We start from the raw sequence: 115,343 nt of genomic DNA, 5'->3' as shown, positions 1-115,343 counted from the left end.
TAAAGGTTAAGCACGTTTGCACTCCTTGTTTGAGTGAGCGTAATAGTCGACTGTTGTTGGCACCATGGATATACACGTAATCATCGACACGCCATGCCAGCATAGGGATGACCACAGGGCCTGACTCGTTGGTTATCGCAATATGAGCGATTAGGCTTTCATCTATGATGGCGTGCAGTTTGCTAACATCAGAGACGGCTTTATGTGCGCCTTTCTTAATTTCCGTTCTATTGGTGTTGGATAGCATTTTCTCTCCTTGTTTGCTCACGATTACGAGCGATTGATCCTCATTCTTTGATTGCAATGTAGCGTTTAACTGGTAGCTTAAAGAGAGCCACTTTTAACTAATGGATGGATCCAGTTTGTCTTTGATTGATATCGGTGACCTGCATTTAAAAGACAGTGATGGAACGCGTCAGCAAGCGTTGTTTTTTGCTATTCGCAAGAAAATTGTTCAAGGACTGTGGGTGAAGAATGGGAAGCTGCCTTCTACGCGGAAGCTTTCACAAGAGCTTAATCTAAGTAGGAATACCGTGATTTCTGCCTACGAACAGTTAGTGGCGGAAGGGTACTTGAACAGCCAAAAAGGTTCTGGTTTTTATGTTGCCGTAGAACTGCCAGAGCAGTACTTGCCTGAACCTAGTTCAGTTCAGAGAGACTCATCACCGAAAGCTCACTTTGATATCAACCGCGCATTTGCACCGGGTGTGCCGGATTTGGACGCATTTCCGATGGCGCAATGGCAAAAGTTACTCACTCGCCATATGTCTCGTACTTGCTTGTTGGGGAATCAAGATATTCAGGGTAGTTGGGCATTGCGCTGTGCTTTAGCTGACTACCTCGCATCAAGCCGTTCAGTGAATTGTTCTCCAGAGCGCATTATTATTACCTCTGGGGCGCAGCAAGCGTTGTCAATTGCGACGATGGTAGTGCTCAAACAAGGTGATAAGGTTCTGATGGAGCAACCAGGTTACGCGCAAATGCGGAAGTTGATTCAGTTCCAAAACTATCAATTTGAGCCTTTGTTCGTAAGAGAGAAATTAGGTTTTGATGTGGAAGCGGTGACCTCAAGCGATGCCGATGCGCTGTATATTACACCAAGTAATCAATATCCGATGGGCACCACACTCAATACCGAGCAAAGAGGAAAGATCATCAACTGGGCGGTCGAACAATCAAGTTGGATCATCGAAGACGATTATGACAGCGAATTCCAGTTTGCTCATCGTCCCTATACCAGCTTACAGGGGCTAGCGGCTCAAATGGGTCGAGATGATCGTGTGTTGTATGTGGGTTCCTTCAGTAAAGTGATGTTTAACGGATTGCGGCTTGGCTACCTTGTAGCTCCTGAACGTTTAGTAGAGCAATGTTTGGTGGTTAAAGATGCGTTAAGTGGTGATTCGCCGACGCATACACAAGAAGCATTGGCAGATTTTATTACTGAAGGTGGGTTATTACGTCATATTCGAAAAATGCGTCGACTGTACAAAACTAAGCATGAACAGATGCATTTATCCATTCAACAGCATTTTGGCGACCGTGTTTGCGTCGTTAGCCAAGCGGCGGGGCTTCATATTACGTTGAAATGGCAAGATGGTATGGATGAGCAGCGTTTTACGAAACTAGCAGAGCATGAAGGGATCATCTTGCGACCTTTGAGCTATTATGAACACCCAGATTTTCAAGCACGTCACTGGCATGGTGCCGTGCTTGGTTACGGCAATATCGCGTTAGAGAACATAGACGCTGGTATCCAACGTTTAGCTCACATATTTCGAAATGGGAAGCGATGACTATTCAGCTACACGTGTTTGTCGCTTATGTCGCCACTGTTTCCAAGGCAGTAAAAGTAGAGTAAAAATGCCAAGTGCATAAAACATTGACCAGCCTAAACATATAAAAACACCGGTACAAAGCAGTAGGGACAGTCCCGCAAGTGTTTTACCAAATCCTCGAAGCAATTTGAAAGCGGCTAACATCGCCAACATGTAAACCAGAACGAATACACTGTTTGCGAGTTTTAGGAAAAACTCCAGATCGAGCTGTGATAGGGTTCCTATCACACAAGATATCAATAATATGCCGCCAACTAATATGGTGGCTGAGAAAGGGACACCACGACGTGAAATCTTGGCTAGTGGACTAGAAGGACGATGTTCACGAGCTTGAGCCCAGACCATTCGCGCTAGGCTCTGTGTGTATAAGTTAACGCTCGCGAAACAAGCGGAGAAACCTATCAAGCTGATTATCCATTTGGCTCCATCGCCTAGTAGTTGGGCACTAAGCCAGGGGATGGATGCGTTATCAAATTGAGCGTTACCATACGCGCCAAATTTTAAAATAACGACAGAGCATGCCCAATAGGTAGCCCCTGCTACAAAACAACCGACCACAATGGCAATAGGGAAATCTCTTTGAGGGTTTTTGAACTCTTCCCCCATATGGGCAAAAGCCTCTATGCCAACAAAACACCAGAACATCACGCCTAACGCTGCGGTAATAGGCCAAATTGACTCTTGTGTGATGGCGGGCATCACAAGATCGGCGCTGTTAACGTCGCCTTTCCATAAAAATGCGCCAACAAGTGCGAAGACACTCAAAGCAATAAGAGTTTGTAAATGACCTGATGATTTTGTGCCCATCAAGTTGACGAACACAAGAAGTACTACCGTGAGAACTTGTGCAAACAGATTGTTGCTAATAGGCTCTGGCAATATTTGTTGTAGGAAGCCTGCGGCGAGTGCAATCGCGGCCGGAACCCCTACCGGAATGACACTAACAAATAGCCAAGCGACACTACTTTCCAGTTTGGCGTTAAAGGCTTTGCGTACAAAAAAGGCTGTTCCGCCCGCGTTGGGGTATCGTTTACCCAGTTGAGCAAAAGTCAGCGCAATAGGACAAATCGCGATGAACAATAAAATCCAAGCCCATAGTGAAAAATGGCCAGCTATACCTGCTGCGATAGCCGGGATCATAAACAGCCCCGTTCCCATTAATGTGGTGGATAACTGTGCGATACCTGATGTGAGTGAAATGTCTTTTTTGAGCTCTTCCATGCGAATTGATTCATCCAATGTTATGAGGGTTATTGCGAAAAAGCTTGTGGCTTCTGGTTATTTCGTTTTATGTGTTTAAGCGATGCTATTTATGTGCTGAGTACTTAAGGTGGGAATTTGATTTCAATGTGTTATCTATTTTCTGTTGAAATGGATAACAGCACTCATCTCATGCCCGCCAAATAGCATATCCAAAATGTTAATAACAAAATGATTTACTAAACCGTCAATATGACGGTTGTTTTAAATAATTCCAACAAAATGTTGGTTTCTTATGCAGTTAGAATCGGTATAGAATGAGAAAAATTAGGAAAGCTTGGTAACGGTATGGACAAGTTTGATCATAAGATTGTGGATCTGCTCAGGCACAACGCTCGGCTGTCGGTGACTGAAATTGCGGATAAAGTAAACCTTTCTCGTTCTGCGGTAACGGCCCGTATTCGTAAGCTAGAGCATGACAAAGTGATTCTAGGGTATCACGCTGAAATTGCGCCTTCGGGTGGGGATTCGATTTGCGCCTATTTTGCCTTAAAGTTCGATAAATCAACCTCTACGTATTATTGCGAATCATACGCGGACGAGTTGTACAAAATTGATGGCGTAAAATGGTGTCATGCGATCAGCGGTGAGACGGACATGATGGTTTTTGTCGAAGTGCCTACGATGGCTCGCTTGAACGAAATCAGAGATCAAATTCAACGATATCCAGAGCTTCGAAACCTGATGACTCATACCGTCTTAGCTGAATTCTTTAACACGACTGGGAACCTGTTTGTGAAGTGACCATGAATGGATGCCATGTTGAAAACCCTTCTGAGCGAATATGTTAAACAACATTAATTTGAATCTACTTAGATCCTTGCATGTACTTTTAGAGGAGTGTCATGTCAGCCGGACCGCAGACCGTTTGCACATTACGCAGTCTGCCGTCAGTCGACAGCTTGCACAATTGCGCGATCTGTGTGGTGACCCACTGCTTATTCGTCAAGGTAATCAACTGATACCAACGCCACGAGCAATAGCGTTAAAATCAAAGCTTGATGCATTACTGGCTGAGTTTGACCATTTACTCGATGACCAACCTTTTGAGCCGCGGCAGTGGCAAGGTGAGCTTGTTATTGCTTCTAGTGACTACGTGGCGCAATACGTATTGCCCGATATTGCCTCTCACTTGGGTGAACAAGCGCCACAGCTAGATATGGCGTACCGACTGTGGCAACCCAACTTTCTTGATAAACTTCATGAGACGGGCATCCATATCGCGTCTTCTATGTATCCAGAAAAACCACAGAGTGTGTCGAGCGTTAAAATTGGTGAGGATTCATCAGTTTGTTTGATGAAATCTTCTCATCCGTTAGCAAAGCAGGACCAGATCAGTGTTGAAGACTTGATTTCATATTCACACATCAAAGTGACTGGCGGCGGAGACAAAGATTCCTACACTGATTTAGCATTGAAAGAGCTAGGGCACACCCGCCACGTTACCTTTAAGGTTCCATTTTTCTCTTCTGCGATCAATCGCTTAGCTGCAAGTGAGCACCTGATGGTGGCTCCTGAACATATTGCCGTTAACCTCGCTAAACATTGGGACTTAACCCATAAAGCATTACCACTCGAAACACCTATTCATCAATATTGGTTAATGTGGCACCCCAAATACGACACGGATCCTGCGCATAAATGGGTGCGAGAAGAGATTCGCTCAGTAATGCAAATCTCTGAATATTCCATTCGCTAATACGTACACCGTTTAGCTATGACTTGAAATCATGATTAGTATGAATAACTTTGATTTCTAATTATACCTCTTCCGTTGATAGAGTGAGCTTCAAAGAGGGGAGATTCTTATGACACTAACAGTTTGGTTATCACTTTTTACCGTGTGTTTATTAGGGGCTATGTCACCAGGTCCCAGCTTAGCTATTGTCGCTAAGCACTCGTTGGCTGGTGGACGTATCAATGGATTAGCTACGGCTTGGGCTCATGCGTTTGGCATTGGTATATATGCGTTTATTACCTTGATTGGGCTCGCTGTTGTTTTGCAGCAAAGCCCGATGCTGTTCAAGACGATTAGCCTTGTGGGTGCGGCATATCTTGCGTATTTAGGGTTTAATGCTTTGCGTTCAAAAGGTGGTGTGGCTGCGAAGTTGGAGTCAGGTGAGGAAACAACGGTAATCCAGTCTGCGCGAGAAGGCTTTTTTATCTCGATTTTAAGTCCCAAAATTGCTTTGTTTTTTATCGCATTATTCAGTCAGTTTGTCGCGCTCGGTAATGATTTGAGTAATCAGATGATCATTGTTGCCACGCCGTTTGTTGTGGATGGGCTTTGGTACACCTTTATTACCCTAGTGCTATCGAGCTCTAAAGTCGTTGACAGAATTCGCTCTAAGGCAGTGTTGATTGATCGTTTGTCAGGGGTAGTACTCATGCTGCTGGCTCTTAGAGTGGTCGTAACGGTATAGACAAGCTCGCAAGACAGAAATACTAAAAGCAGCCCGTGTGGCTGCTTTTTTGTCTACTCTCAGTAACCCTTACTCAATTTACGTAATTCTGACGCTAAATGTTGCTAAAATTAATATTATCAATAGTGTTACTTTGGTTCATATTCTCATTTGCTGTGAAAGCTACTTTCCAACGCATTGTTATAATGAGAACGATAGCCACTTAACGTTAATACTAACAGTGTCGCATATTAAGTCGAGAGTGCTTTATTGGATAAAAACGGACTTTCCTCTTACTTACCCTATGAAAGGGGTAGAGACTTCATGACCGTTTAGAAGGTGAGAGCAATATGCAAAGAATAGTAGATTTAGCTCTAGTAGTAATTTTGACCAGTGTTTGCAGCGTTGCCTGGATATTCTTTTCAACAAAGAGCATTTGGGTGTTTTTTGAACTGTTTGTATTTACGATGCTTGGCTTTGGCCTTTTGTACGGGTTACTACAAAAGGCTGATCCTAAACACTTTGACTTTGTTTTAAATCACATCGATGAAATTAAGAAGGAAGGCAAAGATGCTTGCCTAAGCGGCGCTCCGAAAGAATCCAACCCATACTCTGGTGTCGATGGTGATTTATGGGAGGCTGGTTACACAGCCTCCTACAACAAAAAGATAAAGCAATAAACCGCTAGGTGCTTATTCAATATTGTGCTTTTCAAAAAAGCACCCTGCCATTTTAAGGACAGGGTGAAAGCAAGAAGTTTCTCAGGAGCGGTCGGGGGAGAGAAACTCATCTAAATCTTATTTACTTACCGGCGAACCTCTTCAAATTCACCTTCAATCGCATCTGCTTTACCTGTATTAAACTCATACTCTTCGTGCATTTCTCTCTGCATTTTCTTGACGCGCTTTTCAATACGTTTACCGGTAATTAATGCTGCGATGGTCAACGGAATCGCAATGATCAAGCTAAATACTAACGTAAAAAAGCCGGTAATCAGTGCTAGTGCAGTTACAATAATCCGATTCATAATCATGACCTCTCTGTAATTTATGTGCTCAGATTAATGCTGTGAACATGAACAAAACATGAATGCTGACGTTCACTTTGTCCGGAGAGTGTCAAATGAATGAAACGAAAAAACGCCTGAGGGTGATCAGGCGTATAAACGGGGAAAAATATTAGTAATGCGCATGGCGCTTATTATTTAGAACAAATATGAGATATTGTCCGCTACGCTATGTGGTTAACGTTGTGGAGCAAAGTTCACCTATCGAGGGAATGTTTGGTAACGAACACCCATCATTTGTTCCATACAGTGCACAACTTGGCAGCTGTAACCGAATTCGTTGTCGTACCAGATGTAAAGTACACAACGCTTGTCTTGTGCGATAGTCGCTTGACCATCTACGACGCCTGCATGGCGAGAGCCAACTAAGTCAGTTGATACAATTTCTGTTGAATCGGTGTAGTCAATCTGTGCCGAAAGCTCAGAGTTCAACGCCATTTCACGCAAGTAATCGTTCAGTGAATCACGGTCTACGTCTTCACCTAAGTTTAGATTAGCGACTGCCATAGAAACGTTTGGTGTCGGTACGCGAATCGCGTTGCCTGTTAGCTTGCCTGCAAGCTCTGGCAATGCTTTAGCAACTGCTTTTGCCGCACCTGTTGAAGTCAGAACCATGTTTAGTGAAGCACTACGTCCGCGACGATCACCAGAGTGGAAGTTGTCGATCAAATTTTGGTCGTTTGTGTATGAGTGCACGGTTTCAATATGGCCAGAAAGAACACCATATTTATCGTTCAGAGCCTTAAGGACTGGCGTGATTGCATTTGTTGTACAGCTTGCCGCGGAGATGATGGTGTCATCTTCTTGAATTACCGACTCATTTACACCGAATACAACGTTTTTGATGTCACCTTTACCTGGTGCTGTTAGCAGTACTTTCTCTGCGCCTTGACACGCTAAGTGCTGGCTCAGACCCTCAGAATCACGCCAAACACCTGTGTTATCAACAACTAGCGCGTTATTGATACCGAAAGCTGAATAGTCTACTTCGCTTGGGTTATTTGCGTAGATAATTTGGATGTAGTTGCCGTTAACGATCAGTGCTTTACGCTCTTCATCGATAACAATACTACCGTTGAACTGACCGTGAACTGAGTCACGACGCAACAAGCTAGCACGCTTCTCCAAATCGCCTTTTTTACCGCCACGAACCACAATCGCACGTAGTCTTAGTGGGTAACCTGGACCACTTTTCTCAATGAGAAGGCGAGTAAGTAGTCGACCAATGCGACCGAACCCGTAAAGAACCACATCACGCGCTTTCAATGAAGAATCTGCGTCGCGAGCACCATCAAGTGCAGTGATAAGGAAATCGTTTAGAGAGCTTGTATCGTCATGTTCATTCCAGTACATAGTTGCCAATTGGCCAACATCGACACGGCATGAAGAAATGCTCATTTCACAAAGCGCTTGAATAATAGGCATCGTGTGCTCAAGCGAAAGTGGGTTACCGGTATAACGTCTTGCAACGCGATGAGTTTTGAGAATGTCTATAGTAGTAGCATTAATAAGCGTTTTACCAAACAGAACCACTTCGATTCCTTTTTGACGATATAGCTTACCAATTAGAGGGGAAATAGATTCAGCAATCGTTTGGCTAGTTTGCCAGTCTTGGAGATATTTCTCTGGACTCATTGTTGTATTAAACCTTTCACGTTTGGGGGCTAACCATACTCTCTGCTGTTGCCTCTTCGGCAGCGTGCAAGAGTGTGGTGGGTTATGTAATCGGGTTGTAATAGTTATGTGTGCGGATTCTAAGGTCGGAGTCCTTATTCTGCTAGGAAAATTAAATCCAGTGTAAAACACTACTTAAGGGGACGTTAGTGGTGGATTAATGTGACTAAAGCAGTGGTTTTCACGTATTGACATTTAGAAAGTAACTTACTTTTTTTGCGATGATAACGTTTGCTTTCAAATTAGTTTTGTTGACAAAAATGGATATTTTGCATTTTTGTGTGATTTGACTCGATAAGGCAACTCAATAGGTAAACATACAATAGATGATTTCCTGAAAAGTGATGCGACTCTTAGTTGTGAGTGAAACTTTATTGTTTGCATCCAACTTTAAGATTAAAAAATATGACTTAAATCACAATTTCTACTGCATTAGCCGATGATAAAATACTCACAATAACCATATTCTGGGTAGGTGAATGTTGTTTGAAAGTAACAATGTCGTATATGCCTTTCAATGTAGGAAACTAGTCTAATATTAAATAAACGGATGAAATCAACCATTAGGCTGATGGATGTTGAGATTATCAATAAAAACACGCTTAGCACTCCTCGCACTATTACCCGCTGTGGTAATAGTGGTATTTGCAGTTCAGCAGTTTTCTGATAATGCGTTGCGCGTGAGCCGTCTCAATCAAACGGTTAGCAATATTCAAGGTTTCCAATTGATATCCAAGGCCTCCCACTTTATTTACTCCATAGAGAAAGTACGCCGACAGCCTGATCTTCAAGTCTCTGCAGCCATTAATATTGAAGAACAAGGTGAAGTTATTTCTTCTTTGCATCAAAAGTTTGTGAGTAACCCTAATACTGCTGAGTATGCTGATGAACTGAAAGAAGCCATGCTGGGGGTATTGTCAGGTAGATTGAGTGAGATGGACGACCTGGGTGATTGGGCATTTCAACAGCTCCAAAATATGTCGCGCTCTTTGTTGCAAAATCATCAATGGTATGGCAGTGACGATGGCATTCGCATGCAAAATTTTATTGCCTACCTTGCTCAGCTCTCTTTTTGGACACAGAAAGAAGCTTGGCTGACGAACCGTTTAGTCCAAGACCCTAAGAGTCGGCTAAGTCAAAGTATGTTTTATCAGGCGATAGACCGACAGCAGCAAAATTTGGATGCGTTTTTAAACTTAGGTGGGTCATACGAGCAAGTGGATAAATTGCTTGGCTTGTTTACTTCGCCGAGATATCAGAGAAACTTGGCGTCTCGCGGACAATTAATCTCAGGAGACATGTCACAAAGTGACTACGCCGCGTATTTAAAAGAACTCGATTTTCGTGTGCAGCGCTTACAAGTGCTCATTGATGGGTTCACCAAACAAACTGAGCAGTCGCTTCTCACGCAGGTTCATGAACAAAAGGCCAATATAGCGATGATCAGTTTTGGCGTTGCCTTAGTGGTTATCCTGCTTTGTTGGCTCGGATTTAGTACTTGGTTCCGAGTTAACAGCAAACTCGATGCGATCATTCATACTTTAAACGCGTTGATCAACTCCGAAGAGAAGCAAACAAAAGTCAAAGTTGATGGAAGTGATGAACTGACCATTTTTGCTCAGCAAGTGAATCGAGTGGTTGAAGAAATGCAGAGACAAACTGAAGAAATACTGCATGCAAAAGAGTCAGCAGTATCGGCTAATCGTGCAAAATCTGTGTTTCTTGCCAACATGTCACATGAAATACGCACGCCCCTTAACGGGATCATGGGCATGACAGAAATACTCTCTCAAAGTGAGTTGTCTTCGCATCAACAAGAAGTTGTTGATGACATTGACTCCTCATCTCAAACACTGCTTACTTTACTTAACGATATATTGGATCTCTCTAAAATCGAGTCTGGACGATTGGAGCTGTCACTAGTAGAAGCGGATATCCGAGAAGTCGTGTATCAGTCGATGATTTTATTCCAATCCAAAGCAACATCTAAACAGCTAAAGTTAGGTATTAATTTAGCTGAAAATATCCCCATTCGCGTGATGGTCGATGATCATCGTGTCAAACAGGTAGTTACGAATCTGGTATCGAATGCGGTTAAGTTTACCGAAAGTGGGCATGTATGCGTTGATGTTAGTTATGAGGAGTTACTTGAGAAAGAACGTGGAGTGCTGACGTTTAAAGTAGAAGATACCGGAATAGGCATTGATCAAGATAAGTTAACCACGATTTTTGAACCCTTTACTCAGGAAGATGAAGGAGTGTCGAGGCAATTTGGCGGTACAGGGTTGGGTTTGGCAATTTGTTGTCAGCTTGTGTCGATGATGGGGGGCAAGCTCGTAGCAACATCTACAAAAGGAGTGGGCACATGCTTTGAATTCTCGATTGAGGTTGAAGCAATTCCGGTGTTTGGCTGGCGTTCGGAGGTGATTAATAAAGGGCTTTTGATCTGCTCAAATTACGACTACGCCGACCAAGTATTAAAAGAGTGTCGCTTAGCGAAAATCAATCTCTTTGGTGTTAATAATGTGAATGAAGTGCAAGCGATAAATGATGACTTTGATGTCATATTTCTGTGCCACAGTAACGACGCTAATACCGATGAAATCTTGGATAATCTATCATTTAATTACGATCTTCGCCGTGTGATTATTTGCCAGCATCATTTATCCACTCCCTACGAAAATGCAGAAAAAGTACATGCCGTACTCACATTACCTTTCCTTGGCAATCGATTTAAGCATGTCATTGATGATTTAGCTAAGGTTGAAAAGACTATATCAAGTGACAATGTCACCAGTAATGTTGTCAGCTCTGAATATCGAGCGTCGCGCTCTCATCGGAGGATCTTAATTGCGGAGGATAATTTGATGAACCAGAAAATAGCGAGTTTTTTTCTGGATAAAGCAGGTTATGACTATTTGATAACAAGCAACGGTCAAGAAGCGTTAGAAGCCATCACAAAGGGAGAAGAATTCGATGCAATTTTAATGGACTGCATGATGCCCGTGATGGATGGACTGACCGCGACGAAAGAAATTCGTCGTTGGGAAAAGAAAGCAGGACGTGAAAAAACAATGATTATCGCACTCACTGCGAGTGTTTTGGAAGAAGACATCCACAACTGTTTTGCGGCAGGCATGGATGCTTATTTACCTAAGCCGTATAAATCGAACCAGTTATTTGAGCTCTTTAGTGAATTAAAACTCGCCTAGCTAACATTTCAACTTAGACAAGGCGTCAAAACGATAAAGCCCCACTTCAGGGGCTTAGTTCTGATTATTCATTGTTGTGCGTTGGCTTGAGCGCCTGCGAGTTTGCGTATGGTTTGGCGATAGGTTAGGTATGCGGAAACACCAGCTAACAGGTTGCCGATACAAGCGCCTAAGAGTAAACCTCGGATTCCATCCATTTGAGCGCCAACCCACAAGCACGGTAGGAAAAAGACAAACAAGCGCAGCGCTGAAATGGTGAGCGCGGTGTAAGATTTGCCTAATGCATTACAAAGAGAAACCATTAGCATACAAACCCCTAATGAACCCAAACTGATCGGCACTATCAGTAAATGCATTTCCAAGACTTGCTCCACTTGCACATCACTTGTCATCAATAATGCGAGTGGGTTTGCGACGGCAAATGTAATGGCAGCAATCAAAAGTTGGAAACCTAGAATGAATTTTACGGCAATACTGACGAGCCTTTGGATATCTTCATAGTTCTTTGCTCCAAGTAAGCGTCCAACCATTGGAGGCATAGACATTGTCAGCGCCAAGACCGAAACGATAGCAAAGAACTCATAGCGTGAACCAAGCGCCCAAGCGGCGACTGCTGCGGTTCCAAAGCTTGCCAATAATTTTGTTGCTAGCATGGAAGACAACGGTGGCAGCAGTTGGCTAATCATCGCAGGGCCCATAATGTTACCGATAGATGCAACACTTTTGGCTACGTTAAGATCTTGCCATTGTGTCGTTGCCCAGTGATTCTTTTTCACGCGAGGAGCGACGACTAAAATACCAAACCCAAAAGCGACGATGGTTGCTATTGCCGCTCCGTTAATACCCAAGTCAAACGTGAAAATAAATAGCGGGTCGAGCACAAGGTTCACGCCGCTGGTTATCATCATCATTGTGCCAGGTAACATTGTATTGCCATTAGCTCGGCAGATACTGTAATAAAAATACAAAACCGCACCAGTCCATGAGCTTAATAACCACCAAGGCCAGTAACTGTCGATTATCGGCATAACAGATTCTGGAGCGCTTAATAGAGCTAAAATGGGGTAGCGCAAAAGCCAAATTAGCCCGCCAAAAATAGCGACACCAATTGAGCCGATCATCAATACCAATCCGCCAAGTTGTTTGGCATACCGACTTTCATTCGCCCCAAGAGCTTTAGAAATGACCGCTGTCGTTGCGATCCCTAGACCGACTTGAATACCGATAATGACCATTTGCAAAGGCAGAGTGAAACCTTGAGCGGCTAACGGTAAAACGCCGAGCTGACCGATAAACGCACTATCCACAAGCTGAAAGCTCATTAAAGACAGAACGCCAAATAGCATTGGCCAGGTCATCGTAAATAATTGTTTTGCAAGCGTTGGTTGTGTACTTGTCGTAGTTGAAGACATAGAAAGCTGAATGCGTTAGGAATAAGAGTTAGATTGATTGTACACGGCGGTTAGTTTAGAGACAAAAATAAACCCCGAGGAAGATATTCTTGCTCGGGGTTCGAAAATCTAGCTTACGCGTTTATTTTTTGCCGCTAGTTTGCTTGTCTTCTTCAGTCAGCTCACGAATGCGACGGCTGATGTCACGACGTGCTTTAGAGATCTCAGCGCTTTTAATGATGTGGTCATCAACACGATCTTCATAGTCTGCTTTCATATTTTTGATGATTGCGACGATTTCATCGTGAGTCATTTCTGGTTTGATGTAGTCTAGAAGGTTTTCTAGAAGATCAACACGTTTACGGTTATCACGAACTTTCTTCTCGTTATCAAGAAGCTCACGTTTTAGTTTGTTTTTACGACGAGCTTGGTTAACGATTTCAAATACGCTACTCATAGTTCTCTTTCCTAATTTTATGAATATCTTCCTCGATTAAAGCACAACATCCAGTGGCATAACAGTCTTTAGATCAATAGCAATGCAGAGTTGAACATTTCTCAACCAATTGCTCTGTGTCCATATAATCGTGCTGCTTTATTCGAGTTTTGGCCAACATCGTAGAATCCATCGATTCATTGTCATAACGTGGCCTTCACTATATTATCAACACCATTGAATGCAAAATGATGAACTTGATATGGACTCTGGTAACACTGCGGAGCAAGTAAATAGTCAAGATAATGAGCAAGTCACTCGCTCTGTGGCTGAAAAGTTAAAAACGGCGTATATCAACGCTCGCGAGCAACTCGAAATCATCGAAGTTGAGCTTAATCGTTCAAAAATAATGATGGTCGACCAAGATGGCAATTTGACGAGAGTGCCGATTCTCTCGGAGCATTGATACCTGACCCTATTCGTAAGGGGTGTCAGGTCTTACGCTATGCTTTAGCCTGACACCAACACCTGAACCGCTAACGCTTCTTGCACTGCTGTGTGAATTTATGGCGTATGATTTCGAAGCGATTTAGGTACAAAGTCAAATGCAAAAATAATAAGGAAATGCATTATGAAAGTTGAGCTAACGGCAATTGAAGCACGAGTTATTGGTTGCTTGATCGAAAAAGAAGTCACTACCCCAGATCTTTACCCCCTCAGCCTGAACGCATTAACCAACGCGTGTAATCAAAAAAGCAACCGTGATCCCGTGATGTCACTCTCTGAGTCAGACGTACTCGATGCCGTTGATGCTCTTATTGAGCGCAGGCTCGTCAGTGACGAAAGTGCGTTCAACAGCCGCGTCAGCAAGTATCAACACCGTTTCTGTAATACGGAATTTGGTGATTTAAAGCTGACAGAGCAGGAGAAGGGCATTGTATGCTGTATGCTTTTGCGCGGTGCTCAAACACCTGGGGAAATTCGTACTCGTACTAATCGTCTCGCGACATTTCATGATGTAAAAGAAGTGGAAACGGTCCTTGAGCATTTAGCAAGCGAAGAGAAAGGACCATTAGTGGTCAAATTACCACGTGAGGCTGGTAAGCGGGAGTCGCGTTATATGCATTTGTTCTGTGGTGATGTTGATGCGTCCGAACTTGCAGCGCCTGTGTCTGCTGCAAGCTCGAGCTCCGATCGAGTAAGTCAGCTAGAGCTCGAAGTCGCTCAGCTGAAAGAAGAGCTGGATGAATTAAAAGCTAAGGTTGAGTCACTGCTTTCATGATGGAAAATACAACGCAGCGTTGGAGTGTCTATCTGATACGAAATAACCGCAACGCGTTGTATTGTGGTGTTACCAATGATGTTGAACGAAGATTCAATCAGCACCAAACCGGAAAAGGAGCGAAAGCTTTGAAGGGAAAAGGCCCTTTGGTATTGGAATGGTCATCGGATTTTGACTCAAAGACGCTTGCCATGCGAGCAGAGTACTATATTAAGCAACTAACTAAAGCGAAAAAAGAGCTGCTCGTTATGTCAAAAGCAAATATTGTCGTCGACGAACATCAACAAATGATGTTAGAGATAGTGGCACTCTGATAAGCCCTTGCTACGCAAAGATACACGGAAACCGCCTATGTCACATTGGCGGTTTCTTTTTGTTTTTGGAGTACCATGTAGGAATAAACTGACGCATAATGGGCTGGTGTTCTGTTTAAAGGTCCTGAATATGAAAAGCGCGAAATGTCTCTACGTTATCGAGACAAAGGAAGCGACTCAATGTACTTTATTTGCATCCACTCAGACCAAGAACCAATTTACTATTGAAACAGGCACTAAGAGGAAGGTAGATTACAAGAGTATAGGATGACTCGGCTAGGTAATGAATAGAGCTGAATTAGGCTCATAAAAAAGCTAAAAGAGCAGTAGATGAAAAAAGCGTTAGTATTCTCCCTGATTTCAATGGCCGCTTTTGCGCCGAATGTGCAGGCCACCCAAGTTCTTAATGGGTATTGGGCATATCAAGAGTTTTTAGACCAGTTTCCACAACAGAAGCAGCTAACTAGTGCGTTGGCTGAAGTGGTAAGAGAAACCCCTGTACCCGTAGCAAAAGACAAAAAGCGTCCACTGAAAATTTCTGTTGTTTATCCAGGGCAGCAGATCTCTGATTATTGGATTCGAAACATCGATGCGTTTGAAAAACGCCTAGATAAGCTTGATATCGACTATCAACTAAATCAAGTGTTTACTCGTCCTAATGCAGATATAAAGCAGCAAAGTTTGTCTTTAATGGAGGCGCTGAAAAGCAACTCCGATTACTTGATCTTTACTCTAGATACCACAAGACATCGTAAGTTTGTTGAGCATGTCTTAGATTCAAAGAAAACCAAGTTAATTTTACAAAATATCACCACACCTGTTAGGGATTGGGAACATCATCAGCCGTTTCTTTATGTTGGTTTCGACCACGCAGAAGGAAGTCGTGAATTGGCCGTTGAGTTTGGCAAGCGTTTCCCTAAACATAGCCACTATAGTGTTCTCTATTTCTCGGAGGGCTACATTAGTGACATCAGAGGCAACACTTTTATCAACCAAGTGAACCGCGATAACCAGTTTGAACTACAATCTGCTTACTACACCAAAGCAACAAAGCAATCTGGGTATGAAGCTGCAAAAGCCAGTTTGGAGAAGTATCCGGACGTTGATTTCATTTACGCGTGTTCTACCGATGTAGCATTAGGTGCTGTTGACGCTCTTAAAGAGTTAGGTCGTGACGATGTAATGATCAATGGTTGGGGCGGCGGTTCAGCAGAGTTAGAGGCGCTTTCTAAAGGGGAGTTAGACGTTACCGTTATGCGTATGAACGATGATACAGGTATTGCAATGGCTGAGGCCATTAAGTGGGATTTAGAAGGAAAGCCAGTTCCCACCGTTTACTCTGGTGATTTTGAAGTCGTTACCAAATCGGACTCTCCAGAAAGAATTGAAGCATTAAGAAAACGTGCATTTAGATACTCAGATAATTGATGACAACTACATCAAAAACAAGAAAGCGTCGCTCACTGTCGACGCTTATTACCAAAATAATTATTCTCGTACTTGCTCCGATCATTCTAGGCATCTTTGTTCAGAGTTATTACTTCTCGAAGCAGATTATTTGGCAGGAAGTCGACCGAACCAAGCAGCAGACCTCTGCCCTGATCCTGAACATTTTTGATAGCCATTTTGCAGCGATTCAGATTCATCACAACAGCAATTCGAAAAGTGATGTTGTATTGGATTTTTATACAGAACGTGATGAAGAGGCACTCAATTACTTTTTCATGAGTATTGACCAGAGTGATCCTTCCCATACACCGGAGTTTCGTTTCCTAACCGATCATCAAGGTATTATTTGGGACGATGGCAACGCGCATTTCTATGGCATCAACAACCTGATACTTAGCCGACTTGCCAGTCAGGTGACCTTTAGCAACAACTGGTATTATCTACCCTCACAGACCCCGATGGGAACTCGCCATCTGTTACTTCGTCGCGTACCCGTTTTACAACCTAAAACCGGTGAAGTGATGGGGTACTCTTACAATGTTGTTGTTTTAGATAATAACTTTGGGTTGATGGAAAGGTTAAAAAATGAAGGCAACGTCGACAATGTTGTGTTGGTCGCTAACAACACACCATTGGCAAGCTCATTAGTAGGAGATGAGGCTTATCAAATATTTGACGTACTCAAACGACGAGAGTCCCAGCACAAGCTTGACCAATTATTGATCATCAAAACCCCTATTGAGGTAAATGCCGCCGAGACTGACTTGTGCTTGCTTACTGTGCAAGACAATCAGAGCGTGGTGACATTGCAAATCCAACACCTGCTAGCAATGCTAGCCTCAGTTATCGGTATGGTCATGATTGCGCTAATGACTAAAGAATGGATCGAGAATCGAGTAGTTGAAGAGTTAGGATCCCTGATGGCATATACCCGCTCGGCTCGTGAAGAAAAAGGATTTGAGCGTTTTGAGGGGTCAGATATTGAGGAATTCGATCATATTGGTTCGACACTAGAAAACACTTTTGAAGAGCTTGAAGCACAAAAGCGCTCTTTCCGCGACCTGTTTAACTTTGCGTTATCACCTATTATGGTGTGGTCTGAATCGGGTGTACTTGTCCAAATCAATCCGGCAGCACGCAAAGAGTTAGTCATGGAAAACGATGTTGAAACCATGCACCCAGTGTTCAAAGGTTTCAAAGAAAAGTTGATGCCACACCTTCGCATGGCGGCTCAGGGAGCTACGTTGACAGGCGTTAATGTGCCAATTGGAGACAAAGTATATCGCTGGAACTTATCGCCGATTCGAGTTGATGGAGATATTAGCGGTATTATTGTTCAAGGTCAGGATATAACCACGCTTATTGAGGCGGAAAAACAGAGTAACTTGGCGCGCAAAGAAGCAGAAAAATCTGCTCAAGCCCGTGCCGACTTTCTGGCTAAAATGAGCCATGAGATCAGAACGCCAATCAATGGAATTTTAGGGGTTGCTCAATTGCTAAAAGACTCTGTGGAAACAGAAGAGCAGAATAACCAAATTGACGTACTTCGGCATAGTGGTGAGCACTTACTTGCTGTTTTGAATGATATTTTAGACTTTTCGAAGATTGAGCAGGGTAAGTTTAATATCCAAAAGCACCCGTTTTCTTTCACTGATACAATTCGAACGTTAGAAAACATTTATCGTCCTATTTGTGAAAGTAAAGGCGTCAACCTTGTCATTGAAAACAAAATAGATCCCAATGTTGAAATTTTTACTGACCAAGTTCGTCTGAACCAAATTTTATTCAACCTAGTCAGTAACTCAGTAAAGTTTACGCCCTCGGGTAGCGTGCGCTTGCATGCTGAACTTGAGCAGTTCTATGGCGCTGACAATAGCGTGCTGGTCGTGGAAATTACGGATACAGGTATCGGCATCGAGTCTGACAAACTCGACCAAATGTTCGAACCTTTTGTTCAAGAAGAAGCAACAACGACTCGAGAATACGGTGGCAGTGGCTTAGGGCTGACCATTGTGAAGAGCCTTGTCGACATGCTGGAAGGTGATGTTCAAGTCCGCAGTCAGAAAGGCTTAGGAACGACTTTTGTCATTACAATGCCAGTGAAAGATCGTGAGCGAGTACTCACCCCTCTTGATTCGAGTTTGCGAGTTAAGCCAGGTGAACTATTTGCAGAGAGTCTCAAAGTATTGTTGGTAGAGGATAACCATACTAACGCATTCATTCTAAAAGCGTTTTGTAACAAGTACAAAATGCAGGTTGATTGGGCGAAAGATGGGTTAGAAGCAATGGAATTCTTAAAAGATCATACTTACGATTTGATACTGATGGACAACCAACTCCCGCATCTTGGTGGAATTGAAACGACCAAAGAGATCCGACAAAAGCTAAAACTAGGCACGCCAATTTATGCGTGTACTGCTGACACCGCGAAAGAAACCAGTGACGCCTTTATGGAATCGGGTGCGAATTACGTGCTTCTCAAGCCGATTAAAGAAAATGCGCTCCATGAAGCATTTGTGGATTTTAAGCAGCGGTTCTTAGTCGAGCGAACATGAATAATTGGCTCACTACGGGATAACCCAATTATTCATTATCTGAAAAGCACAACACCATGACTGTGGGTTGTGCTTTTTTGTATCTGACCCTTTTACTCTTATACAAATCAGACTTTATTGGTCTCGACGTTTGTTGTGTACATCGCTGCATTTCAAATTCAAACATAGTGTTGTGTTACTTAGATTTCTGCCCCTTCACTGACACACCCAGCGTGATTTCAATCACAAAAAGATATTTACTTAGCGTGCTAACTATTTTATATTGCTTAGCACGCTAAGTAATTGAGTAGATCTTATGATTCAAGACATCAACAGTTTGCGAGACCTTTCTCTGGCTGAAAAATTATCTCGTGTTGCTCGTTTGTGGAAAATGGTTGCAGATCGCGAGTTAGAGCCTTTAAACCTGACGTATCCGCGTTGGACTGCGTTATGGAAGCTTTATCGAATGGGTGACAACATCAGTCAGAAGCATTTGGCTGAAGCGCTTGAGATCGAGTTAGCGTCGTTGATGCGAACATTAAAATTATTAGAAGAGCAATCTCTGATCACTCGCCATTGCTGTGAACACGATAAGCGAGCACGTATTGTTAGCCTCACAGAAGAGGGGAAAACCCTACTAAAGCAAATGGAGGCTCGGATTCTTCAAGTTCGAAGCAAGCTCCTAACGGACATCAACGACCAGGAACTTCAGCAGCTTTCATTGATTCTTGATCAGATTGCTCACAATGCGCTTGATTCACTTAGCGAATAAGTCAGAAAACCGAATAAAAAGAGAAGTAAACGCCTATGACTCCAGATCAAAAATTCGCACGTTGGATCAAATATTCTTGCGTCGCGTTTGTCCTTGTCTTTGCCTATTTTCTAGTTGCAGATCTCGCTATGCCGTTGACGCCTCAGGCAATGGCAACGCGTGTGGTAACTAAAGTGGCCCCCCGTGTGAGTGGGCAGATTACGCATCTTTATGTTGCCAACAACCAAGAAATAAGCCAAGGCGATCTACTATTTCAGATTGATCCCCAGCCTTATCAGCTCGCCGTAGAAAAGGCTCAGCTTAACCTCGAGCGTGTGATTCAAAACAACGAACAACTTGATGCTTCTATTGCTGCGGCAAAAGCAGACGTTGAAGCGAGCAAAATCGTGGCGGAACAAAAAGTTCGCGAAGCAAAACGTCTTAATACTCTGTTTCACCGTAATGGTACTTCGCAACAGCAGCGCGATGACGCACAGAGCAGTGCAACGGCAGCTAAAGCGAACTTACTGGCCGCACGTGCTCGTTTAAAAGAGTTGGAAGTAAACCGCGGTGATTTAGGCGCAACGAATGTGAATATCCGCGTGGCGCAAAACCAGCTAAAACAAGCGGAACTTAATCTGTCTTACACTCAAGTCTCGGCGGAACATGATGGCGTTGTCGCTAACTTGCAGCTGGAGACGGGGGCCTATGCGGCAGCTGGTACACCTCTTGTCGCTTTAGTCTCCGATGACGTGGATATCATTGCCGACTTTCGTGAAAAGAGTTTACGACACTTTAATCAGAACAGCCGTGCGTTAGTGGCTTTTGATAGCTTACCTGGTGATGTATTTGAAGCTCGTATTACGAGTGTGGATGCCGGGGTCAGCTCGGGTCAATTCGATGCGGACGGTCGCTTAGCAACACCAACTGACTCAAACCGTTGGGTGAGAGACGCGCAGCGCTTACGTTTACATTTAGCTATCGATGAACCTCAGCAGCGCGCATTTCCAGCAGGGGCACGAGCAACCGTGCAGTTGTTGCCAGAAAACTCATTATCTGGTTGGTTAGCGAGGTGCCAGATCCAATTCTTGAGTCTTCTTCATTATATTTATTAACGAGGAGGCGATATGAAGTTATGGGACCACCCCATGTCGGAAAACGACTTCCGTCAGTGTTTGCGCATTGCAACTGGTGCGACCATTGGTTTCACTTTATGTAAAGTATTTGGTTGGAACTATGGCGTATTCTTTACTGTAACCCCGATGCTGTTACTTGGAATGGTGCCAGTCATGAGTCTACATGCCGCACGACAACTGATTTTTTCAGCGGTTGTGTGTGGATTAGAAGTTGGTGTGCTTGGTGGGTTATTTGGTGGGCACCCAGGCATGATGACAATCATTGCATTCGGGTTGTTCCTGTATAAATTCGCCTGTATGTCAAAAGGGAGCTTATTCTTATTTGGAGCGAACAGCGTACTGAGCTTAAGCATCATGCTGCACTTTGCGAGTTATCCAACCACTGACTTAAATGACCTAATCTTTAGCAATCTGCAAGCGAATGTTATTTCAGTGATCGTTGCTTATGTGGTGACATTTTTGATTCCCGATGCGGAACCTCGTCAGCCACCAGCGAAACCGTCGCAGCCTAAACAGAGTCATCGCATGCGTCATGAAGCCCTTATGGGGGCGAGTATCGCTACAATGTCTTTCCTTGTATTCCAGCTATTTGACCTCAGTGACTCTATGTCTGCTCAGGCGACAACCTTACTTTTATTGTTTCCTATGCATTGGAACGGTGCTTTAGGGTATGCGCGAAAAAGAGCAATGGGGACCTTGATGGGGGTGACCTTTGGTATTGTCGGACAACTTGTATTATACGATTGGTCGGATACCTTATTGTTTATCGTCCCATTGCTTTGGATTGGGGCTATGATGTTCAGTTATATGCACGTGAAAGAGTCTAGCGGTTCGGGAGCCGGATTTGGCGGTTTAACCACATTAGGCATTTTGTTCGGCCAATATCTTACTCCGGATGGTGACTTAATGTTCAGTGCGCTGTATCGCGTGAGCAGTATTTTGTTTGCTATTGTTGCGACGCTGCTTGTGACCTATACGGTTCACAGAATACTCAACAGCTTTGAGGCGACGCGCTTTAGCGAGCAGTAAGTTCAGACGTTACTGGTTAGAAAGGATTGCTCCAGTAACTCTGTTTTTAGTTCGTGAGTCATCTCAATGGGACTGGCAAACTTAATTCCAACTACCCATCCCTTCACCAATTTCTTAATGTTGGCAATGACACATCGATTTTCTTCTCCGATATAGTGGCTTAACGGGCATTCGATGGTAACACTCTCACCCACGTTGAATTCGGGCTCAATCAAGGTTGATATACCAACACCTGCTAGAGAGAAATCGATAAGGCTACCGTAGTAGACATTCCCTGCATGAATAACGTTACAGTCCATTTGCAACTTGTAACGCTCATGTTCCCGAACTGGTTTGGTTGCAAATGTTCCTGGAATGCGGATAAACAAAAGGGGAGATGGTCGAACGGTCGTCGTCAGCACGCTGGACTTAAACGCAATGACATGGCCTAACTCCGTATCTGATACACCACGCACGATGACATCGGAGTTGGGGAGTTTTCTCATCACTTGCTCTTCAAGCAAACGCATTGGTATATCAAGAATCAAATAAGCATTTTCTTTCATCCCCAGATAGGTGGTGGAATACGTATATTGATCCTTAGGCCCAAATTCGAAATTAGTAGAAAGTTTCATTCCCGGTTTGAGAAACCTATGCAGTTCATCTTTAGTATGAGTGGCTGGCATCACATTGGCGTTTTAATTATTAGTTGAGCTGAGGCTATCAAAACGCCATTTTGTTATTCAAGATAGTAAGGCATAAGTTTTTGTAAAATCATCGCTATCTGTGAAGTGGTGGGCGATAAGTTTGGCTCATTCCACCTTTCATAAAGATTTGGCTTGCCACAATACTGCCGCATGTGACCAACATCAGCGCTAACCAAGTGAGAGAATCTGGTTGTTCACCAAAAATTGGAACGGCAAGAAGTGTCGCGACGACTGGAGTTAATGAACCAAAAGCTGCGCTGGCTTCGGCACCGATGATCCTAATTGCATAAATGAAAGTGAAAGAAGCGATTAAACCTGCGCCAACACCTTGTAGCATCGCGTGGCCAAATAACTCCTCCCATGGCCACTGGCTGAACGGTGTTACCACCAAATAACTGTCTACCCACCCGAAACCAACGGCGATGATGAGCAGAGCCAAAGACGCGATTGCAACGAATCCTGCACAGACGTGTGCATTAAGATTGGCGACACGAGCGCTGATGGTGAAAGCAGCCCACATGATGCTGCCAGTTAGAAACAGGATATGCCCTTGTAATTGAGACCAGTTGTACTCTGCGCCGCTATTAGAAAGAAGGAATACGAAAATCCCTAACAACACCGTAGAAAGCCCTATTAAGCGGTGAGCACTCAGCGACTGTTGATAACAAAGTACCGCGATAGCAGAAACAAACAATGGCAAAGTGCCAGGTACTAATGCACTGCCGTGCGCCACGGGAGCGAAATGCATAGCCGTTCCGACGACCAGAAGATAGGGAAGGCCGCTTCCAACCACAACACCAACCAGGTAGCGTTTAGGCACTACGCGCAGCGACTGTTTATGCTTAATCACAAATGGTAATAAAATTATACTTGGGATGAGAAAGCGAACTAACGCGATATCGGCTGGCTGCAAGGCAGAAATTGCGCCCCCTTTTAAAGAAATAAAGAAACCAGACCAAAGCAGTAAGGTCGTTAATATAGCTGCGTATCCCAAGATCATTATCGACATGTCCATTTGTAAATGATGTGTTAATTGTTGAATAAAACTCTTGCCAAAGGGAGGCAAAGTTTGACGTAATTAGGCTTGATGTTGGTGATAAATTGCGTATAAATGTTAATTATTAGTGATTAAAGGCACGGAAGAATAAATGGATAAAATTGACAGGCAACTTATCAACCTAATGCAGAAGGATGCCACTTTGACAACTGCAGAACTTGCTGACCAAGTAGGGCTATCGGCATCACCTTGTGCAAGGCGCATTAAGCGTTTGGAGCAGGAAGGTGTAATTAGTGGTTATCGAGCTATTGTGTCCAGAGACACCGTAGGCATCGCGATGACTGTATTTGTTGAAGTGAGTTTAAATAACCACCAAGCTTCTTCGATTGATGAGTTTGAACATGCCGTTGTTGAGATGGATGAAGTGATCTCATGCCATGTCGTATCAGGGGCCTATGATTACCTGTTAGAGGTGGTCAGTAAAGATCTCGCTGGTTATGAAACATTTACTAGAAAGTTACAGCGATTAGAAAATGTGAAAGATATTCATACCCACCTGGCGATTAGACAAGTGAAAGGAAATGGCAGTTTGCCGATTTATGCATAAGAAAGATGAAATTTTTCGATAGACTTAAGATTGCCCGCTATCATCGAAAGCGATATAGACAGTTTGGTAAAGACAGAGCCCGAACTCTGGGATGGGCAGATAAGTATAGTCAGATCAGCCGTTTTGAGGCGTTGTGCCGAGGGTTAACGTTAGACGGTTCAAGTATTTTAGATATTGGGTGCGGCTACGGAGACTTGTTAGCGTTTATCGAACTTACGGGGGGGCTTCCTCAAAGCTATATTGGCATTGATCAGCAAAAACAGTTTATCTCTGAAGCCAGAAAACGAGATTTTCGTACGCAAAGTAAGTTTATATGTGGCGACTTTTCAACGTTGGTATTGCCTCGTTGCGACTTTGTTTTTGCTTCCGGATCATTGAACTATCAATCCACCAACCCAAATCATACCATTGAAATGATTGATAAAATGTACCGAGCGACAGAGAAAGGTTGTGTGTTTAACTTGTTGGATGAATCCAAACTACCCAGCATGAAAATGTTAGCGTCGCACAATAAAGAAGGTGTCTTTCGCTATTGTCGGTTGCTGTGTCCGAATACACGATTGATTGAGGGGTACTCCGAGCACGACTTTACGATTGCCATGATCAAAAAAGCGGGGTCCGTTTCCTGACTCCGCCTTATAAATTCTTAAGCCTTATTGGTTTTTGTATTGTGAGATTTCACAGTTACCTGTGTATCTATCAACCTTGAATGAGAAAGCGGCTGAATGGTATTCCCTCCCATCACTCCATATTGTTTCTCCGAAGATTTTACAAAGATCCAAATCACTGATTGAACCGAACTCTTTTACGTGCCTAACTACTGACAAAAACTTGGCTTTGGTAGCATTAGGACATTCCCTGTTACTTAATCGATTGATAACCATGTTTGTAGCATCATCTCCAGCCAAATGTGACTTTTTATTAAATTTTATTAATGGCTAAACTAACCAAAAAATGTCCATAAGTAAAGCATTAATGTGACGTATGTCTCTATAAATTGATTGTCTTGGTCATGGTTTAGTCAAGTTTGTCAAAGGGAACAATCCCATTATTTACATTTGATATCATTCACGACTAAGGAAAGATAAAAAGCACGAATAACGTCCAATATTGGAGTAAAAAACCAACATCGTCTATTCAAAACTGGCTCTGTTTTTACTTCGAAACATCTTGAGCGTATTGAAGCGCTCGGGCTTCTTTATCATAGACTTGTGACAGAGTTTGATATTGTGAAGAGAGGCGCTTGTAATCTTCAGAAAGTTCCAAAGCGTTGGTGTTATACCATTCCGCAGTTATTTGATTGGCTGTTTTGTTTGACTCGCGGCACTTCTGGGCCAGTATCTCCCACCCATTTGCTGACCATTGGGACTGTGTTCTCAATTTAAGCAGCTGATTCGCTTTAGTTGTGAGCTCTTCTTTGTATTGAATCGATGCTTTTAATTGCGCTTTGAACACATTTTGGTTCGACTTGGCACGCCAAAGTAGCACGAGCTCATGCAGTGAAAAGGTTTCGGACAATAACTGACGCTGTTTATGTTCGGTTAAAAGTGTATTGAATACCTCAACATGCTGATTGTAATTGGACTCTAAGCGATTGAATTGGGTAAGATTGTCATTCCACGACGATGGGTTACATTGAATATTGGCGTGCCCCGTTATCGGGAACAGAAGAAATAGTAGTATCCAATTGAGTCTGTTGATCATTATTGCTCGCGTTAGTTGACCTGCTCTTTTGAGTATATACCCAAATTTCTACGACATGCGTGCTGCTGGTGGGATAAGAATAAAGAATGAAAAGGAAAAGGGCATGAAGAAAATTCTCGTCGCATTGATTGTCATGCTGTTGCTCGGCGGAGCGGGGGCTGGATACTATTTCTTCTTTATGCAGAAAGATGAACCTGAAGCACCAAAGGCTACACAAGTCGAGCAATCGTCACTGCAAAAAGAAACATCCAAACCGATTCTGGATTTAGAAGCCGTTCCCCCGGAAGTTACCGAGTACTACGTTATTGAGCGTCGTGTCAATGTTTACAACAAGCCTAACCCTAATGCTTTAGTTGTCGATACGCTCTATAAGGGAGAAAAAGTATCGGTGTTAGAAAAAGTAGATGGGTGGTACCGAATCTCCGGTTATCTTGTCTATGAAGAGGGTGGAGAAGAAAAAGCCGAATGGTTGAATGCTGAAGGGTTATCGGATGCAGAGCCAGTTATTAAAGAGCAAGAGCGCTTAGAGATATTGGATGAATACCTACAGAAGTCGGATGACTTAAAAGTTCACTTGGATATTTTCCGTAAGAAAACACAGCAATTGTTAGACGATGAAACCTGTGATCCGAGTGATTTTGAGGAGCTCGGAGGCTGGGTTCGTTCTGTGACGTTCAAAAAGCGCAACGTTTACTTCATCTATTGTGGCGGTTTGGAGCAAGAGAACAAGATCTACTTAGATGTTGATAAGGGCGATATTTTTTATCGATAACTCACCACCAATTACACTAGTTTTCTAAAGACGTTTTGATAAATGCAATAACGATGCAAACCTGAAATCAGAGATTTATAACTTTTTAGTTGTGAACCATAATCAATAGGAATACTATCAACGAGTCAAGTGACCTAACTTGGCTCTTTGTGTTTTTAGTGAGCTCCTATGCCTTGGATTTACCTTAGAAAGTTGATTTTGCTGCTATTTGCAATGGTATTGCTACCAGTGCATGTATCTGCTGCGCAAATCGACCACAAGGCTCACGTACCGCACTTTTCTAAGCTACAACCTTTTGTAGCCGTAAGTGTATCGCCAAACTCTTCCGTCGATTTTTCTGAAGTTTCAGAAGAAAGCTCTCAATCTCCAGTATCTGAAGGCCATGCAAGTCTCGATTCCGTTGCTTTGTTTAACTCTCAGCGCTGGACGTCTTACTTACGGGAAGGGCTTGATGACGAGCACGTAGATTTTGTCGGCGATCTCACTACTCCGTTTTACGCTGATGCGGGTTACGCATACAGCTTGATGGACATTAACTGGCGTCACAACCAGTCCACATTTTATCATTTCACAAGCGATCATCGCATTTCTGGTTGGAAAGAGACCAATGCCATGTACGTCGCACTCAATAGTCAGTTCTCTGCCTAAACACCATCTATTTGCACCATTGTGCACTCTTAACACGACGATTGTATTCGACAGGACGTGAGCGTTCTGAGCATTTCATACCCTGAATTTATTCTGGGAGCATCTGTCGTGTGTTAAGCCTTGTTATTAAAAGCTTCACTTCATCGCGAAGGGATGATGTTTACATGAAAAAAACACCAAAGCAGCAAAAGAACAGAAAGCTGATGAATCACTACTCAGCTTGGAAATATGTCGTATTAATCACGACGGTCATTATCTTAACTTTAAGTGCGATCCCAACTTGGTTTGGCGAACAGCCTTCTATTCAGTTGACGTTTGCGGATCAAAACAACAGTGAAATGTCGGTTGTTCATCTGAATCAACTGCTAAAAACCAACCATATTTCAGCCGACAAAATCATCGAAAAAGACGGCAAAACAACCATTGTATTCGATGGTGAAGATGCGCAAAGTAAAGCTCGTGCGTTGTTAAACAAAGAGCTAAATAAAGACGACAGCATCACTTTCTCATACGTATCGGTTGCGCCAGAATGGTTGAATGAGATGGGCTTTAGCCCAATTAAACTCGGTCTTGACCTTCGTGGTGGCGTTCAGTTTTTGTTGAATGTTGATGTGAATAAAGCGTTTGAAGAGCAACGTGATGCGTTGATTGATGAAATCAAAGCGAATTTACGTGATCAACGTGTCCGTGGTGTGCAAGTTCGAGCAGAAAGCGGCAACCGAATTACGGTAAACAGTGACAGCGAGCAAGCATTGTCGGAAGTGAACAAGTTCTTGCGTCAAAATTACCCTGGCTGGATTTCAAAAAGTTCATCTCGTGGCTTTGTGCTTGAACCGAGTGAACAAAATATCCAAGAATTTCAATCGTCGACTCTTCAACAAAACCTGAAGATCATGCGTGGTCGTATTGAAGAACTTGGTATCACAGAAGCACTAGTGCAACGCCAAGGTAAAGAGAGCATTCGAATTGAACTCCCTGGTGTACAAGATCCTGCTCAAGCGAAAAACGTTATTGGTGCAACAGCAAGCTTGGCGTTTTATGAAGTGAAAGATGCGAGCCAAGCACACAGCAGCCAAGATCTTGTTCTTCAAGATAATGACGGTCGTACTGTGATTTTGGCCAAACGACCAGTTCTAACGGGCGAGCACATCGTGAACGCTCGTGCTGGTGTCGACAAAATGGGCATGTCAGAGGTCAATATCTCTCTTGACCACGCTGGTGGTAAGAAAATGAGTGACTTCTCAGCGACTCACATCGGCAAGCCAATGGCGACCGTTTACCGTGAATACAAAACAAACGATCGCGGTGTAACTGAGCGTAGTGAGCGCGTTATCAGCGTCGCGACTATTCAATCTCAACTTGGTAGCCAGTTCCGTATTACTGGGGCAGGTAGCATGGACGATGCGCAGCAGTTGGCGCTATTACTTCGAGCGGGTTCACTAACTGCGCCGGTTACTATTGTGGAAGAGCGTACTATCGGTGCTTCTCTGGGGGCAGAAAACATTGAAAACGGTTTTGCAGCACTGGCTTTAGGTATGGGACTAACACTGACCTTTATGGCACTTTGGTACCGCCGCTTAGGTTGGGTAGCAAACGTGGCGCTTTGTGCCAACATGCTTTGTTTGCTTGGCTTAATCGCCTTGTTACCAGGAGCGGTTCTAACGCTTCCGGGTATTGCCGGTTTAGTGTTAACCGTCGGTATGGCAGTAGACACCAACGTTATTATCTTTGAACGTATTAAGGACAAAATGCGTGAAGGCCGCAGCTTCGCTCAAGCGATTGATCTTGGCTTTGACAGCGCATTCTCGACCATCCTTGATGCCAACATTACTACCATGATCACCGCCGTGATTTTGTACGCCATCGGTAATGGCCCAATCCAAGGCTTTGCCTTAACACTCGGATTAGGTTTGTTAACCAGTATGTTTACAGGCGTATTTGCCTCTCGAGCAATGATCAATTTAATTTGGGGCCGCGATGCCCGTCGTGATGTGAGGGTTTAATCATGGTCGAAATGCTAAAACAAAATATTCGTAAAATTCGCTACTTTACTACGCTAGTTTCCATCATTTTAACGGTGATCGCGATCGTCGCTCTAGGCTTTAAAGGGTTGAACCTAGGTTTGGACTTCACTGGCGGTATGGTGACAGAAGTAAAGGTAGATAAGCAGCTAACTAACCATGATCTGCTTGACGTTCTGCAACCAAAGCTTGGTGAATCTGCGTCAGTGACACGCTCTGGTGAAGATGGCCGTTGGGTGATTCGTTACTCTGCGCCGGAAGATGGACAAACGTTGCCAAGTGTAGAAGAGGTGTTGAAGCCAATCTCTCACCAAGTTGATGTTGTCAGCAACAGTATAGTTGGCGCTCAAGTTGGCCAAGACTTGTTTGAACAAGGTGGCTTAGCATTGTTGATTTGTGTCTTGAGTATTCTCGGTTACTTGTGTTTCCGTTTTGAGTGGCGTTTAGCGAGTGGTTCACTGTTTGCTTTGGCCCATGATGTGATCTTAGTGCTTGGCTTCTTTGCAATTACTCAAATGGAGTTCAACTTAACCGTTTTTGCTGCTGTGCTGGCGATTTTAGGTTACTCATTGAATGACTCGATCATCATTGCAGACCGAATCCGTGAGCTGTTGATTGCGAAACAGAGTTGGAAAACAGAAGACATCAATGATCAAGCTGTTATCGCGACGTTTTCACGCACTATGGTGACATCTGGTACGACATTGATCACTGTTGGTGCATTATGGATTATGGGAGGAGCGCCTTTGGCTGGTTTCTCAACCGCCATGTTTATTGGCGTTCTGTCGGGTACATGGTCTTCGATTTCGATTGGTACTGTGCTGCCTGAGTGGTTGAAACTGGAGCCGAAACATTATCTTCCAGTTGAGATCGACGCTGCGCCGTAGCATTATTTTTTAAGGTAAAAGTGCTTGCGCCACTCATCTTGAGTGGCGCTTTTTTGTGCTTATTTCACGCGCATCAAGCGATGTTTCACAAGTCCCAAATCGAACTCTAAGACTTGTGAGCGCTTCATTGCTTCGACTTTATTCAACATTGACTCTTGGTAGCCTTTCTTCTTCATCCACTGAAGAGGTACAGAGAAAGCATCTTCATTAACGACATAAGACTCGCCTTTATGCTCACCGCTATAGACGTTCACAACCCAAACTCGGGCTTGAAAGTCCAATACTTCACCCATGACTTTAGCGATTTTATTCAGAATATTTTTCATTGTTTCCAGTTTGCCTTAGCTTAGTAGCAACCAGACACCAACTCCCATCATTAAAGTGCCTGCGATACGGTTCATTAGGCGTACATTCTTAGACTGACCTAATACGTGTTTCAACCCTTTACCACCAGTAGCGTACAGAGACATGCAAATGAACTCAAACAGTAAAATAATGGAGACAAGTATGATCAGTTGCGGTGCAAGTGCTGCGTTTTGGTCTATAAAAGGCGGTAAAAGAGAAATCATAAATGCCCAGCCTTTTGGGTTTGCGATTGCGGTAACGAAGCCTTGCATGATAAGTGCGATATTGTCACTCTTTGGTGTTTCTAAGTTGTCGACATTAATCGCAAGTTTCCCTCGCGACCGCCACATTTCAACTCCAAGATAGAGTAAATAACCGCCACCAATGAACTTTAACGCGATAAACATCCAAGGATAATTGAGCATAATCGCAGCGATACCTAACACCGCAGAGACTGACACCAGCGCGACACCGAGAAGTTCTCCTACCATCATCCATAACGTGCGACGATAACCGATACTCATACCTAACGTTAGGGCGAGAGTCATGCACATACCAGGCGTGATTGAGACAAAAAAGAAAGTAGGGATGAACATACTGAGCAATGCAAGATTCATATCTGTTGATGATTTAGTGATTAAAGAGAAGCCACAAAGATAGTGCAAAGTGGAAAAGGATGCTACTACAAAGCGAACGATTACTTTCACTAGTAGCTAGTTGATGTTCTTCGAATATATAAAATTAAAATGAAATTATATTTTAATCTATGCGTCATAATAGTGCGTATTGCACCAGTATGAGACAAGCTCTTATATCATTTTTAGATTAAATATATTTAATTTATTATATTTTATCGGTATTAATCATCACTGTATTAAAATAGTCGAATTGATAACTAAATTATCATTAAATGCAGTAATTAAATGATATGTTTGATAATTATTTTTACCGATAATTGAATTATTATTCTAATCTCAAGTTTGTTGTAATCATATAGGCTTAAAATTCAGATCTTAAATCATGACATAATGTAACGTCTACCATTCTTTATGTAAGTTCATGATATTTAATAATTATGTTTCTATTTCTGTTGGTGTGGCTTTTGTGGAAGTGTGATTTAAAACAATGGCTTATGTAAAATTAACCATTTTATAACATTTCACGGGTAATGAGATCTAAATCAATCTTATGCAATTGGGTGAGTTTTTTATTTGAAATGTAATATTTCTAGGTTAACTTAAAATAAAGGCAGCACGGGATTGGTTGTCAAAAGAATAAATAAACACGTCAGTTGGTGAACTATTTCATCAGTGTATTAAGTTTGCTTTTTAAATGCCGTTAAGAATGGAGTCTTCAATGAAGAAAGTCGCTTTGATCACTGGATCAAAAGGCGGAATTGGTTCTGCTATTTCCTCTCAATTAGTCAATGACGGTTACCGTGTAATCGCTACTTATTTCACAGGTAACTACGAATGTGCGCTGGAGTGGTTCAACAGCAAAGGGTTTACCAAAGATCAGGTTCGCCTTTTTGAGTTGGATGTAACAAACACGACAGAGTGTGCAGAGAAATTGGCGCAATTGCTTGGGGAGGAGGGAACCATTGATGTTGTTGTCAACAACGCAGGAATCACACGTGATGGCGTGTTTAAAAAGATGACTGCGCAAGCTTGGAATGATGTCATCAATACCAACCTCAATAGTTTATTCAACGTTACGCAACCCCTCTTCGCTGCAATGTGCGAAAAAGGCGGTGGTCGTGTCATCAATATCTCTTCAGTCAATGGTCTTAAAGGGCAGTTTGGTCAAGCAAACTACTCGGCGGCGAAAGCTGGGATGATCGGTTTCTCTAAAGCCTTAGCATACGAAGGTGCTCGCTCGGGTGTGACAGTTAATGTTATCGCTCCGGGTTACACGGGTACGCCAATGGTTGAGCAAATGAAGCCAGAAGTGCTGGAATCCATTACGAACCAAATTCCAATGAAACGTCTTGCGACACCAGAGGAAATTGCAGCATCAGTGAGCTTCTTGGTCAGCGATGCGGGCGCCTACATCACCGGAGAGACTTTGTCGGTGAACGGCGGCTTATACATGCACTAAGGAGAGAAGATGATGGAAAAAGTATTTATCGTAGCGGCGAAGCGTACTCCAATTGGTGCTTTTGGTGGTAGCCTGAAAAATACTTCTGCTGGCGATCTGGCAGCAGTAGCGATTAAGGGCGCGTTGGAAGCGGCAAAGTTGCCTGGCGACAAGGTTGACGAAGTGATTGTTGGCAACGTTGTTGGTGCAGGTCAAGGAATGGGTGTTGGCCGCCAAGCGGCACTGTTTGCGGGGATTCCTGAATCTGTTCCTGCATATGGCGTAAACATGGTTTGCGGTAGTGGCATGAAAACGGTCATGGATGCCGTGTCCCATATCCGTAGTGGCGATGCTGAGATCGTTGTTGCAGCGGGTGTTGAAGTCATGTCTCAGATTCCGTTTGCTGCACCAAGCAGCATTCGTGATGGCAACAAAATGGGCAATCTGGAGCTAAAAGATCTGCTCATATCGGACGGTTTAACCGATGTTTACAACCAATATCACATGGGTGTGACGGCAGAAAACGTAGCAAAACAAATCGGCTTAACTCGCCAGCAGCAAGACGAATACGCGCTGTCTAGCCAACAGAAAGCGGTAGCCGCTATCGAAGCTGGCAAATTTCAAGACGAAATTGTGCCAGTGGAAGTAAAGCAACGCCGTGAAACCGTGATGTTTGATACGGATGAATACCCAAAAGCGAACGCGACAATGGAAGCCTTAAGCAAGCTACGTCCTGCTTTTGACCGCGAAGGCACTGTGACTGCGGGTAATGCATCAGGTATTAACGATGGCGCGAGTGCGATTATCGTTGCATCTGAAAGCGCAGTTAAAGCGCATGGATTAACGCCGCTTGCTGAGATCGTAAGCTATGCGCAATCGGGTCTTGATCCGAAGATCATGGGCCTAGGTCCTGTTGAGTCGGTCAATAAAGCACTCGAAAAAGCAGAACTCAGTGTACACGACATCGACGTTTACGAGTTAAACGAAGCATTTGCAGCGCAAGCACTTGGCGTGATTCATCAGTTGGCGGAAACAAACCAAGTTCCAGTTAACGCGATTCAAGATAAAGCGAACTTTAACGGTGGTGCTATCGCGCTAGGACACCCGCTTGGTGCTTCTGGCAACCGAATCTTAGTCACGCTGGTTCACGAGCTTCATAAGCAAAATGGTCAATATGGCGTTGCTTCACTTTGTGTGGGCGGCGGCATGGGCACGGCTGTGGTTGTAAAGACAGTTAAGTAATTATTTAAACGGACATTTTTAATTCTTTCTCTAGGAGACAAACCATGTACACAGATTTCTTCAAAACATTTAGCGATCAAACTGAAAAAAATCTAGAACCTTACTTGAAGTTCAACAAGCTAGTGACAAAAAACGTAGAAGTGTTGACCGAGCTTCAATTGAACGCCATTCGCACATACAGTGAAGTGGGTCTAAACCAGATGAAAGCAGCGACAGAAATCAAAGACGTAACGTCATTGACTGCTTTCAACAGCCAGCAACTAAGCGTACTTACTAAACTTTCTCAACAAATGATGGATGACAGCAACAAGCTTCAAGCGATTGCAAAAGAGTTCAAAGAAGACGTTGAGAAAATGACTTCGGAAAATCTAAAGACTGTTACTCCAGCGTAATTTGTCCGATTCTCGCCGCCCCTAGATTTGGGCGGCGTTGTTTTTTCCGAATATAGGAGTAAGACTATGTTTCAACACTTCTTTTCGGACTATCTTGTGAAGCTTCAGGAAACCAATCATCAGTGGTGGCATGATTTCGAAGTGAACAAGGCAGTCGTGAACTCTCCTTTAAACAAGGCCATGCAAGAAGTGAACTTTGAGGATACTGCCAAACTGTTCGAACAAGCTGCGAATCAGCCTGCTGCGATTTTAAAGCTGCAAGCACAGTGGTGGGAACAGCAGCTGCAAATTTGGCAGAATGTTGCATTGGCAGGGAACCAAGCACAAATCGTCGAAGCTGAAAAAGGGGATAAGCGTTTCTCAAACGAAGCGTGGCAAAATGAAGCCATGTATAGCTTCATCAAACAATCCTACCTTTTATTTAGTAAGACCTATCTGGACACCATCGAGTCTTTGGAAGGCTTAGATGAAAAGACGAAAGAACGTATTATTTTTTTCTCTCGCCAAGCCATTAACGCCCTTTCTCCTTCCAACTTCATCGCCACTAACCCAGAGCTTTTGAAGCTGACACTTGAGCAAAACGGTCAAAACTTACTGGCAGGCTTAGAGCAGTTGAAAGAAGACGTTGAGTCGAGCGCAGACATTTTAAAAATTCGTATGACGAATAACAATGCATTCCGTGTGGGCGATGACGTTGCGACGACACAGGGCAATGTGGTTTTTCAAAACGAATTGTTTGAGTTGATTCAATATCGACCTCTAACAGAGAAAGTGAATGCGACGCCGCTGCTCATCGTCCCACCTTTCATCAATAAATACTACATCCTTGATTTAACGGCAAAGAACTCAATGGTTCGATGGTTGTTAGAGCAGGGGCACAGTGTATTTATGATGTCTTGGCGCAATCCAGGCAAGGCACAAGCGCACATAGAGTTTGGTGACTACGTGACAGAAGGCGTAGTGAAAGCCGTCGCTGCAATTGAAGATATAACAGGACAAGAGCAAATCAATGCGGCTGGTTATTGCATTGGTGGTACTGTTTTAGCAAGCACGGTTGCGTACTACGCTGCAAAACGTATGAAGAAGCGCATTAAGTCTGCCACTTTCTTCACCACATTGCTCGACTTCTCTCAACCAGGTGAAGTCGGCGCGTATATCAATGACACCATTGTTAGTGCAATTGAAGCGCAAAATAACGCAAAAGGGTATATGGACGGCCGTTCCTTAAGCGTGACGTTTAGTTTACTGCGTGAAAACAGCTTGTACTGGAACTACTACGTCGACAATTACTTGAAGGGTAACAGTCCGGTTGATTTCGACTTGTTGTACTGGAATAGCGATAGCACCAACGTCAGCGCTGCATCTCACAATTTCTTGCTTCGCGAGCTCTATTTAGAGAACAAGCTGGTGCAAGATAAAGGCGTCAAAATTGGTGGAGTATGGATTGATCTAAATAAGATCAAAATTCCTAGCTATTTTGTGTCAACGAAAGAAGACCACATTGCGTTATGGCAGGGAACTTACCGTGGTGCGCTGAACACGGGTGGTAACAAAACGTTTGTCCTCGGTGAGTCTGGTCATATTGCGGGCATCGTGAACCCTCCAGCTAAAAATAAGTATGGTTATTGGTTGAACGATAATTTGGATGACTCTGCTGATGAGTGGTTGAATAACGCGGAACACAAAGAGGGATCGTGGTGGACACACTGGAACGAGTGGTTACTCCAATTCAACCCTAAAGAGCAAGTTGAGCCTTTCCCTATTGGCTCAGAAAACCATCCGGTTATTGATGAAGCGCCAGGACAATACGTCAAACAGGTTCTGCCAGTAAAAGAATCTTAAACAACTCCCTAGAGCAGTAAATCTTAGCGGCCTTTATGGTCGCTTTTTTTATGTATGATTGCTTGTTTATTTATTGTTGGCAGTACCATTGAGCAATAAATAAAAAGCGCCGAGCATTTGCTCGGCGCTCAGTGTCAACAAATAGGCTAGTTGACGAGTAGAGATGCGTTACGTTACACCTCTTTATCCTTACCAAATGACAGCAGCCAGAGAGAGATTGCTGCTACCGCCACAAAGCCGGAAAGAATAATCACTGGCATAGCACTGTAGCCAAGGATATGCCAAATTACAGATTCTAATGTACTCATGGTAAGTCTCCTTAGTGCCAGCCTTCAACGCCGCTCATGTCTGGTAGTTTGTGCGCAATACCTTTGTGACAGTCTACACATGTTTTCTCGCCTGAAGCTAGAGCGGTGGAGTGTTGTTCTGCCGCACGTGATCCTTGCTGAGAGTAATCCATGAAATCAAACTCATGACAGTTACGACATTCAAGAGAGTCATTCTTCTTCATACGTGCCCACTCTCGCTCTGCGAGGTGTCCACGACGCTCTTGGAACTTCTCTGGCGTATCGATCGTCTTCGTTACGAAGTGTGCAAATAGCTCTTTAGATGCCTGTACTTTACGAACGATCTTATCCGTCCATTCATGAGGAACGTGACAGTCTGAACAAATCGCACGAACACCAGAGCGGTTGGAGTAGTGAATTGTTTCTTGAATTTCAGCAACGATCGGCGCGTGACAGCCAGAACAGAATTCTTCTGTGTTGGTTGCTTCCATACCTGTGTTGAATGCGCCCCAAAATAGAAGGCCACCAGCGAAGCCTAGAAATAAAACCACACCAGCGGCAGCTTTACTCGGGCTCGACAGTCTCTTCCAAAACGCTTTAAGTATTTTCATAAGTAACCTCTTAGTACTCGCGTTTCAATTACTGAAGCGAATCGACTGCCTTAAACTCGTTTTCCACTAGTGGTTTTGCATCCGTTTGTGGAACGTGACATTGCAAACAGAAGTAACGACGTGGAGACATATCTGCCAGTACCGCATCTTCTCTGTTTACATAGTGCGTTACGCTAATTTTAGTCGCACCTGACTCTTTTGCATTTTTCCAGCTATGGCATGCAAGACACTTGTTAGCATTTAACGAAATTTCGTAGTGACGAATACTGTGTGGGATCAACGGTGGTTGATAAACATAGCTGTCTTCAACAATTTGATCTTTAGGGAAGTCTTTGAACTCGTCTGCTGGACGCGTATCTTCCAATTGAGACATTCCACGTAAAGATTCTAGACCACCAATACCACCAGGATTATCCAACTCAGCTTGCGCAATGCCTGTCACTAACGCACCTACAGATAAAACTGCGACAAGTAATTTTTTCATCATTTCATCTCCGCCTTTATGGCTTAAATTCTTTATTAGGCCGCCATAATGACGGCCGTAGCATTCAGTATCTGAAGGTTAAGCAATCTTAGTGATTTTGACTGGGCACTTCTTAAAGTCTGTCTGTTTAGACAGTGGATCAGTCGCATCTAGGATAAGCTTGTTAATCAAAATACGTGCATCAAAGAACGGTACGAATACCAAGCCTTTTGGCGGACGGTTACGACCGCGAGTTTCAACACGAACGCGTACTTCACCGCGTTTGTTTGCCATGAGTACTTCTTCACCACGACGAACATTGCGTGCTTTTGCGTCTTCTGGGTGCATGTAACACACTGCGTCTGGTACTGCTTTGTATAATTCAGGTACACGACGAGTCATGGTGCCTGTGTGCCAATGCTCAAGAACACGACCAGTACATAACCACATATCAAATTCATCGTTCGGTACTTCTGGTGGCGCTTCGTATGGCGCGGAAATGATCTTCGCTTTGCCATCAGCATTGCCGTAGAAGTCCCAACCAGAACCTTCTTTCGCGTATGGGTCTGAACCTTCTTTAAAGCGCCACTGTGTTTCCTTACCATCAACAACAGGCCAACGTAGACCACGTACTTGGTGGTAGCGGTCGTATGGAGCCAAATCATGACCGTGACCACGGCCAAATGTTGCGTATTCCTCAAACAGACCTTTTTGAACATAGAAACCGAAGTGGTGAGCATCGTCATTCAGTTCACGAGCTTCTTCGATAGGGAATTTGTCGACGTTACCATTGCGGTAAAGTACGTCGTACATTGTTTTACCACGGTATTGAGGCGCTTTCGCTAGAAGCTCTTCAGGCCACACTTCTTCCATTTTGAAGCGTTTCGAGAACTCCATTAGCTGCCACAGGTCGGATTTTGCTTGACCGACTGTGCCCACTTGTTGGTACCAAGCTTGGGTACGACGCTCTGCGTTACCGTAAGCACCTTCTTTTTCAATCCACATAGCGGTAGGAAGAATAAGGTCTGCTGCTTGTGCTGTTGCTGTCGGGTATGGGTCAGACACAACGATGAAGTTTTCTGGGTTGCGGTAACCTGGAAGACGCTCTGTGTTGATGTTTGGACCGGCTTGCATGTTGTTGTTACATTGAACCCAGTAACAGTTCAGAACGCCGTCATTCAGCATACGGTCTTGCAATACGGCGTGGAAGCCAGGTTTTGGTGGAATCGTACCTTCTGGCAGTTTCCAGATGTCTTCTGCAATCTTACGGTGTTTAGGGTTAGCAACCACCATGTCCGCTGGTAGGCGGTGAGCAAACGTACCAACCTCACGAGCGGTACCACATGCTGATGGTTGGCCCGTTAGTGAGAATGGGCTGTTCCCCGGAGTCGAGATCTTACCGGTTAGTAGGTGGATGTTGTAAACCAAGTTATTCATCCATACACCACGAGTATGCTGGTTCATACCCATCGTCCATAGAGACATCACTTTCGTGTTTGGATCCGCGTATTGCTTCGCAAGCTCGATAAGCTTCTCTTTCTCAACACCAGAGATTTCAGATGCTTTTTCTACTGTGTATGGCGCTACTGATTTCTTGTACTCTTCGAATGAGATAGAAGTGAGTTTGCCAGAGTTCGGGTTCTTCGCTGCTTTTTGTAGCGGATCATCGTCACGTAGACCGTAGCCGATGTCAGTGTCTGCTTGAGTGAAGTTCGTGTGTTTGTTCACGAAGTCCCAGTTTACTGCATCGTTTTCGATGATGTAGTTTGCGATGAAGTTAGCAATTGCAAGGTCAGACTGAGGATTGAAAATGTAGCCGTGGTCTGCCAACTCAAATGAACGATGGTAGTAAGTAGAAAGCACGTTCACTTTAACGTGAGGGTGGCTTAGGCGGCGGTCAGTAATGCGAGTCCATAGAACCGGGTGCATCTCTGCCATGTTTGAGCCCCAAAGAACGAAAGCGTCTGCGTTCTCAAAGTCATCGTAACAACCCATTGGCTCATCGATACCGAATGCGCGCATGAAACCTACAACGGCAGAAGCCATACAGTGACGAGCGTTTGGATCAATGTTGTTTGATCGGAAGCCTGCTTTCATTAACTTTGACGCAGCGTAGCCTTCCATTACTGTCCATTGGCCTGAGCCAAACATACCTACGCTTGTTGGGCCTTTTTTCTCGAGGGAAGCTTTCCATTTCTCAGCCATGATGTCGAAAGCGTCATCCCAAGAGATAGGTGTAAATTCACCATCTTTGTGGAATTTGCCATCTTTCATTCGTAGCATCGGTTGAGTTAGACGGTCTTGACCGTACATGATCTTAGAAAGGAAGTAACCTTTGATGCAGTTCAGACCTTTGTTTACTGGTGCTTCTGGGTCACCCTGTGTTGCTACCACTTTGCCGTTTTGAGTGCCAACAAGAACAGAACAGCCTGTACCACAGAAACGACAAGGTGCTTTGTCCCATGTGATTTTGGTTTGATCAGAGCTTGCAATCAGGTTGGCTGCAGATGCTGGTAGTGTCACACCTGCGACAGCAGCAGCTGATGCAGCCGCGTTTGCTTTCACAAACGCACGTCTTGTCATTTTCATACTTCACCCTCGATTTGGGAATGTTGTGTTCCAGTGTCTTCTTCATCCGTTTCTTCAAGCCCAGTTTCGATTTGGTGATAAACCAATACCGTGCTTAAGACGTTCGGTAAATTGTTAATGGCATCGATAGTGTCTGTGATGAAACCTTGGTTCTCAGTTTCAAGTACGACGATAATCTTGCCTTCAGGACTGTCACCATAGATTTCCGCATTTTCGTGTGCTTCTATCTTTTGTTTGATTTCGTCCAAATGTTCCGGCAGCACATGTACTACCAAACTTGAAATATGCACTTCATTTAGTGACATATAGCTCTCTCATTTATTTTTATTGCCTTTGGCCGACGACATTCGGCTTAGGCTGTTGTATTGCTCACATTGATGGATGAAGTCGGGCACACTGAAACACAGGCGCCGCAGCCGTTACACTCATCAAGGTCTAAATTGGGTTGTGCTACTTTCCCCAGTTCTAATTTGAACTGAATTGCCATCGGGTCGCACATATCCCCACAACTTCGGCATTCGACATTTTGTTTTGCTAAGCAGTTATCGTTGATACTTGCTTTTGCTTGCCAAGGTTGTTCTGTTTCTGGCAAGAAAAGGGGCTCAGGACAGGCGTTTGCACATTGATAGCAAAATGTGCATTCATCGATGGAAAAATCGACCGAGGGGAATCCGCCATCACTTTTGGTTATAATCTTTGTTTCACAGGCCTCAATGCATTTACCGCAGCGAGTGCAATCGTCCGTAAACTGTTGCGGTTTAGTTAACCAAGGCAAACGTACGGCGTTGTCGGGGTGCGCTTTTCTTGCAAAGAGTCTTCTTCTGGAAAGGTCTACCACTTAGTCACCTCGAAACTTGGAACCCAAACTAAGCATAGTCCACAATTTTCATTAATAAACTGTCATTTAAACTAACGAAATTGTAGTTTTTGACATATTTGTATAAATACCTCTTAGGGGGTAAATGGTATGCAATATTGTTTTGGATCAATAAATTCCGTCGCAGGTGATCACATATTGATAAAGTTGAAAGGTAATGGGTTCATTGCACGTACAAATAGGATTGTTAATGGGCGAGGAACTCAGATTGTTTAAAAATGTGAAAAAGTCGGTGACGCGCACGATTGCGTCCGCAATGCTTCTTATTTTGCTGCTCTCAGTTGCTACGACTGGTTTTGCGATTTTTACGTTAGCGTCCAGTTTGAACGATGCTGAAGCCGTCAATGTTGCTGGCTCGATGCGAATGCAAAGCTACCGTCTAGCGAATGATATTCAGGTTAAATCTGTTGACTATTCTTCACATATTGACGCATTTGAAAATTCGATATATTCACCTTCAATGAAAGCGCTTCAGCATTGGTCTGTGCCAGAAGACATCACTCACGATTACTACCGTCTTATTATCAGATGGCATGAACTCAAGGCGGTGCTTAGAGGAGACAACCCGGCAGAATATCAACTCCTAGTGGCCGGTTTTGTTGAACAAATCGATGAGTTTGTATTTAAGCTACAAAGCTTTTCGGAGCAAAAACTGATTAACTTAGCCTGGATCGGCGGGTTAGGGTTGGGTGGCATTCTTTGTGTCAGTATGTTTGTCGTTCATTTTGTGCGCCTCGAAGTTGTTCGGCCTCTGCGTGCTTTAGTTTTTGCTAGCGAGCAAATTAAAAATCGCTCATTTAATATATCGCTCAATGTATCCAGCGATAATGAAATGGGAATACTGACTCGAACCTTTAATCGGATGGCGACAGACCTTGGTAAGTTGTACCGAGGATTAGAACAAGCGGTTGATGAGAAAACACGTAAATTGCAGCATGCCAACCAGTCTTTAGAGGTGCTGTATGACTCGTCAAAAGAACTCACGGCGTCGCGTATTAATCAAGACAATTTCCAGGCGATTTTGCAGCATATCGTCAGTCTTGAGGGCATTAAAGCGGTCAAACTTGAAATCGAGCAGCTGGGAGAACCGAGCTGGATATTGATGGAAGGAGAAGAATGCTGCCAAGATTGTGATGAAGATTGCCACGGTAAAGCCCTGATGCTAGATGGTGAGCACTTGGGCTATTTATATTGGAAAGCAGGGTTACCTTGTCCGAACGAGGCTCTTATTGACAACTTCGTGCAGATTTTATCACGCGCCGTGTATTACAATCGGGCGCAGCGCCAAGCAGAACAAATTCTGCTGATGGAAGAGCGAGCCACTATTGCTCGGGAGTTGCATGATTCATTGGCTCAAGCACTCTCTTACTTAAAAATTCAGGTCGCTTTGTTGAAGAGAAGCGTAAAGAACTTGCCTGACGAAAAGGCGATCGCGCAGGCTAATCAAGTTATTGCCGAGCTAGATACGGGCTTATCTGCCGCTTATACGCAGTTACGCGAGTTACTGACGACGTTTCGTCTTACGATTAAAGAGGGCAGTTTTGGCCAAGCATTGCAAGACATGGTTGAAACGCTCAGTGAACAAACTGCTGCGGACATTACGCTAAAAAATAGACTTTCATCAACTGAACTGGATGCACATCAGCAGGTTCATTTACTACAGTTGATAAGAGAAGCGGCAATTAATGCTATCAAACATGCGCAAGCAGATAATATTCACATTCAATGTCTCGATAATGATGGAAAAGTCACAGTAACCGTTAGCGACGATGGAATAGGCTTTGAACATCAAGACGAAAAATTAAATCATTACGGTATGAGTATCATGCAAGAGCGGGCCGCTAGACTGCATGCCGATCTTCACATCGAAGCATCGATAAACAAAGGTTGTACCGTAAAATTAGAATTCCAACATAGTAAGGAAGTAAACTGTGACAGTGTGTAAAGTAATGCTGGTGGATGATCATCCACTCATGCGAAGAGGTATCCACCAGCTTTTAAGCTTTGAGCCTGAGTTTGAGGTTATTGCAGAAGCAAGTAATGGCGCGGATGCAGTAGCGAAAGCGCATGAGCTAGAACTGGATCTTGTACTTCTTGATCTTAATATGAAAGGCATGTCTGGCCTTGATACTTTGCAAGCACTGCGTGCAGATGGCTGTGAAGCCAGAATTGTCATTCTAACCGTTTCAGATAGCCCAGCAGATATCGAAGCAATAGTTCGAAGTGGTGCCGATGGCTATTTATTGAAAGACACTGAGCCCGATGAGTTGGTTGAGTTGCTAAAACAAGCGCACCAAGGGGACAAGGCATACAGCCAAGAAGTTTCTAAGTATTTGAGTGAACGTTCAGAGCAAGAGGACGTGTTTGATACACTGACCGATCGTGAATCGCAGATCTTAAGAGAGGTGGCAAGAGGTTTCCGCAACAAGCAAATTGCCGATCGTCTTTTTATCTCTGAGTCTACGGTTAAAGTACATATGAAGAGTTTACTTAAAAAGCTTCAAGTTCCTTCTCGTACTGCAGCAACCGTCCTTTATCTTGAGCGCTTTGGCGACATCAAATAACATTGTTGGATTTGAATCTGTAATAATAAATAAAATCAAACAGTTATATTGATTCTGACGAATAAAAAAACCGCCTGTTAGGCGGTTTTTTTACTTGTCTGGGCGAATAGAGTACAAGTCACTGTTGTGCTTACCACACTCCAAATAGTACTGATAAGCCACTTTTTTGCTTTCAGCAATGACTCTCATGCAGTGCATTTTCCCCTGTTCAAAATATCGAATCTCATATTCTACACTGGTATCAAGTTGCTCAGCGGCTGCCATACTTCGCCTCCATAAACCATCCAAAAAACATCCATGCAAATTATATGCCGTTATAGGGAGCGTCGTTCGGTACGTTTTTTAGCCGATAATTGCGCTCTAACTCACTTTTTTGCGGATAGCTGTGATCAAAAAGTTAATTTCAAACTCTATATATTATTAAGGTGGCAATCAATATTTGTCACACTGGTGTAAGTTTGCCGCAATACTAAGTGATACAGGTTGAGTATAGAACTTAATCAACAGAAAAGGGAATACGAATAAGTGACTAAATTAAAGGATGTATCTAATAAGGCGCTTCGTTATGGCCTTCTATTTTGTTTCGTATTTCTGCTTGCCGGTTGTGCGAAAAAGTTTTTATACAGCAATATCGATTGGTTCGTGCTCGATTACTTAGAGGACTATATCTCGTTGCAAGGGGAACAAGAAGTCCTAGTGGAAGAGCGCTTATTACTGTTGGCAGACTGGCACAAGAAAGAGGAGTTACCATTATATATCGAACATCTAAAAGACCTTGAGAGATTAAAAGCGAGCGATATCACCTTAAATTACTTACAACAAAATCGAGATAGAATGCGAGCGCATTACGATAGAGTGGTCAGCAAAGCAGCACCAGATCTTTTTGCGTTAAGTTTGCAATTAACGAAAGAGCAAGAACGCGAGTTTTTGAGTAATGTACAAGAACATTATCAAGAGCGAAACGCAAAATATGCCGATAAGACAGAAGACGAAGTGCGTGAAATTATTCTGGATAACACTGAAGAGTGGATGGAAGAATGGCTAGGGAATCTATCAGGAAATCAGCGTCAATTAGCTCAAAGATTTTCTCAGCAAGTTATTTTAAACAGCCCTTTATGGAGAGATTATCGAGCCACGGTATATCAAGAGCTCGAATACTTGTTCGACAACAAATCTAATGTTGTGACTTATCAAGATATATTTATGCGACTCTTGTTCGAGCCAGAGAGTTATTATAGTGAGCAGCTTTCTCTGAATATTGACTCTAACTTTGCATTGGTTGATCAACTGACATTAGATGTTTCTCGTTCGATGACCGATAAGCAATGGCGTCATTTTCGTGAAAAGGTTAAAGAGTGGCGAGTACTGGCTGAGGAACTTTTAGATTAAATTCATGCTTCAATGAGCGAAAGCAAAGCGCAAAAGCCTTTCTTATCAAAAAATGATTCAAAGCAAATTCTTATTGAGCTAAGAGCGTAACATAGCGTGAGGTTTGATGAGGCAACGTCAGCTTATCAATGCGTGATAAGGCCTCATCGTACAAAACAATGAGAATAAATATGAAACATTTAGTTGAAAGATTTCTTCGATACGTCACGTTTGATACCCAATCAAATCCACATGTGACGCTTTGCCCAAGTTCACCTGGCCAGCTTGTGTTTGCTGAGTTACTTAAAAAAGAGATGCTCGAACTTGGCTTAAGTGACGTGACTTTGGATAAAAATGGCTACTTGATGGCTAAACTGCCAGCCAATGTTGATTATGAGGTTCCTCCTATCGGCTTCATTGCCCATATGGATACCGCGCCGGATGCATCTGGCAAAAACGTAAAGCCGCAATTCATCGAAGATTACCAGGGTGGCGATATTGCATTAGGGTTGGGGGATGAAGTGTTATCTCCCGTGCAATACCCAGATTTACATCACCTACATGGCCACAATCTTATTACTACCGATGGCACTACATTACTTGGCGCGGATAACAAAGCCGGTATCGCAGAGATTCTTTCCGCGGTAGCTCTACTACTGGAAAACCCAGACATTCCACACGGCGACATTTGTATCGGCTTTACTCCGGATGAAGAAATCGGTCGTGGTGCAGATTTGTTTGATGTTAAGAAATTTGGCGCGAAATGGGCATACACTATAGATGGTGGCCCGCAAGGTGAATTGGAATACGAAAACTTTAATGCAGCAAACGCTGATGTAATTTTTCATGGTGTTAGCGTTTATCCAGGTACTGCAAAAGGCAAAATGGTCAATGCGATGAACTTGGCTGCGAAATTTCAAGTTCAAATGCCCCAAGATCAAACTCCGGAAACAACAGAAGGTTACGAAGGGTTCTTCCATTTAAAATCGGCAGAAATGGGCGTTGCACGAAGCGAGCTAGGTTACATTATTAGAGACTTTGACCGTCAAAGGCTTGAGGAGCGAAAAGCCTTTATGCAGAAACTCGTCGATGAAATGAACACGGGTTTACGCCATGGTTCTGTAGAGCTAAAAATAAAAGACAGCTATTACAATATGAGAGAAATGGTTGAGCCTTACCCTCATATCATTGAGTTGGCGAAGCAAGCGATGGAAGCGTGTGATGTGGAACCGATTATAAAACCTATTCGTGGTGGTACAGATGGCGCTCGTTTATCTTTTATGGGTTTGCCGTGCCCGAATATCTTCACCGGTGGTTTTAACTTCCACGGAATTCATGAGTTTATTTCTGTTGAAATGATGGAAAAATCAGTACTCGTTATTGTCAAAATTGCTGAGCTCACAGCGAAAAAACACAGTTAAAAGACTACGTCGAGACCTCTTGCAGATTTAATAACAAAATAGCCCAGATCTCTCTGGGCTATTTAAATATTAAGATGGGATACTAGCGCACGTCTTTGTCTTCAATTTCAATGTCTTCTAGCGGTAACCAGTCGACTTTCACACCCGCTTGATCGAACATATCTTGACTGACTTGGATTTTATCTCCCCAGCGAGATAAAAAGTCTTCAGACTGCTCAGGGCAGTGTACGTGTGAGATCCCTGTTTGAATGATCTTTGCCGCGCAGTTAGGGCAAGGAAAATGCGTTACCCAAATATCACATCCGTCTAAGTCACGTTTTGAGAACAAAATTGCGTTCTCTTCCGCGTGCAGTGTTTTAAGGTATTTCAACTCGCGCTCATCGGTGTCGACACTGTCAGAAACACCATGCGGATAGCCATTAAATCCAACAGATACAATGCGATTCTGTTTAGTAATAACGGCACCGACTTGTGTTGATGGGTCCTTACTCCAAGACGCCACTAGTTCTGCCATCTGGTAAAAGCGTTTCGCCCATTTAGAAATCATAGTCATCCTCTCTGTCGAAGGCGTTGAATTAATTGAATGATAACCCATTTATATTAAAAAAATAGTCAAAATCGGGGTCTTGAGTATGAAGGCGTCACTTTTTACCTTTTTAGCCACAAAACGTTCTTATCTTGAGCACTGAATCTCACTTTACGCCCGAATACAATACTCCCGTTAGTGTTTCCAAGCACACGCTAAAATTCGCGATCTCCTAAGGCGTATATTAAATAGTTATGATTGAGTTGTATGTATATTGCTCATTGAATACCACTGTTAACTAAATTACTTTATTTTCCTTTTGTTTCTCATGTTTACATTTAGAAACACCTTGGGCGCTTTTCAGTGAAGTTTTCAGTGGCAGCAAGGAGTAAGGTTGATAGGAATTCAACAATATCCTGTTCTATAAAGACGGTAAATACATGCAAAAGAAACCACTTGTCGCACTAATGGCGGCTACAGCAATCCTCGCTGGATGCGGGGAAGCTAATAATGCCCAAACGAAAGGTCAAGCGCCTCTCGTAGTGACTCAGGATGTCACGGTTATCGACTACCAACCGAGCAAGTCTTATATCGGTCGCATTGAAGCAGTAGAAGATACCAATATTACCGCGCAGATTTCTGGCTACTTAAAAGCTCGTCACTTTGAAGAGGGGCAAATGGTAGAAAAAGGGCAGCTCCTTTACTCTATCGAGCCATCTTCTTTTGAAGCCCAAGTCGCGAGTGCTAAAGCCGCACTTGCACAAGCTAAAGCGGCGCTAAAAAAAGCCGAATTAGATCATACTCGAGGTAAAAACTTGTTACCTCGCGGTAGTATCTCTCAATCTGAGTTTGATGCTTTAACTGCGGCACTTCTTGGTGCGAGAGCAGAGCTAGAAGCGGCAAATGCTCAACTTAAACTTGCTGAAGTTAACCTTTCCTATACTCAAATCCGAGCACCTTTTAGCGGACGTATTAGTGATACCAAAGTGAGTACGGGTGATCTGGTTTCTCCGTCATCTGGCGTGCTGACAACTCTGGTGAGTTTAGATCCAGTTCATACCTCATTTAGTGTGAGTGAGCGTGAGCGTTTAGCTATGGGTATGGATCAAGTAAAAGGTGATGGCTCGGCTGAATCAAACCGCGTTGAAGTTCAGCTTGAACTGGAAAATGGACAGTTTTTTGAGCATCTTGGTAAGCTTGATTTCTTAGGTAATCGTATTGACACCAAAACGGGTACGATTGCTATGCGCGCGCTAGTGCCAAACCCAGAGCAGAAGTTACTTCCGGGTCAACACATCAAAGTGAACTTGAGAGATAAGAACACGAAAGACGTTATTGTTATCCCACGACGTGCCGTACAGACTGACTTAGAAGGTGACTTTGTGATGGTGATGGCTGAGGGAAGTGTGGCAGAGCGTCGTAACGTCGAGCTTGGCCCTCAGGTTGAACAAGGCATTATCATTCGAGAAGGGCTCGATCAGGAAGATACGGTTATTACACAAGGCCTACAACGTGTGCGTAATGGTGTAGAAGTGCGCCTTCAAGCACCTGCTGAAGATAAGCAGTAGGGGGCACTATGTTAAGTCGTTTCTTTATTCAGAGACCTAAATTCGCGCTGGTTATTTCGATCATATTAACGCTAGCCGGCGCGATCTCACTGGCGATTTTGCCAGTGGCTGAGTATCCACAGATAAGCCCGCCATCAGTAAGCGTTTCGGCTTACTACACTGGCGCGAGTGCGGAAGTTGTCGAGCAGGCCATTGCGGACCCCATAGAGACCTCAGTCAACGGCGTTGAGGATATGATATACATGTCTTCAAAGAGCGCGAACGATGGCTCTTACAGCCTAAACGTCACGTTCGATGTCGGCACCGACCCAGATATGGCGCAAGTTAACGTGCAAAACCGCGTGTCACAGATTGAGTCAAAATTGCCTCAAGAAGTTCGCATGGTTGGTGTGACGGTGAAAAAGCGTTCACCTGACTTGCTGATGGTACTTAACTTCTATTCACCTGATGGCAAATACGATGATCAGTTCTTGATTAACTACATTAACTTGAATGTAAAAGATCAGTTGGCTCGTGCGAAAGGTATCAGTGAAGTTAACGTGATTGGTGGTGGCGAATATGCAATGCGTGTTTGGTTAGATCCTGAAAAAATGGCCAACCTTAAGCTAACCACGTCAGACGTATACGCCGCTTTGGCTGAACAGAACGTTCAAGTTGCGGCAGGGCGTGTAGGTGCAGCACCATACAACAATCCGCAAGAAGTTCAGTTTAACCTTGTGACCAAAGGTCGCTTGGAAAGCGTGAGTGAGTTTGAGAACGTAGTCCTTCGAGCTAATCCCAATGGATCTACGGTTTATCTGAAAGATGTTGCTCGCGTTGAACTAGGCAAAAAGTTCTACGATGGTAACGGTAAGTTCCGTGGCCAGGACGCGTCAATCGTTGCGTTGTCTCTTCAATCGGATGCGAATGCGTTAGAAAGTGGTCAGGCCGTCATGGAGCTCCTTGAGGGCTTGAGCAAAAACTTCCCAGAGGGAATGGAATACGAGACCAGCTACGATACAACCGTGTTCGTATCTGAATCGATCAAAGGGGTAGTAAAAACACTGATTGAAGCGATTCTATTGGTGATCGCTGTAACTTACTTGTTCTTGGGTAGTGCGCGTGCAACGTTGATTCCTGTTGTCGCGATCCCCGTTTCTCTGATTGGTACGTTTGCCATCATGCAGGCAACGGGCTTCACCATTAATACGGTTACTTTGTTTGGCTTGATCCTTGCGATTGGTATCGTGGTGGACGATGCGATTCTGGTTATCGAAAACGTCGATACTACCATGGCGAAAGACCCAACCATTTCACCGCGTAAAGCGACGTTGCTAGCGATGAAAGAAGTAACGGGACCAATCATCACGTCGACCTTGGTTCTACTTGCGGTATTCATACCCGTCGCCATGCTGCCAGGTATCACCGGTATCATGTATCGCCAGTTCGCTTTGACCATCTGTATTTCGGTTGTTATTTCATCCATCAATGCATTGACGCTGTCTCCAGCACTTTGTTCTCTGGTATTGAAGCAGGGTGGGGGCAATACCGCTAACTGGTTCCAGGCTTTCAACCGAGGCTTAGAGCGCATCACTACGCGTTATGGCCAGATCGCTGGTTTCTTGGTGAAGAAGTCTTTACTGCTCGTGACGTTCTTTATAGTTGCTATCGCAGCGGTCACTTTCTTTGCGAAAACCACCTCTACAGCGTTTGTTCCTCAAGAAGATAAAGGCATTTTGCTGGTTAACGTACAGCTACCAGATTCAGCCTCTTTATCACGTACTGAAGAAGTCACCAATGATTTAATGAAAATGATCGGTGAAGAACCTGGTGTGGATGGTGTGACGGTTGCGAACGGTTACTCGTTTATGACAGGCGCAGCAGCATCAAACGGTGCTTCTGTATTTATCAAATTGCATGACTGGGATACTCGTAACTCGCTGCAAGGAGAGCACTCTGCTAATGCTATCGCGGCACGTATTAACGGTCGAGCGGCGACAGAGCTACCTCAAGCGGTTGTTTTTGCGATGGGACCACCGGCGGTTCCTGGTATGGGCGCTGCGTCTGGTTTTGAGTTTGTGCTTGAAGACACGCTAGGGCGAAGTCGTACCGATTTGTCGATGGTCATGGGAGAAATGATCCAAGCGGCTAACCAAGCGCCTGAAATTGCCTACACGTTTAGCACGTTCCGCGCGAATGTTCCGCACTACTACGTTGATATCGATCGTGAGAAAGCGCAGCAATTAGGTATTTCGCTGTCGTCTATTTTCCAAACCTTGCAAGGCAACTTAGGTTCGCTTTATGTGAATGACTTCACCATGTTTGGTAAGAACTTCCGCGTAACCATGCAAGCTGATAGCCAGCACCGTAGCAGCATGGAAGATCTAGAGCGTTTCCATGTTCGTTCTTCGAACGGTGATATGGTTCCGTTAAGTACGCTAGTGAGCTACGAGCAAGTGTTTGAGCCTGATGTGGCATGGCGTTACAACATGTACCGCAGTGCTATCATTCAAGGCCAACCAGCTCCGGGTTACTCTAGTGGTGATGCGATTGCCGCAATGGAACGCGTTGCTGCTGAAGTTCTTCCGCAAGGGTACACGTATGAATGGACAGGTATGGCTTATCAGGAAGTGCTCGCGGGTAACCAAGCCATTTATGCGTTTGCGCTGGCTTTGATCTTCATTTACTTGTTTATGGTGGCTCAGTATGAAAGTTGGAGTATTCCACTGGCTATTATTTTGGTGGTCCCAGTAGCCACGTTAGGTTCCTTCCTTGCGTTAAATCTAACTGGCACGCCGCTTAACTTGTATGCCCAAATTGGTCTTGTCTTGCTCATAGCCTTGGCGGCGAAAAACGCAATTTTGATTGTGGAGTTCGCCAAGCAAGAGCGTGAAGAAAAAGATGCTGATATCGATAGTGCAGCGGTTAAAGGAGGCACGTTACGTTTCCGCGCTGTGAATATGACATCTTGGTCATTTATCCTGGGTATCTTCCCGCTTATCTTTGCCGCTGGCGCGGGGCACGTGAGTCAAAACTCACTCGGCGTGTCGCTGATTGGTGGTCTATTGTGTGTGCTTCTAGCAGGTACATTCTTGATCCCAGGCTTCTACGCTCTGGTGCAAAGACAGCGTGAGAAAGTTCATGGCGGCAACACCAAGCTGGTTCCTCTTGATGATGAATAATCACATCCGAAGTGCGCAGTAAGCACGAAGTGACAATTGAAAAAAAGCCCGAAGCAATGATTGCTTCGGGCTTTCTATTTTGAAAAGGGTTATTTTAGCGCAGTTTTGAATTGTGCAACGGCTTCATCCATATCATGAGCTTGAGCAGAGACAGAGTTCACTTCATGCAAGCATTCCTGAGCGGATTGCATGTTATTCTCAGATATTGCGTTTAGCTCGGTGATTGAACCGCTAACTTGGTTCATAACGATACCTTGTTCTTCAATTGCTGAAGCTATGCGCTCCGAATTACCTTGAATTGAATGCATGTCAGTGATGATCTGCTGTAGGCTAGAATCCAGTTTTTCAGAAGCATTAAGTGTTTGTTGCCCTTGATCGTTACATTGATCAATATCAGCAACAACTGTAGACATTTGAGTTTGAATATCTGCAACGACCCGCGTGATTTCCTCAGTGGATTGATGAGTTCGGCTAGCTAGGGCACGTACTTCATCGGCGACAACTGCAAACCCGCGGCCTTGTTCGCCTGCTCGCGCGGCTTCAATTGCTGCGTTGAGAGCTAGTAGGTTGGTTTGCTCTGCTATTTCTTGGATTATGTTCACGGCACCACCAATTTTATCTACATGCTGATTCAGCGAGCCAATCGACTGCTGGCTGTTTGATAAAATCGTGGTTAGTTGACCGATGTTGGTTACCGTCGCCTCAACAACTCCTCGACCTTGTTCGGCATTATTCGCTGCCTGATGTACGCCTTCTACCGCAACTGATGTGCTTTCAGAGATTTCACCTATTGTGGCAACCATTTGCTGAACTGCCGTCGCCATTGATGCTGTGTGGTCAGTTTGCGTGTGGAATTGCTCCATAACGCCTTCTAACTCACGATGCATATTATCGGTACTTGCAGTGAGTTGCGCCGATTTTTCTTGGGTACTACTAATTAGATGCTCAAGCTTATCCAATAGGTCATTGAGGTGATGACTGATATCAAATAGCTCGTCTTGACCTTTCAAATCAGATCGAAGTCCCATGTTGTTCGTTTCGCTGATACTTCGAATGGTGCCAAGTAAGCTATTCACTCGCGTGTTGATTGAACGTGAAATTTGCCAAATCAATGCGAAAATAACGACTAAGATCAGAGCTGTAATGACCTGCTTGATGGTCGACATTTGTTCATCACGTTGTGCGGCAGCAGAGCTAAGGGCTGTGGAAAAGGTTTCAAATTGCTCTTCTACGGCATGAGATAATGCGCGAGTTTCACCGAGTAGGCCTTTGTCATAAGCAACCCCAACAACTTGCTTTTGGGCCGCCAATTGCTTACCTGTTTTGATAAGCTCAGGAGCATATTGCCCCTCAAGCAAGTCACTATTGAATAGTCCTGCTTTTACCGCAGAGTCAAAACGGACTAATGCCAATAACTGCTGGTGGTCTGAACGTTGTTTTGCTTCTAATAGTGCTTGTTCGTAACCAGCGAGAAGCCCACTCTTTGAATCAAGCCCGTATCGTTGGTAAGCGCTGACCAGGTTCTGAAAGCCCCTTTGGTATGCGAGCAAGTCTTGCTTAAATTGTTGACTGGAAGGTAATTCATTACTCTTGAGTATGTTCGCAAGCTCTTTTTCTGTGTCTATAAACTTGTCAACATTGGCGTCAAACTTATTTAGATATTTGTCATTACTACGTAGTAGGAAATCTTTTTCATTTCTGCGTAAGTTGAGTAAGCGTATTTCTAGATCACCAACGAGTTTGATGGCGTGATTAAGATCATTGCTCTTATTTTCAAAATGGGATGACGTACCCAAAAGGGCCACGATGCCTAAAATGGCGATAACTCCGAGGAAGTAGAGTTTTTGCCTAATAGTCATATTGTTGTTTCCTGAATAAGTAACTAAAAAGAGAAATCCAATGAGATTTCCAAGGGCTAGCAAACGTTGTTCAACTAACATGTCGAGAAAACGACATGCACTAATACAGCACTTTTTTACGTTGCTGTTTTTTCGCTCCGTGCTTGTTTTTTGTATCAAGTCGTCGGCGTTGAGAAGCGCGGGTTGGTTTCGTTTTAATACGCTTCTTCTCCTGTAAAGCGGCAGCTTTTATCAATGCTTGAAGCCGATTTAGGGCGTCTTCCTTATTTTGTTCTTGTGTCCGAAATTGTTGCGCTTTGATGATGATCACGCCATCTTTACTTATACGACTATCAGAAAGTGCAAGTAATCGCTCTTTGTAAAAGTCAGGTAAGCTTGAATGCCGGATATCAAAGCGCAGGTGTATAGCGGACGCTACCTTGTTAACGTTCTGGCCACCATTTCCTTGAGCTCTAATTGGGGATAATTGAATTTCCCACTCTTGAATTGTGACGGAGTTCGAAATTTTGAGCATGATAAGTAAATGCCGGTAAGGACGATTGAAAGAGCTGATAAATTAACATTACAGATGCACAAATAGAAGAAAAGACATGAGCACGATTGATTTTAGACCCTATGAGGGATTCATATTTGATATGGATGGTACTCTAATCGATACCATGCCAGCCCACTTGGCAGCTTGGCAAGCAACTGCTGAGCGTTTTGATTTTCCGTTTTGCCAAGAATGGTTTCACAGTTTGGGAGGGATGCCGAGCTTTAAAATTGTTGAGGAACTAAATCGTGTGCATGAGCTTTCGTTAGATCCTAAAACTGTCGCGACATTTAAAATGGAAACATTCGCTGCTATGGAGCTTCATGGTGACGTTATTCCTTGCACGAACATCGTGTTAGAGGAATATTTAGGCCATAAGAAAATTGCAGTCGGGACTGGCAGCCAACGAGAAAGTGCCATGCGCTTATTAAGCCATGCAGGTTTATTAGACAAGTTGGATGTTGTAGTAACCGCGAGTGATGTAGAGAGCCATAAACCCTTTCCAGATACCTTTTTGGTGGCCGCGGAACAACTCGACTTGGAGGCGTCACAGTGTCTTGTGTTCGAGGATACTGAGTTGGGGAAGCGAGCGGCGCATGCAGCTGGTATGGATTGCGTGATGGTGCAAGATAATGAGTTGATCTTTTTCCCAAAACCATAGTGGCAATATCCCTTAATATGAGATCAAAATGGGGTGCAAATGCACCCCATTAATTTTTACCACATCATCGATCATGAATCATAGATGCTTATTCTGGTTGAACTAGCTCTTGGTATTCAAATGAAGGTACCACAACTTCTACGCGACGGTTTTTCTCACGACCTTCGCGAGTGCTGTTGTCAGCAACTGGGTTTTCTTCACCCATACCTTTAACTGTCAAACGATCTGAACCAATGCCAGCTGCGGTTAGGTAATCAGCAACAGATTGAGCACGACGCTCAGACAGTTTTTGGTTGTATGCCGCAGGGCCTGAGCTATCCGTGTAACCAGTAATCTCTACTTGAGCTTGAGGATATTCGTTCAAGAATGAAACAAAGTTGTCCAGACGTTCAGAAACGGACTCTGTTAACTTAGCACTATCGAATTCAAACGTACCTGTACCGTACTCTTCTTTGTGCACCTTGCTCATCATCACTGGTTCTGGATCTGGCTCGATCACTTCTTCCGTTACAACTGCTGCAACAACTGGAGCTGCTGCGAATTTGTAGTTAACACCGATACCAAAGAAGTTAGCATCCATGTCGTCCCACACGTCGTCAGACATGTCTTGGTAACGTTGGTATTCAGCGCGAACACTCCAGTTTCTATCGATCGAGTATTCAGCACCCAAAGAACCTGTTGGGACAAAGTCTGTTTCGTCATCAGACATCATGTAAGCACCACCGATCTTAGCAAATAGATTCCAAGAGTCGTTTAAGTGCCAGTTGAATTTAGGTGCAAGTGTTAAAGCCGTTAGATTGCCGTCAATCGTATTAATCGTATTAGCCCCTGACCTAGAGTTTCCTTCATAGTCGCCTAAGAAGTCTACGCCGTACTCTAGCCCGATGATATCGGTAAAGTCATAACCGATATGTAGTCCTGCACCGAACGCTTCATCATCACAAGGGCTATTTAGATAGCAAGCGTCGTCAAGTGTAGTCATGCCCACTTTGCCCCCGATGTACATTTCAGCTTGAGCAGAGTTTAAAAGCGCGCTACTACCAGCTACCACTGCTGCTACTGCAATTGCTACTTTGTTCATAATGTTTCCTTGTATTGATTGCATATTAACTTCTACTTCGTTTTATCAAAAAATTAGAAAAAACCAGCGTTTATAAGAAATTAGTTTAATATTCTAATCATTTCATATCAAGCAACAATATATTTGAACTTGATCAACATTTACTACCCAAAAATACCTCACAAACTTCTGATATTTCTTACATTGTAGTAAAGATTTTTTGGTGCATAAGAAAATTGATGATTATTTTGAACTTTTTTTCGTAAACTTTACTTTACATTGTGCGCGGTGGTTAACAGGTGGTTTTTATTTGCATTTATTTGCAAAAACTGATTGCAAGTCTACGCCTAAGCCGATAAGTTACTTAAACGCTAGACAGAAAATGACCACAGCCCTTGATGCTGCTCGCTTTGTGAACAATGTTGCAATGAGTTCAGTTGGTAAAAATGGGGTCGGAAATAAAACCAGGAAGTAGAAGTAATGTTTCAAACTGATGATGTAAGAATAAATAGAGTAAAAGAGTTATTGCCACCTGTTGCAGTATTAGAGAAGTTCCCAGCGACTGAAACCGCTTCTTCGACCACTTTTGATTGCCGTAACGCCATTCACAATATTCTTGAAGGAAAAGACGATCGATTACTCGTGATCGTTGGCCCGTGTTCTATTCACGATCCGGCTGCTGCGGTTGAGTACGGTAAAAAGCTAAAAGTACTACGTGATGAACTGGGCGAGCAGCTTGAGGTTGTTATGCGAGTTTATTTTGAAAAGCCGCGTACGACCGTTGGTTGGAAAGGCCTTATCAATGACCCTTACTTAAATGACACCTATAAGCTAAATGATGGTCTACGTATCGGACGTAAACTTCTTCTTGATCTAACCGATATGGGCTTGCCAACGGCAAGTGAATTCTTAGATATGATCACACCTCAGTACGTGGCGGATTTGATCAGTTGGGGCGCTATCGGTGCTCGTACGACAGAATCTCAGGTTCACCGCGAGCTAGCTTCTGGTCTTTCTTGTCCTGTAGGTTTCAAAAACGGTACAGACGGGAATATTAAAATAGCGAGCGACGCGATTCGTTCTGCAAGCGCTTCCCATCACTTCCTTTCAGTAACAAAATACGGTCATTCCGCGATCGTAGAAACCGCTGGTAATCCAGACTGCCATATTATTCTACGTGGCGGTAAAGAACCAAACTACAGTGCAGCACATGTAGCTCAAATTAAAGATGAGCTGGACACTGCAGGTCTGCCGAAAAAAGTGATGATTGATTTTAGCCATGCTAACAGCTCGAAGCAGTTCAAGCGTCAAATGCTGGTGTCTGATGATGTATCCGAGCAAATCTCTGCTGGCGAAGAAGCCATTTTTGGAGTGATGATCGAGTCTCATTTAGTTGAAGGTCGCCAAGACTTAGTGGATGGTAAAGCAGCCACTTATGGTCAGTCGATTACTGATGCATGTATTGGTTGGGAAGATACGGAAACGGTACTTCGTCAGCTTTCTGATGCAGTAAAAGCGCGCCGCAACAAGTAAGCTCAACAGAAAAACTTTTTAAAAGCGAAAAGTGAATAGTGAAGAGCCAGAGGTACTATGCCTCTGGCTCTTTTTGTTGAGAATTACTCTCATATCTTTCTATTGTTTCTGCTTTCCTATATGTTATCTGTATACGCTGTAACCAAAAGGAATTTGGAATTGAATCGTAATGTATGGCTTCTATCCCTCTGCCAAGCCTTATTAATGACAGGGAATATTTTACTCATATCTGTTATTGCCCTTATTGGCAAAACACTTGCGCCGTCATCAAGTTTTATCACATTACCAGTTGCACTGCAGTTTTTGGGACTGATGGCCGCGACAATTCCTGCGTCGCTAATTATGGGCAAGTTAGGGCGTCGCCTTGGTTTTAGCCTTGGTAATGTCATTGGCATTTTGGGTGCTAGTCTAGCGACGTATGCATTAAGTCAACAAAACTTCTATCTGTTCTGCATGTCTACGTTTTTGCTTGGTGTTGGTATAGGTTTCGGTACTCTATACAGGTTTGCTGCCATTGAAGTGTGTGAAGAGTCGGCAAGGCATAGGGCGATTTCGATATCTATGGCGGGTGGGGTGTTAGCGGCGATCCTTGGGCCTAATCTGGCCGTGTACTCGCAGCAGTGGTCAGATGATGGCTTATACATTAGTGCATTTGCTGTGCTTGTCGTGCTTTATATAACCGCGTTGGTTGTGCTACAAACCATTCGTTTTCCACCTGCACACACGCAGGCGCTACACGCTAAGGCGGATAAGCTGAGACTGATTATTCGTCGACCTAATTTCATGCTGGCAGTTATCGCGGCAATGGTTGCGTACGCGGTGATGAACATTTTAATGACAGCAACTCCTTTAGCGATGATTGGTTGTGGCTTTGATTTTGATAAAGCGGCGGGAGTGATCGAATGGCACGTGTTGGGTATGTTTGCACCTGCGTTTGTCACGGGCCGTCTGATAGAGCGGTTTGGCGCTAAGAATATGATTTTGGCGGGTGGATTGCTATTTGTTGCTTGTATTGGAATTAATATACATGGAGTGTCTATCTGGCATTTTAGTCTTGCTTTAATCCTGTTAGGAATAGGGTGGAACTTTATGTTTATCGCAGCAACCGGGCTGTTTAGTCAAAGCTATGAAGCGAAAAACAGAAGCAAGGCTCAAGCGTTTAATGAATTCTTCGTGTTCAGTTGTGTCACCATCACCGCATTACTATCTGGTTGGCTTGAGTCTACCGTAGGTTGGCAGAATCTTAATTTGTATGTTCTTCCATTTGTGTTACTCGTTATCGCGATGTTTGCGTTAAAAACGAATAAAAAGCCAGAATCACAAACCGCTTAATTAAGGCTTAATATATAACCCGGCCGATCGTGTCGGGTTTGTTTATTAGCTCAAATCAACAATCTCCTCTTTATGTTTTTATCGATAATGTGAATTCCCACAATAAAAATGTCGATTTGATAAGACTTTTTATCTAACTTTTTGTAATAAAAATAAAAATCCTGTATATATCTTGCCGAAAATCAATAAAAACTAAAGAAGTTTCGTCTATGTCAGCCAATATTTCTCATAAAGCTCAAGAAACTCTCGTGAGGGAGTCTGAGGAACTCGTCTCAACAACGAACTTACAAGGTGTTATTACATATTGTAATGAAGCCTTTTGCCGCGTTGCTGAATACACTCACGAAGAACTTGTCGGTCAGAACCATAATATAGTTCGTCATAATGATATGCCTAAAGCCGCTTTCGGTGATATGTGGGCACGCCTTAAACAAGGTAAAGCCTGGCGTGGAATGGTTAAGAATGCCACTAAGTCTGGCGGTTACTATTGGGTTGATGCTTATGTCACCCCTATCTACGAAGACAACCATGTTGTTGGGTATCAATCAGTGCGCGTGAAACCAAAGCGAGAGTGGGTTGATATTGCGACAAAAGCCTACAAAAGCATGCATGCTGCAGAGAAGTCTGGTCGAACTTGGTCGTTGAAAATCAATGAAACCATTCGCTATGCGATTCTACTTGGTGCACTAACCGCACCTGCAACCGCATATGCGTTGTCTGTTGAAGGGCCGTTGGCTTGGTTTGCAAGTGCGTTACCTGCAAGTGTTCTGGCTCTGTTATTCCGCCAAGAGTTAATTGATACACCTCAGCAACTTAAAAAGTTACAAAAGCAATATGACAGCGTAAGTCGCTTGATCTATTCCGGTAACACGGCATTTTCGATTGCTGATTTCCATATCAAAATGCTATCCGCAAGAATTCGAACCGTGTTAGGAAGAATGACTGACTCTGCATTGCCTTTGCAGCATTGCGCCGAAGAGCTCAGTCAAACAACGGCAGAAGTCTCGGCTGCATTAAATCAGCAAAATACCGATATTCATCGTGTGCGAGATGCTACCCAAGAGGTGGAGTCGTCGGCAAATTCGGTTTCTTCGAGTACCAATGATGCCCATATGTTGATTGATGATACATTGAAGTCATGCTTGATGGCGAAGGAGACCATTGATCAAACGCACACCAATCTAGCGCAATTAAGTCTTCAAGCTGAAAAAGCGACGGAAACGACGTATCAACTGAGTGATCAGGCGCAGAAGGTGAACCATTTGATGGAAGAGATTGGTGGGATCGCAGAGCAAACCAATTTACTGGCACTCAACGCGGCGATTGAAGCGGCAAGAGCAGGGGAGCAAGGTCGTGGTTTTGCTGTTGTAGCTGATGAGGTCCGCGCGCTTTCTGGGCGAACATCCAATGCAACTGAACAAATCCAAGCCTCTATCTCCACTATGTTGGCAACGATTCAAAGTTGGCAGAAAGATATTCTGGCAAACAAAGAGCAAACCGATGCCTGTTCTCAAGTAGCAGAACAAAGCGCGTTGCGTTTGTCTGAAGTTGAACAGATGATGCAAACCATGAGTGGGCTGATGGTTGATGTAGCAGAAGCGGCGAATAACCAGTTAAAGCTATCTAGTGATGTAAACCAGCACATTCATTCTATCGCTTCGACCGCAGAACAAAACTTGGCAGCAACACATTCAGTTGAGCAAAATAGCCGACAGTTGAAAGACCAAGTACAAGATTTCTATCAGCTCGCACTTCGATTTGAAGACAAATAGTCGTAACGAAAGTTGTGATGTTTATGTCTTGGCTGCGTTTATGCGAATAGGAGCCAGATAAAAGAAAGCCCCGCCATTGCTGGCGGGGCTTTTCAGTTTTCACATTCGCAATAGAGAAAACTGACTAACTTTTTACTGCAATTACGCGAGTAGCTCTTTTGCTGTGTTCACTACGTTTTCAGTCGTGAAACCAAACATTTTGAATAGTTCGCCGGCTGGTGCAGATTCACCGAATGAAGTCATACCAATGATGCGACCGTCGAAGCCTACGTACTTGTACCAGAAGTCAGCAATACCTGCTTCAATTGCGATACGCGCTGTTACGTCTGATGGCAGTACAGCTTCACGGTAAGCGGCGTCTTGTTTGTCAAACGCATCTGTTGATGGCATTGAAACAACGCGTACTTTCTTACCTTCAGTAGTTAGCTGTGCTGCTGCTTCTACTGCTAGTTCAACTTCAGAACCTGTTGCGATAAGGATTAGCTCAGGCTTGCCTTCGCAATCTTTCAGAATGTAAGCACCTTTCGCGATGTCTGCTACTTGTTCTGCTGTGCGCTCTTGTTGCGCAAGGTTTTGACGAGAGAAGATAAGTGCTGTCGGTGCATCTTTACGTTCAATCGCTAGTTTCCAAGCTACAGCGGACTCAACTTGGTCACATGGACGCCATGTGCTCATGTTTGGTGTTAGGCGTAGCGATGCCATTTGCTCAACTGGTTGGTGAGTTGGACCATCTTCGCCAAGACCGATAGAGTCATGCGTGTACACTTGGATGTTCTGAATTTTCATCAGCGCAGCCATACGCATTGCGTTACGTGCGTACTCCATGAACATTAGGAATGTTGCGCCGTAAGGAACGAAACCACCGTGTAGCGCGATACCGTTCATGATCGCTGTCATACCGAATTCACGTACGCCGTAGTGGATGTAGTTACCAGAGAAGTCGCTTGCTTCTAGAGACTTAGAACCAGACCACATTGTTAGGTTAGAAGGTGCTAGGTCAGCAGAGCCACCCATGAACTCTGGTAGTAGAGCACCAAATGCTTCTAGAGCATTTTGAGACGCTTTACGTGATGCAATGTTTGCTGGGTTAGCTTGAAGATCAGCAATGATTTGGCTTGCTTTCTCTTCCCACTGTGCAGGAAGCTCACCGTTTACGCGGCGTTTAAATTCAGCTGCCAGCTCAGGGTACGCTGCTTCATAAGCTGCAAATTTCTCGTTCCACGCTGCTTCCTTAGCTGCGCCTGTTTCTTTCGCTGACCATTCTGCGTAGACTTCTTGCGGAATTTCAAAAGGACCGTGCTCCCAACCTAGTTCTTTGCGTGTTGCTGCGATTTCTTCTGCACCTAGTGGCGCACCGTGACAATCGTGTGAACCAGATTTGTTTGGTGAACCAAAACCGATGATAGTCTTAGTACAGATAAGTGTAGGACGTGGATCCGCTTTCGCTGCTTCAATTGCTGCGTTGATTGCGTCAGCATCGTGACCATCGACTGCAGGGATTACGTGCCAACCGTAAGCTTCGAAACGCTTAGGTGTGTCGTCAGAGAACCAACCTTCAACGTGACCGTCGATAGAGATGCCGTTGTCATCCCAGAATGCGATCAGCTTGCCTAGACCAAGAGTACCTGCAAGAGAGCATGCTTCATGCGAGATGCCTTCCATCAGACAGCCGTCGCCCATGAACACGTAAGTGAAGTGGTCAACGATGTCGTGGCCTTCTTTGTTGAACTGTGCTGCTAGCGCTTTTTCAGCTAGAGCCATACCAACCGCGTTAGTGATGCCTTGACCTAGTGGGCCCGTTGTGGTCTCGATTCCTGGCGCGTAACCGTACTCTGGGTGACCAGGAGTTTTAGAGTGAAGCTGACGGAAGTTTTTCAGATCGTCGATAGACAACTCGTAACCTGCAAGGTGCAGTAGAGAGTAAATCAGCATTGAGCCGTGGCCGTTAGACAGTACGAAACGGTCGCGGTCTGCCCACTCAGGGTTTGATGGGTTGTGGTTTAGATGAGAGCGCCAAAGAACTTCAGCGATGTCAGCCATACCCATAGGTGCACCTGGGTGACCAGAGTTAGCTTGTTGAACACCATCCATGCTTAGCGCACGGATTGCATTTGCTAGATGTTTACGATCCATAGTGATTACTTCTCGATATTTGATTTAAATAGAGGGAACTCGCCGAAACAAGTTCAAATAGAATTTTTTGAAAATAGTGCTGATGGTAAAAGCGAGTAGACGGGCTACTCGCTTTTGGTAAGCAATTAAAGCTTAGCTTCGATCATCGCTTCTAGTTTGCCTTGGTCAACGGCGAAGTTGCGGATACCTTCAGCCAGCTTCTCAACAGCCATTGGGTCTTGGTTATGTTCCCATAGGAACTCAGCGTGAGTCATTGGTGCTGGACGCTCAGCTGCGCCTTTAGAATCAACTAGTTTCTCAACTACTTCACCTTCAGCTGCTTCTAGTTCTGCAAGTAGAGCAGGAGCGATAGTTAGACGGTCACAACCAGCTAGTTCTAAGATCTCACCGATGTTACGGAAGCTTGCGCCCATAACTACAGTTTTGTAGCCGTATTCTTTGTAGTAGTTGTAGATCTTAGTTACAGATAGTACGCCTGGATCTTCTTGAGCTTCGAAGTCACGGCCTTCTTTCGCTTTGTACCAGTCCATGATACGACCAACGAATGGCGAGATTAGGAATACACCCGCTTCTGCACAAGCACGTGCTTGAGCGAACGAGAAGAGAAGCGTTAGGTTACAGTTGATGCCTTCTTTTTCTAGGATCTCAGCTGCGCGAATGCCTTCCCAAGTTGAAGCCAGTTTGATAAGGATACGGTCGTTAGTGATGCCAGCATCGTTGTACATTTTCACTAGTTGACGAGCTTTCGCTACGCTGCCTTCCATATCGTAAGATAGACGAGCGTCTACTTCTGTAGAGATACGACCTGGGATAGTTTTTAGGATTTCTTTACCGATGTTTACTGCAAGCATGTCACAAGTATCTTGAACTTGTTGAGCTTTGTCGTTGCTCTGTGCTTTAGCGTATTCGATTGAAGCATCGATTAGAGGTGCGTACTCTGCGATTTGAGCGGCTTTAAGGATAAGAGAAGGGTTAGTTGTTGCGTCTTCTGGCTGATACTTTTTAATTGCATCAATCTCGCCAGTGTCTGCTACTACAGTCGTTAGTTTACGAAGTTGCTCTAACTTGTTGCTCATAATCGATCATCCTATTTAAATGGGCTTAAGCGTGATTTTTGTTATCACAGCTTGTGCATTTGCAAGCGAGTTAGCTAACCGTCTCATCGCATTTAATGAGACATCTGCTCAGCCAACTACGGAAAATTTCGTTACCGAACAAATGCTATGAACATTTGATCGATAGCTGAGTAAATGATGTGTCCATATTTATCCTATCTATGCTGAAAGTCAATCGCTGAAATGGACTTATAGTGAACTTCATCAACGTTTTTTTACTGTGTGTTTAGTGGTTAACCCAAATAAACGATTGCCCTTATTGTTCAAAGCTTGAGCGTTGTCCAAGAGGGTAAAAAATTGTAGTGAGAAAATGTTATTGCGATGAGCAAATGTAGCGTTTAAATTGATAAAGAACATATGCTAAGTCAATGAGCATATGTTCACTTATTGCATACAATATCGATCCTCTTAAAGGGCGAGAGAAACCATGAGCAGTTCTAATCAAGATATTTCCATTGAAAACACGGATTTGTTGACAGAGATTTCCGTCGCGTATTATCAAGACGGTGCGACTCAGGAAGAGATATCGAGAAAATTTGCCATATCACGCGCAAAGGTCGGGCGAATGCTCAAGCAGGCGCGTGATGAAGGCATTGTTGAAATTACCGTTAAATACCATCCGGTGTTCAGCGCCAAGATTGAACAACGTTTGATCGAGCGATTCGGCGTTAAGCGCGCGCTTGTTGCTCTTGATCAACCGAATGAAGAAGCGCAACGACTACAGGTATCGGGATTGGTGTCCAATTATCTCACTAGCACGCTCAAAAACGGCATGGTGGTGACGGTCGGACAAGGGCGCAACGTGTCGTCTGTCGCTCACCATATTGGTGTTATTACGCCGCGTGACTGTAAATTTGTGTGTGGCATTGGTGGTATTCACCCGCGTGGCGGTATGTATAACGCCGACCATATTTGTCGTCAGTTGGCGAAGAAATATGGGGGGACCTCTGAAACCCTTTATGCGCCGGCTTACGCAGAAAACAGAGAACAGAAGTTGGCCTTTATGCAAAATGCAACCGTGAAACAAACGCTCGACCTAGCACGTAAAGCCGATGTCGCTTTGGTTGGTATTGGTGACATGAGCGAAAACAGTTACATGGTCGACTTAGGTTGGTTTACGCCTGATGAAGTGGTTCAGTCGAGACTTCAACAAGGTGTGGTAGGGGATTTTGCAGGTTATGACTTCTTTGATATTCACGGTAATGTAGCGAACACGGTAATGAGTGACCGAGTAATTGGACTTGGTATTGAAGAGTTTCGGCCGATCTCGGAAGTCATTGCGATCGCAGCAGAGAACAGCAAGCCGCTCGCTCTACTCGGAGCATTAAGAACTGGAGCGATAGACGTGATCGCCACGAGCGTTAGCAACGCATTAACCGTGCTCAACTTAGATGAGCAAATGCACGGCAACGCGACATCTGAACGCTAACGGAAATAGTCGGCTTTTGATGTAGTCAGGCTATGAGGAGGGACAAATCACTCATAGCCAGTTTCTATTTCGAAATGACAAGTTTGGTTTAAAAGCTGCGTTTAGTTTATTGGAACACATCATCTTTAGATAAACGTAAGATACTATGTTAAACAGACACTTGTCTTAACGCTCGATAGGTAGAGAGTGGTCAGCACCCCATTCGGTCCAAGAACCGTCGTACACCGACAGATTGTCTAGACCAATTTGATACGCCGCGAGTAATAAAATGCATGCGGTTACACCGGAACCGCAACTAAAAATAATCGAATTGTCACTATCTATCGTTAGTGCGCTAAATATCTGTTGCAACTCTGAATTTGGTTTAATGTGACCGTTGGCCAAGAGTTCTTGAAACGGTAAGCAAACCGAATTTGGAATGTGCCCACTACGTAGACCTTCTCGTGGCTCAGGCACTTCACCAAGGAAGCGAGCTTTGGCTCTAGCATCGATGATATTGGCACTTTTATTGGTTGAATGAGCAAGAACATCTTGTGCACTCAAAAAGGCATTTTGGTTGAGCTTGCCCGCAAAGTTGCCTTCTTCGCTTGGTTGCGATAGGGCACTTTCGGCAGGGAGTCCTGCTTCAATCCAAGCTGGAAGACCGCCATTTAAGACTCGGACATTGTCATGCCCCATGGCTTTGAACATCCACCAAGCTCTTGGTGCCGCTAAAGTGCCTGAGTTGTCATAAACCACAATCAAGTCTTCGTTGTTCAAACCGAGTTGTTGCGCACTTTGGTTGAAGCCTTCTTCTGTTGGCATCATATGCGGTAGGGAGGAGCCGGGTAAGCAAAAGTCATTGTCGTAATCAAAGCGTAAAGTATTTGGAATCCACTTATCTTGAATCTTTTTACCTTCAGAAGGGATTTGAAACGCAATACTAGCGTCGAGGAGCTTGACGTTAGGTTGGCCGAGAAGGCTATTGAGTTCATCAGTACTAATCAGTGCTTGCATTGTCTTTAGTTTGCTAGGTGGATAATCTTACTGTTTTACAACAAAAAAATCGCATGTTCAAAAGAACGATGCGATTTTTAAGTTAAAGATTGAAGATTTGTTCTGAAAGACAGCTTTCGATTTACCCAGTTACATGGTCCAAGTGTTGTCTCCAGAAGTAATCACTTTCTGAATTGGGTCACTACCGTCATAGAACCAAATTTCAACAAGTAGGCTACCTTGGCTATCAGAAACATTAAAGTCGACATTTGCTGTACCATTGTTGAGTGGAACCGATGCGACTTTGCTTGGGTATTTTGCATCGTAGTTACCTGAACTGTTCTCGACAAACTCTTTGTACACGCTTAGGTGTGCTCGTTGTGAAGAGAAACCACTGATGTCTACATTGAGCGTACCTTCCGTCACTGGGTTGTAGCTAAAGCCATCTGGTACTACTAGATCCTGCATGGTTGCATCTTCCACTGTTACCGTTGTCTCTTCTTCAGTAGTTTCTTCCTGCTGGGTAGTATCTTCCTCTGGCACGGTGGTTTGGGTTGGTGGAGGTGGTGTACTGTTACCACCTCCGCCGCCACCGCCTCCGCCACAAGCTGTTAGTGCTAATCCCATGATGATTGTGATAAGTGCTTTCATAATGTTATCTCCCTATGGAATGTAGCATTTGTTAGGTGTTGGAGTGGTGTGCCAATCTGTGCTTAGTTCGCCACCAGACTCAGCCCAAGTTTGGAATTGAGGGTATGCATCGACCATGTCTACACGCTCTAGCGGCCAATCCCAATCCTCTACTATCAACAGTGCCCAAGGTAAGTTGTTTGCTGTTTTGAAGTACACACCTTGTGCAGGGTCACTTGCATCGACGCCGACACCGAAGAGGTTTTGGTCATCAAACTGTTCTGTTGGTGCTTGGTCTGCTAAGTGAACTTCCCATTTACGACCTGGTTGGAAGGTAATCCCGTCGCCATGGTAAGTCCCCGGCGTTGCGAAGATGAACGGGTCGTATGGCATGGCTTGAATGGCTGAACGGTCAGAGCCTTCGGTGAAGTACACATTCAAGGTAAAGGTGAGTGAAACGTTATCATCACAGCCAGACTCGGTACGGAAGTAGCTACAGCTGCTAGCCGCGTGTGTGCTTAAGTCTTCACTGATGATGAAAATTGCTTCATCAGAAATACTTTCCAAACCATTAGATGCTTGTTCTACACCATTGAAGGATAGCGTTGTTAATCCGTTTTCAATCGAGCTTCTCAATACACCCGGTAGTCGGATTGCGAAGCCATTTTTGTAACTTGCGCCGTAGGCCGCTAGGTCACCTGTAATCTGGATATTCTCAACATGACCAGCAAGACTGGTTTCAGTGATGCGGAATTTCACGACCACATCGTTCATGTCGTAGTCTGCGGTGTATGGCCAGTTATCTTCGTAAGCCACGGTGGCGTAATCTTCTGCACTCGGGAAATACTCCACTGAGTAACCATTACCAGTGATGGTAATTGGGTAATCTTCCACCTCACCAGACGTCGAACCACCATCGTAGTTTAATCCGGTTTGTTGGCTAAAGCGGAATCGGCTCCAACTAGACCCTTCCGTTGCAGCGGTTGAAACTACAAACGGTAGGGGATTATTACCCGCAGACAGTAATTGGTCGGTAAAGACTTGCTCACCTTCATCATCAAAGTCACCATCGCGGTTCCAGTCAAACCATGCTGATAGGTAGCCAGAAGTAGAAGCTGTCACATTCACAATTGAGCTTAAGCCTGGATCAAGTGCGGATACAAAACCAACACCATCTTCATCGGCTGTGCCCACAGAGTTATCGTTTGCCTGTCCGTCGGCATCACCATCTGGAGCAACAGAGCCAAGCCAAGTTGCACCGTCCACTTCGTGGCGAGGACCGTTTGACGCAAGCGTGGTGTGGTAGCTGTCTGGAGCATCACCAAAATCAATTGGCTCGTCTTCGTTAATCACCGGAGCATTTGCACAACGTGCACCGTCATTTTGGCTTGAGCTTGGACCGTTGGATACAAACTCAACCGCAGGAACGATACCTGCTGCGATATTGGCTGCGTTACCTTCCGAAAGGTCAACGCGATAGATTTTGCCATCTTGGTTACGTGACACGTAGTAGTTGCCGTTTACATCGAAGTAGCCAGCACCAAATGTGCCTTTCTCACCTGTGTCACCTATCGCAGTTGCGCTACCATTTGATGGGTTGAACTGATATAGCACACCAGAGTTGTTGTCGATGCCGTAAAGGGAGCCATCACCTGGATGGAATGCAAAGTCGGTTAGGTTCACAGTCGCTGTTGAGCTGATTTTCACGATGCTCAATGTCGCATTTGGATCAGAATCGAGCGGAGAAAGGTCAATGGAGAAAAGTCCTTTGCCTTTGCGGTACAAGTAGTAGACGTGGTTGTAAACGTCACCTACGTAAAACGTGTGGTCGGTAGGAAGACCCGAAACATCAAGTGTCTCTGCTTGGAAGTCTTGACCAAGACGAACAATCTTTTTGTTTGTGGTGTCGTAGCCGTAGATATAACGGTCAGTGAAGTTAAAGCCTACACCGTTGATGCCCGAAGCCAAACCTGTGTCGTCCTCTAAAAGAGTCGTAGAGCCTGTAACCAAATTGACGCCATAGATTTGAACCGGGGTTGATTGGAACAGGTATGCTTGGCTTGGGCACGTATCAAATGGCGCCGCTTGTGCGTAAGCGCTCGCTATTAGAGACCCAAGTAGTAGTGATGTCCTTTTCATAATTCGCCCTCTCATTGGTTCGTGATATATGCAATGAAAGGAATGTGCCAACTTTTAAGTTGTTGAATTTTATTGATTTAATATTTGTAAGAAGAGGGGTTTTAAATCTGATTGTCAAAATGAGAAAAAAGCCCAACATCGAGTTGGGCTTTTTGGGAATGATTAGAGGTTTAGAACTAACTACAAACCGGACAGGTTGGCATTTTCATCAGATTCATTTCTCGCCAAGACATGCTGAGCGCGTCCAAAATCAGAATTTTGCCTTTCTTTGGTTGGCCGTAATCAGCAATCACTTTGATCGCTTCCATAGCTTGTACTGCGCCAACAATACCCACAACAGGCGCCATGACTCCGGCTTCGACACAACTTAACGCACCGCTGCCGAAGAGGGCACTTAAGCACTGGTAACATGGTTGTGCTGGATCATCGTAAGTAAACACACTCACTTGGCCCTCCATACGAATGGCCGCGCCTGAAATTAGCGGTGTTTTAGTCGCAAAACATAGGCGGTTAAGTTGATTGCGCGTATCGACGTTATCTGATGCATCGACAACAATAGTGTGTTGCTTAATCAGGCTCTCTAACGCGGTATCATCAAGACGTTTTGCGATGGTATCTACGACAATGTGCGGATTAAGTTCACGTAGTGCATTGGCCGCCGAGTCTACCTTCTTACGACCAATATCCGCATCGTGGTGCAGCACTTGGCGCTGAAGGTTAGACAACTCGACGATATCATCATCAATCAGCGTGATTTTACCGACACCAGCAGTCGCCAAATATTGGCTTGATGCGCAGCCTAAACCGCCAGCACCAAGCATCAATACCGATGCTTGTTTGAGTGCTTCTTGTCCTTCAAAGTCAAACTGACGAAGAATGATCTGGCGGTTGTAACGCAACATTTCCTGATCGGAAAGAATATCCACAACGTCTTCCTAGTAAAGGGTTGAGTTGAATAGTTGAATCTGAACCGTTTCGCCCACTTCAACTCGGCCGCGTTCACGTTCCAATACAACAAAACAGTTCGCTAGGCTCATTGAGCGGAATGCACCAGAGCTTTGGTTACCGGTTGTTTCAACGACAAACTTGCCATCTTCCAATGTATAGATACCACGTTGGTAATCGGTACGACCTGGCGCTTTCTTAAAGGCGGTTTTGGTTGTTGCTGGAATAGATTCGGGTGCTTTCCATTCTGTATGGCCTGCAAGTTTTGCCAGCATTGGTTGAACAAGCACGTACGTAGTAAGAACTGCAGAAACAGGGTTACCCGGCAGCCCACAGAACCAAGCTGTACTTAGCTTACCAAATGCGAAAGGTTTACCCGGCTTGATTGCTAACTTCCAGAAACCGATTTCACCAAGCTCTTCAAGAATGTCTTTGGTGTAATCCGCTTCGCCCACACTAACACCGCCTGAGGTCACAACCACATCTGCCAATGTTTGTGCTTGTTCAAAGGTTGCTTTCAGAGTCTCTGGGCAATCTGGAATGATACCAAGATCAACGGCTTCACAACCGAAGTTCTCGATAAGTGGTTTAATACCGTAACGGTTGCTGTCGTAGATCTGACCTTCGTCTAGCGGTTTGCCCAGTGGTTTAAGTTCATCACCAGTAGAGAAGAAAGCAACTTTTGGCTTACGTACTACTGTCACATGGCTAACACCAAGCGACGCAATCATCGGAATATCGCGAGGTGTCAAACGTGCACCTTTTGCCAGTACGATGTCGCCTTGTTTGATGTCGTCACCTGTTGGGCGGATGTTGTTTTGTGGCTTCACGTCGGTTTGGTTGAACTGAATGCCAGCATCTGTTACTTCAGTGTTTTCTTGCATGATAACGGCATCACAACCCTGTGGGATTTTTGCGCCAGTCATGATGCGAACACAGGTACCTTGAGGCCATTCACCTTCAAAAGGTTGTCCTGCAAATGATTTACCTGCCAGAGGCAATACAGAAGATGACTCAAGATCTTGAATGCGAATAGCGTAGCCATCCATTGCTGAGTTGTCGAATGGCGGTACGTGGATAGGAGACAAGATATCTTCTGCCAGTACAAAACCGAGTGCTTCAGCAAGTGGAAGAGAAAGCGTTGTTTGGATAGGTTTGATTCGCGATAACATTTTGTCCATCGCTTCTTCAATTGGCATCAAGCCAGGTGCGTCGCAGCAGCCCATTGAGAAAATCCTGTGTTCTTTTGTTTTGTGGCAACTTTACCATAAAAGGGGACTGAGTAAGAATGTCCACCTATAAAATATGGGTGTAATTATTCAAAAATCCGAGTATCCTTGTCAGCCATCCAAAAGGGGTAAAAAACCTGCGGAGCTCAAGAAAATCAGCTCAGTACCTTCATCTGATGTGACTTGGTGTAAAGACACGAACTGAGCAACTCAAAGCGAAAAGTATGAATGCAATTTTGATTGGGTTTGTATGAAGGCTGAAGTAAAACAAAAGAGGAAGTGGAATGTCAGGTCTTAGCGAGTCAGCGAAGTTAGTAAAAGAAGCGCTAGAGCAACGCGGTTTGGAAACGCCAATGCGTCCAAACAACGTAAGTCGTGAAGAGAAGAAAGAGAAGATCGAACACCACATGCGTGAGATCTTAGGTCTACTTCAACTTGACCTCACTGACGATAGCCTAGAAGAAACCCCTCACCGCATTGCTAAGATGTACGTTGACGAAATCTTCTCTGGTCTGGATTACTCCAACTTTCCTAAAATCACGGTGATTGAGAACAAGATGAACGTGAGCGAGATGGTTCGCGTGAAGGACATCACAGTGACCAGTACTTGTGAACACCACCTTGTGACCATCGATGGCAAGGCTGCTGTGGCTTACATTCCACGTGGCAAGATCATTGGCCTGTCAAAGATCAACCGTATCGTTCGCTTCTTTGCCCAGCGTCCACAAGTTCAAGAGCGTATGACTCAGCAAATTCTTGTTGCACTTCAAACGTTGCTTGAGTCCGATGATGTGGCAGTGACGATTGACGCAACACACTACTGCGTGAAATCTCGCGGTGTGATGGATGCAACCAGCGAAACCACGACAACAGCATTGGGCGGTATCTTCAAAAGCAACCCAGCAACGCGTGCCGAGTTTCTGCACGGTTTACGTTAGGTAACCAAGCACTATTCTAAGAGGATGGCAAACGCCATCCTCTTTTTATGCTTGTTTAGAAAATGACTTCATGATTTCTGGCCAATACATTTTGACGTAACCTGCCGATACCCAAACAACCAATACAGTCGCGATACTGAGCTCTAGAAAACCAAAGTCGTGTAGCCAGTGCCAGTGAGGGTGCGATTCGGCGAAAAAAGAGGTCAAGCGATGCATTGCGATGGCGCTGATCACGGAAGGAAAGGTTACTGCCGCGATAGAAGGTTGAAACTTCAAGCGAAGTAAGCGGAAGTAACATAAGTAGATCAATAACGTCATAGTGATGGCGATCCCGGCCAATGCGCCTGTCAGTATCGGATCAGGTAAGGGAAAGTTCACCAAGTATGCTGCTAATGACAAGTTTACCGGCGCGGCCATAATCGCGAGGGTCGGTCTTGCTCGCCTTGGTAGAGAGCCGAAAAACACCAAACGATACAACACGAGTGGCAGCATGAAGAAATAAATGCCGATGCACATCATCGCTAACGTTTCGGAGAATAAGTTGTGACCTAGTTGAGAACCGGCTAGTGAACTACTGATCAGCCCCACCGGATAAAGAAACCAACTCGGTACGATATTGGACATTTTGAAGTTCATTAGCTGAAAGCTAAAAAACAGCACCATCATAGTAAAATGCAGCAAAAGCGCCATAAACCAAAGTGGATAAGCGATGATAGGCGCTACAGCGGCAAGATAATCTGCAAGGATCAGTAACGCCATACTCATTGGTGCCATTAAACTACCACTCAGCGGGTGACGAATGTCGACCATGAATAATCGTGGATTCGCGGCATATTTTATGAGTACAGGGGCGAGTAAAAGTGCGCCGAGTGACGCCAAAAATGGGCGTATCGGTTCACCAATCTCAGGAACATAGAGTGCCCAAGCTTGCCCTAAACCTATCATACCTAGTGCCAACGCGGCTTGAGACGGCGGGACACTATAAAACTGCACAAGTCTTCTCCAGTTCAAATCTACTCCATTTGATTTTTGCCTGAATGAAACGAAACATGACGATTTGGATGAAATGCTCTATTTAAGTAGCGAATACTAACAAGTATGGAGAGGGGTTTCTCATGAAAGGTGGTGAGCAAATATCAGAGAATGATAATTTTGTGAGTTTGGTATCGAATATTTGGGAAAAGATGTAAAAATGCAGAGTTTATCGCTCCAAACAGTTCGATAGTCTGGAGCGAAGTGATAACAAAGAGAATGTTATGTTGATTGATTCTCCGGTAGATCCTGCTGGCGTAACTTTTCGTTTTTGATTGTGCGATGCAGCAACTGGCTGTAAATAGGTTGTCCACCCAACAATTGAGCAATAATCACAGCGCCCAAACAAGTAATGATCAATGGCAGGATTAAGTAGTAGTTATTCGTCATTTCAATCACTAACAGAATACCTGTAATCGGTGCACGTACCGTCGCAGCAAACAGGGCACCCATGCCTGCAATCGCAAATACACCAGGCTCGATATCAAGCGCAGGGAGCAAGACATCAGCACTTGCTCCGAACGCATAACCAAATAAGGTTCCCAGAGCAAGCATAGGTGCAAAGATGCCTCCCGGCGCACCAGAACCAAAACAGAGCAGGGTTGTAATTACACGACCAAAGAAAAGCAAAACTAAAATGGATACCGAGTAGTTACCGTTAGTAATGTCAGGAATAAGGCCGATACCACCACCAGTTAGTTGGGGTACGTACAAAAGAAGCAAGCCAAACACGCCTCCCAGTAACGAACCTACAATCAAGTAGCGCTTACGATCGTTTTTGTGAATTGCGACAAAACTGTCTTGTGCCACGGTAATCAGTTTATTGAAGATCACGCCAAACACGCCAAACAATGCGCCAAGCAATAAAAACAGCCATAGGGTTTGAAGCTCTGGCGACTGGTATTGCGGCATAGTGATAACGGCGTCTTGCCCGTTGATGGCGCGAAACACTATGTTCGCCATAATGGCAGAAATGATCACTGCGCGAATTGAGATCAAAGAGTAGCGAAACTGAGGTCGCATTTCCTCCACAACGAACATAATGCCTGCGAGCGGGGCATTAAAGGCCGCAGCCAAACCACCAGCAGCACCAGACGCGAGCAGGGAGTGGCGGGTATCGTCATCCTTTACCCGGAATATATCGGTCACCATTCGACCTACAGCACCACCCATTTGAACGGTTGGGCCTTCACGACCAAGCACCATACCTGAGCCAAGTGCGCCCATGCCGCCGAAGAATTTTACTGGTAGAACTCGCCACCAGCGCACTGGACGAATATTATCCATTGCCCCTTCGATTTCAGGAATACCAGAACCTGCCGCTTCTGGCGCAAAGCGGTGCACAAGAAAATAGCCAATAAAAGCTAAAAGTGCGCTAATGAGAACCGCTGCCAGCCACAACGGTAGAACATTACCAATTTCGCTTCTTAACCATTCTGTTCGTGTTTCAGAAACGAAATGAACGGCAAGCTCGAAATACGTACCGACAAAACCAGCCAACGTACCCACAATGGCGGCCATAATGAGAACAGAAAATGGTGTTGACCCTCGAGAGACAAACTGGTTAATCGCATCTTTCGGTACGTGCGCCAACACAGATTTCACAATTCTCTCGCGTTTGGTCATTAAAAAGCTCTCCTGTTGCTGGGGGAAGGGACGAAAGAAAGTATACGCTTCGCAGAGTCTAGACCTAATCAATAAAGATGCAATTTAGCTTTTCACTATTGAGTGTTCGAAGTGTCGCGATATTATTCATTCACTCAGATTGTGCTATTGCTCTCATAATTTAGGATAAAAAACTTGTTTTTTGAGAAAAATGAACCATGCTTTAATTGTAAAGCAACATGACTGCTTCAGAAGGAGGGATGTGAGGTTTTACACACAATTTGGATGGATTCAAACCCTACGGTAAGTCCTCGTTTTATGTTCGGGATGCATCAATAGACATCGCCGATTCGCACACTCACGATTGAGTAACGAGGTAGAGGCGCACGAACATGTGCGCCTTCTTAATTTCTGCGTTATAACTTTCATCACCATAACTTTCATCGCCACCTGCCACTATTTTTCTCTTGAACATTTTCTTGCAGTTAGTAATGTCTTGGTTCGATGTCAACCAACTAGAGCAGTGCATGCGCTTTTATCTTCGACTCTTACTTTCTTTATGTTGTTGTTCGGTAACGTTTCCGGCACTTTCAACGCCGAGCTGGTGGCAAGACACGTTGTCAGCAATGCCATATTCCAATCTAAAAGAACGTATAGAAAAAAGTGGAAGCTGGTATGGTTGCGAAGTGCAGTTGCGAGACAACTCAACGTTTATCAGCGCATTTTGTTTGGATGATTTTTCGTACTACCAGCAGCACTTGTATGGTGAAGTGGTTTTGAGAAGAGAAAGTGCTCAGTTCTCGTTTCTCACTGAATACGAGTGGCAGCGTCTGAATGACTTACTTCTCAACTTAAGAAAGGATGGGTTAGTTTTACGCAGAGTTACTATCGGACAAGAACACTATGATGTCGTTGAAGCTCTGGAAAAGAAATCTTCCGAGCTTGTCGATAAAGAAGTTATTTTGTTGATGAACCGCTATCCACAAGAAACGATTCGAAGTTTGCTTTGGGTAAAACCGGACGAGTTTCTGACGCCATCACCGTCCTTAAATGTGCAATTGCGCAGTGATGGCGAAATTATCGAGGTCAAAGTGACTCGTTTTTAGATTCTTTATGGAGAGATAGGAAGGTCGCCATTGCAGACTCATCCAAAAAACCATCCGATTTTTTGTGAGCGCGCAGGTATTGATAGCCTGCGATTAGCTTGCGGTGTATCTCTTCTGCATCGTCTGACAACGGCTGATTCATAACGTGTTGAAAGGCAAGTTTGTACGCATCCATATCCACGACTTCAGCACGGCGATATAAATAACCACATCCCGTTGCTAACCATTCGAGAGAGCAATTGGCGCGCATTGCAATTTGATTTGCTTTGGTTAGGCTAGGTTCACTGCCTTTAAGGTATTTGCGTATTAAAGCTTCAGACACATCGACGCGTCGAGCGAACCCGCTGATGCTTTCTTCTCCGATCAGGGTGGCTAGGCGTTGGGCAAAAGACATATTTCGTACTCCAGTTCGAATTGCGAAAGTTTACCCGTTGAGCCGGTACGAAAACAAGACTACGATGAATGCAGATCAATTGAAGGAGAAAACCCATGGTTGCAAAAGTAGTAACTGCACCAAAAGGCCCAGAGTTCTCAGAGCTGGTTCAAGGATATTGGCGTGCAGTTGAGTGGGGAATGACGGCTCAAGAGCGTTTGTCATTTCTTAAGCAACACATTGAGTTAGGCATTACGACGGTCGATCACGCCGACATCTACGGCAATTACGAGTGTGAGGCGTTGTTTGGTGAAGCGTTAGCTTTAGACAAGAGTGTTCGTGAGCAAATTCAGATCGTGACGAAATGCGACATCAATTTGTGTGGCGATAAAACGCCAGAGCGTAAGATCAATCACTACGACACGAGCTCAGCACATATCTACCAATCGGTGAATAACTCGCTAGAACGTTTGAATGTGGATGAAATCGACGTACTTTTAATTCATCGTCCTGACGTGTTAATGGATGCGGACGAGGTTGCGGAAGCATTTTCTGAGCTTCACAAAGTCGGCAAAGTGAAGCACTTTGGCGTGTCTAACTTCACTCCACGCCAGTTTGAACTGCTGCAATCTCGCTTAGGTAAGCCGTTGGTTACTAACCAAGTGGAAATCAACCCACTTAACTTTGAGGTTGCTCACGATGGAACGCTTGACCAAATGCAAATGTTGCGTACGCGACCAATGGCTTGGTCTTGCCTCGGTGGAGGTTCAATTTTTAGTGGTGACAGTGAGCAAGCTGTTCGTGTCCGTAACGAATTAGAAGCAATTCGTGAAGAAGTGGGCGCAGCGAGTATTGACCAAGTAATTTATGCCTGGGTACGTCGTTTGCCATCTAACCCTATTCCAATCATTGGCTCTGGTAAAATCGAGCGTGTGCAAACTGCAGTTAATGCATTGAACATCGAACTTACTCGAGAGCAATGGTATCGCGTATGGGTGGCTTCTAAAGGTCATGGTGTGCCATAGAATTGATATCTTATCGATGAAATTGTTATTAAAGGCATCCTCTAGCAGGGTGCCTTTTTAGTTTTAGCGCGTTACTGTTTACCCATTATGGAAATGGAAAGAATGAAATTCGAGCAAAAATGGGCTTTGGATGTTAGCTGCAACTTTTTGCTTACTTTGGGTGGAGGAGTTTTACCCATGTTTGTTTTATGTCACTAAACAGCGAATGTGATGCTTGCTTTTTAGTCATTTTGTTCACTCATTCATTCATATTGCGTATGCTTATTGAATAATAAAGAAATAAAAAACTCGTCAGTTTTCTCGTATTACATGCTGTAACAATCTGTTAGACTCCGGCGCAGATTGTGGAATATAAAAAGGTGATTGAATGTCTTTTCCCGTACTCATCTGTGATGATTCAGCGTTAGCACGCAAACAGATGGCGAGATCACTACCAGCCACATTGAATGCCGATATTACGTTTGCTATCCACGGAAAAAACGCGCTAGAAGAACTCGAAAAAAACGAGTTTAAATTGATGTTTCTTGATTTGACCATGCCAGAAATGGATGGCTTTGAAACACTAGAGCACATGCAACGGTTGGGGGATAAAACTCCGGTGGTTGTGGTGTCGGGGGATATCCAACCTAAAGCGAAAGAGCGCGTGTTCGCACTGGGTGCAAAAGCGTTTATTCAAAAACCGATCGCCAAAGATGAACTCAAGAAGGCGCTTAAAGAGTTGGTCGAGCCAGAACCTCGTCCTCAAATTATCACGCCTGTCTCTATTGAGTTACCGATTTTACGTCGTCGCGATATTTACATGGAAGTGGCTAACGTTTCAATTGGTCGAGCAGCCGATGCATTGGCGCGTCACTTTGATGTGTTTGTGCAACTACCTCTGCCGAACGTCAATATCTTTGAAGTGAGCGAACTTCACATGGCCCTACGCGACTTGGCGTCGCATGACAACGTATCGGGTGTTTGTCAGGGATTTTGTGGCGAAGGTATTGCTGGCGAAGCGCTAGTGATTTTGAGTGATTCAAGCGTATCTGATCTCAAAAAGTTGATGAAAGTACCAGCAGACAGCGAAGAGCTAGAAGAGCTTGAGCTGCTAATGGATATTTCTAATATTTTGGTGGGGTCGTTCTTAAATGGTTTAGGCGAGCAGTCTGAAGTCCGATTCTTCCAAAGTCCACCAGTACTCCTTGGTCAGCATATCTCAATTGACTCGATCATTGAATCTACAACTGGAGCATTCAGCCGCACGATGACATTCGAAGTGAGCTACAACATTGAAGGAACGTCGATTCGTTGTGACTTGTTGTTTATGTTTGTGGATGAATCCTTGCCGCTGCTTGATAACAAACTGTCTTATCTAATGGAGGAGTTCTAATGTTGAATATGCCAGCAGAGTTTGAACAATTCCATTGGATGGTGGATATGGTACAAAACGTTGACATGGGCTTAGTGGTCATTGATCGAGATTACAATGTACAGGTCTGGAATGGGTTTATGACTCATCACAGTGGTTTGCAGTCTCATGATGCGATAGGTCGTTCTATATTTGATATCTTCCCTGAAATCCCACAGGAGTGGTTTAAATTAAAAACAAAACCAGTGTATGACCTAGGCTGTCGCAGCTTCATCACATGGCGACAACGACCTTACTTATTCTGCTGTCGCAATGTTCGACCAGTTACGCAGCAAGCGGAGTTTATGTACCAGAATGTTACGTTGAACCCAATGCGCACACCGACTGGAAAAATCAACTCGTTGTTTTTGTCTATACAAGACGCGACGGCTGAAGCTCTGATGTCTCAGAATCAATAGCGATAAAAAACTTTCTCAAAAGCCAAGGTCCGCCTTGGCTTTTTTGTATACTTATAATTGTGTTTCCCAATGCGTAGAACGTGAATATGGACTTTAATCTCGCCCTAAAACTCTACACCGCAGAGCAAGTAAAAAACGGTGAAACGCTGGCTGCGCAAATGGCTGGTGTTTCTATGTATAGCTTAATGCAACGCGCTGGTATGGCCGTGTATGAGCGCTTTTTACATCTGTATCCTAAATCAAAAAATATCTTAGTGATTTGCGGTAAAGGGAATAACGGTGGCGATGGTTACGTATTTGCATCTCTTGCGAAACAAGCTCAACTCAATGTACATGTTTTCCAAATTGGTGATGTATCTGTGCTAAAAGGTGATGCTTTGCGCGCATACCAAGACTGGCAGTCAATCGACGGTGTTAACAATGATTGGGATGAATGGAATACCGCATTGCTAGAAGCAGATGTGATCATCGATGCCATGTTAGGCACTGGTTTAAGCGGTGAGGTTCGTTCGGAGTATCGTCGCTATATTGACCAAATTAATCAAATTCATACCCCTGTGATTGCAGTCGACGTTCCTTCTGGTCTGTGTGCTAATACAGGTGCAGTTTTAGGTGATGCTATTCGTGCCGAGCATACTGTAACCTTCATTGGGGTTAAGCAAGGCTTATGCACTGGACAAGCGAGAGATCGAGTTGGCGAGCTCTACTTTTGTGGTTTAGGCGTCAATACTAAGTTTGATACTATCGAAGTAGAAAGTGCATTAGGTATTGATCATCAGGTTGTTTCAAGATTAATGCCCAAGCCAAATCCAACGGTCCATAAAGGTGACAACGGGAAGTTGCTTTGTGTTGGTGGCAATCAAGGGATGTCTGGGGCGATTCGTTTATGTTCCTCCGCAGCGATTAGAGCCGGAGCGGGTTTAACTGCCGCAATTACTCACACGAGTAGCCTTATTCCACTGCAGGTTGGTTGCCCAGAAGTAATGAGCCAGAGCATCACCACTGACTTACTCAGGGATACTGAGAACGACTTAACTAAACTCATTCGCTGGGCTGACGTATTAGTGTTTGGTCCTGGCTTTGGAGATGATGAGTGGGCTTATCAAGCCTATCAATATCTGGCTCAAGAGCAGAAACCTAAAGTTGTTGATGCTGATGGCCTCAATATTCTAGCGATGCTGAGCCAGCGATGCGATGGCACTCTGGTGTGCGACAACCATCGAGTGATCACGCCGCATCCTGGAGAGGCAGCTCGACTACTAAATGTAACCATTCAACAAGTAGAAAGTGACCGATACTCTGCTGCAAGACAACTGCAAGAGCGTTATGGCGGTGTAGTGGTTTTAAAAGGCGCGGGGACGCTTATTTACGATGGAACGAGAATGTACGTCTGTCTAGCGGGTAACGCCGGAATGGCGACGGGGGGAATGGGAGATGTGTTATCTGGAGTCATTGGTGCATTACTAGCCAAAGGTTTACCAATTTCTGTTGCCGCACGTTTAGGTGTGGTACTTCACAGTCATGCTGCTGATATAAACGTGAGTCAGAATGGTCAAATTGGTCTTTTGGCAAGTGATGTCGTTAGCACTCTTCGTACCGCTATCACCCAAGAGCTCTATCGAAATTAATTAGATTTCATGCATTGCTGAGAAAATTGGTCGATTTTTTTGAGTACTTTTTTACGAATTAGCAGGGCATCTTAGTATTAGGTGATTGAGTTTTAGGCAGGTTTGAGAGGTGATGCGTTTTAATTTTTAAGATATGACGCAAAGGTTTGCGCAATAGGTTAACTCAAGTGCTTTCTCAAGTTGTTGATAGTTATAGATAATAAGAGGTTTTGGTGACTTGGGGAGCGTTTTTGATATGCGATTTTCAAGATGGTATCACAAAAAAAATTCAAATATCAGACTTGTAGGAAATAAATCACAGCCTATAATGCTGAAAACCGGAGCGTCTGCCAACGCTCCGGTTTTTTTGTGTCCGAAGAACAGTGAACTCGTCTGCCAACGAAATCACTACGCACTCTGGAATGACACATATACATATGAATCAAGGAATTACACAATGCGTATCGAACAAGAACTTAAGTTAGGTTTTAAAGATGTACTGTTTCGCCCGAAACGTTCTACCCTTAAGAGCCGTTCTCAAGTAAATTTAACCCGCGATTTTACATTCAAGCATAGTGGTCGTCAATGGTCTGGTGTGCCAGTAATCGCAGCAAACATGGATTCGGTTGGTAGCTTTGCAATGGCTAAAGCGCTGGCTGAGCATGGTGTAATGACCGCTGTTCACAAACATTACACGGTAGAAGATTGGGCTGAGTTTGCTAAATCAACAGATAAAGTAACCATGAATAACGTTATGGTGTCTACGGGAACATCTGACGCAGACTTCCAAAAAACCAAAGACATCATGGCGCTTTCAGATGAATTTATTTTCATTTGTATCGACATTGCTAATGGTTACTCAGAGCATTTGGTCGAGTATGTTGAACGCGTGCGAGCTGAGTTCCCAGACAAGGTCATTTCTGCAGGCAACGTGGTTACTGGTGATATGTGTGAAGAGCTAATCCTAGCTGGTGCAGACATCGTTAAAGTGGGTATCGGCCCAGGCTCTGTATGTACAACTCGTGTAAAAACGGGTGTTGGTTACCCGCAGCTTTCTGCAATCATCGAGTGTGGTGATGCAGCGCACGGCCTTGGTGGCATGATCGTCGGTGACGGTGGTTGTTCTTGTGCGGGTGACGTAGCGAAAGCATTCGGTGGTGGCGCGGATTTCGTAATGCTAGGCGGGATGCTAGCGGGTCACGAAGAGTCAGGCGGCGAAGTGATCGAGAAAGACGGCGAGAAGTTCATGAAATTCTATGGCATGTCGTCGAAGAGCGCGATGGATAAGCACTCAGGTGGTGTCGCTGGCTACCGTGCGGCCGAAGGTAAAACCGTATTATTGCCATACCGTGGTAGCGTTCACAGCACTATTCAAGACATCCTTGGCGGCGTTCGCTCAACTTGTACATACGTGGGTGCAGCAAAGCTTAAAGAGCTAACCAAGCGTACTACATTCATCCGCGTTCAAGAACAAGAGAACAACGTGTTCGGTAAAGAGTAAATCGACTGAATGTAACAAGTGTAAAAGCAACCATACGTTATATCTATAGCAGATAAAACTATACTATATGCAGCTATGAGCCAGAGTTAGATTGATTTCTTACTCTGGCTTTTTGCTTCTCATTTGTTTGCGCTTCAAAATTAACTCTAAGCGATTTTAATAGTTGGTCGAGATTCGACTTGTTCAAACGGTAATGATGTTGTAACTGGCATGAGCTGTAAAACGCTTGAAATCTGACAGTCTCTATTTAACCCAATATAGTCTTTGACATTAGCGACTCGCCAAGTCATGTCTCCGTAAGTACGCAGATAGAACGCGGGTGATTGATGACTGTTATGTCTAATAACGCTCCATTGGGTAATATCACTAAAAAAGACTTCAGGGTTATCGGATGTCTCAAACTCATTCGCCATGATGCCCAAAGGTATATCAACGCGATTAAGTAGCTTTTGTCCGAGTGAGAAGGCTTCGTCGAAGTTAGTTGGTTGTTCGCTTAACTGCTTAATTGCATAGGTTTGTACAAATCGAGACGGCGGTGTTGGGTCGGCGGGTAGACCCATCAAGCCAGCGCCATTGATTGATTGAAGTGGGCCAGGCACTTGGACATGACGTTGCATGGTTGCTTCATTGTTCGGTTCTGGGTTGTAGTTGCGCAAATTGGAAAAATAAGAGAGGTGATTGACATGCCAATGGTAATTTGGGCAGTTAGTCATTACTCCAACGTAGGAGTGGTCCACAACCACTTTATAATCATCAAAGTCGTATTCGGTACATTGATAGCGTGCTTGCTGATTTTCCTCTTTGCTGAACATATCGCTTTCTTTGAATGCTCGATAGATATGCATATTACCGTTAAGAAACTCAATGACGGCACTGTCATTATTTGCATCGTGAATCACGAAATGCTGGTCCAAAGCCATGTTGTCACTCTCTGTTTCACCAGTTGAAATAGTCGAGTTAAACACGTAAACGGGGTGGGTGGTGAAGTAGGTCACCATCTCGTCCACAGTATTAAACGTAGACAAGATAAAAGTACCAAACAGGCCGCTGCCTAATGCAAAGGCATCATCAGGGATGTGAGAGGTCGATACATTTTGATTGAGAATGGGCAAGTACAGTGACCCAACAGAAAGGCCAGATTCATTAATGCCATCAGCTGTTAAAAGAGGGTTATTATACCGGGTAATGGCATTGCAGTGTATGAAGCTCAACTCTCCCTGCCAATTTGCTCGAAACTCACATTCTTTACTGTGACGTTTTGGCGGCTGACCATTGAAAACACGGTCGGCTTTTCCGTCGGAAGTAAAGGTCGTAATTTGGTAAGTTTGTTGGGCTCTAAACCAAATCTCGGTCTGAAGGTTAACTGCAAACTCCATGGTTCTAGCGGATAAGGTTTGGTTGTTGCAACCATAATTGATATTAACATCTGTACACATAGCCATGCTTTCCGTTGTTTATCTTGAATGATGAATATCCAAGAAACCCTCTGAATCAAATGCTTAGAGATTACGTGGATATAGATGAATTGCGCTTTAGTAATGGTTTTAGCCATTGAGATAAGCGCATGCTATTAAGTTAAGCATTCAATCAAAAAACGTCAGTAGCAGTTTAGTATCAGTTGATAGAGTTAAAATAAAAAGTGATGTATTAAGTAAAACTCTTTGATCTTAGAAATTAATAATATATTTATTTTTTCAATCTTGGTTACTCTAGATTTAAAGTTTATTTTAAAAGTGATTTGTATTTATTCGATTATCTTGCAGTGGTGATATAAAGTGAGAACATAAAGTTAACAATTTCAGATTGTGATTGAAAATGGGGAGAGTCTTCAATCCAAATACCGAGAAATGAAACTGCCCGAGAAGTTGTGCAACTGTCTCGGGCGAAGTGATGAATCAGGTGAGCAGCTATAAAGTTTTCTCACAAGAACCGCTAAGTGGTGGAGATATTTTTAAATTATCATTAAAGATTTCTACAACGACGGGGCCTTTATTTTCATCTTTTGCATAGTATGCACAGGACTTGTCCCCAGTATAGGTTTTACCTGCCTTTTTGAAACTGTAATACCAGGAGTCATGGGTAGCGGCACCGGATTCAAAACTAGCAGATTCAGATTGTTCGCCAATATTCAAGTCGAAATGAACCTCCATTTCCGGAGAGTCTTTAAATCTCACATATCCGGTGATTTTATCGTTGGAGTTATTTTTAACGTAAAATGAACCCTTAGTTGTCATAATTTTTCCTCTTTTTTAATTTCTATACGTGATAGAACGGCCAAATGACGTTCTGTTAATATATGCTTTTTAAGATGCATATTGATGTTAAATGATGGTCTTATTAGTTCTAAGGTGATTAAACTTATCCTTAGCGTATTTTTCTTTTATACCGATTAAGTCGCGGTAGCTTCGATCAAAATAAACGCTTGTCGGAATTGCCGGATCTTTAAAGCTGATGAAGGCACCATAGGTTCCCGGTATATCAGCTTCTCTGGCTTTATCAATCCAGTCCATGGCTCTGTTTACATCAACAAGTACTGGGTTATTTTGTAGTTCTAGTTTTTGCTTTATCTCTTCATTCCACCAGGTAAATGGATTGAAGCAGCAAATCAACGCGTTACTCTACTTTTGCCTGAGCATGTTCCTAGCATCGAGAACTTTAAGGTGGAGCAAAATGATCTTGCGCCAGCATAAATCTCATCAGCGATGACACTGTGCCAAAACACAGATATTCGATGGTTTCGAATATCTGTGTTTGACGAGGTAAATCGAGTAAACACGATGACTTGACGGTGCAATTAATCGACTTTCTTCGTTTATTGAATATTTCATGGTTGAGTAGATGTGGAGAGCCAATGGTCGAGCTCATCAACACTTATTTGAGCCTGATTCAGTTGATGCTTACGCGCGGCCTGATTGAAGTTTAACAACTCAGAGACGGAGCTGGACTGGTCGAGTAAGGCAAGCATCAGATTCGCTTGTTCAATATAAAAATCACCCCATGGATGCGGATCTTCTTGGGTGAAGTTAGACAGCTTATCGCGATATTTTCGAAGTAGCGTAGGCTGCTTATACTGCCACGCTACTTGGATTCCTTGTTGGTAAAAGCGTAAATAGTTATGACCAACACAGGTAGATTCTAGCCAAGCCTCACCAGTGCGCAAAGCGGAGAGGGCCGTTGATTCATCGCCACAAATAAGTGCCTTGGTAGATACGAGCCAAGGACCAATAAAATTGTGTAGCTTATTGATATGAACAAGATCTAGAGCCGTGTCGATGTCCGAAAGGGCTTTCTCCTCTTTTCCCTGATACCAGTGCAATCTTGCACTGGACTCCAAAAGAAAAGCGACAAATCGATGAGCATTAAGCTGTTTTGAAAGTTGTAGAGCGGTCGAGATTTCGTTTTCAGCTTGCACCAAGACATTACGGTCGAGAAAGATCCATGCAGCCGTAAGCCTAGAAACAATTTCTGCTCGGCGGTTTGCCGTGAGATAGGCAAGATTCGAGGCATGCTGAGCCTGTTTTAGTGCTTCGTCAGATTGCAGTTGATAGATCATCACTGTTGCCAGCATGTAGCGATTAGCAGTTTCAATCGAAAGCAACTGATGCTCTTCACACAGTTGCAAACACTCGGTTAAGTGCTCGTATGAGCGAGCCATTTTTCCTTGTGCGTAGGCACAATCACCGAGGCCGCCAAGCGATTTTGCTTTCGCGCGAAAACAGTTTGCTCGTTGACTGTAATCTAATGCAAGTAAATGTTCTTTCTCACATTCGTCTAGCTGCCCAGTGGGGAACAGCATATTACCTCTCATCGAGTGAATTTCACACAAAGATTTATTTAACGTCAGCTTTTCGCACAGGGCTTGGGCTTGGTCTAAAATCGACATCGCTTGTACAAAGTTGTCGGTTAAACGGTAGGGGTTAATGAGGTCTAAATAGTATTGAACACGTTCAGAATCATTTTCTGTGTGATGAATCGCTTGCTCAAGAACCTCAATACTCTCTTTGATGCGTCCCATCGAATACAGGCAGTTTCCTTTCATATTTAGTGCATACGCCATCTGTGCTTTAGGTGACTCTTTAATAGCGTATTCAATAAGAGTCAGTGCTTTTTCAAATTGATAATTGCTCAGGTAATGTTTGGCGGTCTGGTCAAGAACAGTAAATACACCTTCGCCCTTGGCATGATTGATATGGACTGCATATAAGAACCGATCTCGGTTCTCATACCATTTTGCGCAGGCCATGTGTATTTTTGAACACTGTGACTTGTCTATTTGACGGAAAACAGCATTACAAATCAAATCATGATGGAAAAGGTATTGATCGCCATTGAGTTTTACTAAGCCAGCGTCGACTAACTTATCTGGTACGTAGCCGGGAATTCGAGTGATTTCACGCAGTTGCTCCAGTTGAAAGTACTGCCCCAACACAGATGCAGTACAGAGTGCTTGGCGATCTTGGGCTGGAAGTTGAGCTAATTGTATCGAAACTAAATGTTCCAATGACTCCGGAACGTCTTTATCAAACTGAGAACAAAGTAGTGTTTGGCGTAAGTATAGAGGATGGCCTTTCGCAAGCTTTATACAGTCATTGATATGTTTATTCTGTTGGCATGTGATTGAGCAAGCTAACTCGTAAGACTCTTCAGATGATAACTCCCTAAGTTCGATTAGATTCACGTTGGCAAACCAAGATTGTTTGGAACTAAGTCGTTTTTGCTGCCTAAACGTCAGAAAGAGTAAAATATTGGTGTTTGTAATATAAGGTAGCAGTGTCTCAAGAAATGCCAACATTACCTCGTCGGCCCAATGGACATCTTCAACAATAATCAAATGCGGTTTGCTGGTCTGCCGTTGTTGAATTAAGAAAGGGATAGATTGCTCTATCGTTTGTTTCAGCGTTTGGAACTCCATTAAGTTCAGCAGCTGTTTTTCTGATTCGTTGAGTGTTACCCCCATTAACCAATAAAGGCAGAGATGGAAAGAAGAGGGAATTGATGACTCGACAGTCTGCTGACGAATAGAATCATCGGTATCTTCACGAGTAAATGAACAAATTGCCCGAGTGAATATATTTTGAGGGGACAAGAGATCAGCACTGCCATGATTCAGGATTTGAATCTCTGTGGTTAAACACGAAGAACGACTCAAAGACGAAATGACCTGGTTGAGTAGGCTGGTCTTTCCTATCCCTGCGGTACCAGTAATACAATACGTTTGGCCTGCTTCTTGTTTTTGCCATCGCTTGATTCCGCTATTCAATGTTTCTAGTTCAAGTTTACGCCCTACGAAACAGTCAGTATGGTTTTGGTGTAAGGATACAAAATGCCAGTTGTTGAAGTCTGGCTCTCCTGTTAGAAAAGGTTTTATTGGTCTGGCACAATTGGACGAGATAAAGCAAGGACAAGCAGCTATTTCTCCCCAAGGGATTTTAACTAGGATTTCATTGATTGGGGTTATCGCATTCGGATGTTCCGATAGCTCAGTGATTCGATGCATGTATTTCACATTGATAAAAGACCGAATCGAAGCCGAAAGAGCAACCTTTAATTGAAGGGCTAGTTGTCGAATTCGCTCAAAAATATATTCGTCCGATTCCTGTAAAGACCAAGTAAGAACAAACGTTCGGTTTTGTATTATGGGTGTAGTGTTTTGGCTGAGAAGTAAGGTTTGCAGAGCCTTTGCGGTCAAATCACACTTTGCTTCGATTGCAAAAATAAAAAAATATGGTGGTGATGAAGATACATTTGTAAATAATGGTTCTGAGGCCCGTTCTATTAAAAGGTCCTCTACGGGGACAGAAAAGTATTCCGCGAGATTGGATGCGGTACGATACAGCACATTCGCCCCAGACTCTGCTCGCTTTATAGAAGCAATAGATACGACAAAACCCTGTTGAAAGCATTCTTCCGCCAGTTTTTCTTGGCTCAGTCCTAATTTCTTTCTCAGTTCTTTGAGTCGTAATACGTTGAGTGGAATTCTTCCATCCCTATTTGCCATATTTCACTCCGTTGTAACGTATAGCTTTTCCCAGTAAACCTGAATCGATTGGATATGTTGAGTGAATAAATTTATCTTATTTCACCACATATATAATACTAGTAGTTAAAATGTTATATACGAAAATGAAATGGGCATTTTAATCTTCAAACCACCTTAATTCATTGTTATATTAGTGGTGTTTTTTTATTAATAATTTTGATATTTATTTTTGTGAGTTCATGTTTTTCTTAATAAGTTTTTTGAAATATCTTTAAACTTATATCTTTTAAAAGATTGCACACCTTAAACTTATATTGGACTTCATTAAACTTTAAAAATTAAATTCTTTAATTTTAGAGATATAAATTGACAATCTTATTTTTAGTGTTTTTTTTGATCTCTATTCTGGCTAACTGATTTTTTCTAGTCTATAAATCAAATATCGGCAATTTCAAAATAACTGCCGAAAAAATTATTTTAATTTCAATATTATAAATAGTTGGCTTTATACTATGGATATTGGCTTTTTCTGCCTGTTAAAAGGCTTTCATATTACACCACACTTGAGTGCCGCGCTTACCTCTATTAAGGAGACTGCGTGGCTGCCATATGTCAAACGATCTTGCCATCGAGGGGATTGGCAAGCGCTTGCTTTAGAAGAATCACATCGAAAGGCCTATTACCCTAACTATTTACTACTCTCTGAATTTACAGGATTAGAACTGTTTTTATCTCAATTTTTCTGCCCAATTTTGTCAGTACGGTTTATGAAGTTAGAGCCGGGAGCTGAGATATTGTAACGCGGACCTCTGGCATATGTTTTTCTCAAGTACAGGTGTGTTACATCATTAACTACTGCTACAGCGGCAAGTGAGGTTCATGAATTATGCAAAAAGGCTCATCTATAGAATTCTACCAGCAACGTCCTCAATTTCGTGAGACGGTCGGTGTTGAAGAAGTGCAGCAACAAACTCAACAGTTTGGTTTTGCTGAACCCGAAATGGATGAGCTGCTTAAGTACTCATTACGGACTCAACTTGAGGCTATGCTCCAAAACCAACTCAGCACGGCTGAACGCCAACGGCAACTGAAAGAGAGTTTCGCTGCGGCAGTTGAGCTCGTATTGAAGGAGACGAAAGTTGAGCACCGAACACTGGTGCAAGCCTTTCAGAGCATGTATGGCAACGCTTGCCAATCTCTTTCTCTGGCTAAACTCACTCAAGAGGAACTGACCCGACAGTACATTTCCACGTCTGGGCTGGTGATGTCCCCACTTAACTGTAAACACACCATCAAAGATGTGTACCGAATTAAAGGCTTTGCGTGTGGTATAAACAAAGCTATCCAACATATGCTTGCCAACAAGTCACAGGTTAAAGTGCTTTATCCAGCTTGCGGCCCCTTTGCACCATTGCTGCTGCCTTTACTTGCTCACTACAAACAAAGTGATCGAATTAGCGCAGAGCAGCTTCAGGTGACACTAGTAGATATTCACCCCGGAGCCATTAAAGCACTCAATCAATTGATCGCGGATCTCGATATCGCAGACTACATTGAAGCCTTAGTGGAAGAAGATGCTACCCAATTTTCGCCAACTCAAACGTTTGATCTCCTGATACTTGAAGCGATGCAGCATGGCTTTAGTCGGGAAGGGTTCCTCAGCATCGCGAAACATTTGGTTCAATATTTACATATTCAAGGCGAAATGATCCCCAATCAGGTATCTGTGCGCGCCATGATGGTCATCGGGGAGACGGAATTTAATCAACAATGGGAAAAAGCAGAGTATGCACATTCCAACCATTGCCAGCCGGAAGCGATCGATGATCGAATTGATCTGGGAGAAATTCTTAACGTCAATAAAGCCATGTTGCTCAGAAGCGAGATTTTTGAGCTAGATGGTGGAATAAAAATGCTGCAAGGCAACACCATTGAGCTGCCGAAGATGTGCCAGATATGGCAAAACGTATCCTCGCCATTTACAGCCATATCGATACTTACGGAGATGCGATGGTCGGACAATACGACTCTGGTATTACCCATCCTAAACCCGACATGACTTTTTATGTGGATGCCAAGCCCAAAGCTGTTGAACACCATTACTTTGAAGCGAAGGGAGGGGATAAGGTCAGTTTCTATTATCAGTTAACCGGATTGCCAGGTTTTGTCGCCACCCATGGATGATTTCGATATGCAGCAAAAATACGTCGTTTTTACAGGAAGTTGTTACGCCTTGCCCATCATTCAGTTGTTGGCACAACAGCATAAATTGGCGGGCGTGGTAGTACCGGAAGGAGAACTAAATCCTGACTTACAGCAGCTACAGAGCTATCTGAGCGCTCAATCGATTCATATTGCTCAGTATACCGCCAATGACAGCAGTGCTTTGATAGCGCAACTCGATGTTTGGCGAGTCACGGATGGCGTTATCTATTTGTTCAGGCACATAGTTCATTCCTCGCTGTGTCAGTTTTTCAACGGAAACTTGTACAACATTCATCCGGGAAAGCTGCCCGAGTATCGAGGCCCGATGCCTCTCTATTGGCAATTAAGAGAGGGTTTAGACACCTTTAGCCTCACCCTGCATCGTCTTGAGGCATCGGCTGATTCCGGCGCTATAGGAATGGAGTTAGAGGTACCATTTCACCCGTTTGAGACCTTAACCAGTGCTCAGCAAAAAGCGTCACAAATGACGGCTAAGCTGATGTATGACTTCCTCATCGCGCAACAAAAGCAAGGGCTGGTTTGGCGTGAACAAGTATCAAACCCCAACGAAGTGGCACGAGCAGTAAACCAACATGATCTGCACCTTCGTTGGAACGTGCAAACGAGTCGCGAAATCGTCAACTTAGTGCGAGCAGGCAATCATGACTTCGGTGGTGCGATGTTGAGCTTGCCAAGTGGTGTCGCCAATGTTTTGCAAGCAAGCGCAATGGAGACTTCTTTAGTCGGTGTAGAGGCGGGGAGAATTCTCGAGATCAGCCCACAACATGGGTTACAAGTGAAAACGTTAGATAGCGCCATATCAATAGATGTTATTGCTACACCGCAAGGCGTGTTTTCGGGTTATCGCTATGCGCAAATGGCTGGGCTAGATGCTGGGATGTCATTGCTCCAGCACGCTTCTGCTTGAGTAAATAAATATCTCAATACGGCTCTTTGTGGCAGTGATGAAGCCCGTAACGGTATTTAGTAATGCGAGATTGGAAAGTTTTAACCAACCACACCAATTTCGTTATGGGCTGGTTTTAACTTAAGTGTATACGTTGAAAGGAAGAACAGTATGGCTACAGAACCGTATCTTGGGACACTAACCGCATTTGGTGGCAATTTTGCAATTAGAAATTGGGCAATGTGCTCGGGGCAAATGCAGGCAATTGAAGATAATCCAGCGCTCTTCTCTCTAGTTAGCACTCTATACGGAGGTGACGCCCGAACTACCTTTGGTTTACCTGATTTGCGTGGCCGCAGTCCAGTTGGTGTAGGCACACGACCTGGGGGGATGGATTATCATCAGGGAGAAAGATTGGGTACTGAACTGGTAACTATTGATATAACTCAAATGCCAGCACACTTACATACGGCAATTTTTACCCCTCTTGGCACTTCTGCCCTGTAAAAGGCAGGATGCAGGTTGCTACCAATGCTGCAAATACACAGGTACCCGATAGTAATTCGTATATAGCGCAAAACTCTACCCCCGGGTTCTATAAACCGACGTTTCAGCAACCAGATTTGACCGAGATCGAAGGCTTAAGTGTGTCTGGTAGTGGCTCGGGCGGAGGTACTGTAACTGTGACTGAAACAGGCGGTTCAATGCCACTTAATATTCTGAGCCCGGTATTGCCGATTAATTGGTTAATTGCCACTGCGGGAGTATACCCACCGCACAGCTAATCAACCAAGAAAGAATTGGCTGAATCTTTAGCTAATCCTTTCCTATAAAAAAATTAAATATTTAAGTTGATTATGATAACCCGGCCATGTTGATAAGGCCGTCATCTTCAGGAGAGGAAAATGAGATTACATCGTCAGGTTGCGATCGCAATTACAACAGCATGGGTGTTCTCAGCGTTTTTTTCCGGTGGAGCCTGGGCTGCACAGCAAACGATTAACTACTCTAATGGTTCAGGTTCCAATTTTAGTGAGGTGGAGACCGGCGTCACAGGGGGTATGCCCTCAGTCACTCTTACCAATGCAGGTACTGTATCTATGGTATTAGATGCGGGCACTAGCTCGGATGGCACTCCGTTTACTGGCCTAAATGACCTCGGATTTGTAGCTGGTGTTCTTTACTCAAATACCATGATTAATGAGTTCAACAATCGTGGCTTCCGCTTTTTTGAGAAATCAAGTACTAACTTCAGTTTCGACGAAATTACCTATATGCAGGGGTCGGCCCGAGACTCAGATAAAACGTATCAACTTGTGTTAACTGGCTTCTCTAATGATATTCAAACAGTGACCGAAACTGTCACCTTGCCAAAAGGTGGTGAAGCAAACTCAGGGTTACAGGACTTGTTTACCCTGACCCGTGGTACAGATTTTAATGATTCGGCATGGCAGGACGTTGATACAGTGACTATGGCGTTTACCCGAAGTCCGGGTGCTGACTCTCGTTATCTTATCAGAAGTATCAAGATTGATGACGCTGCGGTTTCAGACTCTACCGCGCCTACTTTTGTCAGTGCGAGCTCAACTCCCACTGATGATGCAACCAATGTTTCTGTTAGCAACAACATCGAGATTGCCTTCGATGAAAATATTGAGCTGAAGAGCGGCAATATTACCATTCGTAATGTTACCGACAGTCGCGACTTTGAAGTATTTAATGTTGCCACCGAAAGCGATGGCACAACAACATCACCAGGCGCTGGTCGCATCAGTGTTACCAACAATAAAGTTTACTTAAACCCAACCAGTGATCTGGCAGGGAACCGGACCTACGCCATTCATATTGAATCCAGTGCCGTGGCTGACAGCGCAAATAATAGCTTCGCTGGGATCAGCGATGATGCCACATTTAACTTTACGACAGTCGATACCACGCCAAATGCGCCATCTACACCCGATTTAGATGCTAGTTCGGATACCGGGCCATTAAATACTGATAATATTACCAGTGACACTACACCAACGTTTAGTGGGACTTCTGAGAGTGGATCGATCGTTACTTTATACAGTGATCAAGTCGGTGGAGGTGCAACGGTTATTGGCACAGGCACTGCTACTGGAGGAAACTGGCAGATAACAACCAATGAGTTGGCGTCTGGTATTACACATGCAATAAGTGCTAAAGCGTCTGATAGCGATGATAATGTTAGCTCGGCATCCAACGCGTTAAGTGTCACCATTGATACAATAGCACCATCCGTAGTGAGCATTACCACGCCGATTGAGGCTGACAGTATCGTCAACGCTGCAGAAGACAACGATGTGTTGATCGCTGGCTCCGGCGCGGAAGCAGGCAACAGCGTGACCGTGACTATCACAGACAATAACAGCTCTGTCAGTCGTACGGTGACGGCCGACAACTCAGGCAACTGGACGCTGAGCGGCAGCGAGCTGGATGTCAGTGGCCTGAACAATGGCACCCTGACGGTGTCTGCAACCCAAGCAGATATAGCAGGTAATATCTCCACCGCAGCTAGCCAGAGTGTTACCCTAGACAATGCAGCCCCATCAGCAGTGACCATCACCACGCCGATTGAAACCGATGGTATTGTCAATGCGGCAGAAGACAACGACGTACTGATTGCTGGCTCCGGCGCGGAAGTAGGCAACAGCGTGACCGTGACTATCACGGACAATAACAGTTCTGTCAGTCGTACGGTGACGACCGACAATTCAGGCAGCTGGACGTTGAGCGGCAGTGAGCTTGATGTCAGTGGCCTGAACAACGGCACACTCATAGTTGCTGTGACGCAATCGGATACGGCGGGTAATACCTCCAGAGTGACCACCCAGAGCATTACCTTAGATAACGCCGCACCATCAGCTGTGACCATCACTACACCGATTGAAACCGATGGTATTGTTAATGCAGTGGAAGATAACGATGTGTTGATTGCTGGCTCCGGCGCGGAAGCAGGCAACAGCGTGACCGTGACTATCACGGATAACAACAGCTCTGTCAGTCGTACGGTGACGACCGACAACTCAGGCAACTGGACGTTGAGCGGCAGCGAGCTGGATATCAGTGGCTTGAGCAATGGCACCCTGACTGTGTCTGCAACCCAAGCTGATATAGCAGGTAATATCTCCACCGTAGCCACCCAGAGCGTAACCCTAGATAACGCAGCGCCATCCGCTGTTACCATTTCCACGCCGATTGCAATCGACGGTATCGTCAATGCGGCAGAAGACAATGATGTGCTGATTGCTGGCTCCGGCGCGGAGGCTGGCAATAGTGTGACCGTGACCATCACGGACAATAACAACTCAGTCAGTCGTACGGTGACGGCCGACAATACCGGGGCTTGGACGACTATTGGCAGTGAGTTTGATGTAAGTGCGTTTAACAACGGCACCCTGACGGTCGCGGCGAGCCAGAGCGATGCGGCGGGCAACACCTCCAGTATAGATAGCACAACAATTACGTTAGATAACGTGAGGCCAACTGTTTCTTTGAGCAGCTCAGACCTTGATTTGATCTCTGGCGAAACGGCGAGTATCACGTTCACCTTAAGTGAGTCCTCAAGTGACTTTACTGAGTCAGATGTCACCGTCACTGGCGGCAGTTTGTCTAACTTTGCGGGCAGCGGTGACAATTACACGGCCACCTTTACGCCGGATAGAGACAGTACAAGTACAGCGACGATTAACGTGGCGGCAGATTTCTTTACCGATGCTGCCGGGAATAGCAACACTGCTGCGCCTCAACTGTCTATAACCGTTGATAGTTTAGTGCCGAGTGTGACTATCTCCAGTGATAAATTGGCGCTGAAAGCGGACGAAACGGCGACCATTACCTTTACCTTAAGTGAAGCGTCGAGCGATTTTACCGAGGCGGATATCACGGTTAGTGGCGGTACTTTGTCTGGTTTTGCTGGCAGTGGTAGCAGCTACACTGCGACCTTTACACCAACGGAAGAGAGTGCGACGAGCGGTACTATTGAAGTTGCCACAGGCACATTTACCGATGCCTCTGGTAACACCAATAGTGCAGCTACACCACTTTCCATCAGCGTCGATACTGTGCTTCCAACCGTTAGTATCACTAGCTCCAGCGCTGCGTTGAAAGCGGGTGAAACGGCAACACTCACGTTTACCTTGAGTGAAGCCGCAACTGATTTTTCCGAAGCCGATGTGACCGTGGCTGGAGGAACTCTTTCTAACTTTGCGGGCAGTAGCGCCAGTTACACGGCTACCTTTACACCTGCAGAAGAAAGCACTGAGGATGCAACTATTGATGTTGCAGCCGAGAAATTTAGCGACGCAGCTGGCAACCTCAATACAGCAGCGACTCAGTTGTTGATCTCAGTGGATACGGGGATCCCGACTGGACATAGCATCAGCATTGATCAGGAGAGCATTAACAAAACCAACGAACAGGCGATGAGCTTTACCTTCGCAGCAGCTGAAGTGAACGCGATGTTCACTTATAGCGTGACCGACGGTACCACGACCATTGACGGCGCTAGTCAAACAATTTCTTCGGAGACCATGCAAGTAACGGGCATTGACGTCACTATTTTGCAAGAGGGGACGTTGACAGTAAGCGTGGTGGTAACCGATGCCGCAGGCAACGCATCTGATGCAGTGACGGATACTGTGACCAAACGCTACGATGTCGCGCCAACGGTAGTTGATGATAGCTTCTCGACTGAGGAAGATACGGCGAAACAATTTAATCTGTTAGCCAACGATTCCGATGTTAATGATGACATGGTCGCTTCTTCTACAACGATTAAAACGCAACCAATTAAAGGTCAGGTGTCGATCAGCAACGGCGTTGTTACCTATACGCCAAATAATAATGAGACAGGCACAGATAGCTTTACCTATACCGTGAAAGATGCCCTGCTGCAGGAGTCGCAAGAGGCGACAGTGACCGTCACTATCATGGCTATAAATGATGCGCCAGTCGCTAAAGCGCTGACCATCAACACCGACGAAGATACCGCAAGCGCAGCAGTCAGCGCGCGTAGTCAAGCGGAGGATGTTGAAGATGGCATCCCAACGGGTGATTTATCGTTAGTTAGTTTGCCTCAAAAAGGACAAGTAGCCATTGATCAAACTGTAGGCACTTTTGTATATACGCCGAATCCGAATGAAAATGGTAGCGATAGCTTTACTTACACGATCGCAGACAGTGAAGGCGGCGTTTCTCTTGCGGCCACGGTCAGCGTCAATATCGGTTCCGTCAATGACTCACCAGTAGCGGAGGAAGACAGTTTTACTTTTGATGAAGATATCACATCGACACTCGATATTTTAAGTAACGACAGTGATATTGAAGATGGGTCATTCACCCCGAGTAGTATTACCCTGCAAGATCTTGGTCAAGGAGAGGGGGTATACAGTTTTGCCATGGTCAGTGTCAATGTCGATGGGACCTTAAAGATTGTGCCTACAGCGAACGTTAATGGTCAACATAGCTTTACCTACATGCTAACCGATAGTGGTCAAGCAGTCTCAGTGCCTGCAACCGTCACGCTCAATATTACGCCAGTGAATGATGCCCCCGTTGCTGTTGATAACAGTGCACAACTACTAGAGGGAGGCTCCTTCGAGGTCAATGTATTAGGCAATGATAGTGATGCCGATGTTGGAGACAGTTTTGAACTCACTAGTGTCACAGTCGTCGATACGCCAGCACATGGCAGTGTGAACGTGACGGCGTCAGGAGCGATTGTTTACAACCCGAATGAGAACTACTTCGGTGAAGATAGCTTCACCTATACGGTGGCAGACTTAGCAGGTGCTGTATCTAACGCCGCAACAGTGACCATGACAGTAACACCAGTCAACGACGCACCAATGGCGCAAGCACAGTCACAAACGCTTGATGAAGACAATAGTTTGGTGATCACGCTGGTTGGTTCAGATATTGATAACGATGATGACACTCTGCAGTATCTTATCACTGAGCAAGTCAGTTATGGCGTGCTAGAGCAGTTGACCAATAATAGTTGGCGCTATACACCAGAAGCGGACTTCAATGGCTCCGACTTCTTCTTGTTCAAGGTCAACGACGGTGATCTCGACTCGACAGAGGTTCGTGTCGATTTGACGGTTAATGCAGTCAACGATACACCAACCGCGACCGATATCAGTGCTACGGGAGAGGAAGAAATACCGCTGACCATTACTTTAAATGGTAACGATGCAGAAGGCTCATCTTTGAGCTATCAAATTGTAAAATCGCCAGTCAACGGTAATGTTACCGTCACAGGCAATCACGCGGTTTATACGGGTAACAGTAACTTCTTTGGTCAGGACAGTTTCACTTACAGCGTAAGTGACGGAGAACTTACCTCTGGAGTGGCGTTAGTGACCATCACGGTGAATAACGTTAATGACGCGCCAGTGATTACGGGTACCCCATCGGCGCAAGTTGATGAAGATAGTGTGTATCAGTTTGTGCCCGCGGCATTGGACAATGACCCAGCGGATACTCTGACCTACTTGATAGCTAACAAGCCACCTTGGGCTACATTTGACAAGACAACAGGAGCGCTTTCTGGCACGCCAAGTAACCGTTATGTGGGGACTTATCCAGGTATCGTGATTAGCGTATCCGATGGCACTATTTCTTCCTCATTGTCAGCTTTTTCGATTACTGTGAATAACGTTAACGATGCACCCGTTATCTCTGGTTCACCAGCAACACAAGTGAATGAAGACAGCACCTATCTGTTCACGCCACAAGTGTCAGATGTTGACAGCCAAGCCTTCACCTTCAGTATCGTGAACAAGCCATCTTGGGCTAGCTTTGATGCATCAACAGGCACGCTTAGTGGTACACCAGATAATGGTGATGTTGGCAAATATCAGGGCATTGTTATCTCGGTTTCTGATGGTCTCACGACCACAATGCTCAATAGATTCAGTATTGTGGTTAACAATGTCAATGACGCGCCAGTGATCAGTGGCACTCCTGCTCTTACCGTCAACGAAGGCAGTACGTACCGCTTTGCGCTGCAGGCATCGGATGTTGATAGTAGTAGCTTGAGCTTTTCAATCCGCAATAAACCATCATGGGCAACCTTTGATAGAGCAACTGGGTTGCTAAGTGGTACGCCGGAAAATGAGCATGTTGGCAGCACCAATAATATTGTTATTAGTGTCTCAGACGGTGAGCTAAGCACATCTTTAGCAGCGTTTAGCATCACGGTAATCAACGTTAATGATGAGCCAGTGGCGGTTAATGATACCTATGTCTTTACCGAGAGTAACGATGGTAGCTACTTATTGGATGTACTCAGCAACGACAGCGATGTTGATCTAGATACATTACAACTGGAATGGGTTAAACCTACATCTGGAACGGCAACGATTGTGGGCAGTCAAATCCAATTGGTAACGACCTCAATTGGTACAGTGGCAGTGCAATACAGTGTGAAAGATGGTAACGGTGGAAAGGCCACCGCGAAAGCAATCGTGACAATTAAAAGTGCGAAATTGGACGCACCAACAATAGCCGCACCTTCAGATATCGAAGTGAACGCAACTTCGCTCTTTACTAAAGTTGCATTAGGCTCTGCTGTGGCACGAGATAGTACAGGCAAGCTATTACCTGTTTCATTGGTCGACAGCACGACCTTTTTCCGACCTGGAACTAATACGGTCTATTGGCGCACTCAAGACTCTGATGGAAACGTCGCTGAAGCTAGTCAAACGGTAACAGTGTATCCACTGATAAGTATCTCCAAAGATGCGCAAACCACGGAAGGCACCAACCATAGCGTATCGATACACCTTAACGGTCCTTCGCCGAGCTACCCAGTAATCATACCTTATACGGTTTCAGGAAGCACGGACAGTGATGACCGCACGCTCACCTCTGGTGAAGTGGTGATACCTAGTGGTACCGAAGGCAAACTTTCGTTCGAACTACTTAATGATGGACAAAATGAGGGCGTTGAAACCTTAGTGATTGATCTGGACAGCACCCTTAATCTAGGTAGTAAGCGTCGTTACACCTTGACAATCTTTGAAGAGAATGTGGCTCCGAAGGTCACGGTAAGTGTATCTCAGGCGGGGGAGCAGCGGAGCCAAATTGAAAATGGTGTTGAACCGGTCACAATCACGAGCAGTGTTAGTGATGCCAATATGTCCGATATACACAGTTTCAGATGGAGTAGTGATAGCGATGTACTTAACCAAGCGATTGCGGGGCAGATGTACAGCGAAACATTGACTTTCTCTCCGCAATTACTGAGTTCAGCGATTTACAATTTGCAATTGACAGTTACTGACAATGGCACTCCACCATTATCAGTGACACGGAATGTCTATTTAGAAGTGGTACAAACATTGGCGGAGCTCGGGAGTGAAGACAGTGATGGCGACTTAATCCCGGATGATCAAGAAGGTCATAATGATAGTGATGGTGATGGTATCCCTGATTATCTTGATGCAATTTCTGACTGTAACGTAATTCAACAGGTTGTGTCAGAAAAAGATCGCTTCCTCATTGAGGGGCAGCCTGGTGTCTGTTTACGCAAAGGAATAACCATTCTGACTAACGCAACAGGAGGAGCTTTATTGCTGGATGAGGAGCTTCCTAAAGATATCAATATGAAGAGCATAGGGGGAATCTTTGATTTTGTAGTAACTAATTTGCCGCTTCCCGGTCAAAGCTATCAATTAGTTATGCCTCAGCGTTTACCTGTTCCAGCAAATGCAGTGTACCGAAAGTATAATGCTGAACAGGGGTGGGTAGACTTTATTGAGGATGCTCAAAACACAGTTTCTTCTAGTGCTGGCGAGGCTGGTTATTGTCCGCCACCAGGGCACAGTTCATGGTCACAGGGTCTGACTGAAGGTGACTGGTGTGTACAACTTACCATTGAAGACGGTGGCCCGAACGATGATGACGGATTGGCTAATGGCAGTGTCGTTGACCCTGGCGTCGTTGCCGCTCGTGTAAGCAATAATACACTCCCTCAAGCGATTGACGACAATGCGTTTGTTAGTCTCAATGGTACGGTGACGATCGATGTATTGAGCAATGATACCGATGCTGATGGTGATGGGCTGAAGGTAAGTCGCGCTTCTGTAGATATTGGTAGTGTTAGTGTGGTTGATAACAAACTAAGTTATGTCACTCAACCACAGTACTACGGGGAGGCTTTGATCACTTATAGCGTAACGGATGGTAATGGTGGAACGGGATCGGCGAAGGTGACGGTAAATGTGGTAAACAGTCAGAATCCGAATGCGGTGGACGATAATATTACCACCGATGATCGTACCCCTGTCACGGTTTATGTCCTTGCTAACGATACCGATCCGGATAACGACACATTGAAGTTGGTTTCAGTCCAAGCGCAGTATGGGCAGTCGGTCATGAATGCAGATCAGAGCGTGACCTATACCCCTACCTCAGGGTTTGAAGGCAATGATGTGTTGACATATATCATTCAGGATAGCCAAGGCCTGCAAGACGCGGGGAAAGTTATAGTGACCGTTAAGTTGGTAAGAGATGTAAAGGTTGAAAATACTTCAGCAGGATCATTGGGTGGCATAGTGTTGATGCTTTTGATTTTGTTAGGAGCCATGCAACGTTATGGAAGAAACAGTGCTTTAGCACTAATTGCTGTGTTTAGTTTTAGTAGTCAAGCGGGTTGGTATGTTGATGTTCAAATGGGGTCAAGCCATGCAGATGAGCGTGATGCTGTTAAAGGTGATAACGTAATCTCTACTGACAACACCGGGCTCTATCGCTCTGTCGGGTTTGGATATACTTTTTCTGAGCAATGGTCTGGAACTATTCGTTATATTGATATGGGTGAAGGTAGTGCTACATTGCGTAGTGCTACTACTTCACCAGAAGACTATCACGCCAATGTCGCATCGATAGCACCACTCCTTGTTAAGGGCATGGGCTTCGACATCGGTTATAAGTTCTGGCAATACAATTCATGGTCCGCAAAACTGAGTTTGGGGGGCTTGTTCTGGGAAACCGATATTGAAAGTACGTATCAAGGCAGCAAGATAACGACGGAAGTGGATGGTTTTGATGGATATATTGGTGCAGAAGTTGGCTACAACCTCTCAGATAATTGGGAGATCGGTGTCCAAGGCGCTCGTTATTTTTTACATGAAAATGATGTTGATATAATTGCGCTACAACTTCGTTATTTTTTTGAGCCGTTAGCAGCGTATTAACTTATGGTTTGGTATTTTTCGATAATTTATATCCCAATTGCTCATGAAGCGGTATGGTAAATCACTGGAGATTAATGTCGTGATTGTGCTCTTTATTATGTAGGTCAATAGTCTATAACAAATCCTTAATTACCTTGAAGTCTTTTCTTCTTTAACATCTAGCGAAAGATAGTGTTTTGATAGAGTGTTAAACAGAACTTACGGTTCGATATTAGAAAAATAAGGTTCATTGAATGCTCGATGTGAACTTAACTTAAAAGAAGATGATTTACGCAATAGGGTTGTTGGTAGTGCTGCAAATGTCAGCGTGATACGTCGCTTTACTTTGAACCTAGTACGTTTACAGTCGAAGAAATATAGTGTTGGGGCTGAAGCCAAACCAAGCGTGTCAGAGCGACACAGTTCGTATTGAACCCTTATTGGGTTGAAAAGCGTTCCACGCTGGCTGTCGCCCTGATGCTGATAACTGCGACGATAAATTGATACCGAGCAAAACGATAATTTTATATCTGTTTTAATCCAATATTGATTGAATAATATCAAATGCTTTTTCTATTTTTTGGGTAGGAATAATGCCAAATCCAAATAAGAGGGCATTAGAATGATTGTTGATAGAAAAATGCGATGATGGGTAAACCGCTACATTTGATGAAGCAAATTTATTCATCATTTGTGTCGCGCATCCCGATACTTCAGCTGCTATATGCAATCCACCTTGGCTTGGAATACGTTGTAAGCAATCTATGTTGTCAATTAATTGAGTTAGCTTATTATACCTTTCGCTGTAGATTTTATTCATATTGAGTAAATGGTGAGAGAAATGACCGTCACGCATGAATTCGTCAAGTAGGATTTGAGACACTACAGATGTACTTCTTCCCAAGTGCCATAACATATTTGAAATTGGCTCTATTAAAGACTTTGGCGGAATCATATAGCCAATGCGTATGCCGGGAAATAGTATTTTAGAGAAACTGCCTATCATAACGACGCAGTCATTTTTGTCTTGTGACTTGAGAGCTTTCTTACTGGTATTGAGATAGTGATATTCCGAATCATAATCATCTTCGATAATGATTGCGTTATTAACTTCTGCCCATCTCAGCAGTTCTAACTTCCTGTCAGCTGAGTAGCTAAAGCCTAAAGGGAACTGATGACTAGGCGTTGTATAAATAATTTTGGCATTAGAAGGGATTGATTCAACGACAACACCTTGGTCGTCCATCGGCACGGAGCCTATTTGCGCGCCAAGTAATCGAGCTTGATTTCGAAAAACAGGATATCCTGGATCTTCCGTCGACACGAGATCCCCGGGAGAGAGTAATGTAAGGAGAGTCGTCATTATTGCCTGCTGGCACCCTTGAGTAATGATGATGTCTTCAGGGTCACAGATTACGCCTCTCGAGTGTCTCACATACTCGCAGATAGACTCTCGTAAACAAGCTAACCCTTGCAAATCACCGCCATGTGCAAACTCTGGAGTTAATGCATTGAGCCTACTCAGTCTTGAGTGTCGCCAAATATGCTTTGCTATTCTCTGATGATCAGGAACGCCTAAAGTGAAGTCATAGTCTAGATTCTTTGGTGCGATGATCTCTGGCTTCTTCGCTGCGTTAGTGCCAAACACCCCTAGTTGGTAGTGTTTTATTGGTCTTTTATCTTGATTCACCGTTTGTTCTAGAGCATTACTTACGTACGTGCCAGACCCTGCCTTTTTTACTATCCACCCCTCGAACTGAAGTCGCTCATACACCGAAATGACAGTGTTTCTTGCTATGCCTAACTTTTTCGACAGCATGCGAGTTGATGGTAATCTCTCATTTGATCGTAATCTGCCTTCTAATATCCCTTGGTATATCTCGGAGTAAAGTTGTTGGCTGGTGACTTTTCCAGTTTCGAAGTGTAGTGAAAATGGCATCGTTTTCTCTGTAGACGTTGAAAAGTGGTTCTAAAGCGTTGTGAGGATGTGGATCTGTATATACCAAGTATATCTACCTAGTATACCGTTATCGTGGTATGGAGAAAGCGTAATTGAGTACACTATTTCCCCATTTTGGAAACGGATGTTACTTACATTCGTATCTAACCGGCCTACCTATCAACGGTGATCAGGTTTAGACCTGTTTATATCGCACTAAAAATTTGAAGACACAGTGTTATTCATCGAGGGTTAACGATTGGAGTTCTTCAAGTCAGGATTACTTTTATATAAAAAGTTAAAAGCCTTGGAATAAACTAGAAATTAATTATAAGTTAAAATTAAAAAATTGAGGGTTCAATGAAGTTAAACAATGCCTTGCTGGCCATTTTATCGCTCACTTCTTTCGTCACGTTTGCGAAAACGGAGTTAACGGTTAGCAGTCAATTAAAGAGCGTAGTTGATGAATGCGCTAAAGGATTAATCAACGAATACGACATTCCGGGGTTGGCTGTTGCAGTAACGATTGATGGTAAACGTTATTTTTATAATTACGGTTTGGCTGACGTAAGTAAGGGGAGTTTAGTCACCAACGACACAATTTTTGAACTCGGCTCTATCAGTAAAACTTTTGCTGCTACTTTGACTGGGTACGCCCAAGAAAAAGGTAAGCTAGACATGGATGACAAGGTCAAAGATTATATTCCAGAATTAGAGAATAGTGCTCTGGGTAATACCAAGCTAGTTAATGTCGCCACCTACACTGCAGGTGGTCTACCATTGCAATTCCCTAGCGAAGTAACGAACGACGCTGAAATGATGCAGTACTACAAAACGTGGAAACCGGAGTACGAAGCCGGTACTAAGAGGAAGTACTCAAACCCTAGTATTGGTCTATTTGGCTACATCGGTGCCTTGAGTATGAAGTCAGACTATACGGAAATGATGGAAACCGTCATCCTGCCTGAGCTCGGTATGACCAATACCTTTGTCGATGTACCAAAGGATAAGCTTAACAACTATGCTTTTGGTTATAGTTCTGAGGGAAAACCCGTTAGAGTTAATCCAGGTATTCTTGATGCACAAGCCTATGGTATTAAATCAACAAGCTTAGATATGCTTCAATATATCGAAGCAAATATGGGTCAAGCGCAACTTAATACTGATATAGAAAATGCGCTAGAGAGAACTCATACTAAGTATTTTGATACCGACACGTTTACACAAGCCGTAGGATGGGAGGGTTATGATTACCCCGTTTCACTTTCGCAATTATTGAAGGGTAACTCCAGCGATGTAATTCTCAACGCTAAACCGGTTCAAGCAAGTGTATCTGGTACTCTCGGTCGTGACGTTTGGTATAACAAAACGGGCTCAACAGGTGGCTTTGGGGCATATGTCGCGTATGTACCCTCTGAAAAAATAGGCATAGTGATTCTGGCGAATAAAAACTACCCTAATGCAGAAAGAGTAGAGGCTGCTTACCATATTATTAGCTCAGTGGTGAAGTAAATTTTAGTGGTAATAGGCACTACGTAATTATTAGAGCTTATTTAGATACATACTATCTGCAGTGTTTTATTCGATAGTATTTATAGGAGTATTCATGAAAACTAAGCATTGGTCTAAGGTGACTTTGCTACATGAAGCTGTTACGAACCCAAATATAACGATTAAAGGTAAACATAGTTATTACAGTGATTGTTGGGATGCCGGTTTTGAGGAGTCTGTTGTAAGATATCTACAAGGCGATGAGTTCAGCCGAGATTGGGAACCAAAATGGAAGATTGATAAGTTACATATAGGTGACTTTGTCTGTATTGCAGCGGAAGTTGTGATTGTTATGGGGGGAAACAGTACACATAGAGCTGATTGGTTCTCCTTGTACCCATTTATGGACTTTATTGAAGAAGCGTACGTCGGGAAAGGAGATACTCATATTGGCGATGGCGCCTGGCTCGGTATGCGATCCATGATAATGCCGGGTGTGACTATCGGAGAAGGAGCAATCGTTGCGGCAAACAGTGTGGTGACGAAAGATGTTGAGCCTTACAGCATGGTTGCGGGGTCACCAGCTAAGCATGTCAAATATCGCTTTTCTCGAGAGACGATAGACGAACTGCTTGCTCTTAGGATATATGATTGGCCTGATAAGAAAATCGACAGCCTGAAGAGATTTTTATGTTCAGACGATTTAGAAGGGCTGAGAAAGGCAAGCGCTGAATATGATAGAAACCATTCAGCATCATGACAACGTCACCATTTAAAAGGTCAGAAAGAGGCCATTGTTGGGCCTCTTTGTATTAAACATCTAGCCAATACAATGAGTAATCATTTTATTCTTTTATTGATTTTTTATGTGAATATGATAACGGCGCGTACCACTTGCGTTCAAGAACAAGAGGACAACGTGCTTGGTAAAGGGGAAACCGATGGAATATCGGGAAACTATAATTATTAAGAGCCGCATGTAGCGGCTCTTTTTGATCCTGAAATTGGTTAGTGGCGACAGACTACGAAGCGCTCAGAGGGTTACGAGGACTCGCTTCAGATAAATGAAGAAAGAGCGAATCGAAGTGGATGTTGTTACCTATTTGACTGCTCATACCGTTGCCATTCCGCTGTTAACTCTGCTTTTTCTTTTCTCGCTGCAATCAGCATTTCTATATTTACGTCAGTGTTTGGGTGCCTTTGAATGTATCGCTCGTAATCAACCGGAACACCATTGATGTGCAGTTCAAGATGTAAATGCGGCCCTGTTGTTCTTCCTGTGTTACCCGTTTTCCCTATCACTTGTCCTCGGCTGATCTTCTCACCAACATGGACGTTGCGCTGAGATAAGTGTAGGTAGCGTGATACAGAGCCATTTGTGTGGCGGATATTAATGTAGTTGCCGGCAAAACGGTTGTAGCGGGACTTTAAAACGATGCCATCAGCAATACTACGAATCGGTGTACCTACAGGTGTGGCATAATCAGTGCCTAAGTGCGGAGTCGTTATATTGGTCACTGGATGTGTTCGCTTTAAGTCATAGTCAGAGCTCACTCTGTAGTTTTTATCAAAGGGTGAAGAAAACATGAACTGATTATTTATCGACACACCATGCTCATCAAATACGTTGCCGTGACCATCATTGATAATAAATAAATCAGTTTTACTGCCTAAATAGTAAAAAGAACTAATGTAAGTTTCATTTTTACTATTTAATTTAGTTCTTAAGATAAAGTTATCACCTCTTTTAATAGAGTCAATAATATTAAACTTGCTTTTGATCAGTGCTAATAGCAAGTTGATCTCTTTTTGACTCACTCCTGATTTTAATAATGAAGCGACAAAAGAGTATTCAACCACACCGATAGTGATTTTTTGCCTACGAGTATTCTTTTTAATTGGTGGCTGCACATTCTCACTTTCGAATTCTAAAGGCTTGATGGTAGGTAGCCTATCCACAGGAGTGAGGAAGTAGTGAGAAAGCGATACGCTAATCAATATGATTAACGCAGTAGTGATAAGGGCTACTGTAGGAGCTTGCACACTCCTTTTTATTATTAAAATAGTCATTAGTTTTGTTGATTTATCAATACTGACAGTTGTGCGTAGAGTATAATATTTTAAATAAAAACTAGCATTAAAGCATGAGTAATTCCTCTGTTTTAACTAAGTTAATAATTATAGGATGTGAGAATAATTTTAATAATTCAGTCAAAGTGACGGTTGGCTTGGTGTTTATGCCTATTTTGTTGGTGTTAATGTCACGTTGAGAAAATATTTTTCAATAATATAATCTCGGGAAAATATATTTTGCCAAATTACTATGTTCGCTAAAAATACGCTGAAATTAACATTAGGTCTTACGCTTACATCTCTTTTATTGAGTGCATGTGGTGGTGGTGATGGAGGAGACAACACACCTCCAGCTAGAAGCAAAGGAAGCATTTCCGGTATGGTGTTTGACGCCCCAGTCAATGGCGCCAAGATTGAGGTTTTCGAGTTCAAAAATGGAAACTTAGGTCGGAAGTTGGCTAACACGACGTCTGATGCCTTCGGAAACTATCTGCTAGAGTTTGAATCGTCGTCAATGCCTCTTTTTGTTGTTGCAAAAGAGGGGAGTTATACCGATCCGTTTACAAATGAAACGGTATCTGTGAGTAATGCGAAGACACTTAAATTTGAAGGTGTTGTGAACTTTAAAGAGGGGAGTGAGCAAAAGTTAATGCTTACTCCGCTGTCGAACTTGGCAGCAGGCTTGGCAAAGTACAAAATTTCCCAGGGGGCCACAGATGAGAGTGCCTTTTCAACTGCTTTGGATAGTATCAATAGCATGTATGGTTTTGACGTAAATGAGACCAAACCTATTGATATTACCAAAGGTGGGCAAAGCAGTTTTGCTAGTACTGGGCATCAATACGGCGCTTTATTAACAGCATACTCGTCTTACTCTTACGATCTTATAAAAAAATACGGCAACAGCGATAACGTCTACACTTCAATGCATTTCGCTGACATCCAATATCGGGATGTTATTGCAGATGGTGTTCTTGATGGTCTTGAAGTGAGCCAGACTTCAGGAGCAGTGACTCCCCTCAGCTTTGGACAGAAAAAGATAAACAGCGACGTTTACACACGTGACTTATCTCAACATGTTTTGATCGTGGTAAACGACCCAAGTATCAATATTTCAGGTACTGATGCTGCCGACTATGTCGACTTTAGTAAGAAGCTTAATGACTTAGGTACATATGGCAGTACAGATGGCGTCATTCCACCGCGAGATGGGACGGAGATTGATACCACAGCGCCTATCGTGACACGCATTGACCGTGATGTACTTGCTGGCACCGATAAAGTTGATCTAAAAATTGTTGATGATATTGGTGTAGAAGACGTATCCGCCTTTATTCAGTATCAGATTAATGGCTCTTGGTCTGGTGAATTTCAATGTAACGACATACAAGATTTTGGAAGCACATTCTGTTCGGTTGAATTTGATGATTTTGAAGTTGGCCTTCGAGAGACCAACGTTAAAGTTAACATTAATACCAAAGAGATCGATAGTGTAGATATGAACCCTGCCACAGGGCTCTCAAACGTAACAGCAGCACGGTTAGTCTTGTATACAGCGGATGTACTGGGTAATGAGTTAATTCCAGGCAGCCATTCGGGTCTTCATATCAACTTTGAATGGGATAACGATGCGCCTGTTATCGATATTACATCGGCGAGTGCAATTAATAACCAACTTAAAGAATACGTTCTGAAAGGGGTTGTAAAAGAAAGCTCGCAAGAGATTAGTTCGGTCAGTATTTCATTTAAAGATGGCTTACATGAGGGCGTCACATGTTCTCCTGTCACTGTAGAGTCTGGAAATGCTTGTGAGTTTAGTAAGGCTTACCCAACTGATGAATTCCTATCTACGACGGTCTTTGAGGTTCGAGCGAAGGATAGCAAAGGCAATACGGGCTCTGCGCAGCATGCAGTAAGTCGTGACGATCAAGCGCCAGCACAGACGATAACCTATCCTGAAGGTACGTCAATGACGTACGTAAATGTGGGTTTAGATGGTGAACGAACCACTTACGATGGTATTTACTCTCAAGATACGTACACCCCAGACAATGTTCAAGCAAGCCGCGATTTCCTGAAGATTGACTATGCGTACGCAAGTTTAGGGATTCAGAGCTCATTAAAAGGGATAGATTTTAGTAACTTCAACGCTAATTTATTGAAAGAGAATAAAATCCCTTATGTTCGTGTGAAAGTATCAGACGTAAATACCGATACGGTTTTAGGCTCCAACGCTAATAAGCTAAAGCTCGTCGTCAAGTACTACGTAAGCCAAAACAACGATAACAACTACTCACTTCAGCAAGTTATTGACACAACCGCATCAGATGACGATTACATCGCAAAAATTCCGCACGAAACGCTGTTAGATAGCAATGGGCGAGTAGAGGATGTCATCTATTACATTCCTTTTGTAAGAGATATTTTGGGTGACAGCTTTAAATCGGTATCAGAAAACAGTAGTCAAAAGTTAGTCATTCAAACCGTCGATGAGTCTGATAACGAAAGCACTCCAAGAGAAGTATATTTTAGAAGTAGCTTTGACCTACCAACCATAAAAGTGGTGACACCATTTATTGGTGCGCGAGCTCAACTTGAAGGGTTGAGCCCAAGTGGTGAATTCACTTCACTTGCAAGTTGTACCACTATCCAGCAACTGGAAAGTGACCAGTCCATGGCTCTTGACGTAGCGAGCTGTGAAACCACAACTGACGTAGTGAATTATGATTTCATGCGTGTTCGTTTAATTGGTATCGAAGGCAGTGAGCCATACTATTACCAATGGAAAAGAGATCCAGGGACCAAGAAAGTAACGGTTGACTTAAACAAGGCCAATATTGGTGTGTATTTTAAGCTCAAAGGTTCTCAAACTTACTATATTACTGAACTATCGACATATCAGACTGGTTTGTTTGATTTCCAGTGGGATCAAGTGACAGCGGGAGAGAAAACTTCAGAACGTGCGATTCAAATTCTTGATGAGGTGCGCTACGCGTTATCAGGTACGAATAACAACTCATTCTTTGGGTTTGACCCAACGGTTGTGTCTTATGCAACCAATGAAATGCTTACGACTAAAGCGATTCCAGACAAGCCATCAAATGACTATCTACACCGATTCCTTGTTGAAGCAATTGATAGTATTGCCGAGAGAATGCCAAGAAATAACTCATTAGATTTTGCATCTGCTATTTACGATGATTTTAGCTACGATGGAAAAGCAAATGGTATAGGGGCCGGAGGAAGTCAAGTTACGCTCGATTCTTACACGTTTGGCGCTGAAACTTACCGAAAAGACCTGGCGCAATCCTATTATGAAATCATGGCGAGCAAATACGGTATTGAGACCAATATCGCGCAGCTCTATGCTGATGATATTTCGATGGCTAATCCTGACTTAAATGGTAAGAACATTTTTGATACAGAGGGTAGCAGTATCGATACCTTGCCTCCGCAGCCAAAATTAACCATTGAAAGCGGTAGAGAGACGATGGTTGGTAATAGGCTTTATATCGCTGGCGAGGTTGTTTCTAAAATTGTCCTAGACGATCCTTCTGGTATTGTAGGAACCGACGCTCACGGCCCGAAGTTTAGCACGATGTGGTATCAAGCCAATGAGCCAAATATTGAAATACCACTGGACATCAACATCGTAGAAAACTCAGACAGCAGCAATGCTTATCGAAAAGAGTACTTCTTCACCCTTAACTCCCAGTCTAGTGAACTAAAAGATATTATAGAGTTTGCCGTGGAGACCAGTGCTATGGACCCACATGGCAATGCGTATGGTTACAATGGTAAATCTCCGTTTATAGAATCGGTGTTTATTGATAACGACTTCCCTAAGGCCAGTTACCTTCCACCGAATGATGTCGATGGTAAACCTGTAGAAAACGGTATTTATTTAAATGCGAACAATACTCATGAATTAACCTTCAAGGTTGAGGATATTGTTGGTGATAAGCTTGCCTCGAGGGGCCTTGTTTTCTACCAGCAAACCGGTGAAAAAGTAACATACACACCAGAAAACTTTGCAAGTAACTCGAAAGACGCGTTTAAAGTCAAACTATGTACGGGCGAGATTTGTTCAAATCAAGGCTCTACGATTTATCCTGGTGATGGAGATTGGTTAGTTGTTGCAGCAGCAGAGGACAACTTAGGTAACTCCGTTTCAGAGTTAACTAGCACCGCTCCGAGATTCAATATTCGTATCGACTCTGAAGCCCCTATTGTAAAAAGTGAGCAGGTTCAAAGCCGTTTAGGTGGTAATAACCAATGGGCACCTGTCATTGATTGGGGGACGTTAAGCTCTGGTAATAACGTAAAAATAGATTTGCGCCGCGGATCTGGTCAGGCTCTGACATTAGAAAGCTGTGACCCTCTAACAGAGGCGTGTGACGTACCATACCTAGTTGGTGAACAGCCTGACGTCAAAGTCCAACTGGTTTCAAAAGCATTTGATTACGATGAATGGAATGAGTTTTACGTCACTGCGACGGACAACGCTTACCCTGCCAATGTTAGTACAACAGGGAAATTTACCTTCCAAGTCGATAACAAAGGCCCTGAAATCATCCTAAACACGCCTTGGGTTGAAGACACATTGTCTAAAGAGAACTATGTCATAGGGCGTGAGTTCAATGTGCGATTTAAATCCGTAATAGACGATTCAGACCTTGAGCAAGTCTCGCTGTATCAAAGTGGTAAAGATTCGCCAATTAAGACAATTGTGCCAACGGATTCATCTAAAGAGTTTGTCATGTCTCTTATCAAGAGTGACACAGATAAAATAGACATTTCTGAAGATGAAAAAACAACGTCATTGTATGTAAAAGCAACCGATATTTATGGTTTTGAGTCTAGTTCTAACACGCACAAGGTTATTCTTGATCGTGATGGGCCAACATTAGGCTTAAGTGGTTTCAATGCGAATGACTACTACTTAGGTAACTATGTCTTTGACCTAACGGCGCTAGACCTAAATGCAAACGGTGATGTTTCAATTAATGGCGTAAATCGAGAAAGCCTAGAGTATTGGACGTTTAGCGATCTGGAACCATTACCTGGCTCTCCCGGTACAAAAATCAATGAGGATCTCAAAGTGAGCCTTGGTGATTTAGGTACGGGTACACACAAGATTCGTTTAAAAGGGTCTGATGTTCGTGGCAACACAACCTTAACCAGTGATGAGCAAGATTTTACCGTCAAAGTGTACAACTCAATCCCGCAGGTGACGCTGGCGATGAGTTACACGGATGGAACGCCAATTACAAACAACACCATCTATCAAGATGGGAATATCGTACTGACGCTTGATATTGTTGATGATAGTGGCGTTGATCGAATTGACTCAACGTATAGATTCTCTGGAGAGCAAAACGGGACTAACTTTACGTTCTCAGAAACCGCAGATGGCACTTGGACCGCAACGTTGCTTTCTACACAAATTGCCAAAGATGGTAATTATGAACTTGATATCAAGGTTTATAACAAAGTTCGTTACCTTGATGAAAAAGACCGAAAGGTTGGAAAAGTAAACCAAACCTTTAGCGTACAGCGTGAAGGCGTGGTTCTAACAGTTGAAAGCCCGCTGGACTTCCAAAATTACTTATCTGATGGTGTTCTTGATGTCACCTTTACTACATTGAGTGCGGTCAAAGCCAAAACGTTAGAGTGTTGGGTTCGTGAAGAATACAACTCTCTAGATGCGCCACCAACTAATGAGCAACCAACTTCTGGTGTTATCAACGTATCGCAAGAACCTTACAGTTGTAGTGTCAATGTTGGGCAAAACATGACCAAAGCACCTGTTACTTTGATCACTAAAACCTTGGGTACAAATGGGCGTGAAACGATCAACAAGTTCAATTTCTCGATGGTGGATATTGATGCACCGACAGTCGTAGATGGTAACTCATACAGTTTTAAAGGAAGTGATGTTTGGTTTGATGAAGCTTTGAAGAAGAAGATGCTCACATTTGAGCTCTCTTTCAATGATGCTTTATCAGGCGTGAATACCGAAAGTTCAGATGAATATCCAAAGTTGGTTCGTAATCTTGGCAACAAAGCTTATACACCAACGACTTGTGCCAAAGGTGTTGGAAATATCAAGTGTACGTATTCTGAATCCTATGCCGATATTATTGATGGCCTGAGTACAACTCAAGAATACAAAATCAAGAACTTATCTGATTTAGCAGGAAACTTGACGCCAGAGCACGATCTACTGCTTGAATTACCTAAAGGTTCGGTAGTCGTTGAAATTACAGATCCGGTTGGAAACACAACCATTAATGGTCAGCAGCTTGTCGCCAAATTCAGAATTAAGCTGTATGAAAACTCTAGACTAGACAATGTGATGGCCAGGTTTGGAACGGAATCCTACAACTATAAAGATAATCCGGAGAAGTTTGCACAATTAGAGGTGTGTGCAGATGATCCAACCTACAAGTGTTCAACATTTACAAGTGAACTTCCTAGCGATGCGGATGGAAAAACGATCAGGACAACGATTACCGCAACGGATGTGTGGTCGAGAGTCGGTGAAGCGACCGTTGATATTAAAGTTGACAACACACCTCCAAGTGTTGGCGATGAGATTATCGTAACCGAATCGCCAACAAATCCTGATAATGTTCGTTTTCGTTTTGACATAACGGACACTGGTAGCAGCCTGGCAAAAGTAAACTACTCGGTTTTAAACCCGAGTTATCAAGAAGAAAGAGTAGAGGATGGGAATGGTTCATCTACGTACTTTGAACTACCGAAATCTCAGTTAGAGGGGCGTGGTTCAATCACAGTAGACATCAAAGCGACAGATAGCGTCGGACTGTATTCTGATATCAGAAAAGTCATTGATATTAGTGTTCCTAAAGTCACGGTTGATTTCGATGGAATTACGAGTTTGCAGGGTGGGAAACTGTTTTTAACCAAGGCAAGCCAGCCGTTTACGGTATCTACGGTGGAAGGAGAAAGAGTGAAAGCTTCACAATATTCTGTGGAGCTTATTCCAAGCCTCGGTGATTCCTTGCGTTACTTAGGTGATGTTATCTCATCTAGTGGTAATGGAATGATGAACTTTGCCGTCGATAACCAAGGGTCATATACCCTTAAGGTGACGGTGACGGACTCAGTTGGAAGAGAGAATACAAGCTTTGAATTACTAGGAAAAAGTTATGATGGAAAGGTTATCGAGTCTATTGTTGATTATGACGCTCCAAGTATTTCGGGCTTAAGTGCTAATCAAGCCTCTAAGGTGCCGACAAACGATAAGTATCAACTAGAAATTAGTGCATACATTACAGATAAAAATTTAAATCTCGTCACGTCAAAAGCGGTGAGTGGTGGTAGCACAGTGGCTCCTCAAGCGATTACTGAGCCGACAACTGAAGCGGGGCCTTATGTTATAAGCTATTTGTTACCGAAAGGCGATCATACGATCACGGTGGCAGCAACAGACAAGGTGGATAACAAGAGTGAAAGTTCTATTGATGCGCATGTGGAAGCGGCAACCGTTCCCGGGCTAAGTATCTCTACCGCCTCAAGCGCCCCTCTTTTTGGAGGTGAAGAGATTACACTTACGTTTAACTTTACAGAAGAAGTTACGAACTTTGATATCTCAGATGTCCATCTTGTCGCTAGTGATAACGGCGCAACAGGAACGTTAAAGCAAGATACGTGGTCCACTTCAGACAACGTTACGTGGACGGTTAATTACATCAGTCCAGAAAAGCAAGATAAAAACATAACAATACAGGTAGAGGATGATAGCTACCAAAGTACCAACACAATTCCTGGAAAAGGAAGCAGTTTAAATATCGCGGTTGAAGGAACCTTACCAAAACTGACCAATGTGACGTTTACGCCTGAGCACCAAGCCATCGGCCAAAGCGTGACGGTGACGCTGGAATTCGATAAAGATCTGCAATCCGCCGCAGCGGAGTTAGGTGGTACAACGATCACTTCATTAGTGGCAACCGCGGACCCAAGTGTTTGGACTGGTGATGTGGTGGTACCAAGCACGTCAGAGCTCAATGTGGGGTTGGTTGTTCGTGACTACCAAGACTTATCAGGAAACACCGGTAGCCAGAACACGGCTTACTCCATGCCGATCACGCCGACCTTAGCCATCACGCCAGTGGGCAATGTGGATGAAACGCATGCCGCCACGCTACAATTCGAAGGCACGTCGACACGTTTTGACGGTCAGTCGCTGCGTCTTGAAGTGAAAGCCCAAGGCAGCGCGACGGTACTAAAAAGCGGCAGCGCGACAGTACAAGCCGGTGGCACTTGGACCAGTGACGCGATGGATATGAGTCACCAAACCAATGGCACTTATACTGTGATGGTGACGGGGACGAACTCAGCCGGCATTGAAGTGAGTGAAAGCCAGAGCTTTACACTCGCGCAGTCTCTGCCAATGCTGACTAACGTGACGTTTACGCCTGAGCACCAAGCCATCGGCCAAAGCGTGACGGTAACGCTAGAATTCGATAAAGATCTGCAATCCGCAGCGGCGGAGTTAGGTGGCACGACGATCACCTCGTTAGTGGCAACCGCGGACCCAAGTATTTGGACTGGTGATGTGGTGGTACCAAGCACGTCAGAGCTGAATGTGGCGTTGCTTGTTCGTGACTACCAAGACTTCTCAGGGAATACCGGTAGCCAGAACACGGCTTACTCCATGCCGATCACACCAACCTTAGCTATTACGCCAGTGGGTAATGTGGATGAAGCGCATGCCGCCACGCTACAATTTGAAGGTACGTCGACACGTTT

The 115,343-nt window shown here is 44.1% G+C and carries 88 protein-coding genes (1 of these 88 running past the window's edge); 50 read left to right on the top strand and 38 right to left on the bottom strand.

All coding sequences use genetic code 11. From position 1 onward, the window contains the following. Window positions 1–247, bottom strand: the start of a protein-coding gene (locus R7D93_RS09630; RefSeq protein WP_213867606.1) for a pyridoxamine 5'-phosphate oxidase family protein. The gene continues 410 nt to the left of window position 1, outside the view; 247 of the gene's 657 nt are visible here — the first part of the coding sequence; the start codon lies at window positions 245–247; its stop codon lies beyond the left edge, outside the window. A 100-nt stretch (window positions 248–347) separates the two neighbouring features. Here R7D93_RS09630 and R7D93_RS09625 point away from each other — a divergent pair, with 100 nt between their 5' ends. Beyond that, window positions 348–1,793: a PLP-dependent aminotransferase family protein gene (locus R7D93_RS09625; protein WP_213867607.1), complete on the top strand. Its 1,446-nt coding sequence runs from the start codon at window positions 348–350 to the stop codon at window positions 1,791–1,793. On the opposite strand, the gene yjeH is transcribed toward R7D93_RS09625, so the two are convergent. Then, window positions 1,794–3,056: an L-methionine/branched-chain amino acid transporter gene (yjeH, locus tag R7D93_RS09620; protein ID WP_158159479.1), complete on the bottom strand. Its 1,263-nt coding sequence runs from the start codon at window positions 3,054–3,056 to the stop codon at window positions 1,794–1,796. Between the two features lie 327 nt (window positions 3,057–3,383). On the opposite strand from yjeH, the gene R7D93_RS09615 reads away from it, so the two are divergent. The 4 genes from R7D93_RS09615 (at window position 3,384) to R7D93_RS09600 (ending at window position 6,177) form a co-directional block, all read left to right on the top strand. After that, on the top strand, window positions 3,384–3,839 hold the full coding sequence (locus R7D93_RS09615) for an Lrp/AsnC family transcriptional regulator (RefSeq protein WP_005373615.1): 456 nt from the start codon (window positions 3,384–3,386) through the stop codon (window positions 3,837–3,839). Window positions 3,840–3,879: 40 nt separating this feature from the next. Then, window positions 3,880–4,794: a LysR family transcriptional regulator gene (locus R7D93_RS09610; protein ID WP_213867608.1), complete on the top strand. Its 915-nt coding sequence runs from the start codon at window positions 3,880–3,882 to the stop codon at window positions 4,792–4,794. 109 nt (window positions 4,795–4,903) lie between these two features. Next, on the top strand, window positions 4,904–5,518 hold the full coding sequence (locus tag R7D93_RS09605; RefSeq protein WP_005373611.1) for a LysE family translocator: 615 nt from the start codon (window positions 4,904–4,906) through the stop codon (window positions 5,516–5,518). 329 nt (window positions 5,519–5,847) lie between these two features. Further along, window positions 5,848–6,177: a hypothetical protein gene (locus R7D93_RS09600; RefSeq protein ID WP_169628906.1), complete on the top strand. Its 330-nt coding sequence runs from the start codon at window positions 5,848–5,850 to the stop codon at window positions 6,175–6,177. A 125-nt stretch (window positions 6,178–6,302) separates the two neighbouring features. On the opposite strand, the gene R7D93_RS09595 is transcribed toward R7D93_RS09600, so the two are convergent. Further along, the gene (locus tag R7D93_RS09595; RefSeq protein ID WP_005373607.1) at window positions 6,303–6,524 is read right to left on the bottom strand and encodes a hypothetical protein; all 222 of its coding nucleotides are present in this window, start codon (window positions 6,522–6,524) and stop codon (window positions 6,303–6,305) included. 240 nt (window positions 6,525–6,764) lie between these two features. Next, window positions 6,765–8,198, bottom strand: coding sequence for a glyceraldehyde-3-phosphate dehydrogenase (locus R7D93_RS09590; protein ID WP_017635170.1), 1,434 nt, complete (start codon window positions 8,196–8,198; stop codon window positions 6,765–6,767). 614 nt (window positions 8,199–8,812) lie between these two features. Between R7D93_RS09590 and R7D93_RS09585 the strand changes: the two genes are divergently transcribed. Next, complete coding sequence (locus tag R7D93_RS09585) at window positions 8,813–11,449, top strand: ATP-binding protein (protein ID WP_225496408.1); 2,637 nt, start codon at window positions 8,813–8,815, stop codon at window positions 11,447–11,449. 68 nt (window positions 11,450–11,517) lie between these two features. On the opposite strand, the gene R7D93_RS09580 is transcribed toward R7D93_RS09585, so the two are convergent. Beyond that, window positions 11,518–12,861 carry an MATE family efflux transporter gene (locus R7D93_RS09580; RefSeq protein WP_025767935.1) on the bottom strand — a complete coding sequence of 448 codons (1,344 nt, stop codon included), beginning with the start codon at window positions 12,859–12,861 and terminating at the stop codon, window positions 11,518–11,520. 121 nt (window positions 12,862–12,982) lie between these two features. Continuing rightward, a complete protein-coding gene (locus R7D93_RS09575) occupies window positions 12,983–13,297 on the bottom strand; it encodes a DUF496 family protein (RefSeq protein ID WP_005373603.1) in 315 nt (104 codons plus the stop codon). A gap of 241 nt (window positions 13,298–13,538) precedes the next feature. On the opposite strand from R7D93_RS09575, the gene R7D93_RS09570 reads away from it, so the two are divergent. From R7D93_RS09570 to R7D93_RS09535, 8 genes are all read left to right on the top strand, one after another. After that, the gene (locus tag R7D93_RS09570; RefSeq protein ID WP_031777159.1) at window positions 13,539–13,742 is read left to right on the top strand and encodes a hypothetical protein; all 204 of its coding nucleotides are present in this window, start codon (window positions 13,539–13,541) and stop codon (window positions 13,740–13,742) included. A gap of 165 nt (window positions 13,743–13,907) precedes the next feature. Beyond that, entirely contained in the window at window positions 13,908–14,558 is a 651-nt protein-coding gene (locus R7D93_RS09565; RefSeq protein ID WP_005373594.1) for a YceH family protein, read from the top strand. Then, a complete protein-coding gene (locus R7D93_RS09560; RefSeq protein ID WP_005373593.1) occupies window positions 14,555–14,872 on the top strand; it encodes a GIY-YIG nuclease family protein in 318 nt (105 codons plus the stop codon). The genes R7D93_RS09565 and R7D93_RS09560 overlap by 4 nt, the downstream gene beginning before the upstream one ends. Window positions 14,873–15,202: 330 nt before the next feature. Next, window positions 15,203–16,300, top strand: coding sequence for an autoinducer 2-binding periplasmic protein LuxP (locus R7D93_RS09555; protein WP_005385634.1), 1,098 nt, complete (start codon window positions 15,203–15,205; stop codon window positions 16,298–16,300). Continuing rightward, window positions 16,300–18,876 carry a quorum-sensing autoinducer 2 sensor kinase/phosphatase LuxQ gene (gene luxQ, locus R7D93_RS09550; protein ID WP_017635176.1) on the top strand — a complete coding sequence of 859 codons (2,577 nt, stop codon included), beginning with the start codon at window positions 16,300–16,302 and terminating at the stop codon, window positions 18,874–18,876. The genes R7D93_RS09555 and luxQ overlap by 1 nt, the downstream gene beginning before the upstream one ends. A gap of 295 nt (window positions 18,877–19,171) precedes the next feature. Beyond that, window positions 19,172–19,627: a transcriptional regulator SlyA gene (slyA, locus tag R7D93_RS09545; RefSeq protein WP_005373589.1), complete on the top strand. Its 456-nt coding sequence runs from the start codon at window positions 19,172–19,174 to the stop codon at window positions 19,625–19,627. A 35-nt stretch (window positions 19,628–19,662) separates the two neighbouring features. Next, on the top strand, window positions 19,663–20,721 hold the full coding sequence (locus tag R7D93_RS09540) for an HlyD family secretion protein (protein ID WP_017635178.1): 1,059 nt from the start codon (window positions 19,663–19,665) through the stop codon (window positions 20,719–20,721). A gap of 12 nt (window positions 20,722–20,733) precedes the next feature. After that, complete coding sequence (locus R7D93_RS09535) at window positions 20,734–21,771, top strand: DUF2955 domain-containing protein (protein ID WP_017635179.1); 1,038 nt, start codon at window positions 20,734–20,736, stop codon at window positions 21,769–21,771. A gap of 2 nt (window positions 21,772–21,773) precedes the next feature. Here R7D93_RS09535 and R7D93_RS09530 read toward each other — a convergent pair whose 3' ends face one another. After that, window positions 21,774–22,436: a flagellar brake protein gene (locus R7D93_RS09530; protein WP_225496406.1), complete on the bottom strand. Its 663-nt coding sequence runs from the start codon at window positions 22,434–22,436 to the stop codon at window positions 21,774–21,776. 94 nt (window positions 22,437–22,530) lie between these two features. Continuing rightward, a complete protein-coding gene (locus R7D93_RS09525; protein WP_017635181.1) occupies window positions 22,531–23,457 on the bottom strand; it encodes a DMT family transporter in 927 nt (308 codons plus the stop codon). 148 nt (window positions 23,458–23,605) lie between these two features. On the opposite strand from R7D93_RS09525, the gene R7D93_RS09520 reads away from it, so the two are divergent. Together R7D93_RS09520 and R7D93_RS09515 are read left to right on the top strand one after the other, a co-directional pair. Next, complete coding sequence (locus tag R7D93_RS09520) at window positions 23,606–24,061, top strand: Lrp/AsnC family transcriptional regulator (protein WP_005373581.1); 456 nt, start codon at window positions 23,606–23,608, stop codon at window positions 24,059–24,061. Window positions 24,062–24,066: 5 nt separating this feature from the next. Continuing rightward, complete coding sequence (locus R7D93_RS09515) at window positions 24,067–24,690, top strand: class I SAM-dependent methyltransferase (protein WP_225496404.1); 624 nt, start codon at window positions 24,067–24,069, stop codon at window positions 24,688–24,690. Between the two features lie 526 nt (window positions 24,691–25,216). On the opposite strand, the gene R7D93_RS09505 is transcribed toward R7D93_RS09515, so the two are convergent. Further along, window positions 25,217–25,765 (bottom strand): ATPase, encoded by a 549-nt coding sequence (locus R7D93_RS09505; protein ID WP_225496403.1) that lies wholly within the window; start codon window positions 25,763–25,765, stop codon window positions 25,217–25,219. Window positions 25,766–25,868: 103 nt separating this feature from the next. Between R7D93_RS09505 and R7D93_RS09500 the strand changes: the two genes are divergently transcribed. From R7D93_RS09500 to secF, 4 genes are all read left to right on the top strand, one after another. Then, window positions 25,869–26,537 carry an SH3 domain-containing protein gene (locus R7D93_RS09500; RefSeq protein ID WP_005385650.1) on the top strand — a complete coding sequence of 223 codons (669 nt, stop codon included), beginning with the start codon at window positions 25,869–25,871 and terminating at the stop codon, window positions 26,535–26,537. A gap of 168 nt (window positions 26,538–26,705) precedes the next feature. Beyond that, window positions 26,706–27,185 carry a hypothetical protein gene (locus tag R7D93_RS09495; protein ID WP_005373572.1) on the top strand — a complete coding sequence of 160 codons (480 nt, stop codon included), beginning with the start codon at window positions 26,706–26,708 and terminating at the stop codon, window positions 27,183–27,185. A gap of 164 nt (window positions 27,186–27,349) precedes the next feature. Next, a complete protein-coding gene (gene secD / locus R7D93_RS09490) occupies window positions 27,350–29,188 on the top strand; it encodes a protein translocase subunit SecD (RefSeq protein ID WP_005373570.1) in 1,839 nt (612 codons plus the stop codon). Window positions 29,189–29,190: 2 nt separating this feature from the next. Then, window positions 29,191–30,093 carry a protein translocase subunit SecF gene (secF, locus tag R7D93_RS09485; protein WP_005373567.1) on the top strand — a complete coding sequence of 301 codons (903 nt, stop codon included), beginning with the start codon at window positions 29,191–29,193 and terminating at the stop codon, window positions 30,091–30,093. A 59-nt stretch (window positions 30,094–30,152) separates the two neighbouring features. Here the strand turns inward: secF and R7D93_RS09480 are convergent, their stop codons facing one another. Both R7D93_RS09480 and R7D93_RS09475 read right to left on the bottom strand, forming a co-directional pair. Further along, complete coding sequence (locus R7D93_RS09480; protein ID WP_017635186.1) at window positions 30,153–30,419, bottom strand: hypothetical protein; 267 nt, start codon at window positions 30,417–30,419, stop codon at window positions 30,153–30,155. 15 nt (window positions 30,420–30,434) lie between these two features. Further along, complete coding sequence (locus R7D93_RS09475; protein WP_191115803.1) at window positions 30,435–31,055, bottom strand: LysE family translocator; 621 nt, start codon at window positions 31,053–31,055, stop codon at window positions 30,435–30,437. Window positions 31,056–31,794: 739 nt separating this feature from the next. Between R7D93_RS09475 and R7D93_RS09470 the strand changes: the two genes are divergently transcribed. The 4 genes from R7D93_RS09470 to phaC all read left to right on the top strand — a co-directional run bounded on the left by R7D93_RS09470 (window position 31,795) and on the right by phaC (window position 35,990). Beyond that, window positions 31,795–32,535, top strand: a complete 741-nt coding sequence (locus R7D93_RS09470) for an SDR family oxidoreductase (RefSeq protein ID WP_005373555.1) — start codon at window positions 31,795–31,797, stop codon at window positions 32,533–32,535. A gap of 12 nt (window positions 32,536–32,547) precedes the next feature. After that, entirely contained in the window at window positions 32,548–33,756 is a 1,209-nt protein-coding gene (locus R7D93_RS09465) for an acetyl-CoA C-acetyltransferase (RefSeq protein ID WP_225496575.1), read from the top strand. A 44-nt stretch (window positions 33,757–33,800) separates the two neighbouring features. Next, window positions 33,801–34,148: a phasin family protein gene (locus R7D93_RS09460; protein WP_005373550.1), complete on the top strand. Its 348-nt coding sequence runs from the start codon at window positions 33,801–33,803 to the stop codon at window positions 34,146–34,148. 66 nt (window positions 34,149–34,214) lie between these two features. Beyond that, window positions 34,215–35,990, top strand: coding sequence for a class I poly(R)-hydroxyalkanoic acid synthase (gene phaC, locus R7D93_RS09455; protein ID WP_017819891.1), 1,776 nt, complete (start codon window positions 34,215–34,217; stop codon window positions 35,988–35,990). 173 nt (window positions 35,991–36,163) lie between these two features. On the opposite strand, the gene R7D93_RS09450 is transcribed toward phaC, so the two are convergent. The 6 genes from R7D93_RS09450 to napF form a co-directional block, all read right to left on the bottom strand. Continuing rightward, window positions 36,164–36,298 carry a TIGR02808 family protein gene (locus R7D93_RS09450; RefSeq protein ID WP_005373546.1) on the bottom strand — a complete coding sequence of 45 codons (135 nt, stop codon included), beginning with the start codon at window positions 36,296–36,298 and terminating at the stop codon, window positions 36,164–36,166. Between the two features lie 11 nt (window positions 36,299–36,309). Further along, on the bottom strand, window positions 36,310–36,888 hold the full coding sequence (locus tag R7D93_RS09445; RefSeq protein ID WP_005373542.1) for a NapC/NirT family cytochrome c: 579 nt from the start codon (window positions 36,886–36,888) through the stop codon (window positions 36,310–36,312). Window positions 36,889–36,916: 28 nt separating this feature from the next. Beyond that, window positions 36,917–37,372, bottom strand: a complete 456-nt coding sequence (locus R7D93_RS09440) for a nitrate reductase cytochrome c-type subunit (RefSeq protein WP_005389061.1) — start codon at window positions 37,370–37,372, stop codon at window positions 36,917–36,919. Between the two features lie 78 nt (window positions 37,373–37,450). After that, window positions 37,451–39,940: a periplasmic nitrate reductase subunit alpha gene (napA, locus tag R7D93_RS09435; RefSeq protein ID WP_005389060.1), complete on the bottom strand. Its 2,490-nt coding sequence runs from the start codon at window positions 39,938–39,940 to the stop codon at window positions 37,451–37,453. After that, window positions 39,937–40,245, bottom strand: a complete 309-nt coding sequence (locus tag R7D93_RS09430; RefSeq protein ID WP_005373535.1) for a chaperone NapD — start codon at window positions 40,243–40,245, stop codon at window positions 39,937–39,939. Before R7D93_RS09430 ends, napA begins: the two co-directional genes overlap by 4 nt. Window positions 40,246–40,292: 47 nt before the next feature. Beyond that, window positions 40,293–40,778: a ferredoxin-type protein NapF gene (gene napF, locus R7D93_RS09425; protein WP_005373529.1), complete on the bottom strand. Its 486-nt coding sequence runs from the start codon at window positions 40,776–40,778 to the stop codon at window positions 40,293–40,295. Window positions 40,779–41,025: 247 nt separating this feature from the next. Here napF and narQ point away from each other — a divergent pair, with 247 nt between their 5' ends. Next, window positions 41,026–42,762, top strand: a complete 1,737-nt coding sequence (narQ, locus tag R7D93_RS09420; RefSeq protein WP_225496573.1) for a nitrate/nitrite two-component system sensor histidine kinase NarQ — start codon at window positions 41,026–41,028, stop codon at window positions 42,760–42,762. Between the two features lie 4 nt (window positions 42,763–42,766). Beyond that, a complete protein-coding gene (locus R7D93_RS09415) occupies window positions 42,767–43,381 on the top strand; it encodes a response regulator (RefSeq protein WP_031777156.1) in 615 nt (204 codons plus the stop codon). Between the two features lie 90 nt (window positions 43,382–43,471). Here R7D93_RS09415 and R7D93_RS09410 read toward each other — a convergent pair whose 3' ends face one another. Further along, entirely contained in the window at window positions 43,472–43,645 is a 174-nt protein-coding gene (locus R7D93_RS09410; RefSeq protein WP_005373524.1) for a hypothetical protein, read from the bottom strand. A 261-nt stretch (window positions 43,646–43,906) separates the two neighbouring features. Between R7D93_RS09410 and R7D93_RS09405 the strand changes: the two genes are divergently transcribed. Next, window positions 43,907–44,770 (top strand): DUF6279 family lipoprotein, encoded by an 864-nt coding sequence (locus R7D93_RS09405; protein WP_130546372.1) that lies wholly within the window; start codon window positions 43,907–43,909, stop codon window positions 44,768–44,770. A gap of 170 nt (window positions 44,771–44,940) precedes the next feature. Continuing rightward, entirely contained in the window at window positions 44,941–46,170 is a 1,230-nt protein-coding gene (pepT, locus tag R7D93_RS09400; RefSeq protein ID WP_225496401.1) for a peptidase T, read from the top strand. Between the two features lie 82 nt (window positions 46,171–46,252). On the opposite strand, the gene R7D93_RS09395 is transcribed toward pepT, so the two are convergent. Further along, a complete protein-coding gene (locus R7D93_RS09395; protein ID WP_005373515.1) occupies window positions 46,253–46,717 on the bottom strand; it encodes a dCMP deaminase family protein in 465 nt (154 codons plus the stop codon). A 419-nt stretch (window positions 46,718–47,136) separates the two neighbouring features. On the opposite strand from R7D93_RS09395, the gene vmeY reads away from it, so the two are divergent. Both vmeY and vmeZ read left to right on the top strand, forming a co-directional pair. Next, entirely contained in the window at window positions 47,137–48,264 is a 1,128-nt protein-coding gene (gene vmeY / locus R7D93_RS09390) for a multidrug efflux RND transporter periplasmic adaptor subunit VmeY (protein ID WP_017635193.1), read from the top strand. An 8-nt stretch (window positions 48,265–48,272) separates the two neighbouring features. Beyond that, on the top strand, window positions 48,273–51,425 hold the full coding sequence (vmeZ, locus tag R7D93_RS09385) for a multidrug efflux RND transporter permease subunit VmeZ (RefSeq protein ID WP_017635194.1): 3,153 nt from the start codon (window positions 48,273–48,275) through the stop codon (window positions 51,423–51,425). Window positions 51,426–51,514: 89 nt separating this feature from the next. Here vmeZ and R7D93_RS09380 read toward each other — a convergent pair whose 3' ends face one another. Together R7D93_RS09380 and arfB are read right to left on the bottom strand one after the other, a co-directional pair. Continuing rightward, window positions 51,515–53,284, bottom strand: coding sequence for a methyl-accepting chemotaxis protein (locus R7D93_RS09380; RefSeq protein ID WP_025767924.1), 1,770 nt, complete (start codon window positions 53,282–53,284; stop codon window positions 51,515–51,517). A gap of 100 nt (window positions 53,285–53,384) precedes the next feature. Continuing rightward, window positions 53,385–53,798: an alternative ribosome rescue aminoacyl-tRNA hydrolase ArfB gene (gene arfB, locus R7D93_RS09375; protein WP_017635196.1), complete on the bottom strand. Its 414-nt coding sequence runs from the start codon at window positions 53,796–53,798 to the stop codon at window positions 53,385–53,387. 76 nt (window positions 53,799–53,874) lie between these two features. Between arfB and R7D93_RS09370 the strand changes: the two genes are divergently transcribed. Beyond that, a complete protein-coding gene (locus tag R7D93_RS09370) occupies window positions 53,875–54,477 on the top strand; it encodes a beta-phosphoglucomutase family hydrolase (RefSeq protein WP_167416146.1) in 603 nt (200 codons plus the stop codon). Between the two features lie 88 nt (window positions 54,478–54,565). Here the strand turns inward: R7D93_RS09370 and R7D93_RS09365 are convergent, their stop codons facing one another. Next, complete coding sequence (locus tag R7D93_RS09365; RefSeq protein WP_005373499.1) at window positions 54,566–55,558, bottom strand: OmpA family protein; 993 nt, start codon at window positions 55,556–55,558, stop codon at window positions 54,566–54,568. A gap of 459 nt (window positions 55,559–56,017) precedes the next feature. Here R7D93_RS09365 and aroG point away from each other — a divergent pair, with 459 nt between their 5' ends. From aroG to R7D93_RS09350, 3 genes are all read left to right on the top strand, one after another. Beyond that, window positions 56,018–57,070 (top strand): 3-deoxy-7-phosphoheptulonate synthase AroG, encoded by a 1,053-nt coding sequence (gene aroG, locus R7D93_RS09360; protein WP_017635200.1) that lies wholly within the window; start codon window positions 56,018–56,020, stop codon window positions 57,068–57,070. A 159-nt stretch (window positions 57,071–57,229) separates the two neighbouring features. Continuing rightward, window positions 57,230–58,402 carry an MFS transporter gene (locus R7D93_RS09355; protein ID WP_021035943.1) on the top strand — a complete coding sequence of 391 codons (1,173 nt, stop codon included), beginning with the start codon at window positions 57,230–57,232 and terminating at the stop codon, window positions 58,400–58,402. A 209-nt stretch (window positions 58,403–58,611) separates the two neighbouring features. Continuing rightward, entirely contained in the window at window positions 58,612–60,174 is a 1,563-nt protein-coding gene (locus tag R7D93_RS09350; protein ID WP_225496399.1) for a methyl-accepting chemotaxis protein, read from the top strand. A 141-nt stretch (window positions 60,175–60,315) separates the two neighbouring features. Here the strand turns inward: R7D93_RS09350 and tkt are convergent, their stop codons facing one another. After that, window positions 60,316–62,307 (bottom strand): transketolase, encoded by a 1,992-nt coding sequence (gene tkt, locus R7D93_RS09345; protein ID WP_158173414.1) that lies wholly within the window; start codon window positions 62,305–62,307, stop codon window positions 60,316–60,318. Window positions 62,308–62,432: 125 nt separating this feature from the next. Next, window positions 62,433–63,383 carry a transaldolase gene (gene tal, locus R7D93_RS09340; RefSeq protein WP_005373488.1) on the bottom strand — a complete coding sequence of 317 codons (951 nt, stop codon included), beginning with the start codon at window positions 63,381–63,383 and terminating at the stop codon, window positions 62,433–62,435. A gap of 466 nt (window positions 63,384–63,849) precedes the next feature. On the opposite strand from tal, the gene R7D93_RS09335 reads away from it, so the two are divergent. Then, a complete protein-coding gene (locus R7D93_RS09335) occupies window positions 63,850–64,851 on the top strand; it encodes a sugar-binding transcriptional regulator (RefSeq protein ID WP_005387670.1) in 1,002 nt (333 codons plus the stop codon). Window positions 64,852–65,016: 165 nt separating this feature from the next. On the opposite strand, the gene R7D93_RS09330 is transcribed toward R7D93_RS09335, so the two are convergent. The 5 genes from R7D93_RS09330 to moeA all read right to left on the bottom strand — a co-directional run bounded on the left by R7D93_RS09330 (window position 65,017) and on the right by moeA (window position 70,766). Continuing rightward, on the bottom strand, window positions 65,017–65,847 hold the full coding sequence (locus R7D93_RS09330; protein ID WP_064354848.1) for a sulfurtransferase: 831 nt from the start codon (window positions 65,845–65,847) through the stop codon (window positions 65,017–65,019). Window positions 65,848–65,976: 129 nt separating this feature from the next. Beyond that, the gene (locus tag R7D93_RS09325; RefSeq protein WP_137282758.1) at window positions 65,977–66,477 is read right to left on the bottom strand and encodes a hypothetical protein; all 501 of its coding nucleotides are present in this window, start codon (window positions 66,475–66,477) and stop codon (window positions 65,977–65,979) included. A 12-nt stretch (window positions 66,478–66,489) separates the two neighbouring features. Continuing rightward, window positions 66,490–68,595, bottom strand: a complete 2,106-nt coding sequence (locus R7D93_RS09320) for an LruC domain-containing protein (protein ID WP_213907785.1) — start codon at window positions 68,593–68,595, stop codon at window positions 66,490–66,492. 176 nt (window positions 68,596–68,771) lie between these two features. Next, on the bottom strand, window positions 68,772–69,521 hold the full coding sequence (moeB, locus tag R7D93_RS09315; RefSeq protein ID WP_054577777.1) for a molybdopterin-synthase adenylyltransferase MoeB: 750 nt from the start codon (window positions 69,519–69,521) through the stop codon (window positions 68,772–68,774). A gap of 9 nt (window positions 69,522–69,530) precedes the next feature. Beyond that, window positions 69,531–70,766 (bottom strand): molybdopterin molybdotransferase MoeA, encoded by a 1,236-nt coding sequence (gene moeA / locus R7D93_RS09310; protein WP_225496395.1) that lies wholly within the window; start codon window positions 70,764–70,766, stop codon window positions 69,531–69,533. A 287-nt stretch (window positions 70,767–71,053) separates the two neighbouring features. Between moeA and folE the strand changes: the two genes are divergently transcribed. Continuing rightward, a complete protein-coding gene (folE, locus tag R7D93_RS09305; protein ID WP_005373478.1) occupies window positions 71,054–71,707 on the top strand; it encodes a GTP cyclohydrolase I FolE in 654 nt (217 codons plus the stop codon). Between the two features lie 45 nt (window positions 71,708–71,752). Here folE and R7D93_RS09300 read toward each other — a convergent pair whose 3' ends face one another. Beyond that, a complete protein-coding gene (locus R7D93_RS09300) occupies window positions 71,753–72,700 on the bottom strand; it encodes a TDT family transporter (RefSeq protein ID WP_005373475.1) in 948 nt (315 codons plus the stop codon). A 261-nt stretch (window positions 72,701–72,961) separates the two neighbouring features. Further along, entirely contained in the window at window positions 72,962–74,365 is a 1,404-nt protein-coding gene (clcA, locus tag R7D93_RS09295) for a H(+)/Cl(-) exchange transporter ClcA (protein ID WP_005373473.1), read from the bottom strand. A 470-nt stretch (window positions 74,366–74,835) separates the two neighbouring features. On the opposite strand from clcA, the gene R7D93_RS09290 reads away from it, so the two are divergent. Continuing rightward, entirely contained in the window at window positions 74,836–75,450 is a 615-nt protein-coding gene (locus R7D93_RS09290) for a hypothetical protein (RefSeq protein ID WP_080659228.1), read from the top strand. Here the strand turns inward: R7D93_RS09290 and R7D93_RS09285 are convergent. Beyond that, window positions 75,431–75,844: a helix-turn-helix domain-containing protein gene (locus R7D93_RS09285; RefSeq protein ID WP_005373470.1), complete on the bottom strand. Its 414-nt coding sequence runs from the start codon at window positions 75,842–75,844 to the stop codon at window positions 75,431–75,433. The genes R7D93_RS09290 and R7D93_RS09285 overlap by 20 nt on opposite strands. Before the next feature lie 95 nt (window positions 75,845–75,939). On the opposite strand from R7D93_RS09285, the gene R7D93_RS09280 reads away from it, so the two are divergent. The 5 genes from R7D93_RS09280 to R7D93_RS09260 all read left to right on the top strand — a co-directional run bounded on the left by R7D93_RS09280 (window position 75,940) and on the right by R7D93_RS09260 (window position 81,765). After that, window positions 75,940–76,848, top strand: a complete 909-nt coding sequence (locus R7D93_RS09280) for an aldo/keto reductase (protein WP_005387688.1) — start codon at window positions 75,940–75,942, stop codon at window positions 76,846–76,848. 367 nt (window positions 76,849–77,215) lie between these two features. Beyond that, complete coding sequence (locus R7D93_RS09275) at window positions 77,216–78,220, top strand: response regulator (protein WP_005373466.1); 1,005 nt, start codon at window positions 77,216–77,218, stop codon at window positions 78,218–78,220. After that, complete coding sequence (locus tag R7D93_RS09270; protein ID WP_005373463.1) at window positions 78,220–78,657, top strand: PAS domain-containing protein; 438 nt, start codon at window positions 78,220–78,222, stop codon at window positions 78,655–78,657. The genes R7D93_RS09275 and R7D93_RS09270 overlap by 1 nt, the downstream gene beginning before the upstream one ends. 86 nt (window positions 78,658–78,743) lie before the next feature. After that, window positions 78,744–80,285 (top strand): NAD(P)H-hydrate dehydratase, encoded by a 1,542-nt coding sequence (locus R7D93_RS09265; protein WP_213867615.1) that lies wholly within the window; start codon window positions 78,744–78,746, stop codon window positions 80,283–80,285. 436 nt (window positions 80,286–80,721) lie between these two features. Then, complete coding sequence (locus R7D93_RS09260) at window positions 80,722–81,765, top strand: GMP reductase (protein WP_213867616.1); 1,044 nt, start codon at window positions 80,722–80,724, stop codon at window positions 81,763–81,765. Window positions 81,766–81,911: 146 nt separating this feature from the next. Here the strand turns inward: R7D93_RS09260 and R7D93_RS09255 are convergent, their stop codons facing one another. The 4 genes from R7D93_RS09255 to R7D93_RS09240 all read right to left on the bottom strand — a co-directional run bounded on the left by R7D93_RS09255 (window position 81,912) and on the right by R7D93_RS09240 (window position 87,763). Further along, window positions 81,912–83,201, bottom strand: coding sequence for a linear amide C-N hydrolase (locus tag R7D93_RS09255; protein ID WP_017635214.1), 1,290 nt, complete (start codon window positions 83,199–83,201; stop codon window positions 81,912–81,914). Window positions 83,202–83,672: 471 nt separating this feature from the next. Next, complete coding sequence (locus R7D93_RS09250) at window positions 83,673–83,999, bottom strand: hypothetical protein (protein ID WP_005373454.1); 327 nt, start codon at window positions 83,997–83,999, stop codon at window positions 83,673–83,675. An 87-nt stretch (window positions 84,000–84,086) separates the two neighbouring features. Next, window positions 84,087–84,275 (bottom strand): hypothetical protein, encoded by a 189-nt coding sequence (locus R7D93_RS09245; RefSeq protein WP_225496393.1) that lies wholly within the window; start codon window positions 84,273–84,275, stop codon window positions 84,087–84,089. Window positions 84,276–84,589: 314 nt separating this feature from the next. Then, window positions 84,590–87,763 carry an AAA family ATPase gene (locus R7D93_RS09240; RefSeq protein ID WP_225496391.1) on the bottom strand — a complete coding sequence of 1,058 codons (3,174 nt, stop codon included), beginning with the start codon at window positions 87,761–87,763 and terminating at the stop codon, window positions 84,590–84,592. A gap of 868 nt (window positions 87,764–88,631) precedes the next feature. On the opposite strand from R7D93_RS09240, the gene R7D93_RS09235 reads away from it, so the two are divergent. The 5 genes from R7D93_RS09235 (at window position 88,632) to R7D93_RS09215 (ending at window position 101,083) form a co-directional block, all read left to right on the top strand. Beyond that, window positions 88,632–89,804: a hypothetical protein gene (locus R7D93_RS09235; protein ID WP_225496389.1), complete on the top strand. Its 1,173-nt coding sequence runs from the start codon at window positions 88,632–88,634 to the stop codon at window positions 89,802–89,804. Window positions 89,805–89,936: 132 nt separating this feature from the next. Next, window positions 89,937–90,878, top strand: a complete 942-nt coding sequence (locus R7D93_RS09230) for a formyltransferase family protein (RefSeq protein WP_225496379.1) — start codon at window positions 89,937–89,939, stop codon at window positions 90,876–90,878. Between the two features lie 150 nt (window positions 90,879–91,028). Next, window positions 91,029–91,364 carry a phage tail protein gene (locus R7D93_RS09225; RefSeq protein ID WP_225496377.1) on the top strand — a complete coding sequence of 112 codons (336 nt, stop codon included), beginning with the start codon at window positions 91,029–91,031 and terminating at the stop codon, window positions 91,362–91,364. Window positions 91,365–91,480: 116 nt separating this feature from the next. Further along, window positions 91,481–91,642 (top strand): hypothetical protein, encoded by a 162-nt coding sequence (locus R7D93_RS09220; protein ID WP_225496375.1) that lies wholly within the window; start codon window positions 91,481–91,483, stop codon window positions 91,640–91,642. Window positions 91,643–91,957: 315 nt separating this feature from the next. Beyond that, on the top strand, window positions 91,958–101,083 hold the full coding sequence (locus R7D93_RS09215; RefSeq protein WP_395237238.1) for an Ig-like domain-containing protein: 9,126 nt from the start codon (window positions 91,958–91,960) through the stop codon (window positions 101,081–101,083). Window positions 101,084–101,597: 514 nt separating this feature from the next. Here R7D93_RS09215 and R7D93_RS09210 read toward each other — a convergent pair. Continuing rightward, complete coding sequence (locus R7D93_RS09210) at window positions 101,598–103,001, bottom strand: PLP-dependent aminotransferase family protein (RefSeq protein ID WP_054574689.1); 1,404 nt, start codon at window positions 102,999–103,001, stop codon at window positions 101,598–101,600. A gap of 360 nt (window positions 103,002–103,361) precedes the next feature. Here R7D93_RS09210 and ampC point away from each other — a divergent pair, with 360 nt between their 5' ends. After that, window positions 103,362–104,513 carry a class C beta-lactamase gene (gene ampC / locus R7D93_RS09205; RefSeq protein WP_213867622.1) on the top strand — a complete coding sequence of 384 codons (1,152 nt, stop codon included), beginning with the start codon at window positions 103,362–103,364 and terminating at the stop codon, window positions 104,511–104,513. A 94-nt stretch (window positions 104,514–104,607) separates the two neighbouring features. Then, window positions 104,608–105,252 (top strand): CatB-related O-acetyltransferase, encoded by a 645-nt coding sequence (locus tag R7D93_RS09200; RefSeq protein ID WP_085569132.1) that lies wholly within the window; start codon window positions 104,608–104,610, stop codon window positions 105,250–105,252. Between the two features lie 335 nt (window positions 105,253–105,587). Here the strand turns inward: R7D93_RS09200 and R7D93_RS09195 are convergent, their stop codons facing one another. Next, window positions 105,588–106,562, bottom strand: coding sequence for a peptidoglycan DD-metalloendopeptidase family protein (locus R7D93_RS09195; RefSeq protein WP_053304503.1), 975 nt, complete (start codon window positions 106,560–106,562; stop codon window positions 105,588–105,590). Window positions 106,563–106,815: 253 nt separating this feature from the next. Between R7D93_RS09195 and R7D93_RS09190 the strand changes: the two genes are divergently transcribed. After that, window positions 106,816–115,343, top strand: an 8,528-nt coding sequence (locus R7D93_RS09190) for a tandem large repeat (protein ID WP_225496368.1), incomplete at its 3' end; no start/stop codon positions are given.

Source organism: Vibrio sp. YT-15 (genome assembly GCF_033337445.1).
Taxonomy (GTDB): domain Bacteria; phylum Pseudomonadota; class Gammaproteobacteria; order Enterobacterales; family Vibrionaceae; genus Vibrio; species Vibrio alginolyticus.
This window is presented reverse-complemented; position numbering and strand designations above follow the sequence as displayed.

Coding starts and splice junctions, on each gene's coding strand:
- pepT (WP_225496401.1), top strand. CDS start 44,941: ATGAAACATTTAGTTGAAAGATTTCTTCGATACGTCACGTTTGATACC.
- R7D93_RS09275 (WP_005373466.1), top strand. CDS start 77,216: ATGTCTTTTCCCGTACTCATCTGTGATGATTCAGCGTTAGCACGCAAA.
- R7D93_RS09200 (WP_085569132.1), top strand. CDS start 104,608: ATGAAAACTAAGCATTGGTCTAAGGTGACTTTGCTACATGAAGCTGTT.
- R7D93_RS09590 (WP_017635170.1), bottom strand. CDS start 8,198: ATGAGTCCAGAGAAATATCTCCAAGACTGGCAAACTAGCCAAACGATT.
- R7D93_RS09250 (WP_005373454.1), bottom strand. CDS start 83,999: ATGACAACTAAGGGTTCATTTTACGTTAAAAATAACTCCAACGATAAA.
- R7D93_RS09470 (WP_005373555.1), top strand. CDS start 31,795: ATGAAGAAAGTCGCTTTGATCACTGGATCAAAAGGCGGAATTGGTTCT.
- R7D93_RS09270 (WP_005373463.1), top strand. CDS start 78,220: ATGTTGAATATGCCAGCAGAGTTTGAACAATTCCATTGGATGGTGGAT.
- R7D93_RS09450 (WP_005373546.1), bottom strand. CDS start 36,298: ATGAGTACATTAGAATCTGTAATTTGGCATATCCTTGGCTACAGTGCT.
- phaC (WP_017819891.1), top strand. CDS start 34,215: ATGTTTCAACACTTCTTTTCGGACTATCTTGTGAAGCTTCAGGAAACC.
- R7D93_RS09475 (WP_191115803.1), bottom strand. CDS start 31,055: ATGAATCTTGCATTGCTCAGTATGTTCATCCCTACTTTCTTTTTTGTC.
- R7D93_RS09530 (WP_225496406.1), bottom strand. CDS start 22,436: ATGCCAGCCACTCATACTAAAGATGAACTGCATAGGTTTCTCAAACCG.
- R7D93_RS09600 (WP_169628906.1), top strand. CDS start 5,848: ATGCAAAGAATAGTAGATTTAGCTCTAGTAGTAATTTTGACCAGTGTT.
- tal (WP_005373488.1), bottom strand. CDS start 63,383: ATGAGCAACAAGTTAGAGCAACTTCGTAAACTAACGACTGTAGTAGCA.
- R7D93_RS09625 (WP_213867607.1), top strand. CDS start 348: ATGGATGGATCCAGTTTGTCTTTGATTGATATCGGTGACCTGCATTTA.
- R7D93_RS09495 (WP_005373572.1), top strand. CDS start 26,706: ATGCCTTGGATTTACCTTAGAAAGTTGATTTTGCTGCTATTTGCAATG.
- napA (WP_005389060.1), bottom strand. CDS start 39,940: ATGAAAATGACAAGACGTGCGTTTGTGAAAGCAAACGCGGCTGCATCA.
- arfB (WP_017635196.1), bottom strand. CDS start 53,798: ATGCTCAAAATTTCGAACTCCGTCACAATTCAAGAGTGGGAAATTCAA.
- R7D93_RS09555 (WP_005385634.1), top strand. CDS start 15,203: ATGAAAAAAGCGTTAGTATTCTCCCTGATTTCAATGGCCGCTTTTGCG.
- R7D93_RS09465 (WP_225496575.1), top strand. CDS start 32,548: ATGGAAAAAGTATTTATCGTAGCGGCGAAGCGTACTCCAATTGGTGCT.
- R7D93_RS09410 (WP_005373524.1), bottom strand. CDS start 43,645: ATGGCAGCCGCTGAGCAACTTGATACCAGTGTAGAATATGAGATTCGA.
- secF (WP_005373567.1), top strand. CDS start 29,191: ATGGTCGAAATGCTAAAACAAAATATTCGTAAAATTCGCTACTTTACT.
- R7D93_RS09380 (WP_025767924.1), bottom strand. CDS start 53,284: ATGACTATTAGGCAAAAACTCTACTTCCTCGGAGTTATCGCCATTTTA.
- R7D93_RS09500 (WP_005385650.1), top strand. CDS start 25,869: ATGAAGAAAATTCTCGTCGCATTGATTGTCATGCTGTTGCTCGGCGGA.
- R7D93_RS09350 (WP_225496399.1), top strand. CDS start 58,612: ATGTCAGCCAATATTTCTCATAAAGCTCAAGAAACTCTCGTGAGGGAG.
- R7D93_RS09335 (WP_005387670.1), top strand. CDS start 63,850: ATGAGCAGTTCTAATCAAGATATTTCCATTGAAAACACGGATTTGTTG.
- R7D93_RS09610 (WP_213867608.1), top strand. CDS start 3,880: ATGTTAAACAACATTAATTTGAATCTACTTAGATCCTTGCATGTACTT.
- R7D93_RS09260 (WP_213867616.1), top strand. CDS start 80,722: ATGCGTATCGAACAAGAACTTAAGTTAGGTTTTAAAGATGTACTGTTT.
- R7D93_RS09565 (WP_005373594.1), top strand. CDS start 13,908: ATGAAAGTTGAGCTAACGGCAATTGAAGCACGAGTTATTGGTTGCTTG.
- R7D93_RS09235 (WP_225496389.1), top strand. CDS start 88,632: ATGCAAAAAGGCTCATCTATAGAATTCTACCAGCAACGTCCTCAATTT.
- R7D93_RS09615 (WP_005373615.1), top strand. CDS start 3,384: ATGGACAAGTTTGATCATAAGATTGTGGATCTGCTCAGGCACAACGCT.
- vmeZ (WP_017635194.1), top strand. CDS start 48,273: ATGTTAAGTCGTTTCTTTATTCAGAGACCTAAATTCGCGCTGGTTATT.
- R7D93_RS09575 (WP_005373603.1), bottom strand. CDS start 13,297: ATGAGTAGCGTATTTGAAATCGTTAACCAAGCTCGTCGTAAAAACAAA.
- R7D93_RS09535 (WP_017635179.1), top strand. CDS start 20,734: ATGAAGTTATGGGACCACCCCATGTCGGAAAACGACTTCCGTCAGTGT.
- ampC (WP_213867622.1), top strand. CDS start 103,362: ATGAAGTTAAACAATGCCTTGCTGGCCATTTTATCGCTCACTTCTTTC.
- yjeH (WP_158159479.1), bottom strand. CDS start 3,056: ATGGAAGAGCTCAAAAAAGACATTTCACTCACATCAGGTATCGCACAG.
- slyA (WP_005373589.1), top strand. CDS start 19,172: ATGATTCAAGACATCAACAGTTTGCGAGACCTTTCTCTGGCTGAAAAA.
- R7D93_RS09320 (WP_213907785.1), bottom strand. CDS start 68,595: ATGAAAAGGACATCACTACTACTTGGGTCTCTAATAGCGAGCGCTTAC.
- vmeY (WP_017635193.1), top strand. CDS start 47,137: ATGCAAAAGAAACCACTTGTCGCACTAATGGCGGCTACAGCAATCCTC.
- folE (WP_005373478.1), top strand. CDS start 71,054: ATGTCAGGTCTTAGCGAGTCAGCGAAGTTAGTAAAAGAAGCGCTAGAG.
- R7D93_RS09285 (WP_005373470.1), bottom strand. CDS start 75,844: ATGTCTTTTGCCCAACGCCTAGCCACCCTGATCGGAGAAGAAAGCATC.
- R7D93_RS09370 (WP_167416146.1), top strand. CDS start 53,875: ATGAGCACGATTGATTTTAGACCCTATGAGGGATTCATATTTGATATG.
- R7D93_RS09430 (WP_005373535.1), bottom strand. CDS start 40,245: ATGTCACTAAATGAAGTGCATATTTCAAGTTTGGTAGTACATGTGCTG.
- R7D93_RS09195 (WP_053304503.1), bottom strand. CDS start 106,562: ATGACTATTTTAATAATAAAAAGGAGTGTGCAAGCTCCTACAGTAGCC.
- R7D93_RS09505 (WP_225496403.1), bottom strand. CDS start 25,765: ATGATCAACAGACTCAATTGGATACTACTATTTCTTCTGTTCCCGATA.
- luxQ (WP_017635176.1), top strand. CDS start 16,300: ATGACAACTACATCAAAAACAAGAAAGCGTCGCTCACTGTCGACGCTT.
- R7D93_RS09460 (WP_005373550.1), top strand. CDS start 33,801: ATGTACACAGATTTCTTCAAAACATTTAGCGATCAAACTGAAAAAAAT.
- moeA (WP_225496395.1), bottom strand. CDS start 70,766: ATGGGCTGCTGCGACGCACCTGGCTTGATGCCAATTGAAGAAGCGATG.
- R7D93_RS09240 (WP_225496391.1), bottom strand. CDS start 87,763: ATGGCAAATAGGGATGGAAGAATTCCACTCAACGTATTACGACTCAAA.
- R7D93_RS09570 (WP_031777159.1), top strand. CDS start 13,539: ATGGACTCTGGTAACACTGCGGAGCAAGTAAATAGTCAAGATAATGAG.
- R7D93_RS09365 (WP_005373499.1), bottom strand. CDS start 55,558: ATGAACAAAGTAGCAATTGCAGTAGCAGCAGTGGTAGCTGGTAGTAGC.
- R7D93_RS09225 (WP_225496377.1), top strand. CDS start 91,029: ATGGCTACAGAACCGTATCTTGGGACACTAACCGCATTTGGTGGCAAT.
- R7D93_RS09580 (WP_025767935.1), bottom strand. CDS start 12,861: ATGTCTTCAACTACGACAAGTACACAACCAACGCTTGCAAAACAATTA.
- R7D93_RS09440 (WP_005389061.1), bottom strand. CDS start 37,372: ATGAAAAAATTACTTGTCGCAGTTTTATCTGTAGGTGCGTTAGTGACA.
- R7D93_RS09525 (WP_017635181.1), bottom strand. CDS start 23,457: ATGATCTTGGGATACGCAGCTATATTAACGACCTTACTGCTTTGGTCT.
- R7D93_RS09540 (WP_017635178.1), top strand. CDS start 19,663: ATGACTCCAGATCAAAAATTCGCACGTTGGATCAAATATTCTTGCGTC.
- tkt (WP_158173414.1), bottom strand. CDS start 62,307: ATGGATCGTAAACATCTAGCAAATGCAATCCGTGCGCTAAGCATGGAT.
- R7D93_RS09520 (WP_005373581.1), top strand. CDS start 23,606: ATGGATAAAATTGACAGGCAACTTATCAACCTAATGCAGAAGGATGCC.
- R7D93_RS09210 (WP_054574689.1), bottom strand. CDS start 103,001: ATGCCATTTTCACTACACTTCGAAACTGGAAAAGTCACCAGCCAACAA.
- R7D93_RS09230 (WP_225496379.1), top strand. CDS start 89,937: ATGCAGCAAAAATACGTCGTTTTTACAGGAAGTTGTTACGCCTTGCCC.
- clcA (WP_005373473.1), bottom strand. CDS start 74,365: ATGACCAAACGCGAGAGAATTGTGAAATCTGTGTTGGCGCACGTACCG.
- R7D93_RS09290 (WP_080659228.1), top strand. CDS start 74,836: ATGTCTTGGTTCGATGTCAACCAACTAGAGCAGTGCATGCGCTTTTAT.
- R7D93_RS09265 (WP_213867615.1), top strand. CDS start 78,744: ATGGACTTTAATCTCGCCCTAAAACTCTACACCGCAGAGCAAGTAAAA.
- R7D93_RS09215 (WP_395237238.1), top strand. CDS start 91,958: ATGGTATTAGATGCGGGCACTAGCTCGGATGGCACTCCGTTTACTGGC.
- secD (WP_005373570.1), top strand. CDS start 27,350: ATGAAAAAAACACCAAAGCAGCAAAAGAACAGAAAGCTGATGAATCAC.
- R7D93_RS09255 (WP_017635214.1), bottom strand. CDS start 83,201: ATGTGTACAGATGTTAATATCAATTATGGTTGCAACAACCAAACCTTA.
- R7D93_RS09560 (WP_005373593.1), top strand. CDS start 14,555: ATGATGGAAAATACAACGCAGCGTTGGAGTGTCTATCTGATACGAAAT.
- R7D93_RS09330 (WP_064354848.1), bottom strand. CDS start 65,847: ATGCAAGCACTGATTAGTACTGATGAACTCAATAGCCTTCTCGGCCAA.
- R7D93_RS09585 (WP_225496408.1), top strand. CDS start 8,813: ATGTTGAGATTATCAATAAAAACACGCTTAGCACTCCTCGCACTATTA.
- R7D93_RS09515 (WP_225496404.1), top strand. CDS start 24,067: ATGAAATTTTTCGATAGACTTAAGATTGCCCGCTATCATCGAAAGCGA.
- R7D93_RS09595 (WP_005373607.1), bottom strand. CDS start 6,524: ATGAATCGGATTATTGTAACTGCACTAGCACTGATTACCGGCTTTTTT.
- R7D93_RS09395 (WP_005373515.1), bottom strand. CDS start 46,717: ATGATTTCTAAATGGGCGAAACGCTTTTACCAGATGGCAGAACTAGTG.
- R7D93_RS09325 (WP_137282758.1), bottom strand. CDS start 66,477: ATGAAAGCACTTATCACAATCATCATGGGATTAGCACTAACAGCTTGT.
- R7D93_RS09245 (WP_225496393.1), bottom strand. CDS start 84,275: ATGGACTGGATTGATAAAGCCAGAGAAGCTGATATACCGGGAACCTAT.
- R7D93_RS09280 (WP_005387688.1), top strand. CDS start 75,940: ATGGTTGCAAAAGTAGTAACTGCACCAAAAGGCCCAGAGTTCTCAGAG.
- R7D93_RS09480 (WP_017635186.1), bottom strand. CDS start 30,419: ATGAAAAATATTCTGAATAAAATCGCTAAAGTCATGGGTGAAGTATTG.
- R7D93_RS09445 (WP_005373542.1), bottom strand. CDS start 36,888: ATGAAAATACTTAAAGCGTTTTGGAAGAGACTGTCGAGCCCGAGTAAA.
- R7D93_RS09605 (WP_005373611.1), top strand. CDS start 4,904: ATGACACTAACAGTTTGGTTATCACTTTTTACCGTGTGTTTATTAGGG.
- aroG (WP_017635200.1), top strand. CDS start 56,018: ATGTTTCAAACTGATGATGTAAGAATAAATAGAGTAAAAGAGTTATTG.
- R7D93_RS09415 (WP_031777156.1), top strand. CDS start 42,767: ATGCTGGTGGATGATCATCCACTCATGCGAAGAGGTATCCACCAGCTT.